This window comes from Isoptericola croceus (genome assembly GCF_029382255.1).
Classification (GTDB): domain Bacteria; phylum Actinomycetota; class Actinomycetes; order Actinomycetales; family Cellulomonadaceae; genus Isoptericola; species Isoptericola croceus.
This window is the reverse complement of the sequence record NZ_JARLLG010000004.1, coordinates 112,575-223,910: the sequence shown is the minus strand read 5'-3', so window position 1 is coordinate 223,910 and position 111,336 is coordinate 112,575. Positions and strand designations below refer to the sequence as shown.

The window sequence follows — 111,336 nt, the reverse complement described above, 5'->3', positions numbered from 1 at the left end:
ACCCTGCGGCAGGAGGGCACCCCGATCGGAGGATCGAGCCTGACCGTGCACGAGCGGGAGAACACCGCGATCGCGGTGACGTTGCGCCCCGGTCGGACGACGACGGTCGAGGTCTCTGTGCCCTCCTCGGCGGCGGCCGCCCGCGGTGAGGGTGCCGGTGCGCCCGGCCGTCTCGAGGTGTGGTCCACGCCGACGGTGGGCGCGTCCGGCCTGCGCCTGTTCGACGTGCCGTCCTGCGGGTGAATATCGGGGCTCCGCCCGCTTTCACCCGGACCAGGCGTACCCGCGGTGCCCCGTCGTGGCTAGCGTGAAAGTCGCACCAGGCGGTGGCCGCGCCAGCGGCGGACGGCGAGACAAAGGGGACGGACCGATGACTTCGGCATCACGTGCGCGACGACGCGCAGTCATGGCCCTCGGGCTGAGCGCCGTCGTCGTCCTCGGCGGTGGGGCGCTCGCCGCGGCGGACACGGAGGACGACCCGAGCGCGGTCGAGTACCCGGACGATCCGAAGGAGAATCTCGCGCTCAAGATCCTCGAGCCGATCTGCGACGGCGACGTGCCGTACCTGGGGTACGACGCCGTCGCGGAGAGTGTCACGCCCGGCGCCGTGACCATCACCTTCGTGAACCCGACCGGCGACGACCACGTGCTGACGGACCAGCCCCTGTCCGGACGGGTCCTCTGGCCGGGCGCCGAGGTCGACGGGGCGGGCAACCCCGTCGACTGGCCGGGGTGGAGGCTCGTCGACGGCGAGTGGGTCGTCGGCGACCAGTGGGACTGGGTCCGCCCGTCGGTGGAGGTCGTCTTCCAGGTCGGCCCCTTGACGACCAGGACCGTCGTCGCCTACCCGTCGTCGGCGCCGAACTGCGAACCGCCGGGATCGGAGGATCTGACGACGACGGCGGGCCAGGTGGCAGGACCACCGGACCAGGGTCAGTCGTCGTTCCTGCCGCGAACCGGTGCTGAGATCCTGGGCCTGCTCGCCGTCGCCGCCGGACTCCTCGCCGTCGGCGCGGCGGTCGTCACGCTGGTGCGCCGTCACCGGAGTGCGGCGGACGCCGAGTAGCCAGGTGGCCGACCGCGGTCGGCCAGCGCACGACGCCCCCTCCCGATGGTCCCGGGAGGGGGCGTCGTGCGTCCCGGTTGCCGCCGGGAGCCGTTCGACGCCATCGTGAACCTCCGGGTCGACCGTTGCCGGGTCGGCGCCGGTCAGGAGTGCAGTCCGAGCTTGTTAGGTCTCCAACAGCATGGTGATGGGACCGTCGTTCACCAGCTCCACGGCCATGTCGGCGCCGAACACTCCCGTCGAGACCTCGATCCCCCGCCCGCGCAGGTCGGCCACGACGGCGTCCACGAGCGGCTCCGCCACCGGGCCGGGAGCAGCCGCCTGCCAGGTGGGCCGCCGCCCCTTGCGAGCGTCGCCGTACAACGTGAACTGGCTGACCACCAGCACGGGTGCCCCCTCGTCGGCGACCGACCTCTCGCCCCGCAGGATCCGCAGGTCGGCGATCTTGCGGGCGACGGTCGCGGCGTCCGCCGGCCCGTCGTCGTGCGTGACACCGACCAGCGCCACCAGGCCCTGTCCCTCGAACGCGCCGACCACCTCGCCGTCGACCGTCACGCTCGCCCGCGTCGCCCGCTGGATGACTGCCCTCATGCCTGCTCCTTGGGCCCGACGGCGGCCCTCGCGCCGAGCATGTCGTCGAACGTCGCGCGGACCTCGCCCACCGGCCTGCCCCCGCCGAGCACCGGCACGTCGCCGAGCACGGCCAGGGCACCGACGTCGACGCCGGGTACGTCCAGGGCACCCGCGAGGCGCAGCGCCGCCGCGAGCACCGCCGGCCGGGGCCGCGCGGCACCGTCCAGGATCTTGAACGCCAGCGCCGAGCCGCCCGGCAGCCCTGCCGCGCACACGCCGTCGGCACCGATCTTCGCCACCAGACCCGGCACGGCCCGCATCGCGGCGGTGTCCTCGCGCCCGGTACCGGCGACCATCTCCGGGTGCGCGGACATCGCCCGCGCCACCCGCGCCGTCGGGCCCTGCTCTGCTCGACCGGCCGCACCGGCGAGCAGCCCGAAGGACCGCGCCAGCCCGGTCAGCGTCGTGGCGAACAGCGGCGCGCCGCAGCCGTCGGTGGTGACGTGCCCCGGGTCGGTGCCGGTGAGCTCCACGATCACCGCGCGCACCTGCCGTTGCAGCGGGTGGGACGGCGCGAGGTAGTCGCCGGTGTCCCACCCCGCCATGCGGCAGGTCGCCAGCATCGCGGCGTGCTTGCCCGAGCAGTCCTGCGTGATCGACGCCGCCTCCCGCCCGGCGCGGAGCCAGTCCGCGGCCGCGGGCGGGTACATCGGCAACGTCGGGGTGTTCCGCAGCGCGTCGACGCCCAGACCGGCACCGGCCAAGATCGCCCGCACGCCGTCACGGTGCACCGGCTCGCCGTTGTGGCTCGCCGCCGCGAGCGCCAGCAGGGGCGGCGGCAGGTCGAGGCCGGCCTGGACCATGGCGACCGCCTGCAGCGGCTTGACCGCCGAGCGCGGCCAGATCTCCGCGGCCGGGTCTCCCGCGGCGTGCACGACGGCGCCGCGCGGGTCGAGCACCACGAGGTGGCCCAGGTGCACCGACTCCACGAGGTCGCCGCGCACGACGTCGGCGAGCGGGACGGCGCCCTGGGTGATCGGCGCGCTCACCAACCGCTCGAGCCCTGCGAGCGGCCCTTGCCGGTGCCGTACGCGCGGAGCTTCGGCCGCACGTCCACGAGGTACACGATCGCGGCGATCACCGCGATGACGTTGAGGAAGCCCACCGCGTTGCCCGCGCCGCCACGCGCGGGAAGCCCGAGGAAGCCGAGCACGGCGGCGGCGCCGAGGATGAGCAACCAGGCCGGTTTGCTGAGCTTGCCCTCGGCCTTGAAGCCGTGCGCCGGCCGGCGCAGGGCGTCGACGAGTGCCCACACCTGCACGACGAAGACCACGATCGCCAGGCCGGCGAGCACGAGGAGCTGGAGGTTCCCGATCACGCGACCAGGTTACGGGAGGACGCGGAGCTGCTGGTCCCGTGCCGCCGTGGCGACGTGCTCGTCCCACGCCACCACGAGGGTGTCGTCGTGCGAGACGGCGAGCGCGCTGGCCACATGCACCGCGTCACCACCACGCAGCGGGTGAGGTCCGGCGGTCAGCTCGGCGGCGGCGTCGGCCACCCGCGTGGTCACCTCCACGACGTGCAGGGCGGGCCACAGCACGGTCCAGCGGTCGAGCGCCCGACGGCGGGAGCCGGGGTCGAGCACGCCGGCACGCTCACCGGCCGCGAGGGTCGCCCGCAGCTCGATGTCGGCGAGACGCGAGGTGACGACGACGTCCGCTCTGTTCCACAGGGCGCTCGCCAGGTCCGAACCCTGCTCGGGCACGCACAGCTTCACCAGCGCGCTGGCGTCGAAGTAGACGAGTGCCATCGGGACGGGTTCCTCTCAGCGGCGGATGCGCCGGACGAGGCCGGACAGCCCGGAGCGGGACGTACCGTTGCTCGCACCCACCGCCTGCGCCGTCGGCGGCACCGCGTGGGTGGGACGCTCGGTCTGGGCGGGGGTGAGCAGGCCGTCACGGACGAGCTCGCTGACCAGGTCGGCGCTGCCGACGCCGGTGAGGCGGGCGACCGGGACACCGCGATCGGTGATGACGACGTCCTCGCCGTCACGAGCCTTCTCGATCCAGGACTTCAGCTCGGCGCGCAGCGCGCTGACGGAGACCTCCATGACCAGCGACGGTACACCCCCGGGCGGCGACCGAACAGGCCAGCCTCGTTCGGCGCCCGGGGGTCAGAGCTCGGGCAGGTGCTCCCGCGCGGCCTGGGGGTCGAGCCCGCTCGCCTCGAGGGCGTCCACCACGGGCGAGCGCAGCAGCACCACCAGCGACGCGACGCGCAGGTCTCCGACGCCCACGGCGTGCGGGTCCGCCGCACGGGCGACGTCGACGAGCAGGTCCTGGGCATCCTCGACGGACCCACCCCCGCCGACGGCGGAGGCCAGCAGTCGCACCCCGCCGGCGAACCGCTCCACCTCGTCGGCCAGCACCCCGACCTCGGGCCACGTCCCGTCCGGCCCGACGACGGTCGGCGCGCGGCGGGCGAGGAGCCGCACGCTGCGCATGGCCCGGTCCACCAGCACCGCCTGCCCGGCGAGCTGGTGGATGTCGCCACGCTGCCCGCGGTTGACGCCGACCCGCGCGATCTCCTCCGCCTTGCGGGCGGTGTCCCGCCAGTCGGCCAGGACCGCCTCCGAGGCCCGGCCGCGGACGAGCGCCGCACCGAGGTCCTCCATGTCCCGCTGCCGCAGCCCGCGCCCGACGGCCTCCAACGTCTCGGCGAGCTCGGTCGTGGCCTCGTAGGCCAGGGAACGCAGCCGCCGCAGCGGGTCGCTCGGCAGCAGCAGCGTGACGGCCAGCGCCACGAGCCCGCCGACGGCGGCATCCGTCCATCGGCCGAACGCCCCGTCGAACGCGACGGCCGCAGGCAGGCCCACGACGACGATGGCCTGCACCCCGGCCTGGGTGACCAACAGCGGCCCCCGGTCGATGAACCGGGCGAGCAGCGCCGAGACCAGCAGCACGACGGTGAGCTGCCACCAGCCGGTCCCGATGAGCCCCACGATGACCTCACCGATGCCGACGCCGACAGCGACCCCCACGGCGACCTCGGAGACGCGTCGCAGCTCCCGGTCGAAGGAGAAGCCCAGGCACACCCAGGCTGCCACGGCGGCGAAGAACGGCTGCTCGTGGCCGAGCACGAGCCGGGCCAGCAGGTAGGCGACACCCGCGGCGAGGGAGGCCTGGACGACGGGCCAGAACCCCGAGCGCACTCGCGAGAAGCCCTGCCGGAGGCGGATCCGGCGAGCCAGGGATCGCACGGCGGCACCCGCGGCGGCACCCGCCTCGCGCGGGTCCGGGGTTCTCACCGCACGATCACAGCAGGCTCTGGGCCCCGTCGCCACCGCGTGGCGTCAGCCCGCGCAACGTCTCGCCCCGCCCCTCCGGCCGGTCGGCCGAGACACCCTCGCCGGGGACGATCGCCTCGAGGGTGGCGTCGATGACGACCTCCTGGGCGTCGGCCCCGACGCCCACGGCCCCGACGACGACGAGCGGTGCGTCGTCGGGCAGGCTCCGCTTGACCACCGCGAGCGCCACCGGGCCCAGCTCGTGGTGGCGGGCCACCGAGGTGACCGTGCCGACCACCTTGCCGTCCGCACCGTCACGGCGGACCTCCGCACCGGCGTCGGGCACCACGTGCTGCGACCCGTCGAGGTGCAGCATGACGAGGCGTCGCGGCGGGCGGCCCAGGTTGTGCACGCGCGCGACGGTCTCCTGGCCGCGATAGCAGCCCTTGTGCAGGTGGACGGCGGTGCGCAGCCAGTCCAGCTCGTGGGGCACGGTGCGGTCGTCGACCTCGCGGGCGAGGCGCGGCCGCCACGCCTCCACGCGCAGCGCCTCGGTCGCCCACGTGCCGGCCAGACGCCACCCGGCGGCCTCCCGCTCGGCGACGGCCTCGACGAGCGTGGTGCGCGGGACGAGCACGAGCCGCCAGTCCCGGTCGGCGCCGGGGTGCTGGTCCTCCGCCGGGCCGTACCGGGTGCCGCCGACGGCGACGCGCGGCCAGCTGTCCCACCACGTCACGGGCTCGCCCTCGGCGCCCTCCGCGGCGACGGGCTCACCGAGCGCGGCGTAGTCGTCGGTGACGTCGTCGATCTCGACGCGCATCATGAATCGCATGCGGGTCAGCCACGCGACGAGCGGATCGACGTGGTCACGCTCGGTGATCAGCCAGGTGGACGTGCCGTCGTCGACGACGCCGAGCGCGTGCTCGATCCGTCCCTGCGGGGAGAGCACGAACAGCTCGGTCGAAGTCCGCGGCGCGAGGTGCTCGACGTCCTGAGAGGTGATCGAGTGCAGCCACGAGAGCCGGTCCGGCCCGGTGAGGCGCACGACGCCCAGGTGCGACTGGTCGACGACGGCGCCGCCGCGGGCAAGCGCGCGCTGCTCGGCGACGGGCTCGCCGTAGTGCCAGGCGATGCCGGCGTCCGGGCCGGTCGCGGCGACGGCGCCGGCACGGTCCAGGAGCGGGCTGCGGTACGTCATGACGGGCTGTCGGCGCGGTCGAGCTCGCCGGAGGCGTAGGAACCCATCGGGTGACCGAAGGCGGCCAGCTCCTCGAGCCACAGCAGGCGGCCCTCGACGTTGCCGTAGAGCCGCTTGGCGGCGGTGACCTCGGCAGCGGTGGAGGTCCGCGCGACGAAGTCGGTGGCGAGGTCGACGCGGCCGTCACCCACGAGGCCGAGGAACAACGAGAGGCGGCCCGACGCGTCGGTCACGAGGACCTCGAGGGCGTGCTTGCCCTCCGGCACCCCCTCAGGCCGGTCGGAGGAGATGCGCCAGTAGCCCGTCTCCGTGGACCAGACGGTGTCGAAGGCGTCGTCGCCCTCGCTGGTCTCGTCGGTCGTCTCGCCGTCCGCCGCCGCGGCGGAGCGCACGCGCAGCGTCGAGGAGAAGCGCAGGTACGGGCCGCCGTCGTGGTCGAAGACCAGCTCCTGACGGAACGGGGTCTCGGCGATGCCCTCGTACTTGATGACGCCCGCACCCGTCCACCGGCCGACGAGCCAGGCGAGCGGGTACACCTCGGGCGCGAGGCCCTCGGGGAAAGCGAAGGGCATCAGCGCTGACCGTGGAACAGCTTGTAGACGACGTAGCCCGCGAACCAGGTGATCACGCCGACGGTGACGACCAGGAGGCTGGTGAAGAAGATCTCGAGTGCGTGGAGCGACATGCCTCGATCCTAACCGCGGCGCCACGGCTAAGGTCGGCGCTATGACCGAGACCACACCGCAGCGTTCCCTCGTCGTCAAGACCACGGCCGGCACCGAGCGGGCGGAGGCCACGAACCAGGCCCTGACCGTGGCGGCCGCTGCCGTGGCGGCAGGCGTGGAGGTCTCGCTCTGGCTGACGGGTGAGTCCGCGTGGTTCGCGCTGCCCGGCCGGGCCGCCGAGCTCGAGCTGGAGCACGCGGCGCCCGCCGCCGACCTGCTCGAGGCGGTCCTCGCGGCGGGCACCGTCACGCTGTGCACCCAGTGCGCAGCGCGGCGCGGGATCGGGCCGCAGGACGTGCTGCCGGGTGTGCGGATCGCGGGCGCCCCGGTGTTCGTCGAGGAGTCGCTGCGGCCCGGCGCCCAGGCGCTCGTCTACTGAGGCTCAGGCGCGGGCGCGCTGCAGGCGCCTGCCCAGCAGGTAGATCTCGCACCCGAGGCAGAGGCCGACGGTGGCGTTGAGCGCAGTCGCGAGGAACGCGATGCCGGCCGCCCACGGCACGGCCGCCAGGACACCGGCCAGGCCGAGCGCGACGCCCGCGCCGGTCACGAGGAGGCCGACGAGCTGGGCGAACCGCGGCGGGCGCGGGTCCTCCAGGTGCTCCGGGGGCGCGAGGCGTGGGCGGACGAACCTGCGGAACAGCCAGCCCTGCCACGTCGCGTGCGTGCCGCGGAGCGCGCCGGGCAGGAAGCTCAGCGCGACGACGGCCAGCAGCACCAGGGCAGCCGTGGTCGGCCCGAGGAGGACGACGACAGCGAGCAGCGCTGCCGTGATCCCGGCGCCGACGCGAGGTCCTCGCGGGTCGATGCCCGCCGGAGGCTCTGGTCGGGCGCCGTCCCCGGCGGTGCGGTCGGTCGTGGTCATGCGTTCCTCCCGGAAGGCAGCGAGTCGGATGTGACGGCGTCGAGCGCGGCACGCGCCTGAGCGGGTGTCATGGCTCCCGAGGCGCGGGCCACCTCCGTCCCCGCGGCGTCGAGGACGAGCACCGTCGGGGCGCGCAGCACGCCCGCGCGCAGCACGAGGTTGACGTGCTCGTCGACGTCGACCTCGATGTGCTCGACGTCCTCCTCGGCCTCGGCGAGCGCTCCGAGCGTCCGGGCCGTGGCACGGCACGGCGTGCACACCGCGGTGGAGAACTGCAGGAATGTCGCCCGCGCGCCGGGGGCGGTCCCGAGGGCGGCGAGGTCTGCGCCCCAGGCGTTCGGCACAGCGAGCACGGAGCCGTGCAGGCGCAGCCGGCCCTGCCGGCTCCGATGGACGAGCCCGACGACGACGGTCAGCACGACGAGCGCGACGAGCGCCTGCCACTGCACGGTCATCCGGGCCTCCTTCCTGAAGAATACTCGACAGGAACAGATCCAATTGCATGGATGTTCCCGGTACCGTGGTCTCTGCGATGCGCCCGTAGCGTACGCGTCTCCACGCGACGGGACGGCCGCCAGCCTGCTCAGGTGTCCTGACGGCTGCCGAGGGTACCCAGGAGGACCTGCGATGACCGACACCCCCACCCGCACCTGGAACGACCTCGTGGTCCCCACCGCCGGAACGTACGAGCTCGATATCGCCCACCAGCGCATCGGCTTCCTCGCGATGCACATGATGGTGAGCCCCGTCCGGGGCCAGTTCGGCACAGGCTCCGCCGTCATCCACGTCGCCGAGGACCCGCTTGACTCGACCGTGTCGGCGACGATCGACACCGCGTCGATCGAGACGGCCAACGCCGACCGCGACACGCACCTCAAGAGCCCGGACTTCCTCGACGTCGAGACCTTCCCCACGATCGAGTTCCGGTCCACCGGGGTGGAGTGGAACACGGCACCGGACCCGATCTTCTCCTGGGCGGTGCTCAAGGGCCGCACGCCGGGGCGCAGCAGCGAGACGAACCCGGCGGCAGCCCGCACGAGCACCCGGTTCGTGCTGCACGGCCACCTGACGATCCGCGGCATCACGCACCCGATCGCGCTCGACGCCGAGTTCGGCGGGGTCGGCACGGATCCCTACGGCCGCCACATCTTCGGGTTCAGCGCCACGGCCGACTTCGAGCGCGAGAAGTTCGGGCTGCTGTGGAACGTCGCCCTGGAGGCCGGCGGCGTGCTCGTGGCCAAGACCGTCCGGATCGAGCTCGCGGGCGAGGCCATCCGGGTCGAGGGATAGGTCGGCGAGCCCTGTGCCGATCGACGAGGACGGGCGTCAGAGGACGACGCGGCCCACCACGAACACCAGGATCCCCGTCACCACGACCGGGACCGCGGCGGCCGACAGCCCCGCCCGCCGGAGCGCCAGCGCCGGTTGCCGCTCGAAGAGGAACCGCAGCGCGGCAGCGACCAGGCCGGCCACCAGCCCGGCGATCAGGCCGGTCACCGGCTCGACCTCGGGGACCACGGACGCGGTCCCCGCACCCGCTGCCGCACCGAAGGCCACGGACAGCAGCGACCCGGTCCAGCCACCGGCGATCGGCAGCGCCGAGACCGCCGACGCGACGGCCAGCGCGACGGCGCTGGTCAGCACCAGCGCGGCACCGGCGTCCGAGCGGCCCGTGGCGACCCAGCCCGTCGCGGACACTGCGACGACGATGCCCGCCGTCATGCCGCTCACCGACTCGACCAGCCGGGGCCGACCACCTCGCCGGAGCATCTGCGCCACGAAGGCCAGCACCAACGACATCGCGATCACCAGCGGGACGTTGCGCAGCACGGGCTCGCCCTCGGTCGCCCAGGTCGCCGCCACCCCCCCGAGCCCCGCCAGGAGCACGACCAGCACGGTCGCACCGTCGGCGGGAAGACGCAGCAGCGCCGCCCAGCCGACCGCCACGAGCACCACGAGCCCGGCGGCAGCAGCGGTCGTCCACAGAGGCCCCAGGTACGCCGCCGCCGCGACCAGAGCAGCGAGCGCGGCAGTCGTCACGGCACGGGTGGTCACGGTCACGTCGAAGAGTCTCGCATGCCGACCCGTTGTGACCGGCGGCGCACAGCGCGGTACCTTTACCTCCACCGGTGGCGGGAGGAGGTGCGCGTGGCCGAGCTGTTGATCCTGACGCCCGCGACAGGCGGGTCGGTCGAGGTACTGCCCGCACTCGGTCTGCTCTCGCACAAGGTGCGGGTGCTGCCGATGGAACCGTCGGCACTGGTGGACGCCCCTGACTCGGACGTCGTCCTCCTCGACGCGCGCCGCGACCTGGTCGCCGCACGCACCACGTGCCGTCTGCTGCACGCGACCGGACTGACCGTCCCGCTCGTGCTCGTCCTGACCGAGGGCGGGCTGACGGTGGTCAACCACGAGTGGGGCGCAGACGACCTGCTGCTGGAGAACGCCTCGCCCGCCGAGGTCGAGGCACGGCTGCGGCTCGTCGTGGAGAAGTCCGCGCACGGCCCGGCCGACGACTCCCCCCAGGAGATCTCCGCGGGCGAGCTGGCGATCGACGCCGGTGGTTACACCGCCCGGCTGCGTGGACGGCCCATCGACCTGACCTACAAGGAGTTCGAGCTCCTCAAGTACCTCGTGCAGCACCCGGGACGCGTCTTCACCCGCGCCCAGCTCCTGCAGGAGGTCTGGGGCTACGACTACTACGGCGGCACCCGCACCGTCGACGTGCACGTGCGCCGGCTGCGAGCCAAGCTCGGCCCCGAGCACGAGCAGCTCATCGGCACCGTCCGCAACGTCGGGTACCGGTTCGACCCGCCGAAGGAGCCGCTCGCCGACGACGGCGACGACCCCGGCGCGGGCACCAAGGGCTCCCCGCGGGTGTCCTCCGGCGGCTGAACCGGTAGGTTCGGCGCGTGACCGCCATGCCCGACACCGACTACACGTCTGCCCTCGTGGACGGGCCGTGGCGCCACGAGTTCGTCCCCGCCAACGGTTCGCGCTTCCACGTCGCGACAGCCGGCCCGGCACGCACCAACGGCGACCGCGCCCCGCTCGTGCTGTTCCTGCACGGGTTCCCGGAGATGTGGTGGGCATGGCGCCACCAGCTGACCGCGCTGGCCGAGGACGGCGTACGGGTCGCGGCGATCGACCTTCGGGGGGTCGGTGCCTCCGACAAGCCGCCTTCCGGTCACGACATCCCCACCCGGACGCGGGACGTCGCTGGAGTCGTCCGGTCGCTCGGCCACGACCGCGCCGTCGTCGTCGGTACCGGCACCGGCGGCGCGCTGGCGTGGGCGATGGCGGCCCTGCAGCCCGCCGTGACCGCCGGGGTGGCAGCGCTCGCCTCGCCCCACCCGCTGCGGCTGCACGTCCCCGGCCGGCGGCTGCTGACTCCCGCTGCGCGCCGGACGCTCGCGCTCTACCAGGTGCCGTCCGTGGCCGAACGTCGCCTGACGGTGGGAGACGAGGTGGCCCGCGTGCTCGCAGCGGGAGCCGCCCGGCCGTTCGCGCACGACATCGTGGGCCGGTACCGGGAGGTCATGCGCATCCCGTTCGTCGCGCGCAGCTCCGTCGAGTCACTGCGCTGGTTGACGCGGTTCGCGGCCCGTCCCAGCGGGCGGCGGTTCCTGGCGGCGCTGCGACGGCCGATCCAGGTCCCGGTCCTTCAGCTGCACGGCTCCGCGGACGGGTTCGTCCGCACGGAGACCGCCGACGTCGACGGCGCGGCGCTCGCGCGCGACTTCCGGTTCGAGGTGGTCGACGGCGCCGGTCACTACCTCGCGGAAGAGGCGCCCGGCGAGGTCAACGCCCTGCTGAGCGACTGGCTGCCCCACGCCCTCGGCCACTGATCGGCTCAACGCCCGAGCAGGGCCAGGGGGACGACGGCGATCCCGTCGGGCCGGCGGTACGCGGTCCTTCCCGTCGTCACGACGACGCCGTCGATCAGGTCGTCACCCAGGCGCTCCCGCAACCATCGAAGGTGCCGGACGTCGCGGTCGGTGACCGAGGCGGCGAGCTTCACCTCCATCGCGAGCACCCGACCGTCGTCGCGCTCGACGATCAGGTCGACCTCATGCTCTCCACGGTGCGTTCGCAGGTGGCTGACCTGGGCACCGAGGCAGTCCGCCACGACGCGTACCGACAGCGTGACGAGGTCCTCGAAGAGTGCGCCGAAGAGAGATCCAGTCCGCGGCAGCGGGACGCTGTCCGGGTGGGCGGTCTCGATCAGCGACGCGGCGCCGACACCGAGAAGGCGTGCAGCCAGGGCGGGATCGGCGAGGTGGTGCTTCGGGGTACGACCCAGGCCGGAGAGCGCGCTTCCGGCGCCTACCCAGGCCGGGACCTCCTCCAACAGCCACATCCGCTCGAGGGTCTCCCGGTAGGCGATGACCGTGCTGCGTGCGGGCTTGTCCGGCTCACCTGCCGTCGCCGCATCCAGGACAGCCGTGTACGACGCGGTCGTCGACGTCGCAGCCGCATACGCACGCATCCATGCACGCAGGGCACCCGGACGCCTCACCTCTCGACCAAGCTCGGGGAAATCGCGCTCGACGACCAGTCTCAGATAGGTGTCCAGCGCGTCCCGTCGGTTCCGGCCGTCGAGGTGCCGGATCCCGGGGAAGCCTGATGCGACGATCTCGTCCGCATAGTCCTCGAGCGTCGCCTCGGTCTCGCCGAAGATGTCGGTGCTCTCCCCGGCGAGCAGCGCCTCAAGAGAGACAGCCGACCGGAACGACCCGCGCTCGGCGAACGACATGGGACGCATGCGCAGCTGCACGATGCGACCGGCACCGGTGTGCATCGGCATGGTGGCTGGAGAAGCGGAGCCTGTCAGCAGGAAGGCCCCTGGGGCGGCACCGGCGTCGACCGCGCGGCGGACGACGTCCCACACCCGTGGGACCTCCTGCCACTCGTCGAGCAGGACGGGACGCTCGAGCCTGGTCACGAGACTGGGGTCGGCCCGATAGGCCATGCTGCGGTCGACGTCGGCCAGATCGACGCTCGACCGCGCACGGCGCGTCGCGGTGGCGGTCTTCCCGACGGCCTTGGGCCCGACGACTGCTACCGCCGGCAGACCTGCGAGCATGCGATCAAGCTCGCTGTCGATCTCCCGAGGCAGATACTCCATCCGCCTACGCTACAGACTCGTGACGACCTACGCTACAAACACGCGCCGTTCTATGCGACAGACGCGTGAGGGACTCCACGAACAAGCCCCGTTCCCGCGGCTCAGGCCCTGCCGCCGGTGCGCACCAGCTTCGCCGCCGCCACCGGGTCCGTCTCCCCCGTGCCGTTCGACGGGCACCACCGGGCCACCGGGCAGGCGCCGCACGCCGGGCGGCGGGCGTGACAGACGCGCCGCCCGTGCCACACCAGATGATGGCTGAGCATCGTCCAGTCCTTCTTCGGGAAGATCGCACCGACGGCGTGCTCGACCTTGACCGGGTCCTCCTCTTCCGTGAACCCCAACCGCCGCGCGAGCCGCCCGAAGTGCGTGTCCACGGTGATCCCCGGGATGCCGAACGCGTTGCCCAGCACCACGTTCGCCGTCTTGCGCCCCACGCCGGGCAGGGTGACGAGATCCTGCAACCGCGCCGGGACCTCGCCGTCGAACCTCTCGACGAGCGCCTGGCCGAGGCCGATCACCGCGCGGGTCTTGGCCCGGTAGAAACCCAGCGGCCGCAGGATCTCCTCCATCTGGGCGGGATCGGCCCCGGCGAGCGCGGCGGCGTCGGGGTACCGGGCGAACAGGACCGGCGTCGTCGCGTTGACCCGCACGTCCGTCGTCTGCGCGGAGAGCACCGTGGCGACCAGCAGCTCGAGCGGCGTCGTGAAGTCGAGCTCGGCACGCGCGTCGGGGTAGGTCGCGGCAAGCACGCGGTCGACCCGCCGGGCGCGACGGACAAGTGCCAGGGGCGACTCACCCGTCGGGGTAGGCTGCGGTGGCTTCTCGACGGTCACCTCGGCAGCGTATCGGCCACCTCCGACAACCGCCGCGCTCCTCCGCCGGAACCGCAGCGGCTGCCCGTTCGTTCGCCAGGAGCCAGCTGAGGCAGACCTTCCAGGCACGAAGACCCTGGGTGAGGCACACTGAGACCTGGAACACATTGTGAGACCGCCCCGTCCCGCGCGGACGACACCTGAGAACGTGAGGATTCCTGTGGACGACACCGTCGTGCTCTCCGCCCCCCTCTTCGCGGACATGGACAGCGAAGAGTCGAAGGCGCTCTTCGAGTCCATGGTCCCCGTGGAGCTGACCCGCGGAGACGTCCTGTTCCGCGAAGGAGAGCCGGGCGACCGCCTCTACGTGATCGCGCAGGGCAAGATCAAGCTCGGCCGCCGCTCCAGTGACGGCCGCGAGAACCTGCTGTCGATCCTGGGACCGGGCGAGATGTTCGGTGAGTTGTCCCTGTTCGACCCCGGCCCCCGCACTGCGACGGCGTCCTCGGTCTCTGACGCGCTCTGCTACGAGCTGCGCCACCAGGCCCTGGTCCAGTGGATCGCCGCGCACCCCAACGTCGCGACGACCCTGCTCGGCGCGCTCGCCCGCCGTCTGCGTCGCACCAACGAGACGCTCGCGGACCTCGTCTTCTCCGACGTGCCCGGCCGCGTGGCCAAGGCCCTGCTCGACCTGTCCAACCGCTTCGGCGAGCCCAACGACGAGGGCGTCCGCGTCGCGCACGACCTCACGCAGGAGGAGCTGGCCCAGCTCGTCGGCGCGTCACGCGAGACCGTCAACAAGGCGCTGGCCGACTTCGCCACCCGCGGCTGGGTGCGCCGCGAGGGTCGTGCCGTCGTCCTGCTCGACCTGGACCGCCTGGAGCGCCGGGCTCGCTGAGACGAGCAGGGCCTCGTCGCCTGCGGTGAGCACACGCGACGCGAGGTGGCAGAGCGGGCGGTGGTAGCCGTCCGTCAGGCGATGAGCTCCGCGATCAGCTCGACCTCGACGGGGGAGTCCAGCGGCAGCACCGCGACGCCGACGGCGGAACGGGCGTGGGTGCCCACGTCGCCGAAGATCTCGCCCAGCACGGTCGAGGCACCGTTGAGGACGGCGGGCTGCCCGGTGAACGCCGGGTCGCTCGCGACGAAGCCGGTGACCTTGACGATCCGGACGCCGTCGAGGGTTCCGGCGACGGATCGCACGGCGGCGAGCGCATTCAGCGCACACGTGCGCGCCAGCTCCGCTGCCATGGCCGGGTCGACGAGCCCCTCGCCGTCGCCGACCTTGCCCGTGACGGGCAGGGCGCCGTCGACGAAGGGGAGCTGCCCGGCCGTGTAGACGTGGTTCCCCGAGCGCACGGCCGGCTGGTACGCCGCGACCGGTGCTGCGACCTCGGGCAACGTGATGCCGAGCTCGGCGAGACGGGCCTCGACGCTCACGCTCACTCCCCCGAGGGCCGCTTGAGGTAGGCGACCAGTCCGGTTCCGTCGGGGCCGGGAACGACCTGGACGAGCTCCCAGCCGTCCGCCCCCCACTGGTCCAGGATCGCCTTGGTGTTGTGGATGAGGAGGGGGATGGTCGCGTATTCCCACGTGGTAGCCATGCGGCGATCGTAGCCCGACCGCACGGTCGTGGTCGCCCTCGACGTCGCCGTCATGGGGCACCGACGAGCGCTCCACAGGACCTGCACAGGCGCACTCCCCGCATCGACGAGCCGCTGCGCCTCGACCCTCTAGGCTGTGGGCATGGCGAATCCTGAGCCGCGCCGCATCACGCGCACCATCCCCGCGACCCAGATGGTCGCTCTGCTGCTCGCATTCCTGCTGGCTGCCGGCACCGGCGGGGTGCTGGCCGCAGGGTTCGTCATCCCGGCGGTCGCCGGCGCCAACGCCGCAGCCGACAGCACCGTCGCGATGTACGACGACTTCCCCGCCGAGCTCGAGCCGCAGCCGCTGTCGCAGCAGTCCCGCATCTACGCGGACAACGGCAGGCTGCTCGCGACGTTCTACTACCAGAACCGCATCGTGGTGCCGCTGGACGAGATCTCCGAGAACATGCAGCACGCGGCGATCGCGATCGAGGACGAGCGCTTCTACGAGCACCACGGTGTCGACGCGCGCGGCATCACCCGAGCCGCGTTGAACAACGCCGGGGGCGCGGCAACGCAGGGCGCTTCCACGATCACCCAGCAGTACGTCAAGAACATGCTCATCGAGGCGGCGCTGCAGGAGGACGACCCGTTCGCGGTGATCGACGCGCACGAGGACACCCTCAACCGCAAGCTGCGCGAGGCCAAGATGGCCATCGCCCTCGAGAAGAAGATGTCCAAGGACGAGCTCCTCCAGGGCTACCTCAACGTGGCGCAGTACGGCTCCAACCAGATCTACGGCGTCGAGACCGCCGCCCGGTACTACTTCGACAAGTCGGCCTCCGACCTGAACGTCGCCGAGGCCGCCACCATCGCCGGGGTCACCAAAGCGCCGGGCCTGTTCGACCCCACCCGCAACCTCGAGGAGTCCGAGAAGCGCCGCAACGCGGTGATCAGCAAGATGTGGCAGCTCGGCTACATCACCACCGACGAGCGCGACGAGGCCCTCGGCACCCCCCTCGAGGACATGCTGGACGTGACACCGGTCTCGGCCGGCTGCCAGTCCGCCAAGGGGGCGGCGTTCTTCTGCGACTACGTCATCAAGGAGATCCTCCTCGACCCGACGTACGGCGAGACCCGGGCAGACAGGCAGACGCTGCTCTACCGCGGCGGGCTGGAGATCCACACCACGCTCAACATGAAGATGCAGCGACAGGCGCACAAGTCGCTCCAGGATGCCGTCCCCCCGAAGGATCCCGACTCCCACCTCGAGGCGTCGATCGTCACGGTCGAGCCAGGCACCGGACAGATCCTCGCGATGGCGCAGAACGTGCCCTACAGCGGAACCGCTGCCTCCGAGAAGTCGCGCGCGACGACGGTGAACTACAACGCCGACTACGTCCACGGCGCCTCCGGCGGATTCCAGACAGGATCGAACTTCAAGCCCATCGTGCTGGCGGAGTGGCTGCGCAGCGGGCGCACCCTCAACGACCGTGTGAACGCCAGCGAGACCTCGTACGTCGTGGGCAACTTCAACACGCCGTGTGTCGGCAGCCTGGGTACTGACGTATGGCCTCCACGCAACGCCGAGGGCAAGCTGTCCGGACAGATCAGCGTGCTCCAGGCCACCTACGAGTCGGTCAACACGGCGTACGCCTCCATGGGCTCGCAGATGAACCTCTGCGATCTCCGCGACACCGCGTGGAAGATGGGGTACCGCCCCACCAGCCTGAGCGGTCACGGGCCGCTCAACACCGGCAAAGTCAAGAAGACTGACATCGACATCAAGGCACCGATGGTGCTCGGCACGCAGGAATCGTCGCCGTTGAACATGGCCGCGACGTACGCGACCTTCGCCTCAGGCGGCACGTTCTGCACGCCGGTCGCGATCACGGAGGTCACCGGGCCCGACGGCATGGAGTACGACGTGCCCGGCTCCGAGTGCAACAAGAAGGCGCTGCCGAGCAACGTCGCCAACACCGTGACCTACGCCTTGGAGAAGGTGTTCACCGACGGCACCGCCCGACACCTCCGCGGGCTGACCGACGGCCGGGCCGCTGCTGGGAAGACGGGCACCTCACAGGGTTCCGCGCAGTCGTGGTTCTCCGGCTACACCCCCGACCTGTCCACCGTCGTCTGGGTCGGATCGGTCGAGTCGAACACCGCGAACCACACCAGGGGCATCACGGTGAACGGCCAGTTCCACCGGATCCTCTACGGGTCCACGATTGCAGCTCCCGTCTGGAAGGAGTACATGGACGTGGCCGTCGAGGGCATGCCCGTCCAGAAGTTCGGCGCTCCGGACCAGAGCCTGATCGGCCGCCCGCCGGCCCCCTCCAACCCGTCGCCTTCCGGCGGTGATGACGACTCCTCGAGATCGTCGGACGACAGGGGCGCCGGTGGCGGCAACGGTGGCGGTGGCGGCAACGACAACGGTGGCGGTGGCGGTGGCGGCAACGACGGCGGCGGGGGCGACGACTGAGCGCCCGCGGGCTGCTCGGCGGGCTCGCGGCCGTCACGGCAGCCGGACTCGCCTACGCCCACCTGGAGACCAAGCTCTTCACCGTGCGGCACGTCACCGTCCCGGCGCTGCCGCTGGGTGAGCGCGACCTGCGGGTGCTGCACGTCTCCGACCTGCATCTGACCCCGACGCAGCACCGCAAGATCGCCTGGGTGCGCTCGCTGGCCGAGCTCGAGCCGGACCTGGTGATCGACACCGGCGACAACCTCGCGCACCGCGAGGCCCTCGGCCCGCTGCTCCACGCCCTCGAGCCGCTGCTCGAACAGGCTCCCGGGGCCTTCGTCATGGGGTCGAACGACTACTACGCGCCGAAGCCGAAGAACCCCGCCCGCTACCTGTGGACGAGGTCCGGCCCCCGCACGACCAGCACACCGAACCTCCCCGCCGCCGAGCTCGCCGCAGCCATGACGAGCGCCGGCTGGGCCGACCTGACGAACCGGCGCGACGCCGTCGTCGTCGACGGACGCCGCATCGCGTTCGCCGGCGTCGACGACCCTCACCTCGGCCTCGACGAGTTCCCAGCGCCGCAGCCCGACGACGGCGCGCTGCTCCGGCTCGGCGTCACCCACGCCCCGTACACCCGCGTGCTCGACCAGATGCACGCCGACGGCGCGGACGCGATCATCGCCGGGCACACGCACGGCGGCCAGCTCTGCGTACCGTTCTACGGGGCGCTCGTCACGAACTGCGACATCGACCGCAGGCGGGCCAAGGGTCTGCACGGCTGGCCGGGTGCCCGTCCAGACTCCGTCGACGGCGAGGACTCCGCGTGGCTGCACGTATCGGCCGGGGCCGGTACCTCGCCGTACGCGCCGGTGCGGTTCGCGTGCCGCCCGGAGGCGACCTTGATCACCTTCACCGCGGGGTAGCAGATCCGGTTTTCGTTCCGGGGCGATCGTCGGCTATTCTGAGCAGGCTTCCGCACACGGACATGTCTTGTGCTGCGGGCGCAGTCCTTCGGGGTGTGGCGCAGCTTGGTAGCGCGCTTCGTTCGGGACGAAGAGGTCGCAGGTTCAAATCCTGTCACCCCGACCAGCCGAAAGGCCCTCTGACCAGCGGAAACGCTACGGTCGGAGGGCCTTTCGTCATGCGGGGTTCTGCATCGTCGCTGGTCTACGGATGCACCGAAGAAGTCGCGTAGCCAGCGACTGTCGGCCGACTCGCCGCACGGCCCTCTGACCGGCAGAAACGCGGGGGAAGCGTGCCCTACCGCTCTGCCGTTGACGTCGCGGACTGCCATTGCTGCACCAACTGCTGCACTACGCCCGAGAGAATCGCCCCACTCCGTGGGTTCATGCGACGCTACGGGGTGCGCTGGCGCGCCCACCATCACCGATCCGTGTTCCCGCTGTGACGTGCTGTCGGGCCTGCTCGGCGTGCAGGTCGAGGCGGCCGAACGGACCGAGACCCTGACGACGTAGCAGTCGAAGGGCTGTCCGGACCCCGGGGTCGCACGACGGTCCGCATGGTGACGTCCAGATCCGGGGTGGTGTAGCGGCAACCCGCGTTGCGCCGCCTCGGAGGCGGCATGCCCTCGCGGTCGTTCGTCGAGCAGGGAGTCTGCTCCGCGACGGTGAAGCGCACGAGATCACGGCAGCACACCCTAGGTGTTTCTGTTTAGCTACTCTGCTAAAGTGCAACCCATGATGCAGGTGGGCGCTTCCTCTTCCTTTCAGCCTGGCACCGAGCTGCTTGCAGATCGCGCCCGGACGCGCGAGGCCGTCCACTCGTGCCTGGCAACGCTACGCTCCGGTGTCCTGCCGGACGATGTCGAGCGCCAGCGCGTGGACTTCAAGGAGGAAGCCGGACGTCGCGGCGCCGGCGGCGTTCTGCTCCCCGCGTCGCCAGAGAACACGAAGGCCGCCGATCAGCTCGCCGACGAGGTCGCCGCGATGTCCAACACCCCAGGCGGTGGGGCGCTCGTCGTCGGTGTCGAGAATCGCAGCGGCGACCTGCTGGGCTCCGACCTCGACCCCGAGTGGCTACGCCATCAGATCTACCGGCGCGTCGACGTCGCACCGGACATCGAGGTCGTCGTCGAACGGGGTATCCGTCTCTTGGTGATCTACGTCGCCGAGGCCAGGGAGCCCGTCGAGGACACCGGCAACAAGCTCCGCTGGCGGGTCGGCGCAGCGTCGGTGCCAGTCGACCGTGGCGAGTGGTGGACCCACCGCCAGGGCCGCGCCGGTTGGGACGCGATGTCTCGCCCCAGCGGCATGGACGCGAGTTCCGTCAGCGCCGGCGCGATCGCCGTCGCACGCGAGTACCTCCGCAGACGCGACACCTCCGACGACGGTCTCGCCAGCGCTTCGACGTCGGACCTGCTGCGACGACTCGGGGTGTTGGCGGTCGACGGGCACCTCACCCAGGCCGGCGCACTCCTGCTCTGTCCCGCACCTCGGCCATGGCTGACGTGGACCAGGCTCGACGTCGAAGGTGGCGACATCCTCGCCCGCGACGAGGCCCAGGCCGGCCTGAGCCTGCTTGAGCAGCTTCAGCGAGTCGAGACGCTGCTCGAAGCCGCCAACGACCTCGTCACCATCTCCGGCCAGTTCGCCGAACGTTCGCTGCGCAAGCTCCCGATGCGATCCGCCCGCGAAGCGGTCCTCAACGGCGTCGTCCACCGAGACTGGAACCTCCACGAACCCACGACCGTCACCTGGGTCGACGAGGACTCGTCACTGACCGTGGTCTCGCCCGGCGGCTTCGTCGGCGGCGTTTCCGCCAACAACCTGCTCACCCAACGCTTCAGCCGCTCTCCTGCTCTCGCCGACGCCGTCCGCGCGCTCGGTCTCGTCGACAAGCAGGGCATCGGCGTGGACCGCATGTACCGTGAGCTGGTCACCCTCGGCCACCACCCGCCACTCGTGATTGAAGAGTCGGGCCCGCGAGTGCGGACGCGATTGGTCGGCGGAGCCCCCGTCATCCCCGTGCTGCGACTGACCTCTCGAATCCAGCCCGTCGCCCGGCAGCGTGACGTCCAGGTCGCCCTCGTCGTCTACACCCTGCTGCACCAGCCCTTCACCACCGCCAGGCAGATCGCGGCTGTGCTGCAACGCACGCACCCCGAGGCCCAGGAGGCGCTGGAGACCACTCACCGCTGCGTGATCGACGAGCAGCCATTGATCATTCCCCACAAGGACGCCTGGCTACTCTCGCGGACCACGCGTCGGACCCTGCTCTACACCAAGAACGACCGAGACCTGCTCCGCCGTCGGCGTGTCCTGTGGTACGACAGCCCCCACCCCCAGGACACCCCCGCCGTCGTCGAGGCTTGGCTCAGCTCCCACGACCGCATCACCTCCGGCGACTACGGCGTGCTCACCGGGCTGACAACCGCCGGCGCGCGCGGGGTACTCGACCGACTCGTCGGCGATGGGCTCCTGGCCCGCGGCGACACCACGGGCCGCAACGCCCACTACCTGCGGGCGAGCTGAGTGACTCCTGCTGCACCAACTGCTGTACTACTGGTGCGACACCACGCGGACGTCTCCGGACACCCACGAGCGCGAAACCGCCGTTCAGACCCTGTTCCGGCCCGTCACAGTCGCTTCGGGACGAAGAGGTCGCAGGTTCAGATCCTGTCACCCCGACCAGCCGAAAGGCCCTCTGACCAGCGGAAACGCTCGGTTCGGAGGGCCTTTCGCTTTGCAATCCGGCGTCGAACTGGCCTCTGCTGGCGTAACTGCTGGCTTGCGGGTCCGGACGCGGGCGTATCGGCGGGTCCCCCGGAAGCTTGAAGAGGGGGTCCATGTGCCAGTCGGGGCGGACGTCGGCGACCGAGGCGAACTCGTTCATGAACGTGGCCCGGTGTGGATCAAATGCCGGAGCTCGTGGCGGTAGTCAGCTCCGTCGTCGAGGTGTCCGAGTGGCCGACGAGGTGGGAGATCTGCTCGACTGCCGCTCCCCCGGCTGACATGAGCGAGACGAACGAGTGCCGCAGTTCGCGCGGGGTCCAGTCGGCCGGGTTGACCGAGGGCACCAGCTTGAGCGCCTACCGGAACCCGCGCCGGACGTTCGCCGCTTCGAGCGGAGTACCGAGCGTCGTGGTGAACACGTACCCGGTCTCCTTCCAGTCGGCGCCGGCCTTGGCCGCCGCTCGGCCGGAGCACCGTCGCGGTGCTCCGCTCGTGCAGCCCTCCCGCGAACACCCACGCACCGGCGGTCTTCATCTCAGCGTTCAGCTTATCGAGCTCGCGCATCACCCGCTCCAGGTCGACGTCCGCGGGCGGTGGCCCCTCGGGCTGGTAGATGCTCAGCAGGTACTGTCTCATCGGTTGCCTCCCGCTCAGTCCTCGGAGCGCTGGTACGTCGCGATGATGACACCTGTCGAGGTGGTGACCGTGTCCGCCAACCGCAGCGCGGCCGGCGCGTCGCCACCCTCGAACAGCCGCCGCCCGCCGCAGCCGAGGTGCCGGCGCCATCGGCAACGGCCAACACGATCCAGCCCGCGCACGGCGTTGGCAGCAGGGAGCGTCGCGACCTGCAGCGGGGTGCTACCCGCGCACCGCGGCCGGTCCGGCGACCACCGCTCCGGCCCTCCAGACGCGTCGGGCGAGCGGCACGCCCGGCCGGTAGGCGAGGTGGACGTAGGACGGCGCGTCGAGCTCGACGAGGTCCGCCCTCGCGCCGGGCACCAGCCGGCCGACGTCGTCGCGACGCAGTGCCCGCGCGCCGCCCGCGGTCGCGGCCCACACCGCCTCGGCGGGCGTCATGCCCATCTCCCGCACGGCCATGGCGACGCAGAAGGGCATCGAGCTCGTGAACGACGAGCCCGGGTTGCAGTCGGTCGCGAGCGCGACCGTCGCCCCGGCATCCAGCAGCATGCGGGCGTCCGGGTAGGGCTGGCGCGTGGAGAACTCGGCCCCGGGCAGGAGGGTCGCGACGGTGCGCGAGGCGGCAAGGAGCTCGACGTCGGCCCCCGAGAGGAAGGTGCAGTGGTCGACGCTCGCGGCGTCCAGCTCGACTGCCATCGCCACCCCGGCGCTGGGGCCGAGCTGTGCAGCGTGGACGCGCACGCCGAGACCCCGGCCCGCACCGGCCTCGAGGATCCGGCGGCTCTGCGAGACGTCGAACGCGCCCTCCTCGCAGAAGACGTCCACCCACCGCGCGTGCGGCGCGCAGGCGTCCAGCATCTCCCCCACCACGAGGTCGACGTAGTCGTCGGTCCGTCCGGCGTACTCCGCCGGCACGACGTGCGCGCCGAGGAAGGTGACCTCGTCCGTGAGCCCGGCGGCCACCGCGAGGATCCGCTCCTCGTCGGCCACCGTGAGCCCGTAGCCACTCTTGACCTCGAGCGTCGTCGTGCCCTGGGCGAGCATCTCGCCCACGAGCCGGCGACCCCGCGCGGCCAGCGCGGCGTCGTCGGCGGCCCGGGTGGCCGCGACGGTCGTGCGGATGCCGCCCGCGGAGTAGGCCCGGCCCTCCATCCGTGCCTCGAACTCGGCGGTGCGGTCCCCGGCGAAGACGATGTGGCTGTGGCTGTCGACGAACCCGGGCAGCACGCACGCACCGCCGATGTCGGTGACCCTGTCGGCCGCGGGCGCCCCGCGGGCGGCACCGACCCACGCCACCCGCCCGTCCTCGACGACCACGGCGGCTTCCGTGACCACGCCGAGAGGCCCGTCGCCCGCGGCGGGGTCGTTCGTGACGAGCTGACCGATGCCTGTGACGAGGTGCGCGGTCACGACGTGCTCACCCTCTCCAGAGCGCCCGCGAGCAGCGCAGCCACGTCGGGAGCCGGCCGCACCCGGCCACCGACGACGACGGTCCGCACGTCCGCGGCCGTCGCCGTGAGCACGAGCTGGTCGGGCCGCGACCCGACCGTGCGGGGTGAGGCGTCGTCGAGCTCGACAAGGTCGCAGTGGTCCCCGACGGCCAGCCCGGGGACGGCGCGCGGGTCGCCCAGACCGAGCGAGGTGTAGCCGTGCGCGGTCCCCATCAGCCAGAGGTCGGCCGGGTCGAAGACGCCGCGCCGGCCAGAGGCGAGCCGCTCGTGCGCCTCGGCGGCGCGCAGCTCGAGGAGCGGGTCGATAACGGCGTTCTGGTCCGAGCCGATCGCCACCCGGACGCCGGCGCCGGCGAGGGTGCGGGCCGGGCCGATGCCGTCGGCGAGGTCCGCCTCGGTGGTCGGGCAGAGCGCGACGCTCACCCCGGCGCCACCGAGCAGGGCGACGTCGGTGTCGGTGAGGTGCGTGGCGTGGACCGCGGTGAGGCGTGAGCCCAGCGCGCCGGCGCGGGCGAGGAGGCCCGTGGGTGTCAGGCCGGTCCGGGCGAGACACTCCTCGTTCTCGAGGGGCTGCTCGGAGACGTGGGCGTGCAGCGGGGTCCCGGCGGGGAGCCCCGCGACGATGGTAGCGACGTCCGCCTCGGTCACGGCGCGAACGCTGTGGACGGCGGCGCCCAGGGTGACGAGCCGGCGGTCGCCGAGGCGATCGCGGAGGCGGTGCCAGCGCTCGAGCCACGCCGCGGCGGACCCGTCGCCGAAGCGGCGCTGGCCCGGCTCCAGCGGCCGGTCCAGCCCACCGCGCAGGTAGCACGTGTCCAGGAGGGTCAGCCGGATGCCTGCCTCCTCGGACGCGTCCGCGAGCGCCAGCTCCATCTCGTGGTCGGGGTAGGGCGTGCCGTCGGGGCGGTGGTGCACGTAGTGGAACTCACCGACAGCGGTGTACCCGGCGGCGCGCATCTCCGCGAAGACGGCGACGGCGAGGGCGCGGTACCGGTCAGGGTCGAGGGTGCCCGCCACGGCGTACATCTGCTCGCGCCAGCTCCAGAAGTCCCCGCCGTCGGCGTGCGTGCGTCCCCGCAGCGCCCGGTGGAACAGGTGGGAGTGGGCGTTGCCGAAGCCGGGCACGACGGTGCCCAGCCGCAGGCCGGCGTCGTCGCCGCCGGCGCCGGCCGTCAGGCGCGTCACCCGCCCGGAGGCGTCCGCCTCGATCCGGACCCCTTCCTCGAACCGCCCTCCGACGAGCGCCCGGCGGCACCAGGTCACGCTCACACCAGCTCCTCCAGGACGCGGACGAGGGCATCGACGCCGCGCTCGCAGTCCTCCGCGGCGGCGCTCTCCTCCGGTGCGTGCGAGATGCCGGTCGGGTTGCGGACGAACAGCATGGCCGTCGGCACGTGCGCGGCGAGGACTCCGGCGTCGTGGCCGGCCCCCGTCGGGATGGCCGGCGGGCCGCCCAGCACGGCGGCGAGCCGGTCGCGCAGGCCGGCGTCGAAGACGACGGCCGGCGCGAAGGATTCTTCCACGACCTCCACGGTGCACCCTTCGGCCTCCGCCGCGGCCCGCACCACGTCGGTGATCCCGGCGACGACCGCGCGCACGGTTTCGTCGTCCGCGGCGCGGACGTCGAGGTAGGTCTCCGCGACGGACGCGATGACGTTGGTCCCGCCGGGAACCACGGACACGCGGCCCACCGTGGCCCGCGCGCCGGGCCTCGCCAGGGCGGCCTCGCGCGCGGCGAGGACCGACTTGGCGGCGACGACGACGGGGTCGTGGCGGGCGTCCATCGGCGTGGCCCCGGCGTGGTTACCCTGCCCGACGGCGCGGACGCACCACCGGCCGTGCGCCAGGATCGCCGTGGCGAGCGCGACCGGGACGCCCCGGTGCACGAGGTCGACGCCCTGCTCCACGTGCAGCTCGACGAAGCAGCCGATCCGCCCCAGGGCCTGCTCGTCGGGGCCGAGCCGCTGCGGGTCGAGCCCGTTCGCGGCCCAGACCTCCGCGAGGGGGGTGCCGGCAGCGTCCCTCAGCCCGCGGGCCTGGTCGGGGTCCACCGCGCCGGTCAGCAGCCCCGAACCGAGGCACGCGACCCCGAACCGGGACCCCTCCTCCTCGGCGAAGACCACGACCGCGAGCGGCCGGGTCGGGGTATGTCCCCGGGCCTTGAGCCGCGCGACGGCTGCGAGCGCGCTCGCCACCCCCAGCGGCCCGTCGTACGCACCGCCGCCGGGCACGGAGTCCAGGTGGCTGCCGGTCACGACGCTGTCAGGACCAGGTGTGCCCCACCACGCCCAGAGGTTGCCGTCTGCGTCCGGGACGACGTCGAGCCCGAGGCCCGTCGCGCGCGCCGTGAACCATTCGCGCAGCGCGCGGTCGCCGTCGTCGAAGACGTGCCGGGAGTAGCCGCCGCGCACAGGGTCGCGCCCGATCTCGGCAATCTCCGCCAGCAGCCCGGTGACCGTGAGGGCCTCGTGCGCGCCCACGCCGCCCGTCACTCCGTCTCCCACATCGGGACGCGCATCCCGCGCTCCCGGGCCACGTCCGCGGCCCGCTCGTACCCGGCGTCGACATGCCGCATGACGCCGGTGCCCGGGTCGTTGACGAGGACGCGCTCGAGCTTCTGCGCAGCCAGCTCGGTGCCGTCGGCGACGATCACCTGACCGGCGTGGATCGACCGGCCGATCCCGACGCCGCCGCCGTGGTGGATCGAGACCCACGTCGCACCGCTTGCGGTGTTGAGCAGGGCGTTGAGCAACGGCCAGTCCGCGATCGCGTCCGACCCGTCCGCCATCGCCTCGGTCTCCCGGTACGGGGAGGCCACGGACCCGGAGTCGAGATGGTCGCGCCCGATGGCGACAGGGGCGCTGAGCTCTCCGGACGCGACCATCTCGTTGAACCGCAGCCCGGCGAGATGCCGCTCCTTGTAGCCGAGCCAGCAGATGCGGGCCGGCAGCCCCTGAAACTGGACCTTCTCCTGGGCGGCGAGGATCCACCGCCGCAGGTGCTCGTCGCCGGGAAAGAGCTCGAGCACGGCACGGTCGGTGGCGGCGATGTCCGCAGGGTCGCCCGACAGCGCCGCCCACCGGAACGGACCCTTGCCCTCGGCGAAGAGCGGGCGGATGTAGGCGGGGACGAACCCGGGGAACTCGAAGGCACGCTCGTACCCGCCGAGCTGGGCCTCCGTACGCAGCGAGTTGCCGTAGTCGAACACCTCGGCGCCCGCGTCCTGGAAGCCGACCATGGCCGCGACCTGCGCCGCCATCGACGCTCGGGCGCGCTCGGTGAACGCGGCCGGGTCCGCCTGGGCGGCCTCCTCCCATTCCTCGACCGAGAGGCCCTCGGGCAGGTAGCTGAGGGGGTCGTGCGCGCTCGTCTGATCGGTGACGACGTCGACGGGCACCCCGCGGGCAAGGATCTCGGCGAAGACGGTCGCGGCGTTGCCGACGAGACCCACCGACAGCGGCCGGCGCTCGGCCCGCGCGGCGAGGACCCGCTCCAGGGCGGTGTCCAGGTCGGCGGTGTACTCGTCGAGGTAGCCGTGCTCGACGCGACGGGCGAGCCGCGTCTCGTCGACGTCCACGATCAGCACGGCGCCGCCGTTGAGCGTGACCGAGAGCGGCTGGGCGCCGCCCATGCCACCGCAGCCCCCGGTCAGGGTGAGGGTGCCGGCCAGCGTGCCGCCAAAACGCTTGCGCGCGACCGCGGCGAACGTCTCGTACGTGCCCTGGAGGATGCCCTGGGTGCCGATGTAGATCCACGAGCCCGCAGTCATCTGGCCGTACATCGTCAGCCCCTCGGCCTCCAGGCGCCGGAACTCGGGCCAGGTGGCCCAGTCCCCGACGAGGTTGGAGTTGGCGATGAGCACGCGGGGCGCCCACTCGTGGGTGCGGAACACCCCGACCGGCTTGCCCGACTGGACGAGCAGGGTCTCGTCGGCCTCGAGGCTGGTCAGCGTCCGCACGATCGCGTCGAACGCCTCCCAGCTCCGCGCTGCCCGCCCGGTGCCGCCGTAGACGACGAGGTCTTCCGGGTGCTCAGCCACCTCGGGGTCGAGGTTGTTCAGGAGCATCCTCAGCGGGGCTTCGGTCTGCCAGCTCTTGGCCGTCAGCGCCGTGCCGCGGGGAGCGCGGATCAGGGTCTGCCGTGACATGCGTCTTCCTTGCTTCGTTCGGTGGTCTACGGTCGCCATGCGGGTCGGCTCAGGGCCCGTTCAGAGCCCGTGGATGGCCCGTCAGAGCACGCCGGCCTCGGTCAGCCAGTCGGTCGCGATGTTCTCGAGGGACTCGCCGGTGGCGGCGCGCCCGTTCATCGCGATCAGGTCCTCCGTGGTCAGGGCGGCGGACACGTTGTTCAGTACCTCGGTGATCGTGTCGCTCACCTTGTCCGCGCGCACGACGGGCAGGATGTTCTCGGCGGCGAACAGGAACTTGTCGTCCTCGAGCGACACGAGGTCGTTCTCGGCGATCGCGGGATCCGTGCTGAAGACGTCGGCCGCCTGGACCTGCCCGGAGGTCAGGGCCGCCATGGTGAGCGGGCCGCCGGCGTCCAGGCTGACGAACTCCTTGAACGTCAGGCCGTACACCTCCTCGAGACCGACGACACCGTTGACGCGCGTCTTCCACTCCGGCGGCCCGCCGAGGGAGATCTCGCCGGCCACCGGCTGCAGGTCGGAGATGGTCTCGAGGCCGTACTTCTCGGCGGTCTCCCGCGTCACGGCGAGCACATCCTTGTCCTGCGCGGCGGAGGCCTCGAGCATGACGAGGTCGTCGGGCAGGACCTCGCCGAGCTCGGCGATCACGTCCTCGGTGCTGCTCACGGTGGACTCGGCGTCGAGGTACTTGAGCAGGGCGCCGGCGTAGTCCGGGACCAGGTCGATCGAGCCGTCCTGCACCGCGGCGATGTACACCTCGCGGCTGCCGATGTTGAACTTCTCCTCGACCTCGACGCCAGCATCCTGGAGGGCGAGGGAGTAGATGGTCGCGAGCAGCTGGCTCTCGGAGAAGTCCGCGGAGCCGATGACGACTCCCGAACCCGAGCCTGCGTCGTCGGCAGCGTCCGCACTGAGCGGGTCGCCGGCTGCGCAGGCGGTGAGGGCGAGCACGGCGATGCCGGTGAGGCCCGCCAGGCCGTGACGGGCGGAGATTCGCTTCATGATGCTGCCTTTCGGGGGGTGGAGGGGGGAACGAGATCCGGGCGGACGGTCCTGGTCCGCCGGCAGGTGGGGAGGGGGTTCCTGGTCAGGCCCGGTGAGACGACGGCGCGCCCCAGGCCGAGGAACGCCAGCTCGAGCACGAGGGCGACGACGGCGACGAGCACGGCGCCGGCGGCCATCTGCGTGTAGTCGGAGGACGCGCGGCCGTCGATGATGTAGCGGCCGAGGCCCTTGAGGGAGACGTAGGCCGCGACGGTGGCGGTGGAGACGATCTGCAGCGTCGCATTGCGGATCCCGGACAGGAACAGGGGCAGCGCGCAGGGGACTTGGACGTGCCACAGGATCTGCGGGCGCGTGTAGCCCGTCGCACGGGCCGCGCCGACGGCGCCCGGGTCGGCGCCCTGGATCCCCGCCACGGTCCCCGACAGGATCGGCGGCACCGCGAGCAGGACGAGGACGACGATGGTCGGCCCGACGAACGCGAGCCGGGAGCCGACGAGCGGCGCGACCAGCATGACGACGAGGACGAGCAGGCCGAACGTCGGCAGCGCCCGGAGTGCGTTGGCGGCGCCGGCGACGAGGAGCTCCCCGCGCCCGGTGTAACCGATGTAGACGCCCAGCGGGACGGCGATCGCGAGCGCGACGAGGAGGGCGGTGCCCGAGTACAGGAGGTGGTAACCGACCTGGACCGGGATCGAGTCCGCGCCCGCCCACTGGGCGGGGTCGAGGAACCAGTCGAGGATGCTCATGCCGTCTCCGCCTTCTGCTGCCACGGGGTCAGGGCGCGGGTGGCCGCGTGGACGAGGACGTCCAGGACCACCGACAGCACCAGGCACAGCACGATCCCGACGACGATCGGAAGGGTCAGCCGCAGCGAGAAGCCCTGCGTGAAGAGTGACCCGAGCTGCGGGATGCCGAGCAGGGCCGCCATCGTCACGATGCTCACGTTCGAGACGACCGCCACGCGCAGGCCGCCGCCGATCGCCGGTACGGCCACGGGCAGCTCCACGTGCAGGAGCCGTTGCCACGGGCGGTAGCCCATCGCCGTCGCGGCTTGGACCGTGTCGTGCGGGACCGACGCCAGGCCGTCGGCGATGACCCGGACCAGCAGCGCGATGCTGTAGAGGGTCAGCGCGACGACGACGTTGAGCGGGTCGAGGATCCGGGTGCCGAGGACCTTGGGCAGGAGGACGAACAGCGCAATCGACGGGATCGTGTAGAGCAGACCCGACGTGCCGATGACGAGGGGATAGATGCGCGGCGAGCGGGACGCCCACCACCCGAGCGGGATGGCGACGAGAAGCCCGAGCACCGTGGGGACGACGCTGAGCGCGGCGTGCCACGCGGTGAGCTCGCCGATGCGGGCGGCGTTGTCGATGATCCAGTTCAGGGTCACGACGAGACCTCGGCTTCCCGCCCGTGGCCGACGTGGCGGAGCACCTCGGCCGCGACGACGCTCCCGCGCAGACGGCCGTCGGGACCGGCCACGAGGCCGCGCCCAGTCGGGCTGGACAGGGCGGCATCGAGCAGGTCTCGCAGGCTGCCGTCGGCGCGGGCCACCGTCCCCGAGAAGTCGATGTGGCGCTCCTCGACGACCTCACCGGCCGCCCGCAGGTCGACCCACCCGAGCGGCGCGTGCGCGTCGTCGACGGCGACGCACCAGCCGTCGTCGACCGCACCGGCGTCGCCGGGCCGGGAACCCACACGGACCGTCGCCTCGTCCGCGAGCTCGACGGGCGCCGTCGCCTCGACGAAGCCCAGGGCGCGGTAGCCGCGGGAGGCCCCGACGAAGTCCGCGACGAAGGGGTCGGCAGGGTGGGCGAGCAGCCCGGACGGCGTGGCGACCTGGGCCAGCGTCCCGCCCTCACGGAAGACGGCGACCTGGTCGCCCAGCTTGAGCGCCTCGTCGATGTCGTGGGTGACCATCACGATCGTCTTGCCGATGTCACGCTGCAGCTGGAGGAAGGAGTCCTGGAGCTGGGTGCGGACGACGGGGTCGACGGCGCTGAAGGGCTCGTCCATGAGCAGGAAGGGCGGGTCCGTGGCGAGCGCCCTGGCGACGCCCACGCGTTGCTGCTGCCCGCCGGAGAGCTGGTAGGGGTAGCGCAGGGCGAAGCGCTCGTCGAGGCCGACCTTCGCCAGAAGCTCCATCGCGCGGCTCCGCGCCTGCTGCTTGCCGACGCCGAGCAGGCGGGGCAGCGCGGCGACGTTGTCGACGACGGTCCGGTGCGGGAACAGGCCGGCGCTCTGGATGACGTAGCCGATCTTGCGGCGCAGCTCGATCGCGTCGACCGACCGGGTGTCCTGGCCGTCGAGGCTGACGACGCCGTCGGTCGGGTCGATCAGGCGGTTGATCATCCGCATCGACGTCGTCTTGCCGCAGCCTGAGGGTCCGACGAGCACCGTCAGCCGGCCGCTCGGCGCGTCGAACGTGAGGTCGTGCACCGCGTGCGTGCCGTCGGGGTACACCTTGGAGACGTGCTCGAACGTGATCATGCCGTCGCTCCTTCGAGGTCCTGACCGGTCGGGCCGCCGAGCTCCGACGAGAGGGCGGCGACCTCGGCAACGATCAGGGCGCCGTAGCGGGACGCGTCCTCCTCCCCGAGCCGATAGCTCGGGACGACGAGGCTCAGGGCCGCGACCACGCGGCGGCCGACGCGGATCGGCGCCGCGATCGCGGTGACGTCGCTCTCGACGCCGCTCCTGACGAGCGCCCAGGACCCGGCCGGGACCGCGCCGGTGAGGGCATGTCCCGCTGCCGTGCCGTCGAGGGGGATGGTGCCGCCCACCCAGCTCCGGTGCCGGATGGAGTGCGAGCCCTCCACGATGGCGATGTACAGCGCCTTCTCGTGGTGGCCGACGATGCTGAGGTAGACGGACTCACCCGTCGCCTCCGCAAGACGCTTCATCGCGGGCTGGGTGAGGTCGATGAGGGACTCGTTGCTCAGGGCCTGCGCGCCGAGCTGGATGATCCGCCCGCCGGGTGTGTACGCGGCGTCCTCATCCCGGCGTACGAACCCGGCAGCCTCGAGGGTGCGCAGGATCCGCAGAGCGGTGCTCGGGGCGAGCTCGGTGGCGCGGGCAGCCTCGGAGAGGGTGGCGCGCCCCCTCTCGCAGATGACCGCGAGGAGAGCGAGCGTCCGCTCGGCTGTCCTGGTCCCGGCCTCGGCCATGTCCTACCTCCACGCGTCGTGTACCTGCACCGAAGGTAAGAGCCGGAAGTTGTCGGCACATCGCCTCGGCGTTGCCACCGTGTAAAAACCACTTGCCACTCTGCGGCACTACGCTGGCCGGGACAATAACAAGGGATGCGACACGAGGGAAGAGGTGTGCCGATGATCGAGCTCGCCGGCAACGCGAGACTGGCGGACGTGGTCGCCGTGGCCGACGGCGCGGCCGTGCGCGTGCCCGGCGCCGCGGTCGAGGCCGTGAGCCGCGCGCACGCCCTGGCGCGCCGGCTCAGTGCGGAGGTGCCCACGTACGGTCGGACGACCGGCGTGGGCGCGAACAAGACCGCCCTCGTGGACGACGACGCCCACGGGCTGCGACTCCTGCGCAGCCATGCGGTGGACGCGGGCGAGGAACTGCCCGCACGGGCGGTGCGGGCGATGCTCGCCGTGCGGCTCAACCAGCTGTGCGTGACCGGCTCAGGCGCTGACCCGATGGTGCTCCGCGCTCTGGAGCGGATGCTGAACGCGAACGCCCTGCCCACCGTTCGCGCGCACTCCTCGATCGGAACGGGCGATCTCGGGGCCCTGGCCGGCACGGCCCTGACGCTGATGGGCGAACGTCCGGCCACCGGACCGCTCGAGCCCATGGCGCCGTGGAGCCGGGACAGCGCCCTGCCGTTCATCAGCTCCAGCGCCCTCACGATCGGCCGCACCTGTCTCGTCGTCGACGCCCTCGACCGGCTCGACCGCGCCGCCGCGGTCGTGTACGCGCTCAGCTTCCGCGGTCTCGGCGGGAACCCCTCGATCCTCTCCCCCGCCGCCGTGCGCGCCGCGGCCTCCCCCGGGGTGGACAGGGTGGCCGGTCGCGTGAGCCGTCTGCTCGGGGCCCCTGCGGGCCCCGCTGGCGGGCCGGCCAGGATCCAGGACGCGTACGGGCTGCGCGCGTTCCCGATCAGCCAGGGCGCCTTCACGCACGCGCTCGGGGCGCTGGCGGAGCAGGCCGGCCGCGTGCTCCGCACGGCGCAGGAGAACCCGCTGTTCGATCTTTCCGCCGAGACCGTGGTCCACCACAGCGCCTTCCACCAGGTGGCACTCGGGCTGGCGCTCGACGGGTGCGCCCTCGCGCTGGCCCAGACAGGACCCCTCGTGATGTCCCGGATCGGGATGCTCAACGAGCCCGGCTTCACCAGGCTTCGCCCGTTCCTCGCGGCGGAGCAGGAGGGGGCCTCGGGTCTGATGATGGTCGAGTACGTCGCGGCCAGCGCGCTCGCCGAGCTCCGTGCCGCCGCGCAGCCGGCCTCGCTCGGTTCCGTCGTGCTGTCCCGCGGCGCCGAGGAGGACGCCAGCTTCGCGTCCCAGGCCGTCGTACAGGCCGAGCGGGCCGTCACGGCCTACCGCTTGCTGCTGGCCTGCGAGCTCGTCGGAGCGGTGCGGCTGCTCCGCCAGCAGGGCGCCGAGCTGGCCGCGAGACCGCTGCGCGACGCGCTCGACCTGGCCGGCAGGCTGCCGGCCGAGGACGCCGACCGCGACCTGCGCGGTGACCTAGAGATCGCACAGCAGCTGCTCGACGGGCTCTCGCGAGTCTAGGCCGTGTCCGGTAGATCGCAAAGCCAGAGGACGACGACGACGTTGCGACCCTTGTAGGTCTCGGCGTCGAACGCGGGCGGTCGGTCGCCCCGGGCGCCGCGCCGCAGCCGGTTGGCGGCGTGGACCTCTTCTCCGGACTGGTGAACTTGCTGCCTCGCGCGCGCAGCGCTCGGCAGGTCGCCGGGCTGGAGTACGCCTTGTCGGCCAGCACTGAACCGCCTGTAAGTGTTCGTGGTGGCTGGCCTGGGGCTGGCTGGCAGGGTTGGTCTGCCCCGGCGACCATCTGGCTCTGCGACTGGAGTCGGATAGCCCTGTCACGAATCGCGCACTGCTCGTGACGAGAGATGGCGGACGGCTCGGCTACGTGCCGACGCCCCTGCTCGACTATGTCCACCAGATCATGAAGCAGCCATACGAGCTCGCCGTCGAGCGCGTCAACCCGGCCGATGCCGGACTCCACATGCGACTGCTCGTTCGGCTCAACGGCCACTACTTCGCCTGAGCGTCCTTCCCTCCCTGCTGGCGCAACTGCTGGCTTACCGGCTCGACCGTGAGCGGACACCAACGGACGCCGACGCGCAGAAACCCGCGGCTCCGGCGGCATCAGGGCACGTCAACGTTCATTCGGGACGAAGAGGTCGCAGGTTCAAATCCTGTCACCCCGACCAGCCGAGAGGCCCTCTGACCAGCGGAAACGCTGAGAGCGGAGGGCCTTTCGCTTTGCCTTCGACCTCGCGCTGCTGGCTCAACTGCTGGTTTGCGACATCCGAGCACTCGCCGTCCGCCGACGTCCGCACGGCGGTTCCGGTCCAGCCGGGGCCCGTCGGCGACCCGAACAAACGTCGGTGGCGACCCTCCGCAACCTGCCAGCGCGCTCGCGCTCACCACGTGCGCCACGCCAACAGATCCCGACGTTGGACCGAGCCGCGCTCACCCAGCCGAAGGCCAGGATCCGAAAGCTGTCAATAGTGCATCACTAGTGATAGGTTTTTGGCATGAAGGTCGGCACCACGACGCCCGCGCGTGACGCTCTGCGCGAGCTCGCGCTGGAGCAGAACGGGCTGGTCACCCGCCGACAAGCACTTGAAGACCTGGGACTGACCGCGGGCGCCGTCGACAACCTCGTCGCGCGTGGCAGTCTCGAGAAGGTCTCGCACGGCATCTACCGGTTCCCGCACCTACCCGGGATCGAGGACGAGCAGTACCAGGTCGCACTGTTGCGAACCGGAGATCCCGAGGCGGCCCTGAGCCATGAGACCGCGCTGGCCCTGCACGAGATCAGCGACGTCAACCCGGCTCTCTACCACGTGACCGTCCAGATGCCACGACGCATCCGGCGCGCCGACAACGACCGATACCTCGTCCACACAGAGACGCTGAGCGCACGGCAGGTTTCCTGGTGGCACCAGATGCGGATCGTCACCCCCACCACCGCCATCGAGCAGTGCATCACGTACGGCACACCGACCTACTTGCTCCGCCAAGCGGTCGAACGCGGCGAGCGCACCGGCGCAGTGCGCCGCGACGACGTCACCCGACTGGCCGAAGCACTGGAGGCACGCCGATGACCGTCCCTGCTCCCTCGCTGGCCGACCTCAAGGCGAAGACGAAGCCGCCCGCGAGCGTGTCGATCCTGACCCAGTGGATCGGCCATGCAGAGAAGGCGCTCGGCGTCCCCGCAGCCGGTGGACGTATGGGGTGGCTCGTCGCGTCGACCGTTGTCATCGCAGCGCTGCAGCGGGCCGTGGACGCGAGCGGTACCCCGACGTTCCTCCTCAAGGGCGGCACGCTCCTGCAGCACCGGCTCGGCAAGAGCGCTCGCGCGACCAGTGACCTCGACGGCCTGGTGCGCGGCGATATCGACGAGTTCATCGCCACGCTCGACGACGCACTCGAGGAGCCCTGGGGACCCCTGACCCTCACCCGGTCCGAGGTCGAGGTCATCGCGACGCCCACCCGCCTCCTGCAACCCCGGCGCGTACGGGTCTTCGTGAGCCTCAAGGGGCAGGTCTGGCGCAAAGTCCAGGTCGAGCTCGCACCCGACGAAGGGGGAGCCGGTGCAACCCCTGAGACTGTTCAGGCCCCCACGCTCGACCCCTTCGGCATCCCGACTCCCGACCTGCTCGTCACTCTCGCGATGCGCTACCAGATCGCCCAGAAGCTCCATGCCGTCAGCGACCCGCACGATCCGCCGACCTGGATCAACGACCGGCCCCGCGACGTCGTCGACCTACTCCTCTTGCGCAACCTCGTCACGGCCGAGGCCACCCCGACCCTCACCGAGATCTGGCAAGCCGGCATCGCAGTATTCGAGGCCCGAGCGGCCGACGCCGGAGCACTCGACCGACCCGTGCGAACCTGGCCGCCCCAGGTCGTCGCGCACCCACACTGGCCCAACGACTACGCCCGCGCCGCAGCCGACGCTGGTGTGACGACGACGCTCGACGACGCCGTCGCGGCCGTGAACGAATGGATCAGCGAGATCGACGCGTCCGGGCACGACACATGATCGGCGCGTACCCAGATGACCGCGGAGAGCACAGTCGTGGCCTCACCCGACGGCAGTGGGCAGCGCGGGTCGTCGCCCTGGTGGCCGGCTGTCTGGCGATCGCCGACGGGTTCCGCTGGGGCAACCGGCTCTACGTCTCGACCATGTTCGACGAGGGCTCGTGGACGGCGCTCGAGCGCGCGGACGCCGCCCAGGAGGCGCTGGTCAGCGGCCTCGGGTTCCTGACAATCACGGTCCTCGCTGCCGTCGTGGGTTGGTCGCTCTGGCCCCGCCGGTGGACGCCGCACCGCGGCGGATGACCAGGTAATCCCTGGACCCCGCACTCACCAGGCCTCTACCGTGGCGCCATGCACATCGACGTGGACCGCCTCGAGGCAGCAGTCTCCGACGCCGCGCCCGAGAAGCAGTTCTCGGGCGTCGTCACCGTGGACGTCGCGGAGGACCGGCTGGTCGAACGCGCCTTCGGGTACGCGCACCGTGCGCTCGAGGTGCCGAACAGCCCGTCGCACCGGTTCGCCGTCGCGAGCGGGAGCAAGGCGTTCACCGCCCTGACTGTCATGCGGCTCGTCGAGAGCGGCTCCCTCCAGCTCACCACAACGGCGCGAGAGATCCTCGGCGCGGACCTCCCCCTCGTCGACGACGCCGTGACGGTGGAGCACCTGCTGACGCACACGTCCGGCATCGGTGACTACCTGGACGAGGAGGCCGACTGGGAGGTCGACGACCACGTCCTGCGCTCGCCCGTGCACACGCTGGATCGTGCAGAGGCGTTCCTGCCCGAGCTCGACGGGTTCGCGCAGAAGTCGGCGCCCGGCGAACGGTTCGCGTACAACAACGGCGGCTACGTGATCCTGGCACTGATCGCCGAGCGGGTCGGCGGTTCCACGTTCCACGACCTGGTCCACCGCGAGGTGTGCGACCGAGCCGGTCTGACCTCCACCCGTTTTCTCCGCTCCGACGACCTGCCCGGCGACGCTGCCCTCGGCTACCTGGACGCGGCGAGCAACCGCACGAACCTCCTGCACCTGCCGGTCCTCGGCAACGGAGACGGCGGCATCTACACCACGGGTGACGACCTGCACCGCTTCTGGCGGGCGCTGTTCGTCGGGCGGATCGTCGACCCGGCGACCGTCGAGATGATGATCCGCCCCCGGCACGACGTCCCGGCCGAGGGTCTGCGCTACGGCATGGGCTTCTGGCTGCACCGGACCGGACCCGCGGTCGTGATCGAGGGCTACGACGCCGGGGTCTCGTTCCGCTCCACCCACGACCCGGGCAGCGCGACGACGGTGAGCGTGCTGGGCAACACCTCAGAGGGCGCCTGGCCGGTGATCGGCGCGACGGCCGGGCTGTTCGACTGAGGCCGACGCGCCGTCATCCTTCGTGTCCTAGACCTGCGACATTCTGAGATGTCACGACTCCGTGACGTCCGCCAACCACTCGTCGAACGACACCGTCCCGCGCGGCCCCTCGCCGTCGGGCAGCATCGCCCCGCCCCGGAAGTCCGCGCCCGCACCGGGGAAGTCGAACGGCAGCACCCACCGCCGTCGGCCCTGAGCCTGCAGCAGCCGGCGGGCCATGTCCACCATCTGCTCCTCCTGCGGACCCGCGATCTCGGGAGCCTGTCCCTGCGCGGGACCCGCGGCCACGGCGGCGAGGTACTCCCCCACCTCGGCCGCGGCGACCGGCCGGCACCACATCCGCGGCATGATCCCGACCGGGCCCGGGACAAACCCGAGCACCTGTCCCGGGAACTCGTGGAACTGCGTCGCGCGCACCACCGACCAGGGCACGCCCCCGGAGCGCACCACCTCCTCCTGCGCCAGTTTGGCCCGGTAGTACCCGTAGCCCGACGCCCGGTCGATCCCCACGATCGAGAGCAGCACATGGTGCCCGACACCGGCCCGCGCGCCCGCGGCCAGCAGGTTCCGCGACGTGCTGGTGAAGAACTCGGTGTCGGCCTTCTCCGTCAGGCTCACGACGTTCAACGCGTCGACGACGGCGTCCACCCCCTCGAGCGCCGCGTCCAGGCCCGCACCGGTGACGACGTCGACGCCACGGCTGCGGGCGAGCACCACCGCCTCCCGCCCCGACGCCTCCAGCGCTGCCACCACGTGACGTCCGACGGTGCCGGTTCCTCCGGCCACTGCGATCCTCATGCTGCTCATCCTCCTCGGCCGGCACCTGCGCCGCGAACACAGCACACCACCGCTCGGCGTGACAGGCTGTGAGACGGATCACGACAGACGTCACGGAGGAGGACCGATGGAGCCGATCGTCGTCGTCGGGGGCGGGTTCGCCGCTGCCCGCGCCACGGAGACGCTGCGCGACCAGGGGTATGACGGCGACCTGGTCGTCCTCACCGGCGAGGCCGTCGCTCCGTACGAGCGCCCGCCGCTGTCCAAGGACTACCTGCGCGGCGAGGCCGGCCGCGACGCCCTGTTCCCGCTCGACGCGGCCTGGTACGCCGACCACGGTGTCGACCTGCGGACGTCCACGTCCGCGACCCGGCTGGACGTCGGCGGCAGCAGCGTCGAGACGGCACCGGGAGGTTCGCTGCGGTACTCGCGCCTCCTGCTGGCGACCGGTTCACGGGTGCGTCGCCTGGGCGTCCCCGGCACAGACCTGGACGGCGTGCACCACCTGCGCACCGTCGGGGACGCCGACCAGCTGTCCACGGCACTGGCCGGCGACGGGCCGGTGGTCGTCGTCGGCGACGGCTGGATCGGGATGGAGGTGGCGGCGTCGGCCCGCCAGCTCGGTCGCGACGTGACCGTGGTGGGCAGGTCGCCGCACCCGCTGCACACCCTCGGCGCGGAGGTCGGCGAGATCTTCGCGTCGCTGCACACCGAGAACGGCGTCCGGCTGCTCCGCGAGACCTCCGTGGCAGCCGTCACCGGGTCAGGCAGCGTCTCCGCGGTCGAGCTCGACGACGGCACGACGCTCGAGGCGACCACCGTCGTCGTCGGCATCGGTGTCACGCCCGAGGTCGAGCTGGCCGCGAGCGCCGGGATCGACCTGTTACCGCCGTCCGACGGCGGAGGGGTCGTCGTGGACGGGACGCTGCGGACGTCCGCGCCCGGGGTGTGGGCGGCCGGCGACATCGCCGCGATCCCGTCTCCCCGCTACGGGCGCCCGCTGCGGGTGGAGCACTGGGCGGTCGCCGACGAGTCGGGCCAGCACGCCGCGCGGGCGATGCTCGGCGCGGGGGACGCCTACGACGTGCTGCCGTACTTCTTCACCGACCAGTTCGACCTCGGCATGGAGTCGAAGGGCCTGACCACCGGCGAGGTGGTGTTCAGCGGGTCGGTGGCGGACCGCGAGTGCGTCGCCTTCTGGGTCGAGGGCGGCCGTGTCCAGGCCGCGATGGGCATCAACGTGTGGGACCGCATGGACGACGCCGAGACGCTGATCCGCGCCGACGGTCCCGTCGACCGGGCCACGCTGGAGGCGTTCGTCTGAGCCGCGCCGGGCGGTGAGCCCTGGTCTGGCACGATCAGGAGCATGTCGCGTCGCTTCGTCCTCTGCTGGGTGGTGGCGCTGGTCGTCGTCGGGGTCACGATCGGCGTGTGGCGCCCGTGGGACCCCGTGCCGGGCGAGCTGCGGGACGCCCTCGGTCCGGTCGAGGCCGTCCCGGGTGTGGTCGGCACCGACCTCGGTTACGAGGTGCTGCAGCGCGACCCGAAGGACGGCGACGCCGCGCTCGCCGACCTCGAGGTCCGGCTCGACGAGCACCTGGCCCCGGAGGAGGCCGGCGCAGCGGCGGCCGAGGCCGCGGCCCTCTTCCGCGCGGCGCACGTCCCGGGCGTCGACCTGACCCGGTCCGTCCGCTTCGCGGCCGGCGACCCGGTCGAGGTCGGCGCGGTCACCGTCTTCCCGCTGGCGACGCACAGCTCGGACGACCCCGCCGGTGCCGTGTCCCAGGCCTTCGAGCTGTGGCAGGCGGGTGCCGCGCGCGTCTCCACCGGCTTCGCCGAGACGACCGGCACGGACGAGCTCCTCGCGCTGGCCGACGTCGCCGCGCAGCGCGGCATCGTCACCTCGCTGGCCACGCTCGATGCCACGGTGCGCTACGACACCGACGGCGACACCGTCGACCCCGCGCAGGTACGGCTCGCGGTCGAGGCCGCCCAGCGGGACGGCGTCGAGACCGCGATCTCCAGCGGCCTCCACGGGCTGAGCGTGCACACGACGTCGGCCGGCGACTCGGACGCGGCTGCCGCCGTCGTCGCCTGGATCGAGGAGCGCCGGCCGCCGGGCGACGACCCGGTGCCGTACACCGTCTCCTCCCCCGGGTACGCGACCTTCGTCGAGGGCTGGGTGGGCGGGGTCGCCCCGCCCGAGCCGGAACCGCACCCGGTCCGGATGCCCGCGGGCACCGAGCCCTGGCCCGCCGACGACTCCGCGGCCGAGTGCACCGGTGCCGACCTCGAGCTCTCGCTCGGCACCCCCGACGCCGCCACCGGTGGGCGCTACCTGGCGGTGCACGCGCGCAACGTGTCCGGCGAGCCGTGCGCCGTCGACGGCGTGCCCGACGTCGTCTTCCGCAACGCGGACGGCGAGGCGCAGCAGGACGTGACGATCGCGCCGCCCTTCCCCGGCGCCGTCGCCGAGCGCGTCGTCGTGCCCGCCGGGGAACAGGTGCTCGCCACCCTGGAGTGGCGGGCCATGTCCACCGCGAACGACCCGGACGTCACCACCGAGGTCGAGGTCGTCGCGGTCCCCGGCGCAGCTCCCGTGGCATTCGTGCCGCGCGTGCCAGACCTGGGCGGGCTGTCGGCCGACGAGGCCGAGGGCGCGATGGCGTCCGGTGGCGGCGACCCGACCACCCTGGACGTGCTCGACGGCGCCGAGGTGCGGGTCGGGCCGTGGGCCCAGGCCGTGGACGGCTGGTCCTGAACCTGCGGGCCGTCACCCGAAGGTGAAGGTGTACACCGACACCCCGGCGGGGACCTCGAGCTCGATCGTGCCGTCCGTCGGGCCGCGGGCTGCCCCTCTCCCGCACGAGCGTCTCTGTTCGTCAGGAATCAGCCGTCGATTCCTGACGAACAGAGACGCTCGTGGCCAGGCCTGTGGATGACGACGGCGGCACAGGCGAGAGATCTGCTTCGCTCGCCCGGTGCCCGGTCGCCCTCAACCCGTCCCCGCGTCGCTGCTCCTGGTCGCCGCGCGGCAGGAGGGCCTCGTCTCGGCCCGGCAGTGCCTCGATGCCGGGATGAACCGCGAGCAGGTGGCCGCGCGGGTGCGTGCCAAGGAGTGGCAGCGCGTCGCCCGCGGCGTCCTCGACGCCGGACCGACCGGCGTGAACCGGGCCGAAGGAGGCAACGGGATCGAGCATCGCCGGCGCCGGGCCGCACTGCTCGGGCTGCTGGCGCACCCCGGGTCGGTTGCCACCGGCCTCTGCGCCCTCGTGCTCCACGGTGTGCAGGGTGCGCCGGCGCACCTCACGCCCGAGGTCACGATGCCGACCGGAGCGCCCCGGGCGAAGCGGCCGCCGGTCAGGTTGCGGCGCTCGCCGGTCGACCGGTGGGTCGAGGTCGGAGGCTTTCGCTGCGTGCCCGTGGACCGCGCGCTCGTCGAGGCTGTGCCGCAGGTGGGGCGCCGCCACGCCGTCGCGCTCATGGACTCGGCGCTGCACCAGAAGCTCATCGATCCCGAACGGCTCGCCGCTACCTGTCGAGCATCTGCCAGACGTCGCGGCATGGCCCGCACCAGGGACTGGTGGCCGCTGGCCGACGGACGCTCCGAGTCGCCGGCCGAGACCTGGGCCCGGCTGTCCTGCCTCGACGACGGCTTCCCGCCCGACGCCCTCCAGCTTCGGGTCGCCGGGCCCGGCGGGCTGGTCTTCGCCCGCGTGGACATGGCCTGGAGGTTGCCGGACGGCACGGCGCTGCTCGTGGAGATCGATGGTCAGGACGTCCACTCGGCACCGCGAGCGCTCTACCGTGACCGCGCTCGCCAGAACCGTCTCGACACCTCGCGCACGATCGTGCGCCGGTTCACCGGCACCGACGCCTGGCACGGTCGTGTCGGCGTCGAGGTCGCCACGCTGCTCCGAAGCTCCGGTTGGCGGCCCGACCCCCTGCCGCCAGACGCGATCCTGCACCTTCTCTGACGGCCCGCCGTCGCGAGCGTCTCTGTTCGTCAGGAATCAGCCGTCGATTCCTGACGAACAGAGACGCTCGTGGCAGCAGGGGCCGCCGTCAGGCGTCGCGGCGCGAGCGCACAGCCGCTGCCAGGACCTCCAGGAGCTCCGCCGTCGTGCCCCAGTCCATGCACTTGTCGGTGACCGATTTGCCGTACACGAGCGAGTTCAGCGGGCCGGGCTTCTGCGCACCCGCCTCGATGAAGCTCTCCAGCATGAGGCCCGTGATGCCCTGCTCGCCGTCGGCCAGGCGCGCGGCGACCTCCCTGACGACCTCGGCCTGCCGCACGTGGTCCTTGCCGGAGTTGCCGTGGGAGGCGTCGACGATCACGCCCGCCTCGACGGCCCCGCCCAGACCGGAGGTGCGGGCCACGCCCAGGGCTGCTGCGACGTCGTCGACCCCGTAGTTCGGGCCACCGCGCCCGCCGCGCAGGATGACGTGGCAGTCCGGGTTGCCGGCGGTCTCGACGGCGGCCGCACGGCCCTCGGCGTCCGCCCCGAAGAACGTGTGCTCGTTCGCGGCCGTGATGCAGCCGTCCACCGCGATCTGGACGTCACCGTCCGTGGCGTTCTTGAATCCGACCGGCATCGACAGCCCCGACGCGAGCTGGCGGTGCACCTGCGACTCGGCGTTGCGCGCCCCGATCGCCCCCCAGGTGACGGCGTCCGCGATGTACTGCGGCGACGTCGGCTCCAGGAACTCGCACGCGGCCGGCACCCCGGCGTCGAGCACACCGAGCAGGACCTCGCGCGCGAGGTGCAGCCCGTGGTGCACGTCGTGCGTGCCGTCGAGGTGCGGGTCGTTGATGAGACCCTTCCAGCCCACGGTGGTGCGCGGCTTCTCGAAGTAGACGCGCATCACCACGACGAGCTCGTCCGACAGCTCCCGCGCGAGCGGCGCGAGGCGGCGCGCGTAGTCGAGCGCGGCGGCCGGGTCGTGCACCGAGCACGGGCCCACGATGACGACGAGCCGGTCGTCCTCGCCCCGCAGCACGTCGCGGACCTCGCGGCGCGACGTCGTCACGAGGTCGCTGCGGACCGTGCCGAGCGGCAGGTCCGTGCGCATCGCGCGGGGGGCGGGCAGGGGATCGAGCGCGCGGACGCGCAGGTCAGAGGTCTCGGCCATCAGGTCAGTATCGCGCGCGCCGGCAGCGGTGTGCGCGTCGGACGTGGTGGTGGGGCTCATCGGGGGGCTCCTGGTCGTGGCGGTGGTCGGTCGAGGGATGGTCCGGCGTCACCGAGGGCGGTCCGATCCCGACCGGAGGCCCCGACGACAAAGGGCCCGGACGCACGATGCGTCCCAGGCCCTGTGCTGGCTCCGGTGGAAGGTGTCGGTCAGGCGCGAGCCCGCCGAGCTCCCAGCGGAGCCGGCGTAAAGCGCCAATACCAACGGATGTTCACGGCGATGACAGTACGCCGGGAGCGCCGTGGAGTCCAGCACGTCCACCATGCGGGCGGCGTCCTTGCCCGACGGCGGCGCTCACGGCCGGGCGAAGAGCGCGGCCCGGTCCGGGTTCGCCAGGAACTCCCGCTCGTGCCCGAGCCGCTCCCGGGTGGACGCCGCCAGGTTCGCCGGCAGCTCGTCGCCGGCGAACCAGGCGACCTCCAGCGACTCGTCGTCGGCCACGCGGGCGGCGGCTGCCGCCTCGGTGGAGACGGGCCGGGCGAGGAACAGGGTGTCGAGGTAGGTGCTCCGGTCCCCGTTGGGGTAGGCGATCACGGGGGTGCTGAAGACCCCGACGACGGCACTGACCTCGACCTCCACGGCGGTCTCCTCGAGCACCTCGCGCACGATCCCGGTCGCGGGCTGCTCGCCCGGGTCCAGGATGCCGCTCGGCAGCGCCCACTGCCCCGTATCGGCGCGACGGCCCAGCAGGAGCCGGCCGCCGCCGTCGCGCACCACGGCGCTGACGCCGGGCAGCCAGAGCAGGTCGGTCCCGACGCGGGCACGGAGCGAGGCGACGAACTCAGGGATCGGCATGCCGCGACCCTACCGACCCGTGCACCGTCAGCGACGGTACCGCTCGACGAAGTTCCGCAGGATCCGCATCGGCAGGGTGACCGGGTGGGCGGCGGCCCGGGTGATGACGTCCTCGGCCTCGGAGGCGTCGAAGTACCCGTACCCGCTGTACACGTGGACGCGCTGGGTCAGGCCCGCGAAGTCGAGCTCGGGGTGGAACTGCGTGGCGTAGAGGTTGGCCCGCAGCCGGAACATCTGCACGGGGGAACGGGGCGAGAGGGCGAGCCGCACGGCTCCGGGCGGGAGGCCTCGCATCGCCTCCTTGTGACCCACGTAGGCGGTGAAGGCCGGTGGCAGCCCGGCGAGCAGCGGGTCCGCCATGCCCTCCTGGGTCAGCTCGACGGTCGCGACGCCGACGGCCTCGCCGTAGAGGCGGTCCACCACTCCCCCGGCGTACTTCCCGAGGGTGCCGACGCCGTAGCAGGCGCCGAGGAACGGGAAGTCGCGGTCGACCACCTCGTCGAGCAGCGTGACGAACTCGCGCTCGACCCGCCGCTGCGTGTCCGACTTCTCGCTGTCGGGGTCGGAGGAGTTGAACGGGCCGCCCCCCACGATGATCCCCGAGTACTCGTCGAGGTCGAGGCGGGGCATGGGCCGCGCCTCGAGGCGGACCCGATGGAGCTGGTCCGGGGTGAGGCCGCCGTACCGGCAGAACGCCTCGTACTCGCCGTCGGCGGCGACGTCCTCGGCGCGGGTCGCCAGGAGCAGGAACGGCTTCACCCTCGCAGCCTAGGCGGACACCCGCTTCGTGGCCGAGCAGGAGGTTGCGCCCGGTATCCGGTGTCAATGCGGGCGCAACCTCCTGCTCGGCGGCACTGGGTCAGGACCAGCGGAACAGGCGGACCGCCAGCGGCAGCAGCACGACGGTCCAGACGACCATGACCACCATCTGCAGCATCGGGAACCCCGACTCGAACCAGCCGGTCGTCAGAGCCTGGGCGGCCGCGCCCAGCGGGGTGAACTGGCCGATGTCACGCAGCAGGTCGGGCATGATCGGTCCCGGTGTCCACAGCCCGGCCAGGAGCAGCATCGGGAAGTACAGAGACATCGCGATCGCGTTCGCCGACGACGGTCGCGGGGCGACCGCGGCAACCAGCATGCCGAGCGCGAACATGGCGGACAGACCCAGCGCCATCGCGAGCAGGACCACACCGAGCCGGGACGGCACCGGCACCCCGAAGGCGAGCTCGGCGACGACCAGCGCCAGAGCGATCCCCACGAGCGTGGTGACCATGTTGATGATCAGGTGGCTCGCCACGATGCCCTGCGGTCGCATCGGCGTGGTCGACAACCGCCGCAGCACGCCCTTCTCCCGATAGGTCGCGATGGTCACGGGCATCACGGTCAGCGAGGCGGTGCCGACAGCCATCGCGAGCACGGTGGGCAGGAACGTGGCGATGGGGGTGAGCCCGAACCAGACGGAGTCGGGCGGGGCGTCCGTGATCGTCTCGCGCATCCCGGGGATGAAGTAACCGACCCCGAGCAGGATGATCGTCGGGAAGACGATCCCGAAGAACGGCGAGGCGAAGTCGCGCATCCACACCTTCGTCTCGGTGGTCAGCAGGCGCCTGAAGCCGTGCCAGCCGGAGCTCCGGCGGCGGGCGGGGGCGGCGGTGGTCGTGGTCATGACCGGACTCCTTCGGTGGTGAGCTCGGGCTCGGGCTCCTGCGGCGCGTAGGTGCGCCCGGTGACGGCAAGGAAGACGTCCTCGAGCGTGCGGGTGACGGTGCGGACGTCCTCGGGCACCAGGTCAGCCTCGGCCAACGCCGGGACGACGGCGAACAGCACGCGGGGCGTGCCGGAGACGGCGATCTCGCCGGGCGTCCCGTCCAGCTCCTCGACGCGCGCGACGTCGGGGTGCTCGGCGGCGAGGCGGTCGAGCCTCTCCCGGGCACGTCCGGCGTCGTCCGCGCCGAAGCGCACGACGACGGTGCGTTCGTCGTCGAGGCCGTCGATCAGTCCGGTGGGAGTCCCCTCGGCGACGACGCGACCGGCGTCGATGACCACGAGCCGGTCGCACAGCCGCTCGGCCTCGTCCATGAAGTGGGTGACGAGCAGGATCGTCACGCCGGTGGCGCGCACCCGTTCGACCAGCTCCCACGTGCTGCGTCGCGCCTGCGGGTCCAGACCGGTGGTGAGCTCGTCCAGGATGGCGATCTCGGGGTTGCCGACGAGGGCCAGCGCGATCGACAGGCGCTGCTTCTGCCCGCCGGACAGGCGCCCGAACTGCTTGTCGGTGTGCTCGGTCAGGTCGAGCAGCGCCAGCAGCTCGTCGGGGTCGGCGGGCCGGGAGTAGAAGCCGGCGAAGAGCTGCAGGACCTCGCCGACGGTGATCTTGTCGTGGAGCGTGGCCTCCTGCAGCTGCACGCCCAGCAGGTCCTTCACGGCGGCGGGATCCCGCTGGGTGTCGTGGCCCAGCACGGTCACGCTCCCGCCGTCGGCGTGCCGCAGGCCCGCGAGGGTCTCCACGGTGGTGGTCTTGCCGGCGCCGTTCGGCCCGAGGATCCCGAAGATCTCTCCGGGCTGGACGGTGAACGACACGCCGTCGACGGCGACCTTGTCGCCGTAGGTCTTGCGGAGGTTGCTGACCTCCACGATCGGCTGGGCCATCGGGGGCCTCCTTCGGGTCGGGTGGTGCGGGGCAGTGCGGTTGGTGCGGGAAGGTGTGGTTCAGGCGGCACGAGGTCGGACGGTGCGCAGCAGCCGGTACGCGACGACCGCGGCGAGCGCCGCGGCGACGAGCGCCCCGACGAGCACGCCCACCGCACCGGGGAGGGAGCCGACCGCGTCGTCCCGCACGGGGATCGCGAAGATGCCCGTCCGGGTCGTGAGGTCGACGAGGACGCCGGGCACGAGCAGCGGCACGACGGCGAGGGTGCCGCGCCAAGGCCCCCAGCGCAGGTACCCGGCCAAGACGGCGACCCCGACGAGCGCATAGGTCGTGATGACCAGGGTCTCCGCCACCACGGTGCCGACCACGCCGGCCAGGTTCTCGGGGGCGAAGGCCCCGGCGGTCCCCTGCCAGGGCCGGCCGAGCGCGGCGTAGGTCCGCTGCTCGGCGAGCGTGAGCAGGACGGTCGCCACTCCGAAGGCCAGGCCACCGAGGACCGCGCCGCGGGCGACCCCGTCGACGAGCGCTCGGCGCGTGCCGCCGGCGGCGAGGTGGGGGCGCAGCAGGGCGCCCGTGGCGATGATCCCGACGGCGAACGCGGGCCAGCGCGCCGGGCTGCCCGCGGCGTCGTAGGTGAGCCCTTCGGCGACGCCGCCCCAGCGCTCCACGATCAGCGGCAGGCTGAGCACGATCAGCGCCCAACCGGTCCAGAACCAGGCGCCGGCCAGGAGCAGCACGCGCAGGAAGCGGCGTCGGGCGGCGGCGACCGCGCGGGCGTGCGCCACGCGTCCGGGCGCACTCGTCACGTCGACTGTCATCACGGTCACCTCGTCGGCCGCAGGCGGAGGGAGCTCAGGTGCAGGTGCAGCCAGCCGGTGGCGAGGGCCACGACCGCCGCACCGCCGAGCAGACCGAGGACGGCCGTGCCCGGCACGTCGAACCCTGCCGCGTCGACGAGCACGTCGTGCCCCGTGCCCCCGGCGGTCAGGAGGTCCACGAGGGCCAGCGGGACGAGCCCGGGCACGACGAGCAGGGTGCCGCGCCACACGCCGTAGGTCTGGTAGCCGACGACGACGGCGCCACCGACCAGCACGTAGACGGCGGTGGCGAGGGTGTCGGCCACCAGCTCGACGGCGAACGCGCCGTCCCCCGTGGCCAGGACGCCGGAGGGTCCCTGCCAGGTCCAGCCGAGTGCGGAGAACAGGCTGCGCTCGCCCCAGGTGGCGAGCCCGCCGAGCACGGCGTAGACCACCCCGATCACCAGCGCGGCGAGCACCGTGCCGTCGCGCAGCGCGCGGCGGGTGCCGCCCGCGGCGAGGTGCGTGCGCAGGATGGTGGCGACCATCGCGATCGCCGTGCCGAAGGCGAACCACCGGGAGACGTTGTCGCTCGCCGTGAGCACACCGTGCCCCATCTCGTTGCCGGCGCGGTCCACGAGGAGCGGGACCACCACGGCGACGATCGTGAAGACCAGCCAGAAGCCGGTGCCGATCAGGACGGAGGTGCCGGCGACCGACCGCGCCGCGCGGCGGACGGCGCGCCGCTGGACCTGCGTGACGAAGGTCGACCGGTCCGTCATGACGTCGCCTCCCGTGCCGGGTCGGTGAGCCGGACGAACAGGTCCTGCAGCGGGAGGGTGCCGAGCTCGACGCCGGCCGCCCGCGCTGCCGCGGCCTCGCCGTCGTCGGGAGCTCCCTCGAGCGTCACCTGCACGGTGGCGCCGAGCTGCTGGCGGTGCAGGACGCGCCGCTCTCCCGCGAGCCGCTCGACGGCGGAGGCCGGACCGGTCAGGCTGAAGCCGCGCCGGCCCATCTCCTCGGCGGTCTCGGCGAGCAGGAGCCGGCCGCGGTCCAGGACGATCACGTCCTCGAAGAGCCGTTCGACCTCCTCGACCAGGTGGCTGGACAGCAGGACGGTCCGCGGGTGGGCGGCGTAGTCGGTGAGGATCTCGTCGTAGAACGCGTACCGGGTCGGGGCGTCCATGCCGAGGTAGACCTCGTCGAAGATCGTCAGGGGTGCGCGGGCGGCGAGGCCGATCGTGGCTCCGACGGCGGACTTCTTGCCACGGGACAGCGCGGCCGGCTTCTTGCGGGGGTTCACCTCGAAGAGGTCCAGCAGCCGGGCCGCGAGGTCCGCGTCCCAGTGCGGGCGCAGGTCGGCGTAGTACTTGAGCGTCTCGGACAGCTTCTCGTCGTCCTGCAGGTCGCCGCTCTCGCGCACGAGCTGGACGTTGGAGGTCACCCAGGCGTTCTCCCAGGGGTCCTCCCAGGCGTCCGTGCCACCCGTGGTGCTCTCGGGCCCGAGACGCACGGTGCCGGCGGTGGGGCGCAAGAACGCGGCGAGCAAGGCCATCATGGTCGACTTGCCGGCGCCGTTGCGCCCGAGGACCCCGGTGATGATGCCGGGGCGGATCGTGAGGCCGACCTCGTCCAGCGCGACGGTGGACTCGTCCCTGACGATGCTCCCGTCGGACGTCGCACGGCGCTGACTGCCGAACCGGACGACGACATCGTCCAACCGGGCGCCGAAGGGGGCGGGGGTCGTCATGACTGCTCCTGGTTCTCGGTGAGGGCGTCGGGGCGGTCGGCGCGGGGAGCGCCGGCGCCGTGCCGGCGCAGCACGTAGGCGGCGACGTCCTCGGCGGGGATGCCGAGAAGGTCCGCCTGGTCGAGCGCCGGGGCGAGCACGTCGTCGAAGTAGGCCTCCCGGTGGTGCCCCACGAGGCGCTCCCTGGCTCCCGGTGCGACGAACATGCCTACGCCGCGCCGCTTGTAGAGCACGCCCTCGTCGACGAGGCCGGCGAAGGCCTTGGCCGCGGTGGCGGGGTTGATGCGGAACGTCGTCGCGAACTGAGTGGTGGACATGACCTGCTCCTCCTCCGCGAGATCGCCCGCGAGGACCTGCGACCGGATCATCTGCGCGATCTGGACGTAGATCGGTTCGGGGCCGTCGAACACGCGACCCTCCTCACGCTCGTCAGGCTCTGTGGTTCATTACTTGACTAATGAACCACAGAGCCCAAGGGTCCGTCAACCCCGGTGGAAGGTCCCGCCCGGTCGTCGTTGACTGGGCTCATGGACGCCGACGCCTGGTCGAGCCTCGCCTTCGTCGCCGCCGGGCTCTGGGTCGTGGTCCGACGGCACCGGCCCGGACCGGACGGCCGGTCCGGCGACGCGCCGCGCACCCGGGCCGCGCTGGGCGTGCTGGCGATCCTCGTCGGCGTCGGGTCCGTGCTCCAGCACGGTCCCGCACCGGCATGGAACCCCCTCCTCCACGACCCGCCCCTGCTCGGTGTCTACGCCCTGGTCGCCGCCGACGCCGTCGCCGACCTCACCGGACGCCCGCTCCGCACCTGGTGGTGGCTGGCACCCACGCTCGCCGACGTGGCGCTCGCCGCCGTGGTGCCGGCGGCGTCGATGGTGGCGCAGGCGACGGCAGCGGCCGTCGCGATCGTGGCAACCCTGACCCGCGCCGCAGCCCGCCCGGCGCTGCGTGCTCGGCTGCTCACCGCCGTCGCCGTCCTCGGCGTCGGCGGGTCGTTCTGGTTCGTCGAGCCGTGGGGGCACGGCGTCTGGCACGCCCTGGCGGCGGTGGCCATCGCGGTCGTGGCGCCGGCCGTCGGGTGGCGCGAGGTCGTGACGACCGGGCCGGCGGGAAGGCCCTGACGGGCACGGTCCGCCGAGCGGGCGCGTCGGCGCCCACGACCCTCACAGCAGGCGTCGCAGCCCTGGCTCCTCGACCCGCAACCACCGGAACCCGTACCCGTCCAGGCGCACCTGGGCCTCGCCGTCCGCCCCCGGCTCGCAGTCCTCATGGCCGAGGAGGTCCACCAGGCGGGTGCCCTGCGGCAGGTCCCCGAGCGAGAGCTCCACGACGACCGGGTCCGGCGAGAGGTTGTGCACCGTGACCATGGAGGCCTCCTGCCACGTCGTGCGCTGTGCGAGCACCGCGGCCTCCGGCTGGTCGAGCACCTCGGGGGTGCCCCAGCCCAGCTCCGGGCACTCCCGGTAGCGATGGGTGAGGAGCCGGACGAACGACAGCAGGGAGTCGGGGTCGCGGCGCTGGTCGGCCACGTTCACGTGCTCGGGCGCCCAGCCGTCGCCCGGGAGCGGCGTGGGGAACCGCCGCGCCGGTGCGCGCGAGAACCCGCCGTGACGCTCCGGCGACCACTGCATCGGGGTGCGCACCGCAAGCCGCCCGTGGGCGTCGAGGTTCTCGCCCATCCCGATCTCCTCGCCGTAGTAGAGCACCGGGGTGCCCGGGAGCGAGAAGAGCAGCGAGTAGACCATCCGCACGCGCCGGGGGTCACCGTCCAGCATCGGTGGCAGCCGACGGCGCAGCCCGCGCCCGTAGAGCTGCATCGACTCCTCGGGGCCGAAGGCGTCGAAGACCTCCTGGCGCTCGGCCGGCGTGAGCTTGTCGAGCGTGAGCTCGTCGTGGTTGCGCACGAACGTCGCCCACTGCGCGTCGCGCGGGATCGCAGGACGCGACCGCAACGCGGTGGCCAGCGGGCCGGTGTCGGCCCGGGCGAGCGACAGGTACATCGCCTGCATGGCGTTGAAGTCGAACTGGAGTGTCAGCTCGGACACCTCGGTGCTGCTCTCGCCGTCGCCCGGGGTGGCGTCCCCGAAGTACCTCGCCTGGTCCTCGTACGGCAGGTTGACCTCCCCCATGAGGACCGCCTCACCCGAGCGTCGGCTGACGAACGCCCGCAGGGTGCGCAGGAAGTCGTGCGGGTCGTCGATGTCGTCGCCCGGCCGCGAGGCGACGTCCGACAGGGCGAACGGGACGGCATCGACCCGGAACCCCGCGATGCCGAGCTCCAGCCAGAACCCGATGGTCTTCGCGATGGCGTCACGCACCGCCGGGTTCGCCGTGTTGAGGTCGGGCTGATGGGAGTAGAAGCGGTGGCGGTACCACTCGCCGGTCGCGTCGTCGAGGGTCCAGATCCCGTCCTCCTCGTCCGGGAAGACCACCTGGTCCTTCGTCGACGGCGGCTCGTCGCGGCGCCACACGTAGAAGTCGCGGTACGGCGAGCTCGTCGAGCGACGCGCGGACCGGAACCACGGGTGCCGGTCCGAGGTGTGGTTCACCACCAGGTCCACGACGACGCGGATGCCACGGTCCCGTGCGGTCCGCACCAGCTCGACGACGTCGCCCACGTCACCGAGCCGGGGGTCGACGCCGAGGAAGTCGGTCACGTCGTAGCCGTCGTCGAGGTCGGCCGTCGGGTAGAACGGCATGAGCCACAGGCAGGTGACACCGAGATCGGCGAGGTGGTCGATCCGTTGCAGCAGGCCGGGGAAGTCGCCCACGCCGTCGTCGTCCCAGTCGAGGTACGTCTCCACGTCGAGGCAGTAGACGACGGCGTTCTTCCACCACAGGTCGCCGGTGTCGCGGATCCTCATGCGACCACGTCCCGCAGCCGGGGCAGGAGCGTCGCGGCGGCGACGTCGAGGAACGCACCCTGCTCCGTACCGACATGGTGGGGGTGGGCCTCGTCCTGCGCAGCGTGGATCCCGATCGTGACCATGGCCGCCAGTCAAGCCGTTCGTCCTGGTGCACGCCCGTCGAGGGCTCCGCGGGGCACGTCGGGCCCTCGCCGGGCTGTGGGGCGCGTCGCTGCCCGACGCCGCCGCGGCGGTCACTGCGCTGCACGCCGGTGCAGATCTCGCCGCCGTCCTGGAGGAGGTCGGTAGTTCCGTACCGGATCGGTAGTTCGAACTACCGATCCTGTGCCGAACTACCGACCAGGCGCGACGAAGGGCCGCGGCGGGACGAGTCCCACCGCGGCCCTTCGCTGCTACCCTGCGCTACCTCGCGGGATCCTGCGCTACCTCGCCGTCAGGCGTCGGCAGCAGCCGCCTCCGCAGCCTCGACCTCGTCGAGCGTCGAGAGCTCCGCCAGGTCCCCCGCGACGATCTCCGCGATCTGCACGGCGTTGAGCGCCGCACCCTTGCGCAGGTTGTCGTTGGACACGAACATCACGAGCCCGCGACCCTCCGGCACCGACTGGTCCACCCGGATGCGTCCCACGAACGACGGGTCGGCACCGGCGGCAGCCAGCGGCGTCGGGACGTCGGCCAGCTCCACGCCGGGAGCGTCGGCCAGCAGCTCGCGCGCCCGGTCGGGCGTGATGGCGCTGCCGAACTCGGCGTGGATCGCCAGCGAGTGCCCGGAGAACACCGGGACGCGGACGCAGGTCCCCGCCACGGCGAGGTCCGGCAGCCCGAGGATCTTGCGCGACTCGTTGCGGAGCTTCTGCTCCTCGTCCGTCTCCTCGGAGCCGTCGTCCACGATCGAGCCGGCCAGCGCGATGACGTCGAACGCGATCGGCGCCACGTACTTCTCCGGCTCCGGGAACCGCACCGCGTCGCCCGAGTGCGTCAGACCCTCGAGGTCTCCGGCGACGGCGGCGCGCGCCTGGTCGGCGAGCTCCTTGACCCCGCCGACTCCCGACCCCGACACCGCCTGGTAGGTCGCGACCCGCAGCCGCTCCAGCCCGGCCTCGGCGGCCAGCGGCTTGAGCACCGGCATCGCGGCCATGGTGGTGCAGTTCGGGTTGGCGATGATGCCCTTGGCCGCGTCCGCGATCGCCTCCGGGTTCACCTCGGAGACCACCAGCGGCACCTCGGGGTCGAGGCGCCACGCCGACGAGTTGTCGACGACGACGGCGCCCGCCTCGGCGAAGCGGGGCGCCTGCTCGCGCGACGTCCCGCCACCCGCGGAGAACAGGGCGATGTCGATGTCCGCGAGCTCCGCCGTTGGCGTCGCCGCGACGTCCTCGACCGTGACCTCGACGCCCTCGTAGACCAGGGTCGAGCCCGCCGACCGGGCCGAGGCGAAGAGGCGCAGCTCCTTGACGGGGAACCCGCGCTCGGAGAGGAGCCGGCGGATGACGGCGCCGACCTGGCCGGTCGCGCCCACCACGGCGACGGTGACCCCCTGGGGGTTGATGACAGCCATCAGCCGATCACCGCCCCGTCCCGGCGTAGACCACGGCCTCGCCCTCGCTGGAGTCCAGCCCGAACGCGGAGTGGATCGCCCGCACCGCGTCGTCGAGGCTGTCCGCCCGAGTGACGACCGAGATGCGGATCTCCGAGGTGGAGATCATCTCGATGTTGATCCCCGCGTCGCGCAGCGCACCGAAGAGCCGCGCCGAGATGCCCGGGTGCGACTTCATGCCGGCACCGACGAGCGAGACCTTGCCGATCTCGTCGTCGATCTGCAGCTCCTCGAACTTGAGCTCCGACTTTACGGTGTTCAACGCGGCCACCGTCGAACGGACGTCGCCGTGCGGCAACGTGAACGAGATGTCGGTCAGTCCCGTCGCGGCGACCGACACGTTCTGCACGATCATGTCGATGTTGGCACCCGCGCCGGCCACGACCTCGAAGATGCGGGCAGCCTGGCCGAGGGTGTCCGGGACACCCACGACGGTGATCTTGGCCTCGCTGCTGTCGTGCGCGACGCCGGAGATGATCGGGTCTTCCATGGCTTCCTCCTGGTCACCGGTGCTGGCGTTCGGGTCGATGCGGTCTCCGTAGGTGCCGGTCACGAGGGTGCCGGTCTTGCCCGAGAACGAGCTGCGGACGTGCACCGGCACGTCGTAGCGACGGGCGTACTCGACGGCACGCAGCGCGAGCACCTTGGCGCCGGAGGCGGCCAGCTCGAGCATCTCCTCGTAGGTGACCTTGTCGATCTTGCGGGCGCCCGGCACGATGCGCGGATCGGCGCTGAAGATCCCGTCGACGTCGGTATAGATCTCGCAGACGTCGGCGTCGAGCCCGGCGGCCAGGGCGACCGCCGTCGTGTCGGAGCCACCGCGGCCGAGCGTCGTGACGTCGTTGCCGCTGCTGACGCCCTGGAACCCCGCGACGATCGCGACCTGCCCCTTGTCGAGGGTCTGGCGGATCCGGTGCGGGACGACGTCGACGATGCGGGCCTTGCCGTGGACCGCATCGGTCAGGAGGCCGGCCTGCTGGCCGGTGAAGGACTTCGCCTTAACCCCGAGCTTGTCGATCGCCATCGCGAGGAGGGACATCGAGATCCGCTCACCGGCGGTGAGCAGGATGTCCATCTCGCGCTGCGGGGGCTGAGGGCTGATCTCCTCGGCAAGCTCGAGGAGCTCGTCCGTGGTGTCACCCATGGCGCTCACCACGACGACCACGTCGTTGCCGGCGCGCCTGGCCTCGGCGATGCGCTTGGCCACGCGCTTGATGGAGCGGGCGTCCGAGACGGACGACCCGCCGTACTTCTGCACGACCAGTGCCATGCATGCAACCTTTCTGTCGCCGGCCTCCGTCTCTCTCAACGGCCCGCCGGTCTCTTGTGTGTGCGCGGCCATCGTACGTGCCCGGCACCGGGTGCTCTGTGGCGCCCGCCACATTCGGGTGCGCTACCTCGCGCCGTCGTGCGCTACCTCGTCAGCCGGTCACGACGTCGTACCCGAGCTTGCAGATCAGCGCGCCGACCACGACGACGAACACGACGCGGACGAACCCGGACCCCTTCGCCACGGCCATCCGCGCCCCGATGTACCCGCCCACGAGGTTCGCCGCGCCCATCGCCAGCCCGAGGCCCCAGATCACGGCACCGTGCGGCACGAAGAACAGCAGCGCGCCGAGGTTGGTGGCGAAGTTGACGATCTTGGCCAGGGCGGAGGCCGGCAGGAACGCGTAGCCGAGCACGCTCACCAGGGAGATCACCAGGAACGTCCCGGTCCCCGGCCCGAGCAGCCCGTCGTAGGCGCCGATGACGAGGCCGATCCCGGCGGCCGTCCACCGGTGCCGGTTGCCCTCCCAGCGCAGGTTGTCCTGCGCCCCGAGCCGGGGCTTGAGGATCGTGAACAGCGCGACCCCGACGAGCACGACGAGGATGATCGGCGTGAAGAGGTCGGCAGGGATCCGCGTGGCGAGCGCCGCACCGCCGACCGCACCCGCCAGGGCCGCGACCGCCATCGGCCCCGCCGTCGTCAGGTCCGGCCCGACCCGCCGGTAGTAGGTGATCGAGCTGACCGACGTGCCCATGATCGAGCCGAGCTTGTTGGTCGCGAGCGCCTGCACCGGCGAGATGCCGGGGACGAGCAGCAGCGCGGGGAGCTGGATCAGCCCGCCACCACCGACGACGGCGTCGACCCAGCCGGCCGCGAGACCGGCGAGGACGAGCAGCAGGATCGTGGTGGCGTCGGGATCGAGCACGCGTCGAATCCTTGCACGTGGTCGCCACGCACGGCCGCACGGCGAGCGTGGGCCGCCCCGCGGCGGGTCGACACCGCAGGTCGGGCCGGATATCAGCCTCCGGGATGATGCCTGGGCCGGTCGGTCCGCGTAGGTTCGTCGCCATGACCGACGACGGTGGTGGGATCAGGACGCGCGGCGTGCGGCGGGCGTTCGGCACGGTGCACGCGGTGGTGGACGTCGAGCTGGAGGCGCGGCCCGGCCGGGTCACCGCCCTGGTCGGCCCCAACGGGTCCGGCAAGACGACCCTGCTGCTCATGCTGGCCGGGCTGCTGACGCCGGACGCCGGTGAGATCCGGGTCGCCGGCCTCGACCCCGTCACGCGCGGTCGCGCCGCCCGAGCACGGATCGGCTGGATGCCCGACGTGTTCGGCACCTGGGAGTCGCTCACGGCGCGGGAGGTCCTGCTCACCGTCGCGGCGGCCTACCGGATGACGGCCGACGACGCCGCCCGCCGGGCGGTCGAGCTGCTCGACCTCGTGCACCTCACGGAGCTCGCCGACGCCCCGGCGCACGTGCTCTCCCGAGGCCAGAAGCAGCGGCTGGGCCTCGCCCGAGCACTCGTCCACGACCCGGACGTGCTGCTGCTCGACGAGCCCGCCTCCGGTCTGGACCCTCGTTCGCGCGTCGACCTGCGGTTGCTGGTACGCCGGCTCGCCGCCGCCGGCAAGACCATCCTGATCAGCTCGCACGTGCTCACCGAGCTCGACGAGATGGCCGACGACGCCGTGTTCCTCTCCCAGGGACGCACCGTGCGGTCGCAGTCCGTGGACGACGCCGCGGCCGAACGCCGCGCCTGGCGGATCGCCGCGCTGTCCCCCCGGCTGCTGGCCGACTGGTTGACCACGGCCGGGATCCTGGCACAGGTCGACACCGACGGCACAGCGCTGGTCGAGCTGGACGGTGACGAGGCCGCGGTGGCCCTGCTGCGCGACGCGGTCGCCGCCGACGTCCCGGTGGTCAGCCTGTCACCGGCCGGTGGCGCGCTGGAACAGGCGTATCTGCGACTCGAGGAGGAACGACGGTGAGCATCGAGACCGACCGAGGCACGGAGGTGCCGCCGTCGGGCGCAACACCCCAGAAGGTGCCCGCGAGCGACTGGTCGCTGTCGTGGCAGGGCGTGCGGACCGTGGCACAGCTCGAGCTGCGCCAACGGGTGCGGTCGACGCGCTGGAAGATAGCGCTCGTCGTGTGGTTCGTGGCCGTCGGGCTGATCACCCTGCTCACCTCCGGCGCGGTGACCATGATCTTCGACGACCCCTCGATGGGCGCCGACGGAGCCGGCCGCACCATGTTCGGTGTCGTCGTGTTCTTCGTGCTGTTCCTCGGGCTGCTCGTCGCACCGGCGCTCACCGCCCCGGCGATCAACGGCGACCGCTCCGCCGGGACGCTCGCGACGTTGCAGGCGACGCTGCTCACCCCGGCGGAGATCGTGGTCGGCAAGCTGCTCGCCGCCTGGCTGGCGGCCCTGGCCTTCCTCGCCGCGAGCGTGCCGTTCATCGTGTGGGCGTTCGCCGTCGGCGGGCTCCCGTTCTGGTCGCTCGTCTCCGTGCTGCTGATGCTCGGGATCGTGCTCGGCATCGTCTGCGCGATAGGCCTCGGATTCTCGACGCTGACCGCCAAGACCTCCGGCTCGGCCGTGCTCACCTACCTCACGGTGGGCGGGCTGTCGGTGCTGACCCTGGTGCTCTTCGGGCTCAGCGTGCCCCTGGTGACCACCACCGAGCAGGTGCGCACCTGGGACGTCCCGGTCGACTACGACTGGGAGGACACGGAGCCTCCCGAGTGCGAGTGGCGCATCCAGACGCAGGAGGTCTTCCACTCGGAACGCACCTGGTGGCTGCTCGCGGCCAACCCGTTCGTCATCGTCGCCGACGCCCAGCCCCTCGCGGGCACCGAGGAGTTCGAGAACGCCGCGGACCCGCTGACGTTGATCCAGTACGGGGTCCGGTACGCCCGCACCGGGCCCGCCGCGGAGCAGGACTGGTGCGGTGACATGTGGTTCTCGAACGGGGGCGACCTGACCGCCGACCCCCCGGTCGAGGAGCAGCAGCCGAGCCAGTCACTGGTGTGGCCGTGGGGCCTGGGGATCTACGTGATGCTCGGCGCGGGCGGGATCGTCACCGCCGTGCGGCGCCTGCGGATCCCCGTGCACCGGCTCCCGAAGGGCACCCGCGTCGCCTGACGTCGCGGGCCGCCGTCGGCCGGTGCCCAGGGCGGCTGGTCAGGCGTGCAGGGCGTCGTACTCCGCCTCGGCGGCGACGTCGTCCGGCACGTCGAGGCGAAGGTGCCCGAGCACTCCCTGCAGCACACGCAGGGCGGAGGAGGCCCGCTCCCCCCAGCTCGACAGGTAGCTGAACTGCCACCACCACAGGCCCTCGAGCTCGTGACCGTCGTCGAAGTGCTGCAGGCCCTTGGCGATCTCGTCGGCGACACAGGCGAGGTCGCCGGAGAGAGCCGCAGGCGCGACGTCGACGCTCAGCACGGGGTCGGAGACCTCGACGTACTCGTCGAACCCGTCGAACATCTGGGCCAGCGCGATCCGCAGCGGGTCCATGTCGGTCTCTCGCCCGGTGTCGGGCTCGAAGCGCTCGACGGGAACGACGTCGGTGATCGCCGCGAGCCGCGCTCCTGCGGCCAGGAGGTCCGAGGTCGCGAGGATGAGCAGGGACAGCTCAGCGCCCGGGAAACCACCCGAGGCGACCTGCGACGTCGTCGACAGGAAGGTCCGCGCCTGCGCGGACATCTGCTCGGCCACCTCTCGCAGCTCTGAGTCGGCGGAGATCTCTGGCACGTTTCCTCACCTGTTCCTGCGCTGGGCGTCGGCGGGCGGATCAGCTACCGACGACGCGTCGGCCTTCGAACGCGCGACCGAGCGTGACCTCGTCCGCGTACTCCAAGTCTCCCCCGACCGGCAGCCCGGACGCCAGACGGGAGACGGTCAGCCCCATGGGCCCGATGAGGCGTGAGAGATAGGTGGCCGTGGCCTCGCCCTCGACGTTCGGGTCGGTGGCGATGATCACCTCGGTGACGGCGCCGTCGGCCAGCCGGGTCATCAGCTCCGAGATGCGTAGGTCGTCCGGCCCGACGTTGTCCAGCGGGTTGATGGCGCCGCCGAGCACGTGGTACCTGCCGCGGAACTCGCGCGTGCGCTCGATCGCGACGACGTCCTTGGGCTCCTCGACCACGCAGATCACGTCGTCGCCGCGGCGAGGGTCCACGCAGATGCGGCAGCGCTCGGACTCGGCGACGTTGCCGCACACCTCGCAGAACTGCACCCGCAGCTTGACCTCGGTCAGGGCGTCCGTCAGCCGCCGCACGTCCGCGCCGTCCGCCGCGAGCAGGTGGAACGCGATCCGCTGCGCGCTCTTGGGCCCGATGCCGGGAAGCCGGCCGAGCTCGTCGATCAGGTCCTGGACCGCTCCTTCGTACACACCGCTCAGCGTACGGGGCGCCGGCCGCCCGTTCGGCCGCGGCACGACGACAGTCCGCGTCCAGCGCTTCCGCTCGGCAGTTCGCGCTCCGCTCGGCAGTTCAAGCTGCCGAGTGGAACGCAAACTGCCGAACGCAGCGTCCGACGGGTCAGGGGTACCAGACGACCGGTCCGTCGACCCGCACCGCCACCTCGGTGTGCTCGGGCACCGAGCCCTGGACACGGCAGATGATCGGGGCGGACGCCGGGCTGCCCCGTCGGGTCCCCGCGGGGTGCACGGTCAGGTGCACCGTCGAGTCGTGCCCGTGGAAGACGGTGCGCTCCACGATCGCCGGTGTCCCCTCCCCCGGTGGGACGATGAGGATCTGCTCCGGCCGCAGGACGACGCGACCGACGCCTGCGCCGACACCGGGGGAAGGTCCGAGCACGTGCAGCGGCCCGAGCAGGGTGCTGACCCGGTTGGCACCGTTCGCGCGCGCGTCGAGCACGACGGCCTCACCGACGAACCGAGCGACGTCCAGGTCGGCGGGCCGGAGGTAGACGGTCTGCGGCGTGCCGTGCTGCACCACCCGCCCGGCCCGCATGACGGCCACCTCGTCGGCGATGCTCAGGGCCTCCTCCTGGTCGTGGGTGACCAGGAGGGCGGTCGCGCCGACCTCGTGCAGGGCGGCTCGCACGTCCTCGCGCACCGCGGCGCGGAGCCCGGCGTCGAGGGCGCTGAAGGGCTCGTCCAGCAGGACCACCTCGGGCTCGGGAGCCAGCGCTCGCGCCAGCGCCACCCGCTGCTGCTGACCGCCCGAGAGCTCGTGCGGGCGTCGGTCGGCGAGGTCGGCGAGACCCACGACGTCGAGCACGCGCTGGACCCGCTCGCGCCGACCTGGCGAGCGGCGCGGCAGGCCGAAACCGACGTTCTGGGCGACGTCCAGGTGAGGGAAGAGCGTGCCCTCCTGCGGCACGACACCGACTCTCCGCTTCTCCGCCGGCAGCCAGGTGCGCGGCCCGACGACCTCGACGTGACCGAGCCGCACCTGGCCGGCGTCCGGCCGCTCGAACCCCGCCACCGTGCGCAGCAGCGTCGTCTTGCCGCAGCCCGAGGGGCCGAGGACGGCGGTGAGGGAGCCCTGCGTCACGCGCAGGTCCACCCCGCGCAGCACCTCGGTGGTGCCGAAGGACTTGTGCAGACCGGTGATGGTCAGCGTGCTCACGAGGGCTCCAGAGAGATCGTGGTGGGTCGAGTCAGGTGCTCGCGCGACATCAGCAGGGTCGGGACGACGGCGAGGAGCACGAGCGTCGCCGCGTAGGGAGCGGCAGCCGCATACTCGTCGACGGACGTGTGCGTCCACAACCGGGTGGCGAGGGTGTCCATCCCCGTGGGCCGCAGCAGGAGCGTGGCGGGAAGCTCTTTCATGCAGGTGAGCATGACCAGCGCAGCGCCGGCGCCGATCCCCGGTGCGGCGAGCGGGACGGTGACGCGGCGCAGCACACCCCACGAGGTGTGCCCCAGGGAGCGGGCGATCTCCTCACCCTGCGGGGACGACAGGGCGACGGAGGCGCGCACGACCCCGACGGCCGCCGGCAGGAAGAGGATCGCGTAGGTCAGGACGAGCAGGGGCACCTGCTGGTAGATCGCCGGCGCCACGCGCACCCCGAAGAACACCATGGCGAGCGCGACGACGATGCCCGGCAGCGCATGGCCCGCGTACGAGGCGTGCTCGGTGAGGCGTACCAGCCGGGTGCGGTGCCGTGCCGCGAGGATGCCGACGGGCAGCGCCATCACGACGGCCACGACGGCGGCGAGTGCGCTCACCCCCAGGGTCGAGGTGGCGGCGCCGGCCAGCCGGTCGAGCCCCGTGCCGGCGCTCCGGCCCTGGAGGAGCCAGAACCCCAGTGAGACGACGGGGAACCCGAGGGCGACGACGGCGACGACGGCGAGGTAGAGCGTCGCCAGCACCTGCCGACGCGGGCCGAGGGCCGCACGCATCGGCGGCCGGCTCACCCCGCTGCCGACCTTGGCCTGTTCCGCGCGGCCGCGGCTGCGGGCCTCGGCCACGGTGATGGCGACGGTGATCACCACGAGCAGCAGGGCCAGCACGGCGGCCGGCGTCCGGTCGAAGGCGGCCCGGTAGGAGGTGTAGATGACGCGCGTGAAGACGTCGTAGCGCAGGATCGACACCGCACCGAAGTCGCTCAGCGTGTAGAGCGCGACCAGCAACGACCCCGCGGCGATCGCCGGCCGGGCCTGGCGGAGCGTCACGGTGCAGAAGGTGCCCAGCGCCGAACGCCCGTGCGCGCGCGCGACCTCTTCGAGCGCAGGGTCGGTGCGCCGCAGCGCCGCCATCGTCGGGAGCATGACGAGCGGATAGGTGCACGCGGTCAGGACGAGCACGGACCCCCCGTAGCCCGTGATCGCGCCGCCGAACGTCGAGACCCACGCGTACGCCGCGACGTAGCTGGGCACGGCGAGCGGCATCGTCGCCACCAGGGTCCAGAAGCGCCGGCCGGGCAGGTCGGTCCGGGTGAGGATCGACGCCGAGGCGACGCCGACGACGACGCACAGCACGGTCACCGAGATCGTCAGGGCGAGGCTGCGCAGCACGAGTGCTGCGGTGCGCTCCCGCCAGACGATCTCGACGACCCGCTCCGCACCGGCCTCGCCGGTGCGGAGCAGGAGGTAGGCGACCGGGACGAGCGCCACGAGGGCGACCGCCATCGCCAGCAGCTCGAGGGTGCTGGGTCGTCGGGGCAGTCCTCGGCCCCTGAGCGGAGAGGTCAGAGCAGGCCGACCTGTTCGAGCAGCGCCTGGGTCTCGGGCAGCGAGTCCAGGTCGTTGAGGTCGAGCCGCGCACCGGTCATCTCGTCGAGCGAACCGACGTCGTAGACCGAGCTCGTGACGCCCCCGACGACCGGCAGCTCGGCGGTCTCGTCGGCGAAGTACTGCTGGGCGTCCTGCGACAGGAGGTAGGAGACGGCGGCCTGGGCGGCGTCGGGCTGGTCGCTCGTGGCCAGCACGCCGGCACCGGCCACGTTGATGAGCGCACCCGGGTCGTCCGCGTCGAGGAAGTGGATCTGAGCGGCCATGTTCTCCTCGCCGAGCTCGGCGGCGAGCGGGAACCAGTAGTAGTGGTTGATGAGGCCGACGGCGACCTCGCCGTCGTTGACCGCCTGCAGCACGGCGCCGTTCTTCTCGTAGGCCACCGGGTCGAGCGCGGCGAACTGGGTGAGCCACTGCTCGGCGCCGTCCTCCCCGCGCATGACCCGCAGCGCCGTGACGAAGGACTGCCAGGAGGCGTTGGTGGGCGCGTAGCCGATCTTCCCGGCGTAGGACTCGTCGAGGAGGTCGTCGACGGAGTCGAACCCGGTCACCTCCGGTGCCTGCTCGTCGTTGTACACCAGGACGCGCGCGCGGGCGGACGTCGCGACCCACGACCCGCTCGCGTCCCTCAGCTCCTCCGGCACCTCGGCCGTGACGTCCTCGGGGAGGTCGGCGAGCATGTCGGCCTTCGCCAGGGCTCCGAGCGCGCCCGCGTCCTGGGAGAAGAACACGTCGGCGGGCGAACGGTCGCCCTCCTCGGCGAGCTGGGCCGCGAGCTCGGCGGAGTCCGCGTAGCGGATCTCGACCGGTACGCCGACGGCGGCCTCGAGGTCGGCGAGCAGCGGGCCCACGAGGTCCTCGCTGCGGCCCGAGTAGATGAGCAGCGTCGCGTCCTCGTCGGTCGCCGCGTCGGCCGCGGCCGTGCCGGCGTCGGTGCTGCTGGGTGCGTCGTCGGTACCGCACGCGGCCAGCGTCGTCAGGGTGGCCACGGCGGCCAGCGCGCCCAGGGTGCGTCGCAGGGTCATGAAAGTTCCTTCACGGTCGTGGGTGTGAGGCCGACTCTACCTCTGCGATGAGGTTAGCCTCACCTCAGTGATGACCCCACCTCGTCTCACCACGCGGGCCTCGCTGCCCGGGGCGACAGTCGCCGTCAGACCCAGCCCTTCGCCCGCGCTTCCCGGACCGCCTCGTGCCGGTTGGTGACGCCGAGCTTCGCCACGGCCGACGAGAGGTAGTTGCGGACGGTGCCGGGGGCGAGCGCGGCACGGTCGGCGATCTCCTCCACCGGTGCGCCGTCGGCGGCGAGCTCGAGCACGTCGGCTTCGCGCGCGGTCAGCGGCGAGTCGCCGGCAGCGATGGCGTCGGCCGCCAGCTCCGGGTCCACGTACCGCCCACCGGAGGCGACCTGCCGGATCGCCGCGGCCAGCACCGTGGCCGACACCGTCTTGGGCAGGAAGCCTCGGACCCCGGCACCGAGCGCCTTCTTGAGGTGCCCCGGCCGACCGTGCCCGGTGACGATGACGATCGCGCAACCCGGGTGGTCCGCGCGGACGGCCTCGGCCACCTCGATCCCGTCCGCGCCCGGCATCTGCAGGTCGAGGACCGCCACGTCCGGTCGCTGGCGCCGCACGACGGCGATCGCCTCCGGGCCGCTGCCCGCGACGGCGACGACGTCGAGGTCGTCCTCCAGACCGAGGAGCTGGGCGACGGCATCGCGGATGAGGGCCTCGTCGTCGGCCAGGACGATACGGATCATGTGGTCGCTCCGGAGGAGGTCGGGACGCGCGCCACCACGGTGAACCGGTCACCGTCTGCCGCCGCGTCGAGGGTGCCGCCGACGGCGACGAGTCGTTCGCGCAGCCCGGCCAGCCCTGTACCGCCAGGGCCGCCCGGATCACCCTCGTCGCGACCGGCCACGACGCCGTCGTTCGTGATCCGCAGCACGGTGGCCGTGCCGTCGTCGTCGAGGTCGAGCCGGCACTCCGCGGCGCGCGAGTGCCGCACGACGTTGGTCACCGCCTCACGCACCACCCACGCCAGCGCCTCCTGCTGGGAGGTGGCCAACGGGGGAACCTCCCCGACGACGCGGACGGCGATCCCGGCGGCCCGCAGGACCGACCGCGCCCCGGCCAGCTCGGTCGCCAGGTCGGTCGACCGGTAGCCGGCGACGACACCGCGCACCTCGCGCAGCGACTCCTGCGCCAGCGTGCGCACGTCGTCCATCTCGTCGGCCGCCCGGGGGTCGCCCCGCCGGGCGAGCGCCGCGGACAGGTCGCTCTTGACCGCGACGGCGGACAGGGCGCGCCCGACGACGTCGTGCAGGTCACGGGAGATCCGCAGGCGTTCCTCGGCGACGGCGAGGCGGCCCGCCACCTCGCGTGCCGCCTCGAGCTCGCGCACCACCTCCACGATCCACATCGAGATGCGGACGGTGCCGGCCCAGAACATGGTCGCGAGGTAGAGGAACGCCGCGGCGGCGACGGCACCGCCGCTGAACGCCCCGTCGAGGATCCACACGACCAGGACGATCGCCGGCACCGCCAGGCCGACGGTCGCGAGGCGCCGGAACGGGAAGCCGATCGCCAGCGCCCCGCAGGTCGCCGCCCCGCACACGCCGACCATGAGGCTGCGCGCATCCCAGCCGCCGTCGTCGGGCACCCCCGGGAGCACCACCACCGCGAGCACCACGACGACGGCGGTGACCACGAGCAGCGCGATCACGACCGGGTGCAGCCGGGACCGCATCATCAACGGCCGGTCGAACCCGACGTGCACCGTCGCGAAGGCCAGCCCGATGTGGACCAGGCCGGCGACGACGAGCACTCCCAGCGCGATCGCCGACGGCAGGGGGTCACGGCTCTGCGCGAGCGCACCGGCCACGTAGAGGTAGAAGAACCCCTCCATGGGCGCGAAGAGGTACAGGCTGACCCGGGTGTAGACCTCGACCCCCCGCGCTCCGCCGGCCAGGGAGGCGGCCGGCCGGTGCGACGCCGTGCCGAGGGTGGGCGTGGTCGGCCGGCGGGAGGTCACGGCGTCAGCCTGCCACGTCCCGCCGTCGGACGAGCTCACCGGCGCGGCGCCCAACGCATCCACCGCCGTGCGGCAAGCACACCGAGGACGGTCCAGACGGCGAGCACGGCGATCGGCAGCACCGCCGCACCGAACGTCTCGACGAACGTCAGCGTCTGCCCGTCGACGTCCGTCCCGGTCAGACCCAGAGCCATGAGCTCGGTCACCGGTCGCAGCGGCGTGCACCGCGCGACCGCCCCGATGACCCCACCCTCCGGCGTCGGGAACAGTCCGGCGAACGGCAGGATCAGGACGATCACCGGCAACGTGGTGAGCTGCACGGACTCCACGGTCCTCGAGAAGCCTGCCGTCGCGGCCGCGAGCGCCCCGAGCACGGCCGCACCGCCCAGTGCGGCGACGACCACCAGGAGCGGGTTGGCCGTGCCCGGTGGCTCGATCACCACGGACACCGCCGCGTAGCCGAGCACGAGCTGGACGAGGGTGACGACGACGGCGGGCAGCGCGGGGGCGAGCAGCGCCTCGACGCGGGTGGTGGAGCCGGTGAGCAGTCGCTGGAGCACGCGGTCCTCCCGACGGGCCACGTACGCCGTCGTGAGGTTGTAGTAGACGACGAACATCAGCGCGACGACCAGCAACGTCGCCAGCACGCCCGCCGCGACCGCCGGGCCGGGCGTCCCGTCCCCACCGACGCCGCCGAGGACGGCGAACAGGGCGACGAAACCGACCGGGAGCAGCACCGCGTTGACCAGCGCCGTGCGGTTGCGCACCAGGAGCAGCACCTCGGAGCGGGCGAGGGCGAGCAGCCGCCGGGTGCGCGGCGCCGTGGGCCGGGCGACCCGTCCGGCAACGATCGTGGCGTTCATGCGGCGACCTCCTCGTCGACGTCGGCGTCCTCGGCGAGGGAGAGGAACGCCTGCTCGAGCGACGCCGAGCGCGCCTCGAGCTCTTCCAGCCGCATACCCCGCTCGCGGGCCCAGTTCAGCACGGCCTCCAGGTCCTGCTGCAGCGTGGTGGACTGCAGGCGCACCCGTCCACGGTCGACGGCGGCCCCCACCAGGCCGGGCAGCGAGGGCAGGTCGGCGGCGGTCAGCAGCAGCCGGGCTCCGGCGCCGTCGTGCGGGACGAACTCGATCCGGGCCGGTTCGGCCGCGACCGTCTCGGCGACGGTGCCCTGGCGCACGACGCGTCCTGCGCGCATGATCGCGATCCGGTCGGCCAGCTCCTCCGCCTCCTGGAGGTAGTGCGTGGTCAGCAGGACGGTGACACCGTCCTCGAGCAGCCCGCGCACCAGCCGCCACACCGCGCGGCGGCTCTCGGGGTCGAGACCGGTGGTGGGCTCGTCCATCACCAGCAGCTCGGGGCTGCCGAGGATCGCGAGCGCCAGGTCGAGCCGGCGTCGTTCGCCACCGGACAGGCTACCGACCCGCACGTCGGCGCGGGCGGTCAGGTTCAGGTCGTCGAGCACGTCCTCCACGGGGCGGGGCCGCGCGAGGGTCCCCGCCCACATCCGCATCGTCTCGGCGGTCGTCAGGTCGGGCGAGAAGCCGGCCTCCTGGAGCATCACCCCCAGGCCGCCCACGACCCGCGCGCGCTCGCGGTACGGGTCGTGGCCGAGCACCCGGACCTGCCCCGCATCGGCAGGGGCGAGGCCTTCGACGAGCTCGACGAGGGACGTCTTGCCGGCACCGTTGGTGCCGAGCAGGGCCAGCAGCTCTCCGCGTCGGACGTCGAGGTCGACGCCGCGGACCGCCTCGAAGCGGCCGTACCGGCGCCTGGCCCCCCGGACGGAGACGATCGGTTCGTAGGTCATGCGTCGAGCCTGCCCGGACGACGACGTCGCAGGTAGTGCCGGTCGTCACGGCTCTGTGTGCGGTCCGCACGGAGAGCCCGTGACATCTGTCAGACGACGGCCGGGACCGGCCTCAGCTCAACCTGCGGCGCCCAGCCCGGTGGCGCGGAGCAGCGCCGTCGGGCCGAACGACACGTTCTGGTCGACGGCGACCTCGACCCAGCGTCCCTCACCGTCACCGTCGAACGCCAGCCGGACGTCGAGGGCGAACGGTGTCCCGCGCCACAGGAGGCGGCACGTCAGCTCGTGCGGTGAGGTCCAGGCGGCAGCGCCCGCGACGGGGACCGCCTCGTGGTCGACCTCGGCACGGCCGAGCACCCAGTGGCCGACGCCGCAACGCACCACGTGCTGCCCGCCACGGTCCGCGTGGGTCCAGCCGAGCTCGATCTCGTCACCGTGCCGGTCGACGCTGACGGTGCGCCACCGCAGGACCGACCGGGCGTGCGGGTCCGGCGACCCCGGCTCCGGACCGTCGGACGTGACCGGCGCGCCGCCGTCGGACGGCCCGAGCGCGAACGTCGAGCCGCGCACGAAGTCCTCGACCGGTCCGTGTGCCGCGCCGCGCGGCAGCGCGACGGCGAGGTCGCCGCGGGCGAGCGGGCCGCCGTCGTCGGCCGGGAGGTCCTCGGGTGTCGCGCTGCCCGGCGCGGCGTCGAACGCGTCACCGAGGAGGTCGAAGACGACCTCGAGCTCGGTGCTCGTCGCGCTCGTGCCGGAGGTCAGGACCACGACGGCGTCCTGCTCAGGCCACACGACGCAGAACTGCCCGAACGCGCCGTCGGCGCGGTAGGCGTCACCGCGGCACCGCCAGAACTGGTAGCCGTAGCCGCGCTCCCAGTCAGGGTTCTCGTCCGGACCGTTCGGGACCTGGGCGGCGGTCATCTCGTCCACCCAGGCCGCCGGGACGAGCTCGCGGCCCTCCCACGTTCCCCGCTGCAGCAGGAGCTGACCGAACGCCGCCAGGTCCTCCGTGGTCAGGCGCAGGCCGAAGCCGCCGACGTCGATGCCCCGCGGGCACTGCTCCCACGTGGCCCCCGTGATCCCCAGGGGGGCGAGGAGCCGCGGCGTCAGGTAGTCGAGCAGCCGCTCGCCGGTGAGGCGGTGCAGGATCGCCGAGAGGAGGTAGGTGGCGCCCGTGTTGTAGACGAAGTGCGTCCCGGGCACGTGCGTCACCGGCGCGGCGAGGATGTCCCGCGCCCAGCCGTCCCCCGGCACGTGCAGGTTGCGCAGCGTGAAGTTCATCGTGTCCGTGCCGTGGCCGGACGTCATCGTCAGCAGGTCGCGGACGGTCATGACCGCGAGGTGGCCGCTCGGGTCGTCCGGGGCGTCGTCGGGCAGCAGCTCGATGACGCGGTCGTCGGTGGTGAGCAGACCCTCGGCCACCGCGAGGCCGACGGCGGTGGCCGTGAAGGACTTGGACACGGAGAACATCGTGTGCGGCTCGTCCGGCCGGTAGGGGTGCCACCAGTCCTCGGCGACCACGGTGCCGTGGCGCAGGACCATGAGGCTGTGGACGTCGCGGATGCCGTCGAGCGTCTCGACGAGACGCTCCAACGCGGCACGGTCCACCCCCTGGGACTCCGGGGTCGCGCGGGGCAGGCGGTGTGGTGATGTCGTTGTGGGTGTCGTCGTCGGCACGGGCTCACTCTGCCACGAGCTCCTGACCTGATTCATTGGCGAATTTACTAACCTCGACGTTAGTATCATCAAGGTTACTTACTTGGGAGACGACATGGTTCGCTTCATCGGGCGCGACACAGAGATGGCATCCCTCGATCGCCTGCTGCGCCTGGTGCAGCGCGGCGACGACCACCCAGGGCGGGCGATCGCCATCAGGGGCCGCCGTCGGGTCGGCAAGTCCCGGCTCGTGACCGAATGGTTGCGCCGTACCGGGCTACCGTCGCTCCACTTCACCGCCGAGGGCTCACCGCTCGACCAGGACCTGCCCGCCTTCGTCCGTGAGCTGCGCACCTCGACCCTGCCCGACGCCGCAGGATTCGGCACCCCCGCGAGCTGGTCCGACGCCCTGCAGCTCCTGGCGCTGGTCGTCCCCCGCGACACGCCCTCCGTCGTCGTGCTCGACGAGGTGTCGTACCTTTCCCGCGCGGACGTCGGGTTCGAGGGTGCACTGCAGTCCGTCTGGGACACCCACCTCTCGCGGCGCCCCGTGCTGCTCGTGCTCATCGGGTCCGACCGTGCCGAGATGGAACGGCTGACCAGCCACGGCCGCCCGTTCTACGGGCGTGCGACCGAGCTGAGCCTGGGTCCCCTGCGCCCGCGGGACGTCGCGAACCTGACCGGCCTGCCGGCCGCTGAAGCCATCGACGCGTTCCTGGTCACCGGCGGGCTCCCGCTCGTGCTGTCCGAGTGGGAGGAGGGGATGTCGGTCTGGGACTTCCTCGCCGACTCCGTCACGTCCCCGGTCTCAGCGCTGCTCGTCTCGGGCGAGCGGGTGATGACGTCGGAGTTCCCGGTCGAAGCCCAGGCACGCACGGTGCTGCGAGCCATCGGCCACGGGGAGCGGACGTTCAGCAACATCGCCCGAGCCGCAGGCGACATCCCTCACGCCTCGCTGCAACGCTCGCTCGGCGTCCTGACCGCCAGGCAGGCCGTGGTCGAGGACGTCCCGCTCTCCACGAAGCCGGCCCCGCGGAACAAGCGCTACCGCATCGAGGACCCGTACATGCGGTTCTGGCTCGCCTTCCTCTCCGACGGCATCCGGCGGATCGACCAGGGGCGTCCGGACGTGGTGCTCGACCGGATCCGCGCCGGATGGACGAGCTGGCGCGGGCGCGCCGTCGAACCCGTCGTCCGCCGGATGCTGCACGACCTGACCGGCGTCATCCCGGAGTCCGCCGAGATCGGCGGCTGGTGGACCCGTACCAACGACGTCGAGGTCGACCTCGTGGGCGCGGACCACGCACCCGTGGCAGGCCACGTGTCCTTCGTCGGTTCCGTGAAGTGGCGCGACGAGCATGCGTTCGACGCCCGCGACCTGGCCGACCTCGTCATTCACCGCGACCGGGTGCCGGGCACCACGGCCGAGACCCCGCTCGTCGCCGTGACACGTGCTGCGATCGACCTGGCCGGGGTCACCGTGGTGACTCCTCAGATGCTGGTCGAGGGCGCCTGAGCCCGCCGCGCCACCGGTTCCAGCAGCTCCAGCGAGAGCGCGGCGACCGGGTGCGTCGTGACAGGGTCGACCGGATCGATCCACACGAGCTCGGCCAGCTCGGCCCGGGGTTCGGGCTCGAACCCGGCCGGGAGGTCGACGGCGAACACGTCGGCGACCACGACGTGGTCCGGCTCGTTGGCGGCGGGCGCGCTGAACCTGCCCAGCGGCGCCACCGTCTCCGGGTCGACGACGAGCCCGATCTCCTCCGCGCACTCGCGGGCGAGCGCCGTCAGCGGTTCCTCGCCCGCCTCGAGCTTGCCGCCGACCTGCATGAACGCGCTGGTGCCCCGTTTGCGGACGAGGAGGAACCGGCCGTCGCGCACGATCACCGCGGCTACGACGTGGACGGTGCTCACGGCTGGTCCGTGAGCTCTTCGATGATCGTGCCGTCCAGCACCTTCACCACGAGCGGCACCCCGAGCAGCCCCGTCGAGGCGATGTCGGGGTCGTCGTCCGAGGCGTCGTCGTACCCGCTCGGGGCGGGCGCAGCCGGGGCGGCCTGCTCCCGCGTCCGGGAGGCTGCCGCGGCCTGCTCGGCCGCCTGGCGCGGCGTCTGCGGCGGGGCCGACGGCGGGACCGCGGACCGCTCGGACGCGGCGGCGGGCGGCGGCGTGGGCGCAGGCGGAGCCGTGTCGAACGACGCCCCGCCGTCCGACGGCGACGCCGAGGACCCGGCGAGCCAGGCCGCGTCGGCCGCGTCGGCCGCCGACTGAACCGACTGGGCCGACTGGGCCGACTGGGCCGACTGGGCCGACTGCACTCCGGGGGCAGGCTCGTCGGCCGGGGGCGCGCTCTCGGCGTCCACCACGACCGGCCACCCCGGCTCTGCGGCAGCCGGCGGAGCAGCAGGGGCAGGTGGTGCCGGACTGTCGGAGGCGCTCGGGAGTGCCGGCACCGGGCTCTCCGTCGGGCCGGGCGCCCCGACGGTCGCCTCGAGTCGGACCTGCACGCCGAGCGTCTGGAAGACGGCGTCGACGACCGCATCGACGTGGCGCGGCTGCGACGAGAACGCCCGGGCCATCCCCTCCGCGTCGAAGGCGAGGCGGAGCACCCCGCCGGACAGGGAGGCCACCTGCGCGTTGGGGCCGACCAGAGCGCGCGTCACCGGGCTCGACAGGTTCGCCACGACCTCGTCCCAGCGGCGCCGAACGAGCTCGGCCGTGACCTCGGGACCACCGGGGGACGGCTCGACCACCGCGGCGGGCGAGTGCACCGCAGCGACCTCCGTCGCCGCGGGATCCTCGTCCAGGTCCTCCGCCGCGTCCGCACTCGCCGTGCCGGACACCGGCGGCGATGTCTGCTCTGCGGCAGGCTCGGACGACGTGCTGGTCTCCGTCGGCGCCTCGGACCACGGGGGCTCACCCTCGGCCGCGGTCGGCTCGGGCGCGGCCTGCTCGGGCACGGTCGGCTCGACCTGCTCGACCTGCTCGGGCGCAGATGACTCGGGCGCAGCAGGCTCGGGCACAGCGGGCTCGGGCGCGAGCTGCTCCGGCTCGGGCGCGGCTGACGCCGAGGACGCGGCCGCCGTGACGTCCCGGGCGACGGGCCGTCGGCTGTTCTGCAGCGCGGCACGTGCGGCGGCGGCGCCGGACAGGCCCGCCGCCCCGGCGTCGGGTCGCTGCCCGCCGGGCGCGGGCGCCGTCGTCGACCCCGGGTCCACCGACCTCGCGGCGGCCGACCCGCCGTCGACGGGCCGCTCCCCCGCAGCAGCCGGGACCCCCGCCGGCGTGGCGGCGATCGCACCGCGCTCCAGGCGGTCGATGCGTGCGGCCAGGCCGTCGGCACCGTCGTCGGCGCCGGGGAGGAGCAGCCGCGCGCAGAGCAGCTCGAGGTGTAGGCGCGGGGACGTCGCGCCGGTCATCTCGGTGAGGGCGGAGTTGACCAGGTCCGCCGCGCGGGACAGCTCGGCCAGGCCCAGGTGGGAGGCCTGCACGGACATGCGCTCGAGCTGGTCGGAGGGCAGGTCGCGCAGCACGGCCTCGGCGGCGTCGCCCGAGACGGCGATGACGACCAGGTCGCGCAGGCGTTCCAGCACGTCCTCGACGAACCGGCGCGGCTCGTGCCCCGTGGCGATGATCTGGTCGACGACCCGGAAGATCGAGGCGCCGTCCCGCGCCGCGAGGGCGTCCACGACGTCGTCCAGCAGGGTGGCGTGCGTGAACCCGAGGAGGCCGACGGCGGTGTCGTACTCGACCGCACCGCCCGTCGCGCCGGCGATGAGCTGGTCCATGACGGACAGCGAGTCACGCACGGACCCGCCGCCGGCGCGCGTCACGAGCGGGACCACGCCCCCACCGATCTGGACGCCCTCGGCGGTGCACAGCTCCTCGAGGTACGGGCCCAGCACGTCCGGCGGCACCAGCCGGAACGGGTAGTGGTGGGTGCGCGAGCGGATGGTGCCGATGACCTTGTCCGGCTCCGTCGTCGCGAACACGAACTTGATGTGCGGCGGCGGCTCCTCGACGATCTTCAGCAGCGCGTTGAAGCCCTGCTGGGTGACCATGTGGGCCTCGTCGAGGATGAAGATCTTGTACCGGTCGCGCGCGGGGGCGAACGTGGCCCGCTCGCGCAGGTCGCGGGCGTCGTCGACGCCGTTGTGCGAGGCCGCGTCGATCTCGACCACGTCGAGCGAACCGGACCCGCCGCGAGCCAGCTCGACGCACGACGGGCACTCGCCGCAGGGGGTGTCGAGCGGCTTCTCCGGGGTGTTCCGGGCGCAGTTGAGCGTGCGCGCGAGGATGCGGGCCGAGGTCGTCTTGCCGCAGCCGCGCGGACCGGAGAAGAGGTAGGCGTGATTGACGCGCCCGCTGCGCAGCGCCTGCATGAGCGGCGCGGTGACGTGCTCCTGGCCGATCACCTCGGCGAAGGTCTCGGGCCGGTAGCGGCGGTACAGGGCGGTGGTCACGCACGCCACGATAGACGCCGCGGCTGACACCGACACCTCCCGGTCCTCAGCGGCTCGCATCCTGGAATGTTAGTGAGTAACATTAGGTCGTGGCCACCCCGACGCCCCGGGCGCAGCGCACCCGGGCCCGCATCCTCGACGCCGCGCTCGACCTCTTCGAGCGTCAGGGCTACGGCGCGACCACCGTCGCGCAGATCGCCGAAGCCGCCGGGATCACGCAGATGACGTTCTTCCGACACTTCCCCACCAAGGACGCCGTCCTCGTCTCCGATCCCTACGACCCGCTCATCGCCCGAGCCGTCGCCGACCAGCCCCGCGACCTGGCCCCCCTCGAGCGTGTCCGGCGCGGCATGCTGGTGGCGCTCGGCACGATCGGCCCCGTCGAGGACGCCACGGCGGTGCGCCGCGTGCGGCTCGTCGCGAGGCACCCGGCGCTGCGCGCCTCCGTCGTCGCCGCCACCGCGGAGACCGAGCGCGCCATCACCGACGCGCTGGTCGCCGACGGCGTCCCACCCTTCGACGCGACCGTCGCCGCCGCTGCCTGCCTCGGCGCGTGCACGGCCGCCCTGCTGACGATGCCCGACCTCACCGCGTCCGACCTCGTCGACCCGGGCGACCCGGGCGACCCGGGCGACCCCGCACCCGACCTCGGCGCGGTCATCACCCGCGCACTGCACCAGCTAGGACCCACACCATGAACCCCCTGACCCTGGACCACCTCCACCACCGGTTCGGCGACCGCCCGGCCCTCGCCGGGCTGTCCCTCGCCGTAGCTCCCGGCGAGGTCGTCGCGATGGTCGGCCTCAACGGCGCGGGCAAGACGACCGCCCTGCGCGTCCTGGTCGGGCGGCTGCGGCCGGCATCGGGCACCGCCCGCGTGCTCGGCGCGGACCCCTCCCGGATGCGGCCGACGACGGCGCACCGGTTCGGGCACGTCGTCGGCGTCGGGCTCGTCTCGCCCGACCTCACCGTGTCCGAGAACGTGCGCACCGCGGCGCTGCTGCACGGCGTGCCGCGGGCAGAGGTCGCTGACGCCGGCGCCGTCGTCGTGCACCGCCTGGACCTCGACGCCTGGGCCGACGCCCGCGCCCGCACGCTGTCCGCCGGCAACGCCCAGCGTCTCGGCATCGCCTGCGCCGTGGTGCACGGCCCGTCCGTGCTGGTGCTCGACGAGCCGACCTCTGCCCTCGACCCCCGCGGCGTCGTGCTCGTGCGCGAGCTGGTCCGCTCCCTGGCCGACGACGGCGCGGCCGTGCTGGTCTCCAGCCATCACCTGGACGAGGTGGCGCGCGTGGCCGACAGGGTCGTCGTCGTGCACGGAGGGCGGTCGGTCGGTGAGCTCGCGCCGGGGCCCGAGATGGAACGGCGCTTCTTCGCCAGGGTGCTCGAGGCGGACGTCGCGGCGCTCGAGGCCTCCGCCGGGAGCGCGGCATGACCGGGCCGGGGACCGCGCTGCGGGTGGAGCTCCTCGCCTGGCGCCGCTCGACGGTGCAGCGGCTGGCGACACCGCTGCTGGTGCTGCTGGTCCCCGCGGCGGCGGTGGGACTCACGACGCTCGCGCGGTCCGGCGCACTGGTCGGCGCCGGGGCCGCCAAGCTCGCGGAGTACGCGACCGGAGACCTCGCCACGACGCACGTCACCGCCGCCGGCCAGGTCCTCGCCGTGGCGACCCTGATGGCGGGCGGGTTCGCCGTCGCGGCCACGTTCGGGCAGCCCCTGGCGGACGGGCGGGCGGGAGCCTACTTCGGGCTCGCGACGCCGCGCTGGACGGTGGCGTGGGCCCGCTGCCTGGTGGTGCTCGGCTGGGCGGCCGCCTGCACGGTGGCGGCGGTCGCGCTCACCGTGGCGCTGTCGGCGGCCGTCTCGCCGGACGGTCTCGGCGCCGAGGCGTGGGCCGCGGCGGGACGGGCGCTGGCCGCGGGTCTGCTCGGGGCCGGCCTCGCGATGCCGTTCGCGGCGGTGGCGACGGCGACGCGCAGCCCGCTGGCCACCGTCGGCGCACTGATCGGGATCGTGGCACTGACCCAGATGGTGGTGCTCGTCGGTGGCGGCGCCTGGTTCCCCTACGCCGTGCCGTCGCTGTGGACGGGCACGGGCGGCGCCGACGCGGCGGCCGGCATCGGGACGGGCGGGTTGCTGCTGACGGCTGCGGTGGCCCCGGCCGGCATCGCCGTCGTCGTGCAGCAGTGGCGCCGGCTCACCGACGTGTGAGCGTTGACGGCGGCCCATCGCCGCACTACTGTTTAATCGATTCAAGACACTTCCGGAGGGCCGATGACGATCCACCTCGCGGGCGACTCCACCGTCGCCCCCACCGACCACGGCGCCACGTCGGGCCACCCGCAGATCCCTCTGCTGGGCTGGGGCGACGAGCTCGCCGCGTTCGTGGGCGACGACGTCCGGAACTTCGCGATCGGCGGCGCCACCACGCAGAGCTTCCGCGACGAGGGCCACTGGGCCCGCGTGGCGGCGGCGATGGGGCCCGGCGACACGGTGGTCGTCCAGTTCGGCCACAACGACCAGAAGCACCCCGACGAGCTCGCCGCCGATGGTGGGTACCGCCGTCGGCTCGCGGAGTTCGTGGCCGAGGTGCGCGCCGCCGGTGCGCGCCCGGTCCTGGCCACGAGCGTCGAGCGTCGCTGGTTCGAGGCCGACGGGTCGCTGCGGTGGACGCACGGGTCCTACCCGGCCACGGTGCGCGCGCTGGGCAAGGAGCTCGACGTCCCGGTCATCGAGCTGACGGTCTTCACGCGCTGGCTGTACGCCTGGCTGGGCGAGACGGCGTCGGCGGCACTGTTCCCGCACGGCGCCGCCGCGGAGGCCGGACTGACCGTGAGCGACGACCTGACGCGGGACAACACCCACTTCACCACCGCGGGCGCCCGGTACGTGGCGCAGTACGTCGCCGAGGCGCTGGCCTCGATCGACGGCGTGCACGACGCCACCGATCCCATGGGCGTGGAGATCATGGCGGCGCAGCAGGCCTGAGCCGGCCCGAAGGAGTCCCGGCGTAGCGGAGCCTCGCGCATCAGCGCGCGAAGCGTGATCTTCCACTACCTCGGCTCGCCGTCCACCAGGTCGAGGAACGCCAGCGCGGCCGGGCTCGGGTTGAGGTCGCTCCACGCGAGGTGCTGGACCCGCGACGGACCGCGCGTCACCCGCAGCGCGGCCACGCCGTCCGCCCCGGTGACCAACGGTTCGGGCAGCATCGTGACCGCGAGCCCCTCCCGGACGAGGCCCAGCAGCAGGTCGCTCGCCGGTGCCTCGAAGGCGACGTCGCGGCGGAGCCCGGCCGCGGCGAAGGCACGGTCGCTCTGCGCCCTGCCCGGCGACCCGGCCGGGAAGTCCGCGAAGACCTCGTCCGCCAGCTCGGCCAGGTCGACGCGGGCGCGGCCGGCCAGCGGATGCCCCGCGCCGACGGCCGCCACCAGGCGCTCCCGGGCCAGCTCGCGGTGCCGCACGCCCGATGGCGGCTGGTCCGACGGCAGGCCGAGCACCGCGACGTCGACCTCGCCTGCCCGCACGCCCGTGACGAGCGCGTCGCTGGCCGCCACCCGCAACGACGCCGTCACCTGCGGGTAGGCAGCCCGGAAGCGCCGCAGGACCGCCGGCACGTCGAGGGCCGTCACCGTGGGGATGACGCCGAGGCGCAAGGATCCCCGGACCTGTCCGGCCGCGGCCGCTGCTTCCAGCCCCGCTCGCTGGGCGGCGTCGAGGGCGAGCCGGGCCTGCGGGAGGAAAGCCTCCCCCGCGGCCGTGATCTCCACCCGCCGGCTCGTGCGCGCGAACAGCCGGACTCCCAGCTCTCGTTCGAGCGCCGCGACCTGGTGGCTGAGCGCCGACTGCACGACGAAGCACCGCTCGGCCGCCCGGGTGAAGCTCCCCGTCTCCGCGACGGCGACGACGTAGCGCATCTGCTGCAGCTCCATCGATCTATCGTGGATCACGATAGAAGCAGTGACAAGCATGTGTTGGACTCATGGCTGGTGCCGGGAGCACGGTGGACGGCATGACCACCACCGCTCCTCCATCGAGCACGACGGCGTCACCCCCGCTCTCGGCGTCCGGCTCCGCCGCGCTCCGGCTCCGCACCACCGCCCTGACCGCGATGACGCCGATCGTCTGGGGCACCACCTACCTCGTCACCACCGAGCTGCTCCCGCCGGGCCACCCCCTGTTCGCCGCCGCCGCGCGCGCCCTGCCAGCAGGGCTGCTCGCCCTCGCCCTGACACGGACCCTGCCGCGCGGTTCGTGGTGGTGGCGGGCCGCGGTGCTCGGGGTGCTCAACATCGGGGCGTTCTTCCCGCTGCTCTTCATCGCCGCGGAACGCCTCCCTGGCGGGGTGGCGGCCACCATGGGGGCGACGACGCCGTTCGTCGTCGCGATCCTCTCCGTCGCCGTGCTCGGCGAACGGTGGTCGCGGTGGCGGCTGACCTGGGGCGTCGTCGGGGTGCTCGGCGTCGGGCTGGTCGTCCTCGGCCCGGAGGCCGGCCTCGACCCCGCCGGGGTCCTCGCCGGCCTCGGGGGTGCCGGCGTCATGGCGCTCGGTGTCACGCTCGCCAAGAAGTGGGGGCGACCGCCAGGTGTCGGCCCGATGGCGTTCGCCGGGTGGCTCCTCACCGCGGGCGGACTGGCGCTGCTCCCTCTCGCACTCGTCGAGGGTGTGCCGGCGCAGGTCGACGCCGGCGGGCTGGCCGGCTACCTGTGGCTCGGGATCGTGGGAGGGCTCGTCGCCTACACCCTCTGGTTCGCCGGCATCCGTCGGCTGTCCGTGACGGCGGTGGCGTTCCTCGGTCTGCTGTCGCCGCTGACGGCGGCCGTCCTCGGCGCGGCGGTGCTCGGCGAGTCGATGGAACCGCCCCAGCTCCTCGGGTTCGGCCTCGCCCTGCTGGCGCTGGTCGCCGGGCAGGTGGTCCCGCGCCGGCGACCAGCGCTGGAGCGCTCGCTCACTCCCGGGGGCGCAGCCTGACGGTCGGCAAGGGCGGGGCGGGCAGCGGACGCGGCTGGTCCGGGGGGAAGGGCCCGAACAGTTCGGGTGCGCTCGCGTCCCTCGGGTCGACGGGCTCGAACCCGAGCTCCGCCTGATATCGGCGGCGGAACGCGGCGATCTCGTCATGGTCCCGCCCGACGAAGTTCCACCACATCACGATCTGCTCGCCCAACGGGACACCCCCCAGGACGATGACGCGGGCACCCGCATCGCCCGCTGCGACGACCAGTGACTCCGACCCCGGCGGGAGGTAGGCCAGGGACCGGTGCGCGACAGCGGTCGAGTTGACCACGACATCGGCGCTCTCGGCGAGCACACCGTGCTCGAAGTCCCCCCGGACGTCCAGCCGCACAGAGGCCCCGGGCTCGAGAACCAGCTCGGCACCGAGCAGGTCGGGTGTGCGTGTGTCGACCGGCGACACCGAACCGGCGAGCTCTCCGATGAACACGCGCGCCGTCGCCCCGGGCAACGTGACCGGCTGCGGCGTGTGGCGCACGAACTCCTTCTCGCCGAAGCGGGTCTCCTCGGGCAGCGCGTACCAGAGCTGAACACCGTGCAGGATGCCGGCCTCGGGGCCACTGATCTCCTGGTGGGTGATGCCGCGGCCCGCGATCATCAGGTTGAGCGCGCCCGGGACGACCGTCGCCGCGTTGCCACCGGAGTCGAGGTGCTCGACGCGCCCGGTGAACAGCCAGGACACCGTGGCGAGCCCGGTGTGCGGATGCCGTGGCACCAGCATGCCGCCCGTGGCCGCGACGTCGTCGGGGCCGTAGTGGTCCAGGAAGCACCAGGCTCCCACCAACGATCTCTCCCGCTGGGGCAAGGTGCGATGCACGTCCATGGCGCGCGGTCCGCCGAGCGCGACAGGACGGGGCTCCAGGACCTGTACGGCGGCACGCGACCGGCCAGGTCCGAGGAGCTCCAGCTCGGGGCGGCTGTCGAGGTTGGTCATCGGACGAGCCTTCCTTGGGGGTCGCGCGGGCGTACCGGGTGCCCGCTGAGGACGGAGATCCTGTTGAACGCGTTGATCGCGACGGCCACCCACTCGGCGGCCACGAACGTCGCGTCACCGAGGACGGACCGGGCGCCGGCCAGCTCGGCAGCGGCCCTGTCGTCGAGCGGGAGGACCGTCGTCGCCTCGGCCACGGCGAGCACCGCCCGTTCCCGGTCGCCGAACACGCCCGCTTCTCGCCAGCTCGGCAGCACGTCCAGCTTCTGCTGCGGGACGCCCGCCTGCCGCGCCTCTCGCCCGTGGAGGTCCAGGCAGAACGAGCAGCCGTTGAGCTGGGACGCCCGCACCTTGATCAGCTCGGACTCCTGCGCGAGGAGCCCGCGCTGCGTCGCGGCGTCGCGCGTCGCCGCCGAGAGGGCGACCAGGGCGTGCCACGACTCCGGCACGGCCTTGTCGAGGAACGGGCGCACGCCGGCTCTAGACGCACTCGGCGCGGGCGGCGCCGGCGGCAGCACGGGGAGGGGCGGCCTCGGAGATGTCATCCATGGCGCTACTCAAGACCGTGTTCCCGGCACACGGTCAAGCGCCCCGACGTGCCGGCGGCTTGACCGTGTGCCAGGAACAGGGTGTCGACTCTGCGGCGGACGGCCGCCGACGACGAGCGGCCCCGACGGACGAGCACCCCACCGGACGGGCGGGGCTCCACGAGTCCGAGGAGCAGAGGTGTCAGAGAGCGTGCACGAACGACCCCAGGACGACGACGGCGCCCCGGCAGCAGGTACGAGGCGACGGCCCCGTCGGCTCGTCCGGTCCGCCCTCCGCCTCGTCCCGCTCCTGCTGACGGCCGTCGCGGCGGTCGTCCTGGTCTGGCTGAACCGGAGCCCGTGGTGGGGGTGGGTGCTCACGGGATCGGTGCTCGTCGTGGTCGCCGTGTGCTGGCGTCGGGTCGGCGGGCGTCCGGTCGCCGTCCGGCTGGGCGCGTGGGTGCTGGGCACCGCCGCGGTCTGCGCGACGGGCGTGCTCGCACACCCGGCCGCCGAGACCCGGGCGGCGGGCGGCGACGACCCGGCCCGCACGGATCACGTGCTGACCCGCGAAGGGCCCGTGCAAGGAGTTCTCGACGACACGCGCACGGTCGAGATCTTCGCCGGCATCCCGTACGCGCGGCCGCCTGTGGGCGACCTGCGCTGGCGGGATCCGCAGCCGCCCGAACCCCGCGACGAGGTGCTCGTCGCCGACAGGTTCTCCCCCGTCCCGGTACAGAGCACGTCCACCTTCGCGACGCGGGCTCTCTCGCGCGTCGTGGAGGTACCGCTCGAAGGGACGCTGCTCAACCCCTATCCGGTGAGCGAGGACAGCCTGACCCTCAACGTCTGGCGCAGCACCGCACCCGTGTCGGACCGGCTCCCCGTCCTCGTGTACGTCCCGGGTGGAGGCTTCGCGACGGGCTCCGGTGCCCTGCCTCTCTACGACGGGGCGTCGCTCGCCTCTCGCGGCGACCTGATCACGGTCACCGTCAACTACCGCCTGGGGGTGCTCGGCTTCCTCTCCCACCCGGCCCTGGCCGCGGAGTCCGGCCGCGACTCCTCGGGCAACTACGGGATCCTCGACCAGATCGCCGCCCTGGAGTGGGTCAGGGACAACATCGCCGCCTTCGGCGGCGACCCGGACCGGGTGACGGTCGCGGGTCAGTCCGCGGGCGGCGAGAGCGTCTGCCTGCTCGGTGCGACACCGCTGGCGGAAGGTCTGCTCGACGGGATCGTCGCGGGGGGCGGCGCCTGCATGGGCACGGCCGGCGACACGGCGCAGGGCGACCAGTTCGACACCCGGCGCACGGCGGAGGACGCGGGTCGCCGCCTGAGCCAGGAGCTGGGCGGGGCGACGGTCGAGGAGATGCGCGCGATGCCCGTCGAGCGCGTCGTCGAGGCGGCGGCAGCGCTCGCCTCGCACTGGCGACCCTCGGTGGACGGGCACGTCCTGCCGGCCGTCCCCGCGGACGTCTACGCCACCGGGAGGCAGCACGACGTACCGATCCTCGTCGGCAGCAACGCCGACGAGGCCTCGCTCGCGCTCGCACTTCCCCCGGACCTGGACGTGGACGAGTACCGGGCATCGGCGCTCCGGACGTACGGCGATCTGGCACCCGATTACCTCGACCTGTACCCGGGCGACACCCCTGGACAGGCCCTCGAGTCCTCCGTGCAGGCACAGACGGACCAGGTCATGACCCGCGCGATGTTCCGCTGGGCACACCTGCACACGCAGTCCGGTGACGCGGACGCCTACCTGTACTTCTTCTCCCACACGCCGCCGGAGCCGGGACTGGAGCGCTACGGCGCCTACCACGGCGCGGAGGTGGCCTACGCGTTCGACAACCTCGGGGTCGACAGCGACGCGCGGTACACGGGGGCGGACCATCGGCTGCGGGACCAGATGACCGGGTACTGGACCGCGTTCGTGCTCACCGGCACCCCCAGGGTGCCGGGGCTGCCCCGCTGGCCGGCCGTGCAGGAGGCTCCCGAGCTGGTCATGGAGCTGAACGGCGACGGCAGCGGGATGAGCCCCCGCCCGCGCGCCGATGCCGTCGACTTCTGGATGCGCTACCCCGGGCCGACCCCGTAGGCACCGGACCCGGGACGTCCGAGGCGCATCGTTCAACCGATCGCGCCCGCTGTAGTATCGACTCCCTGGTCAGCAGGTCGACACGAGGTGGGCAGTCAGGTGGCGGAAGTGCGACAGACGCGCAACGCGGAGCGCACCCGGCGTGCCGTCCTCGACGCAGCCACCGCGGTGATCCTCGAGAAGGGCTCCGCAGTGACCCTGGCGCAGGTGGCTTCCGCGGCGGGCGTGTCCAAGAGCGGCCTGATCCATCACTTCGGCAACCGGGACCAGCTGGTCCTCGCCGTGGTCGAGGACGTCTACGAGCAGTTCCGCGCGAGGGTGCTCGAGCATCTCGACCTGTCGGAGAACTACCCCGGCAAGCTGCTGCGCGCCTACGTCCGCGCGCTCGGTGCGGGGAGCACCGAGGCCGTCGCCGTCCGTGACCTCACCTCGGCCGTGAGCTGGAACGGCCTCTACACCATCCCCGCGGTCGCGGCGCTCGTCGACGAGCAGAACGCGGAATGGAGCAAGCAGTTCGCCGCTGACGGGCTCAGCGCCGAACGCATCCAGGTCGTGCGCCGGGCCGCCGAGGGGGTCGCCGCGGCAGCCGTGATCGGCGACGAGGACGCGGAGAGCATCGCGACCGCCGTCGGGCTGCTGCTCGACCTCGCGACCGACGGCACGTTCCGCTCCCCCCTCTGAGGGGCCCCCGCCTCCCACCCCTGCCGGCTCCCGGTGCGGGCACCCGGCCGGCCGGCGGCCGTCGACTCGTCGTGCCCTGACACGTGCGCACCCCGACCTGCCGGGCGCTCGTCCCCAGGCGGACCGCTCACGCCCTGACAACTCGCTCCAATCCGATCGCATGGTCTATGAGATCGACCACAAGGCCTTGTTTAACCGACCATATGGTCCGTAGAGTAGGCGGCCATCGACCAACACCGACGAGGAGCCGCATCATGACCGCCCCATCCGCCCAGGCACCCACCCGGGCCACCTCCCGGACCTGGTTCGGCCTCGCCGTGCTGGTCCTCCCCCTGCTGCTCATCACGATCGACGGGACGGTCCTCGTCCTGGGCCTGCCCGCGATCTCCGCCGACCTGAGCCCGACGGGTGTCCAGCAGCTCTGGATGATCGACGTCTACGCGCTCGTCCTGGCCGGCCTGCTCGTGGCGATGAGCGCCGTGGGCGATCGGTTCGGGCGCCGCCGGAACCTGCTCATCGGTGCGGTCGTCTTCTCGATCGCCTCGGTGGCCGGTGCGCTGGCCACCGCCCCGTGGATGCTCATCGCCGCTCGCGCGCTCCTCGGGGTGGGCGGGGCGATCATGATGCCGTCGACGCTGTCGCTGGTCCGCAACATGTTCCTCGACCGTCAGCAGCGGCGCTACGCGATGGCCGTCTGGGCCGCGATGGCGTCCGTCGGGGCAGCGGTCGGGCCCATCGTCGGCGGCTGGGTCATCGAGACCTTCGGCTGGCGGGCGGCCTTCACGATGAACATCCCCGTCATGGTGCTCCTGCTGATCCTCGGGCCGCTGCTCCTGCCCGAGAGCCGCAACCCCCAGCTCCAGAAGATCGACCTCACCAGCGTCGCCCTCTCGCTCGTCGGGATGCTCTTCGTGGTGTACGCCATCAAGACGCTCACCGGCGGCGAGGACATCGCTCGCGGGGTCGTCGTGCTCCTCGTCGGCCTGGCGGCGATCGCCCTGTTCGTCCGGCGGCAGCTGCGGCTGGCCACCCCGCTCCTGCAGGTCAGGCTCTTCACCGTGCGGTACTTCCGCGGAGCCGTCGTCGCCGACCTCCTGGCGATCTTCGCGATGGTCGGTGCGCTGGTCGCGCTCATCCAGCACCTCCAGCTCGTCCTGGGGCTCACCCCCCTGCAGGCCTCGTTCTGGCTCATGCCCCAGGCGATCCTCGCCGCGACAGCGAGCTTCGCCGCCGCGATCATGGTCAAGCGCATCCTGCCGGCCTACGTCATCTCCGCAGGACTCCTGATCGCGGCGGTCGGGTTCGGTCTGACCGTGTTCCTGACACCGACCTCGAGCCCCGCTCTCGTCGCCGCCTCGCTGGGGCTCGTCTCGCTCGGCGCCGGCATGGCGCTGGCCCTGAGCAACGACATCATCATGAGCTCCGTCCGGCCCGAACGTGCCGGGCAGGCCGCCGCGACGTCGGAGACCGCATACGAGCTCGGCACGACGCTCGGCACCGCCGTGCTGGGCGGGGTGCTCGTCGCCTGGTACACCCGGACGGTCACGGCCGGGACCGGAGCGCTCGACCTGTCGGCGTCCGCCGCCGAGCGGGCGTCCTCGACGATGGCCGAGGCCCTGCTGGTCGCCGCGGAGCTCGGCGGCAGCACCGGAGCGGCGATCCTCGCTGTGGCGCAGTCCGCGTTCACCGAGGCGATCACGGTCACCGGCATCGCCGGTGGCGTGGTGATGGTGCTGGCCGCCGTCTGGGCGCTGGTGACGCTCCGCGGCGCCTCGGCACACCAGGACCTCGCGGCCGCGCACGAGGAGGAGGTCCGGTAGGACCGTCCGTCGCTGCGCGGACACGCACGGCTCACCGTGCGTGTCCGCGCAGCGTTCACCCTGCCGGCGCCGTGGCGGGCCGCACCGGCTCGCGTGGCCGCCCACAGCCACGAGCACACCGCGTGTTCCGGGGACACGGTCAAGCGCGGCCGCTGTAGCGTCATCGCCATGAGCACCCTGACCAAGGCCGAAGCGCTGAAGGCGCTCCACGAAGCCCCCGAGATCCTCCGCGTCGTGAACGTCTGGGACGCGATCAGCGCCCGCACGGTCGCCGACCTGCCCGGTACGCGCGCGATCGCCACCGCCGGGCACTCCATCGCGTCGAGCCACGGGTTCGCGGACGGGAAGATCCCCCTCGATCTCGCGCTGTCCGCCGTGGCGCGGATCGTGGAGGCGACCGACCTGCCGGTGACCGCCGACCTCGACGCGGGGTTCGGCGACCCGGGCGAGTCGGTCCGTCGCGCGATCGGCGTCGGTGTCGTCGGCGCGAACGTCGAGGACCGCCTCGTGCCGCTGACCGAGGCGGTGGCGAACGTGGAGGCCATCGTGCGCGTCGCCGAGCAGGAGGGCGTCCCGTTCCAGCTCAACGCCCGCACCGACGCGCTGGTGCGAGGTGGCGACCGTCCGCTGGCCGAGAGCCTCGACGACGCCGTCGAACGCGGTCGGGCGTTCCTCGACGCCGGCGCGAGCCTCGTCTTCGTGCCGGGCAAGCTCGACCACGAGTCGACCCAGCACCTCGTCGCCGGGCTCGGTCTGCGCCGGCTCAGCGTCATCGGCGTGCCCGGGGCGCTGACCGCGTCCGAGTACGAGGAGCTGGGCGTCGCCCGCGTCTCCTACGGACCACTGACGCAGCGGGCCGCCCTGCGGGCGCTGCGCGACCTCGCCGCGGACCTCTACGGCGACGGGGTCATCCCCGCCGACACGCCCGCGCTCAACTGAGACGGGGCGCGCTGGCAGCGCGGCAGCACCACCGGCCGCACTGTCAGCGCGGCAGCGCGGCAGCGGCGGCGACGACGCTGTTGACGATGACCGCGGTGATCGTGCGGGTGACCGCCTTGGCGGAGGCCTCGGCTCCCCAGCTGCCGTCCTTGAGCTCCTCGGCGCGGGCGATCACCGGTGAGGTCCACGGGATGTCGCGGTCGAGCTGAGGCATGGTGCCGCTGCCGTAGAGCAGGGCGGCGAGCGCGGCGGTGCGCGGGGTCGGCTCGACCCTGTCGACGAGCACCGCGCGCACCTCACCGAGCACCTTCGCCCTGCGGCCGCTGTCGCCCTCCTCGAGGGCCGACGACGTGAACAGGCCGAGAGTCTTGCGGGTGCGCCGGCGCAGGTCGCCCCGGTCGACCAGCCTGTCCAGCAGCGGCTGGCGCAGCGACGGGCCCGTGGCCGCCAGGACGGTCTGCACGCCGCGGGGCTTGTCCTCGACGTACTCCCAGCTCGTCCGCATCAGGGGGTCCGCGGGCGGCCGGTCGCGGACGGCTCCGACGAGCAGCGACCCCGTCCGGCCCGGCGAGGTCTGCACGTGCTCGCCGAGGCTCAGATCGGCGAGGACCGCGCCCGCCAGGACGTAGGACAAGGTGCCCTCGCCGGCGATGGTGCCCGAGCCGGGCTGGAACAGCAGCAGCAGGAGGTCTTCTGCCAGGGTCGGCTCGCCGGGGGCGCTCGCGCCGTCGGTGGTCTGCGGTGCGGTCTCCGGCGCGGGCCGCGCGCCGTCCGGGTGCTCAGTCGTCATCTGTCGTGTCCTTCGCCTCGCGCTCGGGCAGGTTCTGCTCGAGCTCGCTCGCCAGGGTGTGGGCGCGCCCGATGACATCGAGCTGCGCCGGGTTGTACAGGTCGGTCAGGGCGTGGGCCATCGTCTGCGCGGTGAGCGACGGATCCTTGGCCAGGTGCGCCACCGGATCGGTCAGCCACGGGAAGTCGCGGTTGTTGCGCACGATGGTCGCGGCCAGCCTGTCCACCAGCCGGCGCCGGGTGTCCTCGTCGGCGTCGGCGGACAGCTCGTCGAGCTCGGCGCCGACGCCGTCGGTGTCCGCCTCGACGAGCTTCTGGATGTCGGACAGCGCCGACTCGTCGTAGAGCTGGGTGTAGATGTGGACGATGGACCGGTCCGCCTCCGAGAGCCGGGCCGCCACCGACTCGAAGCCGGCCGGGATGTCGGCGGGCGCGTCGTCGCGCAGGATGACCACGAGGTCCGCCCGCGCCTTCTGCAGCCGAGCGATGCCCTGCTGCAGCTCCGCGTCGAGAGCGCGCAGCACCTCCGGGGTGCTGTCGGCCCGGGCGCTGACGTCGCCGATCTGGGCGAGCGGCACTCCGAGGCTGACGAGACGCCGGATGCGGAGCAGGGTCACCAGGTGCTGCACGTCGTACTGCTTGTAGCCGTTGTACCGGCGCTCGGGCTCCTCGAGCAGCCCGATGCGGTGGTAGTGGCGGATCGTGTTCACCGTCGTGCCCGCGCGCTCGGCGAGCTCTCGGGTGCTCCACGGCATGTCGTCTCCTCTCGCTCGACCGAGCAGCAGGCCGGTCCACGCGACGGGCCCCACCGGCGGTGGAGGGCAGCCGGTGGGCCGCCCTCCACCGGGTGGTGTCACGCGCCCAGAAAGGACTTCAGGGCGTCGTTGACCTCGTCGCCGTGCGTCCAGAGCAGGCCGTGCGGCGCGCCTTCGACCTCCACGTAGGTGGCGTCCGGCAGCGCCCGACGGAACCGACGCGCGGTGGCGTCGATCGGCAGGATGTTGTCCTTCGTGCCGTGCAGGATCATCGTCGGCTTGCCGGCCGCGCGCACGGCGTCGACGTCGGCGCGGAAGTCCTCGATCCAGGCCGGGACGACGGCGTAGGCAGCGACCGGGGCGCTGCGGACCGCGACGTTCCAGCTGGCCTCGACGGCCTCGGGGCTGATGAGCGAGCCGAGCGTCTCGTCAAGGTTGTAGAAGTTCTTGAAGAACTCGGTGTACCACGCGTACCGGTCACCCCGGGCGGCCTCGGCGATGCCGTCGAAGACCTCCTGCGGCACACCCTCGGGGTTGTCGTCACGCTGCACGAGGAACGGCTCGAGCGAGGCGAGGAAGGCGAGCTTCGCGACGCGCTCGTGCCCGTGGTTGGTGACGTAGCGGGCCAGCTCCCCGGTGCCCATCGAGAAGCCCACGAGCACGACGTCGCGCAGGTCGAGGGTCTCCAGCAGGGTGTTCAGGTCGGCGGCGAAGGTGTCGTAGTCGTAGCCGTGGTGCACCTTGGAGGACTGGCCGAAGCCGCGGCGGTCGTACGTGATCACCCGGTAGCCCTGGTCCAGCAGCTCCCTGGTCTGGCGCTCCCAGCTGTGCCCGTTGAGGGGGTAGCCGTGGATCAGCACGACCGGCTGCCCGGCGCCCTGGTCCTCGTAGTACAGCTCGACGGGCGTGCTGTTCTCGTTCCCTACGGTGATGTAGCCCATGCTCCCGCTCCTTTCGGTTCCCGGCCGGCAGAGGAGACGGCCGCTGCTCCCAGTAGATTCCGTGTGGTAAGAACACGGTCAAGCCTCACGGCGAGCCGGTCGGCCCGCTCACCAGGCCCGCTCGGCGGCGCGCACCTCTCCGCTCCCGACGGCGGCCACCAGCTCGGCGTGATCGTCGTGCGTCTGCTCGGCATAGGCTCGCCCGAACCCGAGGATCCCGTCGGCGAAGGCGGCACCTCGTCCCATGTAGGCGGCGATGGCGGCCGGGTCGCCGCTGCGCGCGTGGGACTTGGCCAGGGCGTGCCCGCAGGCGTAGGCGAACTGCGGCAGGTATCCCGCGATCTGGTCCCCGCGCGGGATGATCTTCATGTCGCGGAACTGCCGCACGTAGTAGTCGAAGCCGTCGACACGCAGGTGACCGAGGAAGATGTCGCTGGCGGACTGCATCAGACGCTGTCCCACCACCACGCGTTCGCCGTGGTTCGAGAACTCGCTCGGACCGAGGAACTCCTCGTACACCGACGTCGTCGCCTGTTTCACCTGGGAGAACAACGGCTGGTGCCCGCTGTCGCCCTCCAGCAGGTGCAGCCAGACGCGCATCCCGACGCTCCCCACGCCGACGACCTGACGGACGGAGTCGACCCGGGTGAAACGGCTGACGAGGCGGCGCAGATGGGGCGGGATGGAGGCGAGGTACGTGTCGTAGACCTGCTCGTAGGCGGCGACCTGCCGCTCCTGGCTCAGGTCGTCGTCCACACGTTTCATCGGGTCCCGGATGATCCGCCGCCTCCCGCCCTCCTCGGTCACGAGCTGCTTGGCCACGCCGTGATGGGTCCGCTTCCTGGACTGCTTCTCGATGAGGCGGACGGCGGCCTCGGCATACTGCGAGGACAGCCGCTTCAGCGGCACGTCGGGCGGGATCCGGTCGTACCAGACGTCCAGCTCGCCCATGCGGGCGTACCGCCACATCGCCGTGCGGTACCCCTCCACGGCTGCTGCGGCCGAGCTCTCACCACACCCCGCGACGAGCCGTTCCGAGCCCGCGAGGACGTGGACGCTGGTCACCAGACGCTTGAGGTCCCACTCGAACGGCCCCGGGAGGGTCTCGTCGAAGTCGCGCGCGTCGAACAGCAGCTGCCGCTCCGGCGACGCCCAGAAGCCGAAGTTGAGGACGTGCGCGTCACCGCACATCTGGACCGTCAGGCCCGAGGGGGGCGCCGTCGCGAGGTCGGCAGCCATCACGGCGGCGGCGCCGCGCAGGTAGGCCCACGGCGACGACGCCATCCGCGCGTACCGCAGCGGGAGGAGCTGCGGGTCGCGGACCGTCTCCTGCGCACGCAGCCGGTCGAGAGGCCGCTGGTCGCGCACCCGCGGGTCCCAGTCGGCCGCGCGCCGACGCGGCGCCCGTTTGCGTGCGTCACGGCCGTCCTGCGCCGTCGCACTGACCTGGTCCGAGGACCGCGCCCGGGGCTGCGCCTCAGCGCTCATGCGTCGTCCGCCTGGCCGGCGAGCGCGACGTCGCGCGCGCCGACCTCGCCCCGGACGACCGGGACCTCGTCGATGTCGTCGACGACCGTGACCCGGCCGCCCTCGCCCGGATCCGGGTCGGGGACGATCGCCTCCGGGTCGACGAGGTACACGTCGTGGCCGTCCAGGGTGAGCCGGCGCACGAGCTCGAGGAGCATCCGGCGCGACACGTCGTCGATCGAGTAGACCTCGGAGACGTCGACGACGACGCGCGGTTCGGCCGGCGGGCTGTCGATGACCTCGCGGACGAACCGTTCCGCCCCGGCGAAGCGGATACCGCCCTGCAGCCGCAGGACCCGGACCGCGTCGCCCGCGCTGCCGCGGGCACGGTTGGACCGCACGACCGCGCGCGCGGCGGGCGGCACCTCCATCAGGTGCAGCCCCATGTCCGAGGTGAACCGCTCGAACAGCGACACGCCGCGGACGCTGTTGCCGTGCGCGTCCAGCCGGGGCGAGAACGTCGCGATGCCGAGCTGGCCCGGCAGCGCACCGATGAGCCCGCCGGCGACGCCGCTCTTGGCGGGGATGCCGACCTGCGTCGCCCAGTCCCCCGCGGCGTCATACATCCCGCAGGTGGCCATGACGCTCAGTACCTGCCGGACGACCCGCTCGCCGACCACCCGCCGACCCGAGAGCGGGTTGATGCCTCTGTTGGCCAGCGTGGCGGCCATCATGGCCAGGTCCCGTGTCGTGACGAGCACCGAGCACTGGCGGAGGTAGCCGTCCACCACGCGCCGGGGGTCCTCCGTGAGGATCTCGTGGCTGCGCAGCATGTGCGCGATCGCCAGGTTCCGGTGCGCATGCTCCATCTCGGAGGCACACGCGTCCTCGTCCACGGGCAGACGTCGGCCCGCGAAGGCCGAGAGGCCGTCGATCACGCGCTCCACCCGACGGACAGGGTCGGCCCCCTCCGGCCCGGTGAGCGCGTGCGCCGTCATGGCGCCGGCGTTGATCATCGGGTTGAGCGGACGTCCGGTCTCGTCCTCCAGGGAGATCTCGTTGAACGCCTCGCCGGACGGTTCGACCCCGACCTTGGCCAGGACGGGCCCGAACCCACGGTCGGACAGCGCGAGCGCGTACGCGAAGGGCTTGGAGATCGACTGGATCGTGAACTCCTCCTCGACGTCGCCCGCACCGTAGACCTGGCCGTCGATCGTGGCGAAGACGGCGCCGAGCCGGTCGGGGTCCGCCGCCGCGAGCTCGGGGATGTAGGCCGCCGTCGCCCCGGAGTCGTCCGCCGCCACGTCGGCCAGCGCCCCCTCCAGGTAGTCAGGGATCATCGACCGCATGTGCTCACCTCCGCGGCTGCGCGGTCCTGCGCAGCGTCGGACGTCACGCTATGCCGCGGCACGGCGGCCTGCAGGACAGGTGGGCGGTCACGGCCGGTGCCGGACGGCGAGGGTCACCGCGGACAGGTCCGCGCGCGTCGGCGTGCGGAACGAACCGCCCGCGGCGAGGAACTCGTCGCCGTGCCGGGCCAGGTGGCGGCTGAACAGCGGGCACACGGGCACGATCGTGAGGCCGTGACGGATGCTGTCCGCGAGCGCCTCCGCCAGCAGGATCTTGGCCAGACCACGCCCGGAGAAGTCCTGGTCGACCTCGGTGTGGAAGATGATGCGCTCACGGTCCGCGTCCGGGAGGTCGACGAACTCCGCCCTGCCGGCGACGGGCCCGTCGTCGACCGTGATCGTGTAGGCGCTGACGGGGTCGGCGAGCTCGACCCCGACGGTGACCCTCGCGCCCGTCGTGTCCGTCAGTACTTCAGTCATGCGACATCCCTCTCCTCGGCGTGCTCACCGCGGTGTGCCCGGCACGGACCTGGTGCCGCACCGTGAGCGCGTCACCGTCGGACGCCCGCCCAGTGGACACCGTGTGGTCGGAACACGGTCAACCGGACGTCGCGGCCTCCAGGTCCCGCGGCTCGTCGGCCGGCTCGTCGGCTACCGGGCTGGTGAGGGCGCGGAGGTTCCCGACGTCGACGTTCGCCCCGAAGGCAGGGGTACCCGGCTCGAGCCGGACCCCCGTCGCGAGGTCGCCGATGGCGAGCGCGTCGAACCCGAGGGCGTCGACCAGCTCCGACACCACGGTGAGGTCCGCCGGCGCGTCACCGGCGACGGCGATCGCCTTGCGCCCCGGCCCTGCAGGTCGGGCCCCGTCCTCCAGGTCGTGGTAGCCCATGTGGTTGAACGCCTTGACCACCCGAGCGCCCGTCAGGAACTGCTGGACGAGCTCGCTGGAGGAGAGCCCGGGTGGGACGACCGCGTCCCGAGGACCGTCGATCTCCCACCAGTGGTTCATCGCGTCGACGACCAGCTTGCCCTCCAGCTCCCGGACCGGGACGTCGCGGTGCTTGCTGAGCGGCAGGGCGAGCACAACGATGTCCGCGGCCGCTGCCGCCTCGGCGGACCGGACCGGCCGGGCACCAGGGGTGAGGACCTCGGTGGTCAGGGCGATCTTCTCGGGGTCGCCGGAGCCGGAGATCAAGACCCGGAAGCCTGCGGCCACGGCCAGCCGGGCCAGGACGGTTCCCACCTTCCCGGCGCCCAGGATCCCGATCGTCGTGGTGGCGGGGCTCATCGTGCCGCTCCTGCCGCGACCATCGGGGTCTCGGCCAGGAGCTCGCGGACGCGCGGGATGACCTGCGTGCCGTAGAGCTCGACCGAGCGCAGCCGCGCGGTGGCGGAGACCGTACCGGCGGCGGAGTAGATCATGTCGAACCGACCCGCACCCAGCGCCCGGACCGCGTGGGCGATCTTGGCCGCGACCGTCTCGACCGACCCGACGTACAGCGACCCGCCGTCCACCTCGGCGTCGAACTCCGCCTTCCGCAGCGGTGGCCATCCGCGCAGCGCACCGATCCGGTCGCGGATCTCCCGGTAGCCGGGGTAGAAGAGCGCCTTGGCCTCCTCGTCGGTCTCGGCGACGAAGCCGGGCGAGTGCATCCCGACCGGCTGCGGCGTGGTGCCGAGCTGCTCGTGGGCGCGCCGGTACAGGTCCACGTAGGGCGCGAACCGGTCGGGGGCTCCACCGATGATCGCGAGCATGAGCCGGAACCCGTAGTGGGCGGTGCGGAGCACCGACTGGGGCGTCCCGCCGACGCCCACCCAGGTCTGGAGCCGGCCAGACTCGGTCTTCGGGAACACGTCGGCCTCGTGCAGAGCCGGTCGGGTCGTGCCCTCCCAGGTGATCGGCTGCTCGTCCAGGAGCCGGTGGAAAAGGTTGATCTTCTCCTCGAACAGGACGTCGTAGTCCTTCAGGTCGTACCCGAACAGCGGGAAGGACTCGGTGAACGATCCTCTGCCGAGGATCACCTCGGCGCGACCGTGGGACAGCGCGTCCACGGTGGCGAACCGCTGGAAGACGCGCACCGGGTCGTCCGAGGACAGCACCGTGACCCCGGAGGCCAGCCGGATGCGCTGGGTGGCTGTCGCGATACCGGCCAGCACCGTCTCCGGGCTGGAGATCGCGTACTCCGGCCGGTGGTGCTCCCCGAGGGCGACCACGTCGATGCCGACCTGGTCGGCGAGCACCGCCTCTGCCACCGCCGCGCGGATCGCCTGGGCGTGGGAGACGATCTCGCCCCGGTCGTCCCGCGGCCGGTCCCCGAAGCTGTCGATGCCGAACTCGATCTGCGAGACGTCCATGGTCTGCCGCTCCTTCTCGGTGAGGTCGCGCCGGGGCGCATATGATTCACATGTCAACAACCGAGGAGGGTCCATGGATAATCCACGGCGTCGTCGACCGGTCCCCACGCACGAGGAGCTCGCCGCCTGGCGGGTGCACATCGAGACCTCCGAGATCGTCCGCGCCCGCATCGAGGCCCGGCTGCACGAGGACTCGGGACTCTCCGGCGGGGACTACAGGGTGCTCCTCGCGTTGAGCGAGGCGGAAGGCCGGGCGATGCGATCCTCCGAGCTCGCCGCGCACATCGAGTGGGAACGCAGCCGCCTGTCCGGTCACCTCGGCCGCATGGAGCGGCGGGGCCTGGTGCGTCGCGAACCCTGCGCGGAGGACGCCCGAGGCTCGCGGGTCGTGCTCACCGACTCCGGCGACCGCGCCTTCCACGCCAGCACCCTGCCGCACCTTCGCGCGATCAAGGAGGTCTTCGTCGACGCGCTCACCCCCGAGCAGCTCGACCACCTGCGCGACGCCGCGGCAGCCGTGCGCCGCCACCTGCACCTCGACCCGCTCCCGGAATAGTTGAGAGCTCAAGTCAGTTGCCGAGGTCATGAGCACACGACCACTCCTCGCAGCGGACACGGCCATGGGTGCCGTCACCCTCAACGTCGCCGACCTGGACGGCATGACCGCCTACTACCGCGACGGCGTGGGCCTGACCGTGCTGGAGCAGGCCGGGCCCGTGGTGACGCTCGGCCGGGCCGACCGCGCCGTCGTCGTCCTGGCGCACACCCCCGAGCTCCGGCACGCCTCTCCCCACCAGGCAGGGCTGTTCCACACCGCGATCCTCTTCGACACGGAGGCGGCCCTGGCCGCCGCGGTCAACTCGGTCGCGCGGCGGCGCCCGGGGTCCTTCACCGGGTCCGCCGACCACCTGGTCAGCAAGGCGTTCTACTTCGACGACCCCGAGGGCAACGGTGTCGAGCTGTACTGGGACCGCGACCGGACGCAGTGGAGCTGGACGCACGGGCAGGTCGAGATGGGGACGGTGCTCCTGGACCCCGACGCCTACCTCCGTGAGCACCTCGACGAGCGCGGGCTCGCCGGCGAGCCGGTCGGCGACGCCCGGGTGGGGCACGTCCACCTGTCGGTGGGCGACGTGGCGACGGCCCGTGACTTCTACGCCACCCGCCTGGGCTTCGACGTCACGATGACGCTGGGCGACCAGGCCGTGTTCGTCAGCGCCGGCGGCTACCACCACCACATGGCGATGAACGTGTGGAGGAGCCGCGGCGCGGGCCCGCGTCAGCAGACCCTCGGGCTCGGCCGGGTGGACATCGAGGTGCCCACGGCCGACGACGTCGCCGAGCTGGTCGACCGCATGCAGCACCACCGCGTCCCGGTCCGCGACGACGGCCGGACGGTCAGCGTCGAGGACCCCTGGGCGAACGCGGTCAGGATCACGGCCACCCAGGGCCGATGAGGCAGAGGCTTGAGCATTCAACTCAACGATGTCCTCCGGCTGGGGGGGGAGGGCCGGATCGTCGAGCCGCCCACGGCAACCCCATGGTGTGAGGATGGGAGCGTGACACGACCACCGGACGCCGACACGCACGCGCGGGTCGATCCCGACGACAGCCTCGGCAGGGCGTCGGTGTGGCAGGACCTCGTCCTCGCCACCCACCTCCTCGAGACCGCGCTGGACCGGCAGTCGCAGCGGGAGGGCGGCGTCTCGCACGGCCATTTCAAGATCCTGGTGCTCCTCCACGCCGCCGAGAGCCACACCCGAGGGCTCAAGAGCCTCGCCGAGACCCTGCGTTTCTCCCCGAGCCGCATCAGCCACGCCGTGACCGCCCTGGAACGCCAAGGACTCGTCGAGCGCCGTCCGGCGACGAGCGGGCGCCGCGCCCACGACGCCGTCCTGACCAGCGGCGGACGCCGCGTGGTCCGTCGGGTGCTCCGCTCTCAGCGCCGCGAGATCCGCGACCCGCTCCTGGACGAGCTCGGCGGGCTCGGCACCGCCGCGCTCGGCGACCTCAGCGCACGACTCATCAGGCTGCTCGACGAGGGCAGAGGCTCCCCGGAGAACTGACGGCCACCGGGCGCACCACCCTCGTCCTGGCGCGGTGCCCCGTGGTCAGCTCGACGACGTGTGATCAGCCGCCGGCACGCAGGTCGTAGAGGCCGGGTCCGCAGCCCATCTCGCCCTTCTCCAGCTGGATCGGCCGGATGTCGGTGAAGCGGAACGGGTCGTCGTCGCCCTGGCGCACCACGACGACGCAGTCCGACGTCCACATGATCCCGGCGGCGACGACGAGCTCGTCACCGTCGCGACGGGCCGCGACATCGACGTGCTCGGCGAGGGCGTCGCGGACCGCAGCCTCAGCCGCAGCGGGGTCGGCGTCGGCGGCCAGGCCGGACAGGACGTCGAGGACGATGTCGGCGGTGTCGTCCGGAAGGTCGCCGATGAGCTGTGGCCCTTCGTCCTCGTCCTGCGGCGAGAGGGTCGGTTCTGCCTCCGGTCTCGGGTCCAGGGCGGCCAGCACCTCGGGGCAGTCGACCTGGTCGACGTCGGCAGCGCCTTGGTGCCGACGGGCGTGCACCGTCAGCGTCCAGCAGGTCGTCGCCGAACCCGCGGTGCGGTTCGGACCCTCGCACGGATTCCACGGGTTGAACCGGTCGCTGAGTTCGCAGGACACCCGCCCCACCTCGGCCTCGACAGCGATGTCGACGCGAGCGCCGTCCGAGCGGTCGGAGCGTCCGTCGAAGCCCAGGACGATGACCCGCTGCACAGGCCCCCAGGGCCTGTGGAAGCCGTCCGCGAGCCAGTAGGTCCGGGCCGCCAGGGCTCGGGCGTCTGCCGGTTCGGCCCAGTGCGGTTCGATGGTCTCGGCGATGTCGTCGGCGACGTCCCGGGTCAGCTGCAGAGCGACGTGGTCCCCGTTCAACGGGACGAGCCAGGCGAAGCTCTCTCGGAAGAGCATGAAGACTCCACCGAGGAGGATCACTGCGACGCCGAGCCCGGCGAGCCTGCGCCGGGCACGGTCACGGCGGTTCTGAGGTGTGGACACAACCCTTGATCCTGGCAGCGATGTGGTCCGCCGCATCGCTTCACGCGCCGTCGGTGCCGCGTCGCGGGCCCGCGTCAGCGCATCACCGCCGCAGCGCGCGCCTCGCCAGCGTGTTCCCCAGCCACTGCACCAGCTGGACGATGACGATGATGATCACCACGACGATCGCCGTCACGGCCCAGTCGTACTGCCGGTAGCCGTACTGGATCGCGAAGTCGCCCAGCCCGCCACCACCCAGGTAGCCCGCGATCGCAGACATGTCGAGCACCCCGATGAACAGGAACGTGTAACCCAGGATCAGGGGCGACAGGGCCTCGGGCACGACGACGGTGCGCACGATCCGCAGCGGGGAGGCACCCATCGCGCGGGCCGCCTCGATCACCCCGGGATCGATGGAGACCAGGTTCTGCTCCACGAGGCGGGCGAACACGAACGACGCCATGACGCACATCGCGAACGTGAACGCCTCGATGCCGATCGTTGTCCCCACGACCGCCCGGGTCAGCGGCCCGAGCGCCACCAGGAAGATGAGGAACGGCACCGGCCGCACGATGTTCACGGCCACGTTGAGCACGGCGAACACCGGACGGTTCGCGAGCAGGTTGCCGGGCCTGGTCAGGTACAGCCCGAGGCCGAGCAGCAGCCCGAAGAACCCGCCGACGGCCAGGGTGATCAGCACCATGTACAGGGTCTGGCCGAACGCGTCCCACAGCAGGGGCACCAGGTCGGGTCTCATCGGTCGTTCCCTTCCGCGGCGGGAGCCGCCACCGTGCCGTGGTCGACGACGGCGGTCACGGCATGCAGCCCGTCGAGCGCGGCGCTCACCGCGGCCTCGTCCCCGCCGAGCTCGAGGGTGAGCGAGCCGTAGGGACGCTCGGCCACCTCGGTGATGCCGCCGTAGACGATGGTGCCGTGGACCCCGCGGTCGGCCAGGACCTCCATGACCTGCGCGGACGAGCCGGAGACCTCGTCGATGCGGACGGTGACGATGCGACCCGGGTGACGGCCGCGCAGCCGCCTCAGCACCGCGGGCGAGGGCCGGTCGCGCAGCGCCGAGGCGACGAACCTGCGGGTCACGTCCTGCTGCGGGTCGCTGAACACCTGATAGGCGTCCCCGAGCTCCACGACACGGCCGCGCTCCATGACCGCGACACGGTGGCAGATCGAGCGGACCACCTCCATCTCGTGGGTGATGACCACCACGGTGATGCCGAGCTCGCGGTTGACCCGCTGCAGCAGGGCGAGGACGTCTGCCGTGGTCTCCGGGTCGAGCGCGCTCGTGGCCTCGTCCGCCAGCAGGATCCTCGGGTTCGTGGCGAGCGCGCGGGCGATGCCGACGCGCTGCTTCTGCCCGCCGGAGAGCGCCGAGGGGTAGGAGGCGGCCTTGTCCGCGATGCCGACGAACGTGAGCAGCTCGGCGACGCGGGCGTCGCGGTCCGCCCGGGACCAGCCGGCGACCTCCAGCGGGTAGGCGACGTTCCCGGCGACCGTGCGGGACCGCAGCAGGTTGAACTGCTGGAAGATCATGCCGATCCCGGCTCGCACCGGCCGCATCCGCGCCTCGCTCAACCCGGTGAGGTCGGTGCCGTCCACGACGACGGAACCCGCCGTCGTCGTCTCCAGCGCGTTGACGAGCCGCACGAGCGTGGACTTGCCGGCGCCCGAGTAGCCGATGACGCCGAAGATCTCGCCGGCGGCGATGTCGAGCGTGACGCCGTCGACGGCGCGGACCCCGGCGGACCGGCGACCCACACGGCCGCGGCCGGGGAACTCCTTGACCGCACCGCGGAAGCTGATGATGGGCTCGCTCACGACTCTCCTTTCAGACAGGACAAGCTCTCGCGAGGTAGTACCGCAGGCACTCAGGTAGTACCCGCGGGGTACTTCCCCGGGGCCTGCGGTACTACCTCGCGAGGCGGAGGGTCACTGGGCGGCGAGGTTGGTCTCGATCTCGTCGAGGATGGCCTGCAGGTCCGCGGCGTCGTTGTCCTTGATGACGCCGGTGCCGCCGGACGCCTCCACGACGCCCTGCTCGATCTCCTCGGTGTGGAAGATGTCGACGAGCTGGTTGAGCGTCTCGTCGTCGGCGTCCTCGGCGCGCGACACCCAGACGTTGATGTACGGCTCGGCCGCGGAGGCGTCCGGGTCGTCGGAGTAGAGGGCGTCCTCGGCGGTCAGGCCCGCATCGCCCACGAAGTCGTTGTTGACGATCGAGGCGTCGACGTCCTGCAGGGCCAGCGCCGTCTGCGCAGCGTCGACCGGGGTGACGGTCACGCGGGACTCGTCGGCCAGGACGTCCGCCGGCGTCGAGAAGGAGTTGCCGCCGTCGCGCAACGCGATCAGGCCGGCCTCCTGGAGCACGAGCAGCGCCCGGGCCTGGTTGGTGTCGTCGTTGGGGATGGCGACCTCGCCGCCGTCGGGGATCTCCTCGACGCTCGCGTGCGCCGTCGAGTAGAGGCCGAGCGGGTAGACGGCGGTGGCGCCGATCGGGGTGAGGTCGTCACCGCGCGCCACGTTGTAGCCCGCGAGGAACTGCAGGTGCTGGAACTGGTTGAGGTCCAGGTCCCCGTCGCTCAGACCCTGGTTGGGGAGCTGGTAGTCGGAGAAGTTCACGATCTCGACCGTGATGCCCTCCGCGGCGGCAGCGTCGGCGAACGTGTTCCAGTAGGCCTCGCCGGAGGAGACGACGCCGATGCGGATCGGGTCCTCGGCGGTGCCCTCGGCGACGGACGCCTCGGCGCCACCGGAGCAGGCGGCGAGGGCGAGGACGGAGGCGGCGGCGCCGGCCGCGAGCAGGGTGGAGCGCACAGACATGAGAGTCCTTCCGGGCAGGGGTGCACGACGGCGGTTCGCGCCGGCGGGCATCGGTGGCAGGGAGGCGCGGGCCGCGGCCATCAGCGCGCGACGGGCTCCGGGGCACCTCGCCGACCGGTGAGGGGGCGGGGTGCACGACAAGGTGAACACCTGCCGGGCAGGATCACCAACCCAGTAGAGGGGAAATCCCATCTGGCGGACGAAATTGCGTCCGCATCGCAAGACGTCGTCGTCGACGGTCCGCATTCGGCACGTGGTGACCGGTCGAAGCGTGCCGGACCACGACGTTCGGCACCCCACCGGCCAAGGGGTCGCGAAGACGCAAAGGACCCCTCGCGCACCCACCAGAGCTCACTTACCCTTGCTGCCTTCCGGCCCTGGGGGAGTTCGGCGAGGTGATGCCGCACGAGGGGTCTGCCCCTACCCTAACCGAGACCCGGCGGCGCACCGAAACCGGCGCCGGTCACGCTCGTGGTGGCGTCGCACACCTCACAGCGGACCGATTCGGAGACCGGTGCTCGCGTCCGCTATCCTGCTGGAGTTGCCTGCACCGATGCGTGCGGGTGGCACCAGAGGAGGATTCGCCTAGCGGCCTATGGCGCACGCTTGGAAAGCGTGTTGGGTTCACGCCCTCGGGGGTTCGAATCCCCCATCCTCCGCCGGACCCGAGGGCCCGTCACCGTCATGGTGGCGGGCCCTCGGCCGTGGGCGGCCCCCCCCCCGCCCCACCGCGGGCGTGGATCGGGTGATGCCCCACGTCGCGATCGGCGACGAGGGCTTCCTGCTCGACGGCCGACCCCACCAGATCGTCAGCGGCGCCCTGCACTACTTCCGCGTGCACCCCGATCAGTGGGCCGACCGAATCCGCAAGGCGCGACTCATGGGCCTGGACACCATCGAGACCTACGTCGCCTGGAACGTGCACTCCCCCGACCGGGGCGAGTTCCGCACCGACGGCCCCCGCGACCTCGGCCGGTTCCTCGACCTCGTCGCCGCCGAGGGACTGCACGCCATCGTGCGGCCCGGTCCCTACATCTGCGCGGAGTGGACCGGCGGCGGGCTCCCCGGATGGCTCCTCGCCGACCCGACGGTGGGGGTGCGCCGCGCCGAGCCGCAGTTCCTCACGGCGATCGAGGAGTACTACGCGGCCGTGGCCGCGATCGTGGCCCCACGGCAGGCCACCACGGGCGGCCCCGTGCTCATGGTGCAGGTCGAGAACGAGTACGGCGCCTACGGCGACGACCCGCTCGACGAGCGACAGCACTACCTGCGCACCCTGGCGGCCACGCTCCGCCGCCACGGCATCGACGTCCCGCTGTTCACGAGCGACCAGGCGAACGACGAGCACCTCACCGCCGGCAGCCTGCCCGAGCTGCTCACCACGGCGAACTTCGGCTCCCGCACCACCGAACGGCTCGCGACGCTGCGGCGCCACCAACCCACCGGCCCGCTGATGTGCATGGAGTTCTGGGACGGCTGGTTCGACTCCTGGGGGCTGCACCACCACGTCACCGCACCCGAGGCCAACGCCGACGACCTCGACGCCCTGCTCGCCGCGGGCGCGTCGGTCAACCTCTACATGTTCCACGGCGGCACCAACTTCGGCCTCACCGCGGGGGCGAACGACAAGGGCGTCTACCGCCCCATCACCACGTCGTACGACTACGACGCCCCGCTCGCCGAGCACGGCGCGCCGACCGCGAAGTACCGCACGTTCCGCGAGGTGATCTCCCGCCACCGCTCCGTCCCCGAGGAGATGCCCGCGGAGGCGGGGCCCGCCCCGGAGCTCACCGTGCCGCTCGACCGCCACCTCCCGCTGGACGGGCTCGTCGACACCCTCGGCGAGACGCACCGGTTCGACCAGCCGCCCACGCACGACGACGTCGCCGCGTGGGAGGGGTTCGTCCGGTACCGCACGCAGGTCACCGCCGAGGACGCCGTCCTCGTGGTCGACGACGTCCGCGACCGCGCGCTCGTCGCCCTCGACGGGGCGCCGGTCGGCCTGCTGGACCGCACCACGCACACGACCGCCGTGCCGCTGCCCGCGCGCGCCGGCGAGCTCACGCTGCTCGTCGAGGACCAGGGCCGCGTCAACTACGGGCCGCGCATCGGCGAGCCGAAGGGCCTGATCGGCCCCGTGCGCACCGCCACGCGCGAGCTCACCGGCTGGGAGGTCACCCCGCTGCGGTTCGCCGACGACGGCGGGACCTTGCGCGGGGAGGTCACGGCCGCGCTGCGTGCGGCCTCGCCCCGGACGCCCGCGCCGCACCCGGACGGTGCCGAGACCCCTGCCGGGGTGCCGCCGTCGGGCACGGACGCACCGCTGGCCGGGCCGGTGCTGGCGCTCGGGACCTTCGCGAGCACCGAGGGGGCCGATCACTTCCTGCTGCTGGACGGGTGGACCAAGGGCGTGGTGTGGGTCAACGGCTTCTGTCTCGGCCGGTACTGGAGCGCCAGACCGACGCGCACGCTCTACGTGCCGGGACCGCTCGTGCGGTCCACGGACAACGAGGTCGTGGTGCTCGAGCTGCACGGCGCGCAGGGCCGGACCGTGCAGCTCGTCGCAGGTCCTCGGCTGGGGCACACCGAGGAGTGAGCAGCCCGCACCGCCTCTCCTGTGACAAGCGTCACGCTCATGGTAGTTGCCTGGCCAGACCGTGACCGGCGACGAGAGTCATGCCTGCTGCATGAGGAGATCGTGACGATATCGATACACAGGCTTGCCTCAACTCACCCTTGATCAGCAGACCGCGCCTCTACGATGGCAGCCATGATCTTCAAATCCGTGGGTGATGGGCGTCCGTACCCGGACCACGGGCGCGAGAGCACCAAAGACTGGTCAGACGTCCCTCCGCGCCAGGTCCGCCTGGACGAGCTCGTGACCACCAAGCGCACGCTCGACCTCGCCGCCCTGCTCGCCGACGACTCCACGTTCTTCGGTGACCTGTTCGCCCACGTGGTGGAGTACCGGGGAACCCTGTACCTCGAGGACGGACTCCACCGTGCGGTCCGGGCCGCGCTCCAGCAGCGCCCGATCCTGCACGCCCGCGTCCTCGCCGTCGGATGACCACTCTGGATCTCGGATTCTCAGGTAGTTTCTTCGCGTGACGTCACCAGCCCAGGACCCGGCGCGGGTCGCCCGTCGTCGGCGCAAGCACGAGCGCCAGGCCGTCGTCTTCGGGCTCATCATCGCCTTCCTCGTGATCCTCGGCCTCGGTGCGCTCGCCGTCTACACGGAGACGATCGACTCGCCGATCTCGGAGCCGATCTACACCCCGAGCGCCACCGTGGAGAACATGGCGCCGGCCTGCCTGCCCGAGGACGAGAGCTCTCCCGACGGCGTCCTGCCGATGGCCTACGACCAGGTGCGGGTGCGGATCTACAACGCCGGGGACCCCAGGTTCGCCCTCGCCGGGGCCAGCGCGGACGTCCTGTCCGACCGCGGCTTCGACGTCCGGGACAGCGGCGACTTCACCTACCTGATCGAGGGCCCGTCGGAGATCCGCTACGGAGCCGAGGGGATCGTGCAGGCCTACACGCTGGCCGCGCAGTTCGAGAACGTCGAGCTCGTCATGGACGACCGCGGCGGCAAGTTCGTCGACCTTCTCGTCGGCACCGGCTGGACCGAGCCCCTGCCCGTCGAGGACGTCCCCCTCGCCGCGGACCAGCCGCTCGAGAACATGCCCGGCTGCATCCCTGCGGAGGACCTCGACGCGATTGAGCGCGAGTTCGGCCTCGGCCGGGCGCCCGACGAGGCCTGAGGCCCGCACGGCCGTCCGCGCCGTGACGTTGTGGGCGGGCTTCTTGGTCCGTTCTGTCCCTTTCGGGCGGGTTCCGAGCCCAGAATTCCCGCCCACAACGAGTCACAACTGCGGGGCGACCTCCCGGGCGATCAGGTCCAGGTGGTCCAGGTCCTGCAGGTCGAGCACCTGCAGGTAGACGCGCTGCACGCCCTCGGCCCGCAGGCTCGCCAGCCGGTCGACCGCCTCGGCGACGGTGCCGGCGACGCCGTGCTCGCGCAGCTCGGCGGGCTCACGGCCGATAGCGGCGGCCCGGCGTGCGAACTCCGCCTCGTCGGCGCCCACCGCAAGGACCAGGGCGACGGACTGCGTCAACGAATCGGCCGGGCGACCGGCGTCGGCGAGCGCCTTGTTGATGACCCCGATGCGCGGCCCGACCGCCTCGATCTCGGGGAAAGCCTGGTTGTACTCGCTGGCGAAACGCGCGGCGAGCGCCGGGGTCCGCCGCGGCCCTCCACCGCCCAGGATGATCGGGACCTGCCCCTGAGCGGGCTTCGGCAGCGCCGGGGAGTCCGCGAGCGTGTAGTGCTTGCCGGAGTAGTCGAACGTCTCCCCCACCGGCGTGCCCCACAGACCCGTGAGGACCTCGAGCTGCTCCTCCAGGATCCCGAACCGCTTGTCCGGGAACGGGATGCCGTACGCCGCGTGCTCGGCGGCGAACCAGCCGGTACCCAGACCCAGCTCCACCCGACCACCGGACATCTGGTCCACCTGGGCCACCTGGATCGCCAGCACGCCGGGGTGGCGGAACGTCGCCGAGGACACCAGGGTGCCGAGTCGCACGGTCTCGGTCTCGCGAGCCAGGCCGGCCAGGGTGGTCCAGGAGTCCGTGGGACCGGGCAGGCCGTCGCCACCCATCGCGAGGTAGTGGTCGGAGCGGAAGAACGCGCTGAAGCCCAGCTTCTCGGTCGCCTTCGCGACGGCGAGCTGGGTGTCGTACGAGGCACCCTGCTGGGGCTCGGTGAAGATGCGAAGGTCGAGAGTCATGCGCTGGTCCGTCTCCTCAGTCGTGCACGGGATGCTCGGTGCGCGTCCGCTTGAGCTCGAAGAAGTGCGGGTTGCCGGCGAGCGCGACGGCCGCGTCGAACAGCTTCGCCGCGTCGTCGCCGCGCGGTACGCGGGTCAGGACCGGGCCGAAGAACGCGACGCCGTCGACGTGGATGGTCGGCGTGCCGACCTCCTCGCCCACCGGGGCCATCCCGGCCTCGTGGGACTGCGCGAGCGCGCCGTCGTAGGCGTCGGACGTCGCGGCGTCGGCCAGCTCGGCGGGCAGGCCGGCCTCGGCGAGCGACTCGCGGATCACGGCGTCGACGTCCTTGACGCCCTGGTCGTGCCAACGGGTGCCGAACGCCGTGTAGTAGGCGGCCAGCGCCTCGGGGCCGTGGTCGGTCTGCACGGCGGCGGCGACGCGGCCCTGGCCGCGTCCGGCCTCGATGCGCTCGCGGTAGTCGGCGGGGATGTCCTTGCCGGAGTTGAGTAGGTACAGGCTCATCAGCTTGAACGTCAGCTCGACGTCGCGGTGCTCGGCGACCTCGAGGGCCCAGCGGGACGTGACCCAGGCGAACGGGCAGGTGGGGTCGACGTACACGTCGACGACGGGCGTGGAAGTCTCGGTGGAAGTCATCCCACGCACAGTACTCCGACGGCGCGAATCGGTTCGAGACGGCCGTCGCGCTAGGCTCGCCACGTGCTCTCGAAGGTGCGCTCGGTCAGCTGGTCCAGCGTCGCGACCGTCGTCGGAGCGGCCGTCGTCGCCCTGCTCTGCCTCGCCGTCGTGCTCCGCGGCCGGCCCTGGGCATGGTTCCCGTTCGGGATCGCCGTGGCGATCGCGGTACGTGAGTTGCGGGTCCTGCAGCGTGCCCGACGGCGGCACGTCGGCTTCGACGAGCCCGACCGCCGCGAGGAACGTGGCTGACGCCTTCCCTGCGCTACCTCGCGGGCGGCCTGCGCTACCTCGCGTCGGTGTGCGCTACCTGGGCGGGCTCTGCGCTACCTCGCGGGGCGGCGAGGCCGCGTGCGACGCCAGCCTTCGCCAGCCGCTGCGCGAGGAAGAGGCCGAGCCAGGTCGCCGCGACGAAGCTGCCGATCATCAGCGCCACGAAGGTCACCAGGACGCCGGTCATCATCGAGCCCATGTTGAACGCGGCCCACCCGGACGCGACGTACAGCCCGCCGAACACGACGGCCGCCGCGTAGTAGAGCCACGGCCTCCACACCCGGTACAGCGTGACCACGAACGCGAGCTCGAGGGCCACGCCGGCCATCAGGCAGGTGACGATCGACCAGGCGCCCACCGGGGAGGCGGACGAGACCACGCCGGCCACGAACGTGGTGAGCACCGCGGCCCCCGGCCGCCGGATCAGTGCCAGCGCGAGCACCGGCCCGATGAGCCACAGGCCCACCATCGGCGCGTACGCCATGGGTGCCGCGGCGGCGAGGGGCGCGCTGACGAAGTTGGCAGGGATGAGCAGCACACCCATGGCGGCGCCGATGGCGGCGCACGTCATGAGGTAGCGGGTGGTCACGGACTTCATGAGGTCTCCAGGTCGGGAAGGATCGGGGAACGGTCGGGTCAGTTGTGGGGCGCGGACGTCAGGCGAGGGTCGCGGCCACGGCGACGCACGCGGCGCCGCCGGCCCAGAAGGAGACGAGCAGGACGACGTCACGCACGCGGAACGGGATCCGCAACCGGTCGGTGCGCTGCGGGTAGGCGCCGAACCCGCGGGCGTCCATCGCCAGGGACACGCGTTCGGCGTGCCGGATCCCGCCGGCGAGCAGCGGCACCACGTACCCGGCCTGGCGCCGCACGGCCACGGCCGGCCCCCGGCCCGGCGCGACGCCACGCACCCGGTGGGCACCCCGGATGACCTCGAGCTCGTGACCGAACCGGGGCACGAACCGCAGCGCCGCGAGCGCCGCGTACCCGATGCGGTACGGCACGCGCAGCTGCTGGGTCATGGCCCGCACCAGGTCCGCACCGGTGGTTGTCAGCCCGCCGAGCAGCACGATCAGCATCAGCGCGACCGTGCGCAGGGCGGTGGCGAGCCCGGTCTCCAGCGCGCCGGACCACAGCTCGACGGGGCCGACAGCGGCCAGGAGCGTCGTGTCGTCGACGAGCGCCGGGTCGGTGAGCATCCCGAACGAGAAGGTCATGACCAGGCAGAGCACCGGGGCGCCGAGGGCGATGGCGGCGAGCACCCGCGGGCGGACGCGTCCCAGGAGCGCGATCGCCGCGAACACGACGAGTGCCACGACCGCAGGCGTCAGGACATCCCGGGTGAGCACGACGTAGACCATGACGGGAATCGGTCCGAGCACCTTGACCAGCGGGTTGTAGGTGCGCAGGTCGGTGACCCCGGCGGCGCCGGGCGTGCTCATGCGCCGACCGCCGCCCCGTGCGGCGCCGCGACGGGCAGGTCGGCGAGCCGGGTCACGGAACGCCAGTCCGGGTGGCTGGTCAGGGCGCGCGTCGCCCGGGCCAGGGGCGGTGTGCGCAGCCCGGCGGCCCTCAGCACCGCCTCGTCACCGAGCACGGCGTCGGGGCGCCCGTCCGCGAGCACCCTGCCGCCGGCGAGCGCCACGACGCGGGTGGCGTGCTCGGCGACCAGCTGCATGTCGTGGCTGACCACCACGACGGTGGTGCCGTCCTCGTGCAGGGCGGTGAGCAGGTCGAGCAGCTCGACGGCGCGCTCGCGGTCCTGGCCGTAGGTGGGCTCGTCGAGCACGAGCACCTTGGGCCGGCACACGATCGCCGTGCCGACGGACAGGCGGCGCTTCTGCCCGCCGGACAGCCAGAACGGGTGCCGGTCGCGCAGGTCGGCGAGGCCGAAACGCTCCAGGACGTCCTCCACCCGGGCCGCGATCTCGCCGTCGGGCACGCCCCGCAGGCGCAGGCCGTGGGCGAGCTCGTCGTCGACCCGGCCGGTGACGAACTGGTGCTCGGGGTTCTGGAAGACGAAGCCGACGGCGGCGGTGAGGTCGGCAGGGTCGGCGCGCCAGGGGTCGAGCCCGGCGACGCGCACCGCTCCGGAGACGGCGCGGCGGCGGGGCCGCAGCACGCCCGCCACGAGCTGGGCGAGCGTCGTCTTGCCGGCGCCGTTGGAGCCGACAAGGGCGAGCAGGTCGCCGCGCGCGACGTCCAGGCTCACGTCGTCGAGCACGGTGGACGCGCCGCGGCGGAAGGTGAGCCCGGTGACGCTGACGACGGGCGCCGTCACGGGCGCAGCGGTGCTCGCCATGACCTCCGACGCGCCCGACGGCGGCACGTGCGCCGCCCGCACCACGGCAGGTTCCGGGAGGGCCGGCTGGGCGTCGAGCGCCGCGGTGAGCTCGGCGGCGGTGAGCGGCAGCGGGTCGATCGCGACGCCCGCGCCGCGCAGCCGCAGGGCGGCGATCGTCGCGGTGGGCAGCCAGACACCGAGCTCGGCGAGCAGGTCGGCCCGGCCGGCGAGGACCTCGCGCACGGAACCCGCCGTAGCGACGCGCCCGGCGGCGTCGAGCACCACGACGCGGTCGGCGACGTCGACGGCGGCGTCGAGGTCGTGCTCCACGAGCAGCACGCCCCGGTCGCCCGCCGCGGCGACGGTCCGCAGGACGGCGTAGACCTGCTCGACGCCGTCGGGGTCGAGGTTGGCCGTGGGCTCGTCGAGCACGAGCAGGCGGGCGCCCGTGGCGAGCGCGCAGGCGAGGGCGAGCCGTTGCCGGCCACCGCCGGACAGGTCGTCCGGGTCGTCGCCGCGGCGTTCCCACAGGCCCACCTGCCGCAGCGCGGCCTCGGCACGGGCGAGCACCTCCCCGGCCGGCAGGCAGAGGTTCTCGGGCGCGAAGCAGACCTCGTCCAGCACCGAGCCGGTGACGACCTGGGCGTCCGGGTCCTGGAAGACCATGGCCACGTCGGCGGCGAGCAGCGGCGGGCGCGTGGCGGCGACGTCCTGGCCGGCCGCACGGACGGTGCCGCGGAGGTCGGCGGCGACGACGTGCGGGACGAGCCCGTTGGTCGCGAGCGCCAGGGTGGACTTCCCGCAGCCCGACGGGCCGAGCAGGAGCACGACCTCGCCGGGCTCGACGGCGAGGTCCACGCCGTCGGGCGCGGGCGCGGCGAGGCGGTGACCGCCGTCGTCGAGCGGGAGGTGGTGCCGCACGCGCAGGTCCTGCACGTCGAGCAGAGGGAGGGTCACCAGGTCAGGATAGGCAAACCTCACCTTTCTTGCGAGCCCGTCAGGCGGCCGGACGTCCTCCCGCTCCCCCGCTAGCATCGAGGCGATGCGACCGACACCTGCCCTCCTCCGTCCTGCCCGGCTCGCGCTGCTGGTCTCCGCCGCCCTCGCGCTGACCGGGTGCGCCCCAGGTCCGATGGGACCGGACGACATCGTCGACCGGGTCGCGGCCGGTTACCGCGAGGCGCCCACCTTCAGCTTCACGTGGGACGCCCCGGTGCGCGCCGACGACGCGGTCCGGTCCACCGGCGCCCTCGAGTACGACGACGGCGAGGTCGCCGCGCTGCGGCTGCGCTCCACCGACGCCCACGGCAACGTGACCGAGGACTACCGGTACGTCGACGGCACGCTGTACTCGCGCACCTCGGAGGGCAGGTTCAGGGTGGAGGGCGACCCCGCACCGCTCCTGGAGGCGTGGGACTGGGCGCAGGCCGCCGGCCACCGGGGAGACCCGGTCACGGTGGAGGTCCTCGACGAGGAGGAGATCGACGGCGTGCGCACCACCCCGTACCGCCTCACGTTCGACGGGGGGGACATCGTGGAGACCTGGTGGGTCGACGACGAGGACCAGATGCGTCGGTACGAGAGCGAGGTCGCCGACGGCGTCATGGTCGGCGAGCTGACCGGCTACGGCGAGGACGTGGAGATCACCGTCCCCGCCGACCTGGTCGACGAGTGACGGAGTAGCCTCCTGCACATGACTGCCGTCCGGACGCACACCCACGCCCAGGCCGTCGACGCCGCCATCGACCTGTTCTCCCGCCAGGGGTACGAGCAGACGACGGTCGAGGAGATCGCCGACGCCGCGCAGGTCAGCCGCGCCACGTTCTTCCGCCGCTTCCGCTCCAAGGAGGACGTGGTCTTCGCCGATCACGAGCTCCTGCTGGAGGAGGTGGTCGTCATGCTCGCCGCCACCCGCCCCGAGGCGCGGGACAGCGTCGAGGCCAGCCACCGAGAGACCGCCTGGAACCCCGCCGTCGACCCCTACCTGGAGGTGTGCCGCGCGGCCCGCCACGTGTTCGACCACCACGTGGGCCAGCGCGAGACGTCGCTCGCCCGCCACCGGCTGCTGCAGCAGGTGACGGCACTGCGCGACCGCGAGCTCGTCACGACGCACCGCTACGAGCGTGCGTTCACCGCCTACCTGCGCGACACCCTGCCGCCGGACCGTTCCACCACCACCATGTCGATCGCGTTCGCCGCGTCCGTGGTGGCCGTGCACAACGCGGTGCTGCGCCGCTGGCTGCGCAACCCCTACCTGGACCTGCGGCCCGACCTGGAGGAGGCCTTCGCCGAGCTGCGTCGCGCGGCCTGGGCACCCGGGGCCGACGGCGGCACCCCGGCCGAGCCGTCGGCCGCGGACCCGACGGACGGCAGCCCCACCACGAACCGCCGCGTCGTGGTGGCGGTGCTCGACCAGGACGCCGACGCGGACGACATCGCGCGGGCCGTGCGCGACGTCCTGGCCTGAGGCCCCTCGATGATCGAGTGGTTGTTCGACGCCACGTTCAGCGTCGGCGACGAGCAGGTGCTGTGGCGCGAGGTGATCGGCAACGGCTTCGGGCTGGCCTCGGCGCTGGGTGGCATGCGCCGCAAGGTGTGGGCGTGGCCGGTCGGGATCGTCGGGAACCTGCTGCTGTTCACCGTGTTCCTGGGGTCGCTGTTCGGCGACGCCGGGCGTGTGGACATGCTGGGCCAGGCGGGCCGGCAGGTCATGTTCATCGCCGTGTCGGTGTACGGGTGGGTGCGGTGGCGCGAGACGCGCCGCCAGGACCTGGAGGTCCGTGCGGACGGCAAGGTGCCCTCCTCGGGCGCGCGGGGCGTGCACCCGCACTGGGCACGGTGGTGGGAGCGCCTCCTGCTGGTCGCCGCCCTCGTCGGCGGGACGCTCCTGCTCACGCCGCTGTTCCGGGCGCTCGGCTCCTACGAACCGGTGTGGGCGGACGCCTGGATCTTCATGGGCTCGCTCCTGGCCACGTACGGCATGGCCCGCGGCTGGGTGGAGTTCTGGCTGATCTGGGTGGCCGTCGACATCGTCGGGGTGCCGCTGCTGTGGGGCGCCGGCTACTACGCGACGTCGTTCATGTACATGTTCTACGGCGCATTCACCCTGGTCGGGTTCGTCGTCTGGTGGCGGGTCCACCGCCGGGAGGAGTCGGACCGGCAGCTCCGCCTCGCGGGGGATGTGGAGGCGCCGCCGGCTGACGCATGATCGACGCATGATCATCGCCGAGGACCTCCTGCTTCTCGCCTTCGACGACGCCACGGGCAGGCCGGACCGGCACGTCGACAACCTGGACTACCGGCTCGCGGGCGCCCTGCTCGTCGAGCTCGCGCTGACCGGCCGGGTGGACGTCGCCGAGGCGGGCGCCGTCGCACCCGACGGGTCCGCGCGGCGCCGGGGCACCGTCGTCGTGCGGGACGCCTCGCCGACGGGCCATCCTGCGCTCGACCGGGCGATCGACGTCGTCGGCCGCCGGGCACGCAAGCCCAAGGACCTCATCGGGCCGTTGTCCAAGCGGATCCGGGAACCGCTCCTGACCGGACTGGTCGAGCGCGGCATCCTGCAGCGCGAGGACCGCCGGATCATGGGCATCGTCCCCACCACCGCGTGGCCGGCCGCCGACTCCTCCCACGAGCTCCGCCTGCGCGCCGAGTGCGAGGCGGTGCTGCTCGGGACGCAGGACCCTCGCCCCGAGACCGCCGCGCTGCTGTCCGTGGTCCACGGCACGGGCCTGGTCAAGAAGCTCGTCCCGCCCGGGCACGCGAAGGCCGCCAAGCGGCGGGCGAAGGAGATCACGCAGCAGTCGTGGGCGAACGACGCCGTGAAGAAGGCGGTCGACGACGTCAACGCCGCGGTGATGGTCGCCGTGATGATCCCGGCGATGAGCGCCGCAGCGGCCTCGGGCTGACCGACGCGGAGCGCCGTGCGGGCACGAGCCGGTGATGCCACCGTGAGGCATGCGAGTCGTCGTCGGACTGTCCGGAAACGTCGGGACCGCCGTGCCGCGCGCCCTGCACGCGGCGAGTGGCCCGTGCCGTGGTGCGCGCTCAGGTGCCGCACCTCGTGGCCGCCTCGTCCGCGTACTCGACCGTCGACCGCCTCCACGAGCACGTGCGCGAGCGCGCGTTCCGGCAGACCCCCTGACGACGGAGCGCCGCCCCGGTTCTCTCGGGGCGGCGCTCGCCGCAGGTGCACCGCCACGCCGGCTGGTGGACGGCGGCGGTGATGCACACGACCGGCGTCGACCCACGCCGGGAGCTGGTGGTCAGGCGAAGGAGGAGAAGCCGGTGATGTCGCGGCCCACGATGAGCGCGTTCATCGACTCGGTGCCCTCGTAGGTGTGCAGGGCCTCGATGTCGGCGAAGTGCCGGGCGACCCGGTTCGCGAGCAGGATGCCGTTGCCGCCGAGCATGTCGCGGGCGACGGAGGCGACCTCGCGCGCCCCGCGGGTGCACGTGTACTTGGCCAGGGACGCCTGCTCACCGGTGAGCTTGCCGGCGTCGGCGAGCTCGGTGAGCCGGCCGACCAGGAGCTGCAGCTGCGTCACGGTGGAGAGCATCCGGGTGAGGCGCTCCTGGACCATCTGCTTGGCGGCGATCGGCTTGCCGAACTGGACGCGCTGCGTCGCGTACTGCACGGCGGCCTCGTAGCAGGCCACCGCGTGCCCGACGGCGG

117 protein-coding genes, 2 tRNA genes and 1 other RNA gene (2 of these 120 running past the window's edge) are annotated in these 111,336 nt (G+C 72.6%); 46 read left to right on the top strand and 74 right to left on the bottom strand.

The features are described from left to right. Positions 1-243: the final stretch of a DUF4012 domain-containing protein gene (locus PZC42_RS11655; RefSeq protein ID WP_277211224.1), read on the top strand. It extends 1,626 nt beyond the left edge of the window; only the last 243 of its 1,869 coding nucleotides appear in the window; its start codon lies beyond the left edge, outside the window; the stop codon is at positions 241-243. Positions 244-370: 127 nt separating this feature from the next. After that, on the top strand, positions 371-1,066 hold the full coding sequence (locus PZC42_RS11650) for an LPXTG cell wall anchor domain-containing protein (protein WP_277211222.1): 696 nt from the start codon (positions 371-373) through the stop codon (positions 1,064-1,066). Positions 1,067-1,231: 165 nt separating this feature from the next. On the opposite strand, the gene dtd is transcribed toward PZC42_RS11650, so the two are convergent. From dtd to PZC42_RS11610, 8 genes are all read right to left on the bottom strand, one after another. Beyond that, positions 1,232-1,657 (bottom strand): D-aminoacyl-tRNA deacylase, encoded by a 426-nt coding sequence (gene dtd, locus PZC42_RS11645; RefSeq protein WP_277211220.1) that lies wholly within the window; start codon positions 1,655-1,657, stop codon positions 1,232-1,234. After that, the gene (locus tag PZC42_RS11640) at positions 1,654-2,688 is read right to left on the bottom strand and encodes an asparaginase (RefSeq protein ID WP_308199836.1); all 1,035 of its coding nucleotides are present in this window, start codon (positions 2,686-2,688) and stop codon (positions 1,654-1,656) included. The genes dtd and PZC42_RS11640 overlap by 4 nt, the downstream gene beginning before the upstream one ends. Next, positions 2,685-3,017: a DUF2516 family protein gene (locus PZC42_RS11635; RefSeq protein WP_277211217.1), complete on the bottom strand. Its 333-nt coding sequence runs from the start codon at positions 3,015-3,017 to the stop codon at positions 2,685-2,687. Before PZC42_RS11635 ends, PZC42_RS11640 begins: the two co-directional genes overlap by 4 nt. A 9-nt stretch (positions 3,018-3,026) precedes the next feature. Further along, positions 3,027-3,449: a type II toxin-antitoxin system VapC family toxin gene (locus PZC42_RS11630; RefSeq protein WP_277211215.1), complete on the bottom strand. Its 423-nt coding sequence runs from the start codon at positions 3,447-3,449 to the stop codon at positions 3,027-3,029. 15 nt (positions 3,450-3,464) lie between these two features. After that, a complete protein-coding gene (locus tag PZC42_RS11625; RefSeq protein WP_277211213.1) occupies positions 3,465-3,749 on the bottom strand; it encodes a type II toxin-antitoxin system Phd/YefM family antitoxin in 285 nt (94 codons plus the stop codon). A gap of 63 nt (positions 3,750-3,812) precedes the next feature. Continuing rightward, positions 3,813-4,946, bottom strand: coding sequence for an FUSC family protein (locus PZC42_RS11620; RefSeq protein WP_277211211.1), 1,134 nt, complete (start codon positions 4,944-4,946; stop codon positions 3,813-3,815). A 7-nt stretch (positions 4,947-4,953) separates the two neighbouring features. Continuing rightward, entirely contained in the window at positions 4,954-6,123 is a 1,170-nt protein-coding gene (gene ygfZ / locus PZC42_RS11615; protein ID WP_277211209.1) for a CAF17-like 4Fe-4S cluster assembly/insertion protein YgfZ, read from the bottom strand. Continuing rightward, positions 6,120-6,695, bottom strand: coding sequence for a heme-binding beta-barrel domain-containing protein (locus PZC42_RS11610; protein WP_277211207.1), 576 nt, complete (start codon positions 6,693-6,695; stop codon positions 6,120-6,122). The genes ygfZ and PZC42_RS11610 overlap by 4 nt, the downstream gene beginning before the upstream one ends. 154 nt (positions 6,696-6,849) lie before the next feature. Here PZC42_RS11610 and PZC42_RS11605 point away from each other — a divergent pair, with 154 nt between their 5' ends. Beyond that, entirely contained in the window at positions 6,850-7,227 is a 378-nt protein-coding gene (locus PZC42_RS11605; RefSeq protein ID WP_277211205.1) for a DsrE family protein, read from the top strand. 3 nt (positions 7,228-7,230) lie between these two features. Here PZC42_RS11605 and PZC42_RS11600 read toward each other — a convergent pair whose 3' ends face one another. Both PZC42_RS11600 and PZC42_RS11595 read right to left on the bottom strand, forming a co-directional pair. Next, positions 7,231-7,710 (bottom strand): DUF4395 domain-containing protein, encoded by a 480-nt coding sequence (locus tag PZC42_RS11600; RefSeq protein ID WP_277211203.1) that lies wholly within the window; start codon positions 7,708-7,710, stop codon positions 7,231-7,233. Beyond that, the gene (locus PZC42_RS11595; protein ID WP_277211200.1) at positions 7,707-8,165 is read right to left on the bottom strand and encodes a TlpA family protein disulfide reductase; all 459 of its coding nucleotides are present in this window, start codon (positions 8,163-8,165) and stop codon (positions 7,707-7,709) included. The genes PZC42_RS11600 and PZC42_RS11595 overlap by 4 nt, the downstream gene beginning before the upstream one ends. 172 nt (positions 8,166-8,337) lie before the next feature. On the opposite strand from PZC42_RS11595, the gene PZC42_RS11590 reads away from it, so the two are divergent. After that, a complete protein-coding gene (locus PZC42_RS11590; protein WP_277211198.1) occupies positions 8,338-9,000 on the top strand; it encodes a YceI family protein in 663 nt (220 codons plus the stop codon). 36 nt (positions 9,001-9,036) lie between these two features. On the opposite strand, the gene PZC42_RS11585 is transcribed toward PZC42_RS11590, so the two are convergent. Further along, positions 9,037-9,771, bottom strand: coding sequence for an FXYD domain-containing ion transport regulator (locus tag PZC42_RS11585; RefSeq protein WP_277211196.1), 735 nt, complete (start codon positions 9,769-9,771; stop codon positions 9,037-9,039). Between the two features lie 87 nt (positions 9,772-9,858). Between PZC42_RS11585 and PZC42_RS11580 the strand changes: the two genes are divergently transcribed. Continuing rightward, positions 9,859-10,605 carry a winged helix-turn-helix transcriptional regulator gene (locus PZC42_RS11580; RefSeq protein ID WP_277211194.1) on the top strand — a complete coding sequence of 249 codons (747 nt, stop codon included), beginning with the start codon at positions 9,859-9,861 and terminating at the stop codon, positions 10,603-10,605. A 26-nt stretch (positions 10,606-10,631) separates the two neighbouring features. Then, positions 10,632-11,558 carry an alpha/beta fold hydrolase gene (locus tag PZC42_RS11575; protein ID WP_277211380.1) on the top strand — a complete coding sequence of 309 codons (927 nt, stop codon included), beginning with the start codon at positions 10,632-10,634 and terminating at the stop codon, positions 11,556-11,558. A 5-nt stretch (positions 11,559-11,563) separates the two neighbouring features. Here the strand turns inward: PZC42_RS11575 and PZC42_RS11570 are convergent, their stop codons facing one another. Further along, entirely contained in the window at positions 11,564-12,838 is a 1,275-nt protein-coding gene (locus PZC42_RS11570; RefSeq protein WP_277211192.1) for an ATP-binding protein, read from the bottom strand. Positions 12,839-12,939: 101 nt separating this feature from the next. Continuing rightward, positions 12,940-13,671: an endonuclease III gene (gene nth / locus PZC42_RS11565; protein WP_277211190.1), complete on the bottom strand. Its 732-nt coding sequence runs from the start codon at positions 13,669-13,671 to the stop codon at positions 12,940-12,942. A gap of 199 nt (positions 13,672-13,870) precedes the next feature. Here nth and PZC42_RS11560 point away from each other — a divergent pair, with 199 nt between their 5' ends. Then, positions 13,871-14,548 (top strand): cyclic nucleotide-binding domain-containing protein, encoded by a 678-nt coding sequence (locus tag PZC42_RS11560; protein WP_277211188.1) that lies wholly within the window; start codon positions 13,871-13,873, stop codon positions 14,546-14,548. 74 nt (positions 14,549-14,622) lie between these two features. On the opposite strand, the gene PZC42_RS11555 is transcribed toward PZC42_RS11560, so the two are convergent. Together PZC42_RS11555 and sp36 are read right to left on the bottom strand one after the other, a co-directional pair. Then, positions 14,623-15,090, bottom strand: coding sequence for a RidA family protein (locus tag PZC42_RS11555; RefSeq protein WP_277211186.1), 468 nt, complete (start codon positions 15,088-15,090; stop codon positions 14,623-14,625). Between the two features lie 2 nt (positions 15,091-15,092). Next, positions 15,093-15,254: a Sp36 family protein gene (sp36, locus tag PZC42_RS11550; RefSeq protein ID WP_171783411.1), complete on the bottom strand. Its 162-nt coding sequence runs from the start codon at positions 15,252-15,254 to the stop codon at positions 15,093-15,095. Positions 15,255-15,396: 142 nt separating this feature from the next. Here sp36 and PZC42_RS11545 point away from each other — a divergent pair, with 142 nt between their 5' ends. The 4 genes from PZC42_RS11545 to PZC42_RS11530 all read left to right on the top strand — a co-directional run bounded on the left by PZC42_RS11545 (position 15,397) and on the right by PZC42_RS11530 (position 21,197). Further along, a complete protein-coding gene (locus tag PZC42_RS11545; RefSeq protein WP_277211183.1) occupies positions 15,397-17,721 on the top strand; it encodes a transglycosylase domain-containing protein in 2,325 nt (774 codons plus the stop codon). Further along, complete coding sequence (locus PZC42_RS11540) at positions 17,718-18,629, top strand: metallophosphoesterase (RefSeq protein WP_277211378.1); 912 nt, start codon at positions 17,718-17,720, stop codon at positions 18,627-18,629. Before PZC42_RS11545 ends, PZC42_RS11540 begins: the two co-directional genes overlap by 4 nt. Before the next feature lie 89 nt (positions 18,630-18,718). Continuing rightward, positions 18,719-18,795 (top strand) — tRNA-Pro (locus tag PZC42_RS11535). Between the two features lie 749 nt (positions 18,796-19,544). After that, the gene (locus PZC42_RS11530; protein ID WP_277211181.1) at positions 19,545-21,197 is read left to right on the top strand and encodes a DUF5635 domain-containing protein; all 1,653 of its coding nucleotides are present in this window, start codon (positions 19,545-19,547) and stop codon (positions 21,195-21,197) included. A 380-nt stretch (positions 21,198-21,577) separates the two neighbouring features. On the opposite strand, the gene PZC42_RS11525 is transcribed toward PZC42_RS11530, so the two are convergent. The 10 genes from PZC42_RS11525 to PZC42_RS11480 form a co-directional block, all read right to left on the bottom strand. After that, a complete protein-coding gene (locus PZC42_RS11525; RefSeq protein ID WP_277211179.1) occupies positions 21,578-21,742 on the bottom strand; it encodes a site-specific integrase in 165 nt (54 codons plus the stop codon). 514 nt (positions 21,743-22,256) lie between these two features. Then, positions 22,257-23,447, bottom strand: a complete 1,191-nt coding sequence (gene hutI / locus PZC42_RS11520) for an imidazolonepropionase (RefSeq protein WP_277211177.1) — start codon at positions 23,445-23,447, stop codon at positions 22,257-22,259. Further along, positions 23,444-24,757: a formimidoylglutamate deiminase gene (locus PZC42_RS11515; protein WP_277211175.1), complete on the bottom strand. Its 1,314-nt coding sequence runs from the start codon at positions 24,755-24,757 to the stop codon at positions 23,444-23,446. Before PZC42_RS11515 ends, hutI begins: the two co-directional genes overlap by 4 nt. Next, positions 24,754-25,980, bottom strand: a complete 1,227-nt coding sequence (locus PZC42_RS11510) for an allantoate amidohydrolase (RefSeq protein ID WP_277211173.1) — start codon at positions 25,978-25,980, stop codon at positions 24,754-24,756. The genes PZC42_RS11515 and PZC42_RS11510 overlap by 4 nt, the downstream gene beginning before the upstream one ends. Further along, positions 25,977-27,635 carry a urocanate hydratase gene (gene hutU, locus PZC42_RS11505; protein WP_306574699.1) on the bottom strand — a complete coding sequence of 553 codons (1,659 nt, stop codon included), beginning with the start codon at positions 27,633-27,635 and terminating at the stop codon, positions 25,977-25,979. Before hutU ends, PZC42_RS11510 begins: the two co-directional genes overlap by 4 nt. 81 nt (positions 27,636-27,716) lie before the next feature. Continuing rightward, complete coding sequence (locus PZC42_RS11500; RefSeq protein ID WP_277211169.1) at positions 27,717-28,637, bottom strand: ABC transporter substrate-binding protein; 921 nt, start codon at positions 28,635-28,637, stop codon at positions 27,717-27,719. Beyond that, positions 28,634-29,386: an ABC transporter permease gene (locus tag PZC42_RS11495; RefSeq protein ID WP_277211167.1), complete on the bottom strand. Its 753-nt coding sequence runs from the start codon at positions 29,384-29,386 to the stop codon at positions 28,634-28,636. The genes PZC42_RS11500 and PZC42_RS11495 overlap by 4 nt, the downstream gene beginning before the upstream one ends. Continuing rightward, positions 29,383-30,027 carry an ABC transporter permease gene (locus tag PZC42_RS11490; protein WP_277211376.1) on the bottom strand — a complete coding sequence of 215 codons (645 nt, stop codon included), beginning with the start codon at positions 30,025-30,027 and terminating at the stop codon, positions 29,383-29,385. Before PZC42_RS11490 ends, PZC42_RS11495 begins: the two co-directional genes overlap by 4 nt. A gap of 2 nt (positions 30,028-30,029) precedes the next feature. Continuing rightward, positions 30,030-31,133 carry an ABC transporter ATP-binding protein gene (locus tag PZC42_RS11485; protein WP_277211166.1) on the bottom strand — a complete coding sequence of 368 codons (1,104 nt, stop codon included), beginning with the start codon at positions 31,131-31,133 and terminating at the stop codon, positions 30,030-30,032. Beyond that, positions 31,130-31,810 carry an IclR family transcriptional regulator gene (locus PZC42_RS11480; protein ID WP_277211164.1) on the bottom strand — a complete coding sequence of 227 codons (681 nt, stop codon included), beginning with the start codon at positions 31,808-31,810 and terminating at the stop codon, positions 31,130-31,132. The genes PZC42_RS11485 and PZC42_RS11480 overlap by 4 nt, the downstream gene beginning before the upstream one ends. A gap of 162 nt (positions 31,811-31,972) precedes the next feature. Between PZC42_RS11480 and PZC42_RS11475 the strand changes: the two genes are divergently transcribed. The 6 genes from PZC42_RS11475 (at position 31,973) to PZC42_RS11450 (ending at position 37,264) form a co-directional block, all read left to right on the top strand. Continuing rightward, complete coding sequence (locus tag PZC42_RS11475; protein WP_277211162.1) at positions 31,973-33,394, top strand: aromatic amino acid ammonia-lyase; 1,422 nt, start codon at positions 31,973-31,975, stop codon at positions 33,392-33,394. A gap of 334 nt (positions 33,395-33,728) precedes the next feature. Continuing rightward, entirely contained in the window at positions 33,729-33,896 is a 168-nt protein-coding gene (locus PZC42_RS11470; RefSeq protein WP_277211160.1) for a hypothetical protein, read from the top strand. 493 nt (positions 33,897-34,389) lie between these two features. Continuing rightward, positions 34,390-34,962, top strand: coding sequence for a type IV toxin-antitoxin system AbiEi family antitoxin domain-containing protein (locus PZC42_RS11465; protein ID WP_277211158.1), 573 nt, complete (start codon positions 34,390-34,392; stop codon positions 34,960-34,962). Beyond that, the gene (locus tag PZC42_RS11460) at positions 34,959-35,903 is read left to right on the top strand and encodes a nucleotidyl transferase AbiEii/AbiGii toxin family protein (protein ID WP_277211156.1); all 945 of its coding nucleotides are present in this window, start codon (positions 34,959-34,961) and stop codon (positions 35,901-35,903) included. Before PZC42_RS11465 ends, PZC42_RS11460 begins: the two co-directional genes overlap by 4 nt. Next, positions 35,900-36,202, top strand: coding sequence for a hypothetical protein (locus tag PZC42_RS11455; RefSeq protein ID WP_277211154.1), 303 nt, complete (start codon positions 35,900-35,902; stop codon positions 36,200-36,202). Before PZC42_RS11460 ends, PZC42_RS11455 begins: the two co-directional genes overlap by 4 nt. A 48-nt stretch (positions 36,203-36,250) precedes the next feature. After that, positions 36,251-37,264: a serine hydrolase domain-containing protein gene (locus PZC42_RS11450; protein WP_277211152.1), complete on the top strand. Its 1,014-nt coding sequence runs from the start codon at positions 36,251-36,253 to the stop codon at positions 37,262-37,264. A 51-nt stretch (positions 37,265-37,315) separates the two neighbouring features. Here the strand turns inward: PZC42_RS11450 and PZC42_RS11445 are convergent, their stop codons facing one another. Then, positions 37,316-38,062: an SDR family oxidoreductase gene (locus PZC42_RS11445; protein WP_277211150.1), complete on the bottom strand. Its 747-nt coding sequence runs from the start codon at positions 38,060-38,062 to the stop codon at positions 37,316-37,318. A 106-nt stretch (positions 38,063-38,168) separates the two neighbouring features. On the opposite strand from PZC42_RS11445, the gene PZC42_RS11440 reads away from it, so the two are divergent. The 3 genes from PZC42_RS11440 (at position 38,169) to PZC42_RS11430 (ending at position 42,018) form a co-directional block, all read left to right on the top strand. Next, on the top strand, positions 38,169-39,365 hold the full coding sequence (locus PZC42_RS11440; protein WP_277211148.1) for an NAD(P)/FAD-dependent oxidoreductase: 1,197 nt from the start codon (positions 38,169-38,171) through the stop codon (positions 39,363-39,365). A gap of 42 nt (positions 39,366-39,407) precedes the next feature. Beyond that, a complete protein-coding gene (locus tag PZC42_RS11435) occupies positions 39,408-40,802 on the top strand; it encodes a DUF4232 domain-containing protein (protein ID WP_277211147.1) in 1,395 nt (464 codons plus the stop codon). A 220-nt stretch (positions 40,803-41,022) separates the two neighbouring features. Then, positions 41,023-42,018, top strand: a complete 996-nt coding sequence (locus PZC42_RS11430; RefSeq protein WP_277211145.1) for a type IV toxin-antitoxin system AbiEi family antitoxin domain-containing protein — start codon at positions 41,023-41,025, stop codon at positions 42,016-42,018. Between the two features lie 88 nt (positions 42,019-42,106). On the opposite strand, the gene PZC42_RS11425 is transcribed toward PZC42_RS11430, so the two are convergent. From PZC42_RS11425 to PZC42_RS11385, 9 genes are all read right to left on the bottom strand, one after another. Beyond that, entirely contained in the window at positions 42,107-43,234 is a 1,128-nt protein-coding gene (locus tag PZC42_RS11425) for a 3-deoxy-7-phosphoheptulonate synthase (RefSeq protein WP_277211143.1), read from the bottom strand. A 294-nt stretch (positions 43,235-43,528) separates the two neighbouring features. Beyond that, positions 43,529-44,029 (bottom strand): NUDIX domain-containing protein, encoded by a 501-nt coding sequence (locus tag PZC42_RS11420; RefSeq protein WP_277211141.1) that lies wholly within the window; start codon positions 44,027-44,029, stop codon positions 43,529-43,531. A gap of 27 nt (positions 44,030-44,056) precedes the next feature. Beyond that, positions 44,057-44,788, bottom strand: a complete 732-nt coding sequence (locus PZC42_RS11415; protein WP_277211139.1) for a glutamine amidotransferase — start codon at positions 44,786-44,788, stop codon at positions 44,057-44,059. A 100-nt stretch (positions 44,789-44,888) separates the two neighbouring features. Beyond that, positions 44,889-45,695 (bottom strand): ABC transporter permease, encoded by an 807-nt coding sequence (locus PZC42_RS11410; protein ID WP_277211137.1) that lies wholly within the window; start codon positions 45,693-45,695, stop codon positions 44,889-44,891. Continuing rightward, positions 45,692-46,678 carry an ABC transporter ATP-binding protein gene (locus PZC42_RS11405; RefSeq protein ID WP_277211134.1) on the bottom strand — a complete coding sequence of 329 codons (987 nt, stop codon included), beginning with the start codon at positions 46,676-46,678 and terminating at the stop codon, positions 45,692-45,694. Before PZC42_RS11405 ends, PZC42_RS11410 begins: the two co-directional genes overlap by 4 nt. A 60-nt stretch (positions 46,679-46,738) precedes the next feature. Next, positions 46,739-47,497, bottom strand: coding sequence for a hypothetical protein (locus PZC42_RS11400; protein ID WP_277211132.1), 759 nt, complete (start codon positions 47,495-47,497; stop codon positions 46,739-46,741). Positions 47,498-47,502: 5 nt separating this feature from the next. Then, a complete protein-coding gene (locus tag PZC42_RS11395; RefSeq protein ID WP_277211130.1) occupies positions 47,503-48,258 on the bottom strand; it encodes a hypothetical protein in 756 nt (251 codons plus the stop codon). Next, positions 48,255-49,226: an ATP-binding cassette domain-containing protein gene (locus tag PZC42_RS11390; protein ID WP_277211128.1), complete on the bottom strand. Its 972-nt coding sequence runs from the start codon at positions 49,224-49,226 to the stop codon at positions 48,255-48,257. The genes PZC42_RS11395 and PZC42_RS11390 overlap by 4 nt, the downstream gene beginning before the upstream one ends. Continuing rightward, positions 49,223-49,636 (bottom strand): GntR family transcriptional regulator, encoded by a 414-nt coding sequence (locus PZC42_RS11385; RefSeq protein WP_277211126.1) that lies wholly within the window; start codon positions 49,634-49,636, stop codon positions 49,223-49,225. The genes PZC42_RS11390 and PZC42_RS11385 overlap by 4 nt, the downstream gene beginning before the upstream one ends. A gap of 117 nt (positions 49,637-49,753) precedes the next feature. Between PZC42_RS11385 and PZC42_RS11380 the strand changes: the two genes are divergently transcribed. Then, a complete protein-coding gene (locus PZC42_RS11380; RefSeq protein WP_277211124.1) occupies positions 49,754-50,344 on the top strand; it encodes a hypothetical protein in 591 nt (196 codons plus the stop codon). A gap of 42 nt (positions 50,345-50,386) precedes the next feature. Here the strand turns inward: PZC42_RS11380 and PZC42_RS11375 are convergent, their stop codons facing one another. Together PZC42_RS11375 and PZC42_RS11370 are read right to left on the bottom strand one after the other, a co-directional pair. Next, positions 50,387-52,087: an alpha-amylase family protein gene (locus PZC42_RS11375; protein WP_277211122.1), complete on the bottom strand. Its 1,701-nt coding sequence runs from the start codon at positions 52,085-52,087 to the stop codon at positions 50,387-50,389. Then, positions 52,084-52,212 (bottom strand): hypothetical protein, encoded by a 129-nt coding sequence (locus PZC42_RS11370; RefSeq protein WP_277211120.1) that lies wholly within the window; start codon positions 52,210-52,212, stop codon positions 52,084-52,086. Before PZC42_RS11370 ends, PZC42_RS11375 begins: the two co-directional genes overlap by 4 nt. Positions 52,213-52,238: 26 nt before the next feature. Between PZC42_RS11370 and PZC42_RS11365 the strand changes: the two genes are divergently transcribed. Next, positions 52,239-52,397, top strand: coding sequence for a hypothetical protein (locus PZC42_RS11365; RefSeq protein ID WP_277211118.1), 159 nt, complete (start codon positions 52,239-52,241; stop codon positions 52,395-52,397). A 126-nt stretch (positions 52,398-52,523) separates the two neighbouring features. On the opposite strand, the gene PZC42_RS11360 is transcribed toward PZC42_RS11365, so the two are convergent. The 3 genes from PZC42_RS11360 to PZC42_RS11350 all read right to left on the bottom strand — a co-directional run bounded on the left by PZC42_RS11360 (position 52,524) and on the right by PZC42_RS11350 (position 55,879). After that, positions 52,524-53,645 carry an aspartate-semialdehyde dehydrogenase gene (locus tag PZC42_RS11360; protein ID WP_277211116.1) on the bottom strand — a complete coding sequence of 374 codons (1,122 nt, stop codon included), beginning with the start codon at positions 53,643-53,645 and terminating at the stop codon, positions 52,524-52,526. Between the two features lie 7 nt (positions 53,646-53,652). Continuing rightward, positions 53,653-54,954 carry an aspartate kinase gene (locus tag PZC42_RS11355; protein WP_277211114.1) on the bottom strand — a complete coding sequence of 434 codons (1,302 nt, stop codon included), beginning with the start codon at positions 54,952-54,954 and terminating at the stop codon, positions 53,653-53,655. A 151-nt stretch (positions 54,955-55,105) separates the two neighbouring features. Then, on the bottom strand, positions 55,106-55,879 hold the full coding sequence (locus tag PZC42_RS11350; protein WP_277211112.1) for a TSUP family transporter: 774 nt from the start codon (positions 55,877-55,879) through the stop codon (positions 55,106-55,108). A 143-nt stretch (positions 55,880-56,022) separates the two neighbouring features. Between PZC42_RS11350 and PZC42_RS11345 the strand changes: the two genes are divergently transcribed. Beyond that, on the top strand, positions 56,023-56,946 hold the full coding sequence (locus tag PZC42_RS11345) for an ABC transporter ATP-binding protein (RefSeq protein ID WP_277211110.1): 924 nt from the start codon (positions 56,023-56,025) through the stop codon (positions 56,944-56,946). Next, a complete protein-coding gene (locus PZC42_RS11340; RefSeq protein WP_277211108.1) occupies positions 56,943-58,103 on the top strand; it encodes an ABC transporter permease in 1,161 nt (386 codons plus the stop codon). Before PZC42_RS11345 ends, PZC42_RS11340 begins: the two co-directional genes overlap by 4 nt. Positions 58,104-58,142: 39 nt before the next feature. On the opposite strand, the gene PZC42_RS11335 is transcribed toward PZC42_RS11340, so the two are convergent. The 10 genes from PZC42_RS11335 to PZC42_RS11290 form a co-directional block, all read right to left on the bottom strand. After that, positions 58,143-58,712: a DUF5063 domain-containing protein gene (locus PZC42_RS11335; protein WP_277211106.1), complete on the bottom strand. Its 570-nt coding sequence runs from the start codon at positions 58,710-58,712 to the stop codon at positions 58,143-58,145. 40 nt (positions 58,713-58,752) lie between these two features. Then, complete coding sequence (recR, locus tag PZC42_RS11330; RefSeq protein WP_277211104.1) at positions 58,753-59,352, bottom strand: recombination mediator RecR; 600 nt, start codon at positions 59,350-59,352, stop codon at positions 58,753-58,755. A 148-nt stretch (positions 59,353-59,500) separates the two neighbouring features. Continuing rightward, entirely contained in the window at positions 59,501-60,556 is a 1,056-nt protein-coding gene (locus tag PZC42_RS11325; RefSeq protein WP_277211102.1) for an ABC transporter ATP-binding protein, read from the bottom strand. Continuing rightward, on the bottom strand, positions 60,553-62,061 hold the full coding sequence (locus PZC42_RS11320) for an ABC transporter permease (protein ID WP_277211100.1): 1,509 nt from the start codon (positions 62,059-62,061) through the stop codon (positions 60,553-60,555). Before PZC42_RS11320 ends, PZC42_RS11325 begins: the two co-directional genes overlap by 4 nt. 59 nt (positions 62,062-62,120) lie before the next feature. Next, the gene (locus tag PZC42_RS11315; protein WP_277211098.1) at positions 62,121-63,188 is read right to left on the bottom strand and encodes an extracellular solute-binding protein; all 1,068 of its coding nucleotides are present in this window, start codon (positions 63,186-63,188) and stop codon (positions 62,121-62,123) included. Positions 63,189-63,313: 125 nt separating this feature from the next. Then, positions 63,314-63,919, bottom strand: a complete 606-nt coding sequence (locus PZC42_RS11310; protein WP_277211096.1) for a response regulator transcription factor — start codon at positions 63,917-63,919, stop codon at positions 63,314-63,316. Then, the gene (locus PZC42_RS22560; RefSeq protein ID WP_277211094.1) at positions 63,916-65,193 is read right to left on the bottom strand and encodes a sensor histidine kinase; all 1,278 of its coding nucleotides are present in this window, start codon (positions 65,191-65,193) and stop codon (positions 63,916-63,918) included. Before PZC42_RS22560 ends, PZC42_RS11310 begins: the two co-directional genes overlap by 4 nt. Before the next feature lie 35 nt (positions 65,194-65,228). Beyond that, positions 65,229-66,056 carry an ABC transporter permease gene (locus PZC42_RS11300; protein WP_277211092.1) on the bottom strand — a complete coding sequence of 276 codons (828 nt, stop codon included), beginning with the start codon at positions 66,054-66,056 and terminating at the stop codon, positions 65,229-65,231. Then, complete coding sequence (locus PZC42_RS11295) at positions 66,053-67,003, bottom strand: ABC transporter ATP-binding protein (protein ID WP_277211090.1); 951 nt, start codon at positions 67,001-67,003, stop codon at positions 66,053-66,055. Before PZC42_RS11295 ends, PZC42_RS11300 begins: the two co-directional genes overlap by 4 nt. A gap of 117 nt (positions 67,004-67,120) precedes the next feature. Further along, entirely contained in the window at positions 67,121-68,680 is a 1,560-nt protein-coding gene (locus tag PZC42_RS11290) for a serine hydrolase domain-containing protein (protein ID WP_277211088.1), read from the bottom strand. A 94-nt stretch (positions 68,681-68,774) separates the two neighbouring features. On the opposite strand from PZC42_RS11290, the gene PZC42_RS11285 reads away from it, so the two are divergent. After that, positions 68,775-70,175: an ATP-binding protein gene (locus PZC42_RS11285; protein ID WP_277211086.1), complete on the top strand. Its 1,401-nt coding sequence runs from the start codon at positions 68,775-68,777 to the stop codon at positions 70,173-70,175. Here PZC42_RS11285 and PZC42_RS11280 read toward each other — a convergent pair. Both PZC42_RS11280 and PZC42_RS11275 read right to left on the bottom strand, forming a co-directional pair. After that, positions 70,151-70,573 carry an NUDIX hydrolase gene (locus tag PZC42_RS11280; protein WP_277211084.1) on the bottom strand — a complete coding sequence of 141 codons (423 nt, stop codon included), beginning with the start codon at positions 70,571-70,573 and terminating at the stop codon, positions 70,151-70,153. The two genes, PZC42_RS11285 and PZC42_RS11280, sit on opposite strands and share 25 nt — an antisense overlap. Beyond that, positions 70,570-73,122, bottom strand: a complete 2,553-nt coding sequence (locus PZC42_RS11275) for a DNA polymerase III subunit gamma and tau (protein WP_277211082.1) — start codon at positions 73,120-73,122, stop codon at positions 70,570-70,572. The genes PZC42_RS11280 and PZC42_RS11275 overlap by 4 nt, the downstream gene beginning before the upstream one ends. An 89-nt stretch (positions 73,123-73,211) precedes the next feature. Between PZC42_RS11275 and PZC42_RS22555 the strand changes: the two genes are divergently transcribed. The 4 genes from PZC42_RS22555 to PZC42_RS11255 all read left to right on the top strand — a co-directional run bounded on the left by PZC42_RS22555 (position 73,212) and on the right by PZC42_RS11255 (position 76,110). Next, positions 73,212-73,820, top strand: a complete 609-nt coding sequence (locus PZC42_RS22555) for a TetR/AcrR family transcriptional regulator (protein ID WP_277211080.1) — start codon at positions 73,212-73,214, stop codon at positions 73,818-73,820. After that, positions 73,817-74,557, top strand: coding sequence for an ABC transporter ATP-binding protein (locus PZC42_RS11265; protein WP_277211078.1), 741 nt, complete (start codon positions 73,817-73,819; stop codon positions 74,555-74,557). The genes PZC42_RS22555 and PZC42_RS11265 overlap by 4 nt, the downstream gene beginning before the upstream one ends. Beyond that, the gene (locus PZC42_RS11260; protein WP_277211076.1) at positions 74,554-75,333 is read left to right on the top strand and encodes a hypothetical protein; all 780 of its coding nucleotides are present in this window, start codon (positions 74,554-74,556) and stop codon (positions 75,331-75,333) included. The genes PZC42_RS11265 and PZC42_RS11260 overlap by 4 nt, the downstream gene beginning before the upstream one ends. Before the next feature lie 63 nt (positions 75,334-75,396). After that, entirely contained in the window at positions 75,397-76,110 is a 714-nt protein-coding gene (locus PZC42_RS11255) for a rhamnogalacturonan acetylesterase (RefSeq protein WP_277211074.1), read from the top strand. A 65-nt stretch (positions 76,111-76,175) separates the two neighbouring features. Here the strand turns inward: PZC42_RS11255 and PZC42_RS11250 are convergent, their stop codons facing one another. Continuing rightward, the gene (locus PZC42_RS11250; RefSeq protein WP_277211072.1) at positions 76,176-77,051 is read right to left on the bottom strand and encodes a LysR family transcriptional regulator; all 876 of its coding nucleotides are present in this window, start codon (positions 77,049-77,051) and stop codon (positions 76,176-76,178) included. A gap of 80 nt (positions 77,052-77,131) precedes the next feature. On the opposite strand from PZC42_RS11250, the gene PZC42_RS11245 reads away from it, so the two are divergent. Next, positions 77,132-78,091, top strand: coding sequence for an EamA family transporter (locus PZC42_RS11245; RefSeq protein ID WP_277211070.1), 960 nt, complete (start codon positions 77,132-77,134; stop codon positions 78,089-78,091). Here PZC42_RS11245 and PZC42_RS11240 read toward each other — a convergent pair. Beyond that, a complete protein-coding gene (locus tag PZC42_RS11240; RefSeq protein WP_277211068.1) occupies positions 78,069-79,064 on the bottom strand; it encodes a pirin family protein in 996 nt (331 codons plus the stop codon). The two genes, PZC42_RS11245 and PZC42_RS11240, sit on opposite strands and share 23 nt — an antisense overlap. Beyond that, positions 79,061-79,534, bottom strand: coding sequence for a carboxymuconolactone decarboxylase family protein (locus PZC42_RS11235; RefSeq protein ID WP_277211066.1), 474 nt, complete (start codon positions 79,532-79,534; stop codon positions 79,061-79,063). Before PZC42_RS11235 ends, PZC42_RS11240 begins: the two co-directional genes overlap by 4 nt. Positions 79,535-79,799: 265 nt before the next feature. Between PZC42_RS11235 and PZC42_RS11230 the strand changes: the two genes are divergently transcribed. From PZC42_RS11230 to PZC42_RS11215, 4 genes are all read left to right on the top strand, one after another. Next, complete coding sequence (locus tag PZC42_RS11230; protein WP_277211064.1) at positions 79,800-81,686, top strand: carboxylesterase/lipase family protein; 1,887 nt, start codon at positions 79,800-79,802, stop codon at positions 81,684-81,686. Between the two features lie 108 nt (positions 81,687-81,794). Then, positions 81,795-82,367: a TetR/AcrR family transcriptional regulator gene (locus tag PZC42_RS11225; protein WP_277211062.1), complete on the top strand. Its 573-nt coding sequence runs from the start codon at positions 81,795-81,797 to the stop codon at positions 82,365-82,367. A 254-nt stretch (positions 82,368-82,621) separates the two neighbouring features. Continuing rightward, positions 82,622-84,187, top strand: coding sequence for an MFS transporter (locus PZC42_RS11220; RefSeq protein WP_277211060.1), 1,566 nt, complete (start codon positions 82,622-82,624; stop codon positions 84,185-84,187). Positions 84,188-84,355: 168 nt separating this feature from the next. Next, a complete protein-coding gene (locus tag PZC42_RS11215) occupies positions 84,356-85,126 on the top strand; it encodes an isocitrate lyase/PEP mutase family protein (protein ID WP_277211057.1) in 771 nt (256 codons plus the stop codon). A 43-nt stretch (positions 85,127-85,169) separates the two neighbouring features. Here the strand turns inward: PZC42_RS11215 and PZC42_RS11210 are convergent, their stop codons facing one another. The 8 genes from PZC42_RS11210 to PZC42_RS11175 all read right to left on the bottom strand — a co-directional run bounded on the left by PZC42_RS11210 (position 85,170) and on the right by PZC42_RS11175 (position 92,782). After that, entirely contained in the window at positions 85,170-85,916 is a 747-nt protein-coding gene (locus PZC42_RS11210; RefSeq protein WP_277211055.1) for a GOLPH3/VPS74 family protein, read from the bottom strand. Then, positions 85,906-86,670 carry a helix-turn-helix domain-containing protein gene (locus tag PZC42_RS11205; protein ID WP_277211053.1) on the bottom strand — a complete coding sequence of 255 codons (765 nt, stop codon included), beginning with the start codon at positions 86,668-86,670 and terminating at the stop codon, positions 85,906-85,908. Before PZC42_RS11205 ends, PZC42_RS11210 begins: the two co-directional genes overlap by 11 nt. Before the next feature lie 98 nt (positions 86,671-86,768). Then, entirely contained in the window at positions 86,769-87,611 is an 843-nt protein-coding gene (locus PZC42_RS11200; RefSeq protein WP_277211051.1) for an alpha/beta fold hydrolase, read from the bottom strand. A gap of 108 nt (positions 87,612-87,719) precedes the next feature. Beyond that, positions 87,720-89,099: a DUF2252 domain-containing protein gene (locus PZC42_RS11195; RefSeq protein ID WP_277211049.1), complete on the bottom strand. Its 1,380-nt coding sequence runs from the start codon at positions 89,097-89,099 to the stop codon at positions 87,720-87,722. Further along, positions 89,096-90,427 (bottom strand): glutaminase, encoded by a 1,332-nt coding sequence (locus PZC42_RS11190; protein WP_277211047.1) that lies wholly within the window; start codon positions 90,425-90,427, stop codon positions 89,096-89,098. The genes PZC42_RS11195 and PZC42_RS11190 overlap by 4 nt, the downstream gene beginning before the upstream one ends. Before the next feature lie 87 nt (positions 90,428-90,514). Further along, positions 90,515-90,907: a GNAT family N-acetyltransferase gene (locus tag PZC42_RS11185; RefSeq protein ID WP_277211045.1), complete on the bottom strand. Its 393-nt coding sequence runs from the start codon at positions 90,905-90,907 to the stop codon at positions 90,515-90,517. Positions 90,908-91,025: 118 nt separating this feature from the next. Next, positions 91,026-91,715: an NADPH-dependent F420 reductase gene (locus PZC42_RS11180; RefSeq protein WP_277211043.1), complete on the bottom strand. Its 690-nt coding sequence runs from the start codon at positions 91,713-91,715 to the stop codon at positions 91,026-91,028. Next, the gene (locus PZC42_RS11175; RefSeq protein WP_277211041.1) at positions 91,712-92,782 is read right to left on the bottom strand and encodes an LLM class flavin-dependent oxidoreductase; all 1,071 of its coding nucleotides are present in this window, start codon (positions 92,780-92,782) and stop codon (positions 91,712-91,714) included. Before PZC42_RS11175 ends, PZC42_RS11180 begins: the two co-directional genes overlap by 4 nt. 73 nt (positions 92,783-92,855) lie before the next feature. Between PZC42_RS11175 and PZC42_RS11170 the strand changes: the two genes are divergently transcribed. The 3 genes from PZC42_RS11170 (at position 92,856) to PZC42_RS11160 (ending at position 94,848) form a co-directional block, all read left to right on the top strand. Further along, positions 92,856-93,338: a MarR family winged helix-turn-helix transcriptional regulator gene (locus PZC42_RS11170; RefSeq protein WP_277211039.1), complete on the top strand. Its 483-nt coding sequence runs from the start codon at positions 92,856-92,858 to the stop codon at positions 93,336-93,338. A 28-nt stretch (positions 93,339-93,366) separates the two neighbouring features. After that, a complete protein-coding gene (locus PZC42_RS11165) occupies positions 93,367-94,239 on the top strand; it encodes a VOC family protein (RefSeq protein ID WP_277211037.1) in 873 nt (290 codons plus the stop codon). A 102-nt stretch (positions 94,240-94,341) separates the two neighbouring features. Next, entirely contained in the window at positions 94,342-94,848 is a 507-nt protein-coding gene (locus tag PZC42_RS11160; RefSeq protein WP_277211035.1) for a MarR family winged helix-turn-helix transcriptional regulator, read from the top strand. A gap of 64 nt (positions 94,849-94,912) precedes the next feature. Here PZC42_RS11160 and PZC42_RS11155 read toward each other — a convergent pair whose 3' ends face one another. The 5 genes from PZC42_RS11155 to ffs all read right to left on the bottom strand — a co-directional run bounded on the left by PZC42_RS11155 (position 94,913) and on the right by ffs (position 99,059). Continuing rightward, complete coding sequence (locus PZC42_RS11155) at positions 94,913-95,827, bottom strand: hypothetical protein (protein WP_277211033.1); 915 nt, start codon at positions 95,825-95,827, stop codon at positions 94,913-94,915. 82 nt (positions 95,828-95,909) lie between these two features. After that, positions 95,910-96,563, bottom strand: a complete 654-nt coding sequence (locus PZC42_RS11150; protein ID WP_277211031.1) for a methionine ABC transporter permease — start codon at positions 96,561-96,563, stop codon at positions 95,910-95,912. Next, positions 96,560-97,639, bottom strand: a complete 1,080-nt coding sequence (locus tag PZC42_RS11145; RefSeq protein WP_277211029.1) for a methionine ABC transporter ATP-binding protein — start codon at positions 97,637-97,639, stop codon at positions 96,560-96,562. The genes PZC42_RS11150 and PZC42_RS11145 overlap by 4 nt, the downstream gene beginning before the upstream one ends. Before the next feature lie 111 nt (positions 97,640-97,750). After that, the gene (locus PZC42_RS11140; protein WP_277211027.1) at positions 97,751-98,641 is read right to left on the bottom strand and encodes a MetQ/NlpA family ABC transporter substrate-binding protein; all 891 of its coding nucleotides are present in this window, start codon (positions 98,639-98,641) and stop codon (positions 97,751-97,753) included. Between the two features lie 321 nt (positions 98,642-98,962). Further along, an RNA gene (gene ffs, locus PZC42_RS11135) (signal recognition particle sRNA small type) lies at positions 98,963-99,059 on the bottom strand. A gap of 156 nt (positions 99,060-99,215) precedes the next feature. Here ffs and PZC42_RS11130 point away from each other — a divergent pair. The 4 genes from PZC42_RS11130 to PZC42_RS11115 all read left to right on the top strand — a co-directional run bounded on the left by PZC42_RS11130 (position 99,216) and on the right by PZC42_RS11115 (position 102,402). Continuing rightward, positions 99,216-99,300: transfer RNA gene (locus PZC42_RS11130), tRNA-Ser, on the top strand. Between the two features lie 89 nt (positions 99,301-99,389). Further along, entirely contained in the window at positions 99,390-101,237 is a 1,848-nt protein-coding gene (locus tag PZC42_RS11125; RefSeq protein ID WP_277211025.1) for a beta-galactosidase, read from the top strand. A 174-nt stretch (positions 101,238-101,411) separates the two neighbouring features. Next, entirely contained in the window at positions 101,412-101,708 is a 297-nt protein-coding gene (locus PZC42_RS11120; protein ID WP_277211023.1) for a type II toxin-antitoxin system VapB family antitoxin, read from the top strand. A 37-nt stretch (positions 101,709-101,745) separates the two neighbouring features. Then, positions 101,746-102,402: a LytR C-terminal domain-containing protein gene (locus PZC42_RS11115; protein ID WP_277211021.1), complete on the top strand. Its 657-nt coding sequence runs from the start codon at positions 101,746-101,748 to the stop codon at positions 102,400-102,402. Positions 102,403-102,504: 102 nt separating this feature from the next. Here the strand turns inward: PZC42_RS11115 and PZC42_RS11110 are convergent, their stop codons facing one another. Both PZC42_RS11110 and PZC42_RS11105 read right to left on the bottom strand, forming a co-directional pair. After that, positions 102,505-103,428, bottom strand: a complete 924-nt coding sequence (locus PZC42_RS11110) for an LLM class F420-dependent oxidoreductase (protein WP_277211020.1) — start codon at positions 103,426-103,428, stop codon at positions 102,505-102,507. 16 nt (positions 103,429-103,444) lie between these two features. Beyond that, entirely contained in the window at positions 103,445-104,065 is a 621-nt protein-coding gene (locus tag PZC42_RS11105; protein ID WP_277211018.1) for a mycothiol-dependent nitroreductase Rv2466c family protein, read from the bottom strand. 63 nt (positions 104,066-104,128) lie between these two features. On the opposite strand from PZC42_RS11105, the gene PZC42_RS11100 reads away from it, so the two are divergent. Next, positions 104,129-104,356: a hypothetical protein gene (locus PZC42_RS11100; protein ID WP_277211016.1), complete on the top strand. Its 228-nt coding sequence runs from the start codon at positions 104,129-104,131 to the stop codon at positions 104,354-104,356. Positions 104,357-104,390: 34 nt separating this feature from the next. On the opposite strand, the gene PZC42_RS11095 is transcribed toward PZC42_RS11100, so the two are convergent. From PZC42_RS11095 to PZC42_RS11085, 3 genes are read right to left on the bottom strand one after another with little or no spacing between them, the layout of a single operon-like run. Then, positions 104,391-104,975 (bottom strand): ECF transporter S component, encoded by a 585-nt coding sequence (locus PZC42_RS11095; protein WP_277211014.1) that lies wholly within the window; start codon positions 104,973-104,975, stop codon positions 104,391-104,393. Between the two features lie 58 nt (positions 104,976-105,033). Continuing rightward, positions 105,034-105,819: an energy-coupling factor transporter transmembrane component T gene (locus PZC42_RS11090; protein ID WP_277211012.1), complete on the bottom strand. Its 786-nt coding sequence runs from the start codon at positions 105,817-105,819 to the stop codon at positions 105,034-105,036. Beyond that, on the bottom strand, positions 105,816-107,618 hold the full coding sequence (locus PZC42_RS11085) for an ABC transporter ATP-binding protein (RefSeq protein WP_277211010.1): 1,803 nt from the start codon (positions 107,616-107,618) through the stop codon (positions 105,816-105,818). The genes PZC42_RS11090 and PZC42_RS11085 overlap by 4 nt, the downstream gene beginning before the upstream one ends. 85 nt (positions 107,619-107,703) lie before the next feature. Here PZC42_RS11085 and PZC42_RS11080 point away from each other — a divergent pair, with 85 nt between their 5' ends. The 4 genes from PZC42_RS11080 to PZC42_RS11065 are packed head-to-tail and all read left to right on the top strand — an operon-like array spanning position 107,704 to position 110,569. Further along, positions 107,704-108,336 (top strand): hypothetical protein, encoded by a 633-nt coding sequence (locus PZC42_RS11080; RefSeq protein ID WP_277211008.1) that lies wholly within the window; start codon positions 107,704-107,706, stop codon positions 108,334-108,336. Positions 108,337-108,354: 18 nt separating this feature from the next. Further along, a complete protein-coding gene (locus PZC42_RS11075) occupies positions 108,355-109,128 on the top strand; it encodes a TetR/AcrR family transcriptional regulator (protein WP_277211006.1) in 774 nt (257 codons plus the stop codon). A 9-nt stretch (positions 109,129-109,137) separates the two neighbouring features. After that, positions 109,138-109,869 (top strand): nicotinamide riboside transporter PnuC, encoded by a 732-nt coding sequence (gene pnuC / locus PZC42_RS11070; protein ID WP_277211004.1) that lies wholly within the window; start codon positions 109,138-109,140, stop codon positions 109,867-109,869. 7 nt (positions 109,870-109,876) lie between these two features. Then, the gene (locus tag PZC42_RS11065) at positions 109,877-110,569 is read left to right on the top strand and encodes a GOLPH3/VPS74 family protein (protein ID WP_277211002.1); all 693 of its coding nucleotides are present in this window, start codon (positions 109,877-109,879) and stop codon (positions 110,567-110,569) included. Between the two features lie 357 nt (positions 110,570-110,926). On the opposite strand, the gene PZC42_RS11060 is transcribed toward PZC42_RS11065, so the two are convergent. Beyond that, positions 110,927-111,336: the 3' end of an acyl-CoA dehydrogenase family protein gene (locus PZC42_RS11060; RefSeq protein WP_277211000.1), read on the bottom strand. 838 nt of this gene lie beyond the right edge of the window; 410 of the gene's 1,248 nt are visible here — the last part of the coding sequence; its start codon lies off the right edge, out of view; its stop codon occupies positions 110,927-110,929.

Coding starts and splice junctions, on each gene's coding strand:
- PZC42_RS11650 (WP_277211222.1), top strand. CDS start 371: ATGACTTCGGCATCACGTGCGCGACGACGCGCAGTCATGGCCCTCGGG.
- dtd (WP_277211220.1), bottom strand. CDS start 1,657: ATGAGGGCAGTCATCCAGCGGGCGACGCGGGCGAGCGTGACGGTCGAC.
- PZC42_RS11630 (WP_277211215.1), bottom strand. CDS start 3,449: ATGGCACTCGTCTACTTCGACGCCAGCGCGCTGGTGAAGCTGTGCGTG.
- PZC42_RS11625 (WP_277211213.1), bottom strand. CDS start 3,749: ATGGAGGTCTCCGTCAGCGCGCTGCGCGCCGAGCTGAAGTCCTGGATC.
- ygfZ (WP_277211209.1), bottom strand. CDS start 6,123: ATGACGTACCGCAGCCCGCTCCTGGACCGTGCCGGCGCCGTCGCCGCG.
- PZC42_RS11610 (WP_277211207.1), bottom strand. CDS start 6,695: ATGCCCTTCGCTTTCCCCGAGGGCCTCGCGCCCGAGGTGTACCCGCTC.
- PZC42_RS11605 (WP_277211205.1), top strand. CDS start 6,850: ATGACCGAGACCACACCGCAGCGTTCCCTCGTCGTCAAGACCACGGCC.
- PZC42_RS11600 (WP_277211203.1), bottom strand. CDS start 7,710: ATGACCACGACCGACCGCACCGCCGGGGACGGCGCCCGACCAGAGCCT.
- PZC42_RS11595 (WP_277211200.1), bottom strand. CDS start 8,165: ATGACCGTGCAGTGGCAGGCGCTCGTCGCGCTCGTCGTGCTGACCGTC.
- PZC42_RS11590 (WP_277211198.1), top strand. CDS start 8,338: ATGACCGACACCCCCACCCGCACCTGGAACGACCTCGTGGTCCCCACC.
- PZC42_RS11575 (WP_277211380.1), top strand. CDS start 10,632: ATGCCCGACACCGACTACACGTCTGCCCTCGTGGACGGGCCGTGGCGC.
- PZC42_RS11570 (WP_277211192.1), bottom strand. CDS start 12,838: ATGGAGTATCTGCCTCGGGAGATCGACAGCGAGCTTGATCGCATGCTC.
- sp36 (WP_171783411.1), bottom strand. CDS start 15,254: ATGGCTACCACGTGGGAATACGCGACCATCCCCCTCCTCATCCACAAC.
- PZC42_RS11545 (WP_277211183.1), top strand. CDS start 15,397: ATGGCGAATCCTGAGCCGCGCCGCATCACGCGCACCATCCCCGCGACC.
- hutU (WP_306574699.1), bottom strand. CDS start 27,635: ATGTCACGGCAGACCCTGATCCGCGCTCCCCGCGGCACGGCGCTGACG.
- PZC42_RS11500 (WP_277211169.1), bottom strand. CDS start 28,637: ATGAAGCGAATCTCCGCCCGTCACGGCCTGGCGGGCCTCACCGGCATC.
- PZC42_RS11495 (WP_277211167.1), bottom strand. CDS start 29,386: ATGAGCATCCTCGACTGGTTCCTCGACCCCGCCCAGTGGGCGGGCGCG.
- PZC42_RS11485 (WP_277211166.1), bottom strand. CDS start 31,133: ATGATCACGTTCGAGCACGTCTCCAAGGTGTACCCCGACGGCACGCAC.
- PZC42_RS11480 (WP_277211164.1), bottom strand. CDS start 31,810: ATGGCCGAGGCCGGGACCAGGACAGCCGAGCGGACGCTCGCTCTCCTC.
- PZC42_RS11475 (WP_277211162.1), top strand. CDS start 31,973: ATGATCGAGCTCGCCGGCAACGCGAGACTGGCGGACGTGGTCGCCGTG.
- PZC42_RS11465 (WP_277211158.1), top strand. CDS start 34,390: ATGAAGGTCGGCACCACGACGCCCGCGCGTGACGCTCTGCGCGAGCTC.
- PZC42_RS11460 (WP_277211156.1), top strand. CDS start 34,959: ATGACCGTCCCTGCTCCCTCGCTGGCCGACCTCAAGGCGAAGACGAAG.
- PZC42_RS11455 (WP_277211154.1), top strand. CDS start 35,900: ATGATCGGCGCGTACCCAGATGACCGCGGAGAGCACAGTCGTGGCCTC.
- PZC42_RS11450 (WP_277211152.1), top strand. CDS start 36,251: ATGCACATCGACGTGGACCGCCTCGAGGCAGCAGTCTCCGACGCCGCG.
- PZC42_RS11445 (WP_277211150.1), bottom strand. CDS start 38,062: ATGAGGATCGCAGTGGCCGGAGGAACCGGCACCGTCGGACGTCACGTG.
- PZC42_RS11440 (WP_277211148.1), top strand. CDS start 38,169: ATGGAGCCGATCGTCGTCGTCGGGGGCGGGTTCGCCGCTGCCCGCGCC.
- PZC42_RS11435 (WP_277211147.1), top strand. CDS start 39,408: ATGTCGCGTCGCTTCGTCCTCTGCTGGGTGGTGGCGCTGGTCGTCGTC.
- PZC42_RS11425 (WP_277211143.1), bottom strand. CDS start 43,234: ATGAGCCCCACCACCACGTCCGACGCGCACACCGCTGCCGGCGCGCGC.
- PZC42_RS11420 (WP_277211141.1), bottom strand. CDS start 44,029: ATGCCGATCCCTGAGTTCGTCGCCTCGCTCCGTGCCCGCGTCGGGACC.
- PZC42_RS11410 (WP_277211137.1), bottom strand. CDS start 45,695: ATGACCACGACCACCGCCGCCCCCGCCCGCCGCCGGAGCTCCGGCTGG.
- PZC42_RS11405 (WP_277211134.1), bottom strand. CDS start 46,678: ATGGCCCAGCCGATCGTGGAGGTCAGCAACCTCCGCAAGACCTACGGC.
- PZC42_RS11400 (WP_277211132.1), bottom strand. CDS start 47,497: ATGACAGTCGACGTGACGAGTGCGCCCGGACGCGTGGCGCACGCCCGC.
- PZC42_RS11395 (WP_277211130.1), bottom strand. CDS start 48,258: ATGACGGACCGGTCGACCTTCGTCACGCAGGTCCAGCGGCGCGCCGTC.
- PZC42_RS11390 (WP_277211128.1), bottom strand. CDS start 49,226: ATGACGACCCCCGCCCCCTTCGGCGCCCGGTTGGACGATGTCGTCGTC.
- PZC42_RS11380 (WP_277211124.1), top strand. CDS start 49,754: ATGGACGCCGACGCCTGGTCGAGCCTCGCCTTCGTCGCCGCCGGGCTC.
- PZC42_RS11375 (WP_277211122.1), bottom strand. CDS start 52,087: ATGAGGATCCGCGACACCGGCGACCTGTGGTGGAAGAACGCCGTCGTC.
- PZC42_RS11370 (WP_277211120.1), bottom strand. CDS start 52,212: ATGGTCACGATCGGGATCCACGCTGCGCAGGACGAGGCCCACCCCCAC.
- PZC42_RS11360 (WP_277211116.1), bottom strand. CDS start 53,645: ATGGCTGTCATCAACCCCCAGGGGGTCACCGTCGCCGTGGTGGGCGCG.
- PZC42_RS11355 (WP_277211114.1), bottom strand. CDS start 54,954: ATGGCACTGGTCGTGCAGAAGTACGGCGGGTCGTCCGTCTCGGACGCC.
- PZC42_RS11345 (WP_277211110.1), top strand. CDS start 56,023: ATGACCGACGACGGTGGTGGGATCAGGACGCGCGGCGTGCGGCGGGCG.
- PZC42_RS11320 (WP_277211100.1), bottom strand. CDS start 62,061: ATGGCGGTCGCCCTCGTGGCGCTCGTCCCGGTCGCCTACCTCCTGCTC.
- PZC42_RS11315 (WP_277211098.1), bottom strand. CDS start 63,188: ATGACCCTGCGACGCACCCTGGGCGCGCTGGCCGCCGTGGCCACCCTG.
- PZC42_RS11310 (WP_277211096.1), bottom strand. CDS start 63,919: ATGATCCGTATCGTCCTGGCCGACGACGAGGCCCTCATCCGCGATGCC.
- PZC42_RS11300 (WP_277211092.1), bottom strand. CDS start 66,056: ATGAACGCCACGATCGTTGCCGGACGGGTCGCCCGGCCCACGGCGCCG.
- PZC42_RS11295 (WP_277211090.1), bottom strand. CDS start 67,003: ATGACCTACGAACCGATCGTCTCCGTCCGGGGGGCCAGGCGCCGGTAC.
- PZC42_RS11285 (WP_277211086.1), top strand. CDS start 68,775: ATGGTTCGCTTCATCGGGCGCGACACAGAGATGGCATCCCTCGATCGC.
- PZC42_RS11265 (WP_277211078.1), top strand. CDS start 73,817: ATGAACCCCCTGACCCTGGACCACCTCCACCACCGGTTCGGCGACCGC.
- PZC42_RS11260 (WP_277211076.1), top strand. CDS start 74,554: ATGACCGGGCCGGGGACCGCGCTGCGGGTGGAGCTCCTCGCCTGGCGC.
- PZC42_RS11255 (WP_277211074.1), top strand. CDS start 75,397: ATGACGATCCACCTCGCGGGCGACTCCACCGTCGCCCCCACCGACCAC.
- PZC42_RS11250 (WP_277211072.1), bottom strand. CDS start 77,051: ATGGAGCTGCAGCAGATGCGCTACGTCGTCGCCGTCGCGGAGACGGGG.
- PZC42_RS11245 (WP_277211070.1), top strand. CDS start 77,132: ATGACCACCACCGCTCCTCCATCGAGCACGACGGCGTCACCCCCGCTC.
- PZC42_RS11240 (WP_277211068.1), bottom strand. CDS start 79,064: ATGACCAACCTCGACAGCCGCCCCGAGCTGGAGCTCCTCGGACCTGGC.
- PZC42_RS11220 (WP_277211060.1), top strand. CDS start 82,622: ATGACCGCCCCATCCGCCCAGGCACCCACCCGGGCCACCTCCCGGACC.
- PZC42_RS11215 (WP_277211057.1), top strand. CDS start 84,356: ATGAGCACCCTGACCAAGGCCGAAGCGCTGAAGGCGCTCCACGAAGCC.
- PZC42_RS11210 (WP_277211055.1), bottom strand. CDS start 85,916: ATGACGACTGAGCACCCGGACGGCGCGCGGCCCGCGCCGGAGACCGCA.
- PZC42_RS11205 (WP_277211053.1), bottom strand. CDS start 86,670: ATGCCGTGGAGCACCCGAGAGCTCGCCGAGCGCGCGGGCACGACGGTG.
- PZC42_RS11200 (WP_277211051.1), bottom strand. CDS start 87,611: ATGGGCTACATCACCGTAGGGAACGAGAACAGCACGCCCGTCGAGCTG.
- PZC42_RS11195 (WP_277211049.1), bottom strand. CDS start 89,099: ATGAGCGCTGAGGCGCAGCCCCGGGCGCGGTCCTCGGACCAGGTCAGT.
- PZC42_RS11190 (WP_277211047.1), bottom strand. CDS start 90,427: ATGCGGTCGATGATCCCTGACTACCTGGAGGGGGCGCTGGCCGACGTG.
- PZC42_RS11185 (WP_277211045.1), bottom strand. CDS start 90,907: ATGACTGAAGTACTGACGGACACGACGGGCGCGAGGGTCACCGTCGGG.
- PZC42_RS11180 (WP_277211043.1), bottom strand. CDS start 91,715: ATGAGCCCCGCCACCACGACGATCGGGATCCTGGGCGCCGGGAAGGTG.
- PZC42_RS11175 (WP_277211041.1), bottom strand. CDS start 92,782: ATGGACGTCTCGCAGATCGAGTTCGGCATCGACAGCTTCGGGGACCGG.
- PZC42_RS11170 (WP_277211039.1), top strand. CDS start 92,856: ATGGATAATCCACGGCGTCGTCGACCGGTCCCCACGCACGAGGAGCTC.
- PZC42_RS11165 (WP_277211037.1), top strand. CDS start 93,367: ATGAGCACACGACCACTCCTCGCAGCGGACACGGCCATGGGTGCCGTC.
- PZC42_RS11150 (WP_277211031.1), bottom strand. CDS start 96,563: ATGAGACCCGACCTGGTGCCCCTGCTGTGGGACGCGTTCGGCCAGACC.
- PZC42_RS11140 (WP_277211027.1), bottom strand. CDS start 98,641: ATGTCTGTGCGCTCCACCCTGCTCGCGGCCGGCGCCGCCGCCTCCGTC.
- PZC42_RS11125 (WP_277211025.1), top strand. CDS start 99,390: ATGCCCCACGTCGCGATCGGCGACGAGGGCTTCCTGCTCGACGGCCGA.
- PZC42_RS11120 (WP_277211023.1), top strand. CDS start 101,412: ATGATCTTCAAATCCGTGGGTGATGGGCGTCCGTACCCGGACCACGGG.
- PZC42_RS11110 (WP_277211020.1), bottom strand. CDS start 103,428: ATGACTCTCGACCTTCGCATCTTCACCGAGCCCCAGCAGGGTGCCTCG.
- PZC42_RS11105 (WP_277211018.1), bottom strand. CDS start 104,065: ATGACTTCCACCGAGACTTCCACGCCCGTCGTCGACGTGTACGTCGAC.
- PZC42_RS11095 (WP_277211014.1), bottom strand. CDS start 104,975: ATGAAGTCCGTGACCACCCGCTACCTCATGACGTGCGCCGCCATCGGC.
- PZC42_RS11090 (WP_277211012.1), bottom strand. CDS start 105,819: ATGAGCACGCCCGGCGCCGCCGGGGTCACCGACCTGCGCACCTACAAC.
- PZC42_RS11080 (WP_277211008.1), top strand. CDS start 107,704: ATGCGACCGACACCTGCCCTCCTCCGTCCTGCCCGGCTCGCGCTGCTG.
- PZC42_RS11075 (WP_277211006.1), top strand. CDS start 108,355: ATGACTGCCGTCCGGACGCACACCCACGCCCAGGCCGTCGACGCCGCC.
- pnuC (WP_277211004.1), top strand. CDS start 109,138: ATGATCGAGTGGTTGTTCGACGCCACGTTCAGCGTCGGCGACGAGCAG.
- PZC42_RS11065 (WP_277211002.1), top strand. CDS start 109,877: ATGATCATCGCCGAGGACCTCCTGCTTCTCGCCTTCGACGACGCCACG.